This window comes from Bacillus sp. FSL W8-0116 (genome assembly GCF_038003825.1).
Lineage (GTDB): Bacteria > Bacillota > Bacilli > Bacillales > DSM-4216 > Bacillus_O > Bacillus_O smithii.
The window spans coordinates 1-115343 of sequence record NZ_JBBOPY010000002.1 but is presented as its reverse complement, the minus strand read 5'-3'; the positions used below and the strand labels follow the sequence as shown (position 1 = coordinate 115343).

The 115343-nt window shown below is 41.6% G+C and carries 102 protein-coding genes, 2 tRNA genes, 1 other RNA gene, 7 pseudogenes and 1 riboswitch (1 of these 113 running past the window's edge); of the genes and pseudogenes, 20 read left to right on the top strand and 92 right to left on the bottom strand.

The window, feature by feature from the left end; translation table 11 throughout:
• The 4 genes from uvrB to N1I86_RS16550 all read right to left on the bottom strand — a co-directional run.
• Nucleotides 1–1449 carry the 5' portion of an excinuclease ABC subunit UvrB gene (gene uvrB / locus N1I86_RS16565; protein WP_003352347.1) on the bottom strand. Its footprint begins 528 nt before the window's first position, so the window shows 1449 of its 1977 coding nt (coding positions 1–1449); it begins with the start codon at nucleotides 1447–1449; its stop codon lies beyond the left edge, outside the window.
• Nucleotides 1450–1759: 310 nt separating this feature from the next.
• A complete protein-coding gene (locus N1I86_RS16560) occupies nucleotides 1760–2896 on the bottom strand; it encodes a GerAB/ArcD/ProY family transporter (RefSeq protein WP_341097535.1) in 1137 nt (378 codons plus the stop codon).
• 7 nt (nucleotides 2897–2903) lie between these two features.
• On the bottom strand, nucleotides 2904–4133 hold the full coding sequence (locus tag N1I86_RS16555; protein WP_341097533.1) for a Ger(x)C family spore germination protein: 1230 nt from the start codon (nucleotides 4131–4133) through the stop codon (nucleotides 2904–2906).
• Nucleotides 4123–5757 (bottom strand): spore germination protein, encoded by a 1635-nt coding sequence (locus tag N1I86_RS16550; protein WP_341097548.1) that lies wholly within the window; start codon nucleotides 5755–5757, stop codon nucleotides 4123–4125. The genes N1I86_RS16555 and N1I86_RS16550 overlap by 11 nt, the downstream gene beginning before the upstream one ends.
• Nucleotides 5758–5914: 157 nt before the next feature.
• Here N1I86_RS16550 and N1I86_RS16545 point away from each other — a divergent pair, with 157 nt between their 5' ends.
• Nucleotides 5915–6250: a hypothetical protein gene (locus tag N1I86_RS16545; RefSeq protein ID WP_341097531.1), complete on the top strand. Its 336-nt coding sequence runs from the start codon at nucleotides 5915–5917 to the stop codon at nucleotides 6248–6250.
• Between the two features lie 136 nt (nucleotides 6251–6386).
• Here the strand turns inward: N1I86_RS16545 and N1I86_RS16540 are convergent, their stop codons facing one another.
• The 22 genes and pseudogenes from N1I86_RS16540 to flaG all read right to left on the bottom strand — a co-directional run bounded on the left by N1I86_RS16540 (nucleotide 6387) and on the right by flaG (nucleotide 30819).
• Nucleotides 6387–6644 (bottom strand): CsbA family protein, encoded by a 258-nt coding sequence (locus tag N1I86_RS16540; RefSeq protein ID WP_003352352.1) that lies wholly within the window; start codon nucleotides 6642–6644, stop codon nucleotides 6387–6389.
• 68 nt (nucleotides 6645–6712) lie between these two features.
• Nucleotides 6713–7363, bottom strand: a complete 651-nt coding sequence (locus N1I86_RS16535) for an HD domain-containing protein (protein WP_003352353.1) — start codon at nucleotides 7361–7363, stop codon at nucleotides 6713–6715.
• A gap of 239 nt (nucleotides 7364–7602) precedes the next feature.
• A complete protein-coding gene (locus tag N1I86_RS16530; RefSeq protein WP_341097529.1) occupies nucleotides 7603–8790 on the bottom strand; it encodes a PDZ domain-containing protein in 1188 nt (395 codons plus the stop codon).
• Nucleotides 8791–9045: 255 nt separating this feature from the next.
• Nucleotides 9046–10512: a S41 family peptidase gene (locus N1I86_RS16525; RefSeq protein WP_270584022.1), complete on the bottom strand. Its 1467-nt coding sequence runs from the start codon at nucleotides 10510–10512 to the stop codon at nucleotides 9046–9048.
• A 133-nt stretch (nucleotides 10513–10645) separates the two neighbouring features.
• The gene (locus N1I86_RS16520) at nucleotides 10646–11887 is read right to left on the bottom strand and encodes a homoserine dehydrogenase (RefSeq protein ID WP_341097527.1); all 1242 of its coding nucleotides are present in this window, start codon (nucleotides 11885–11887) and stop codon (nucleotides 10646–10648) included.
• 771 nt (nucleotides 11888–12658) lie between these two features.
• Nucleotides 12659–12775, bottom strand: a riboswitch (SAM riboswitch).
• Nucleotides 12776–12978: 203 nt separating this feature from the next.
• A pseudogene (locus N1I86_RS16515) lies at nucleotides 12979–13458 on the bottom strand (GNAT family N-acetyltransferase).
• Between the two features lie 589 nt (nucleotides 13459–14047).
• Entirely contained in the window at nucleotides 14048–14146 is a 99-nt protein-coding gene (locus tag N1I86_RS16510; RefSeq protein WP_147542737.1) for a YjcZ family sporulation protein, read from the bottom strand.
• A 130-nt stretch (nucleotides 14147–14276) separates the two neighbouring features.
• Nucleotides 14277–15545: a murein hydrolase activator EnvC family protein gene (locus N1I86_RS16505; RefSeq protein ID WP_341097526.1), complete on the bottom strand. Its 1269-nt coding sequence runs from the start codon at nucleotides 15543–15545 to the stop codon at nucleotides 14277–14279.
• A 56-nt stretch (nucleotides 15546–15601) separates the two neighbouring features.
• Entirely contained in the window at nucleotides 15602–16486 is an 885-nt protein-coding gene (gene ftsX, locus N1I86_RS16500) for a permease-like cell division protein FtsX (protein ID WP_040340803.1), read from the bottom strand.
• Entirely contained in the window at nucleotides 16476–17162 is a 687-nt protein-coding gene (gene ftsE, locus N1I86_RS16495; protein ID WP_341097523.1) for a cell division ATP-binding protein FtsE, read from the bottom strand. Before ftsE ends, ftsX begins: the two co-directional genes overlap by 11 nt.
• 348 nt (nucleotides 17163–17510) lie before the next feature.
• Nucleotides 17511–17825, bottom strand: coding sequence for a cytochrome c551 (cccB, locus tag N1I86_RS16490; RefSeq protein ID WP_003352364.1), 315 nt, complete (start codon nucleotides 17823–17825; stop codon nucleotides 17511–17513).
• A 354-nt stretch (nucleotides 17826–18179) separates the two neighbouring features.
• A pseudogene (locus N1I86_RS16485) lies at nucleotides 18180–19733 on the bottom strand (IS5 family transposase).
• A gap of 543 nt (nucleotides 19734–20276) precedes the next feature.
• Entirely contained in the window at nucleotides 20277–21455 is a 1179-nt protein-coding gene (locus tag N1I86_RS16480) for an RNA-guided endonuclease InsQ/TnpB family protein (RefSeq protein ID WP_341095405.1), read from the bottom strand.
• The gene (locus N1I86_RS16475) at nucleotides 21418–22068 is read right to left on the bottom strand and encodes an IS607 family transposase (protein WP_003353566.1); all 651 of its coding nucleotides are present in this window, start codon (nucleotides 22066–22068) and stop codon (nucleotides 21418–21420) included. The genes N1I86_RS16480 and N1I86_RS16475 overlap by 38 nt, the downstream gene beginning before the upstream one ends.
• Before the next feature lie 425 nt (nucleotides 22069–22493).
• A protein-coding gene (prfB, locus tag N1I86_RS16470) for a peptide chain release factor 2 (RefSeq protein ID WP_147542793.1) occupies nucleotides 22494–23595 on the bottom strand; the annotation gives its coding sequence in 2 pieces (ribosomal slippage) (nucleotides 22494–23522 and nucleotides 23524–23595; 1101 coding nt in all).
• Between the two features lie 137 nt (nucleotides 23596–23732).
• A complete protein-coding gene (secA, locus tag N1I86_RS16465; RefSeq protein ID WP_327798012.1) occupies nucleotides 23733–26246 on the bottom strand; it encodes a preprotein translocase subunit SecA in 2514 nt (837 codons plus the stop codon).
• A 364-nt stretch (nucleotides 26247–26610) separates the two neighbouring features.
• Nucleotides 26611–27162, bottom strand: coding sequence for a ribosome hibernation-promoting factor, HPF/YfiA family (gene hpf / locus N1I86_RS16460; RefSeq protein WP_040341426.1), 552 nt, complete (start codon nucleotides 27160–27162; stop codon nucleotides 26611–26613).
• Between the two features lie 231 nt (nucleotides 27163–27393).
• Complete coding sequence (locus tag N1I86_RS16455) at nucleotides 27394–27639, bottom strand: hypothetical protein (RefSeq protein WP_004439713.1); 246 nt, start codon at nucleotides 27637–27639, stop codon at nucleotides 27394–27396.
• A 158-nt stretch (nucleotides 27640–27797) separates the two neighbouring features.
• On the bottom strand, nucleotides 27798–28148 hold the full coding sequence (locus N1I86_RS16450) for a hypothetical protein (protein ID WP_270583269.1): 351 nt from the start codon (nucleotides 28146–28148) through the stop codon (nucleotides 27798–27800).
• Nucleotides 28148–28549, bottom strand: a complete 402-nt coding sequence (fliS, locus tag N1I86_RS16445; protein ID WP_341097519.1) for a flagellar export chaperone FliS — start codon at nucleotides 28547–28549, stop codon at nucleotides 28148–28150. Before fliS ends, N1I86_RS16450 begins: the two co-directional genes overlap by 1 nt.
• 118 nt (nucleotides 28550–28667) lie before the next feature.
• Nucleotides 28668–30452, bottom strand: a complete 1785-nt coding sequence (gene fliD / locus N1I86_RS16440; RefSeq protein WP_341097516.1) for a flagellar filament capping protein FliD — start codon at nucleotides 30450–30452, stop codon at nucleotides 28668–28670.
• Nucleotides 30453–30465: 13 nt separating this feature from the next.
• Entirely contained in the window at nucleotides 30466–30819 is a 354-nt protein-coding gene (flaG, locus tag N1I86_RS16435) for a flagellar protein FlaG (protein WP_004439705.1), read from the bottom strand.
• A gap of 316 nt (nucleotides 30820–31135) precedes the next feature.
• Between flaG and N1I86_RS16815 the strand changes: the two are divergent.
• A pseudogene (locus N1I86_RS16815) lies at nucleotides 31136–31369 on the top strand (hypothetical protein); the annotation flags it as partial.
• A gap of 166 nt (nucleotides 31370–31535) precedes the next feature.
• Here the strand turns inward: N1I86_RS16815 and N1I86_RS16430 are convergent.
• Nucleotides 31536–32177 (bottom strand): ADP-ribosylglycohydrolase family protein, encoded by a 642-nt coding sequence (locus N1I86_RS16430; RefSeq protein WP_341097513.1) that lies wholly within the window; start codon nucleotides 32175–32177, stop codon nucleotides 31536–31538.
• A gap of 104 nt (nucleotides 32178–32281) precedes the next feature.
• Entirely contained in the window at nucleotides 32282–33394 is a 1113-nt protein-coding gene (locus N1I86_RS16425; protein ID WP_003353982.1) for an RNA-guided endonuclease TnpB family protein, read from the bottom strand.
• Between the two features lie 87 nt (nucleotides 33395–33481).
• On the opposite strand from N1I86_RS16425, the gene N1I86_RS16420 reads away from it, so the two are divergent.
• Nucleotides 33482–33622 carry a ribbon-helix-helix protein, CopG family gene (locus N1I86_RS16420; RefSeq protein WP_003352379.1) on the top strand — a complete coding sequence of 47 codons (141 nt, stop codon included), beginning with the start codon at nucleotides 33482–33484 and terminating at the stop codon, nucleotides 33620–33622.
• A gap of 67 nt (nucleotides 33623–33689) precedes the next feature.
• On the opposite strand, the gene N1I86_RS16415 is transcribed toward N1I86_RS16420, so the two are convergent.
• A complete protein-coding gene (locus N1I86_RS16415; protein ID WP_341097511.1) occupies nucleotides 33690–33971 on the bottom strand; it encodes an ADP-ribosylglycohydrolase family protein in 282 nt (93 codons plus the stop codon).
• A gap of 174 nt (nucleotides 33972–34145) precedes the next feature.
• On the opposite strand from N1I86_RS16415, the gene N1I86_RS16410 reads away from it, so the two are divergent.
• The gene (locus N1I86_RS16410) at nucleotides 34146–34448 is read left to right on the top strand and encodes a hypothetical protein (RefSeq protein ID WP_004439699.1); all 303 of its coding nucleotides are present in this window, start codon (nucleotides 34146–34148) and stop codon (nucleotides 34446–34448) included.
• A 483-nt stretch (nucleotides 34449–34931) separates the two neighbouring features.
• Here the strand turns inward: N1I86_RS16410 and csrA are convergent, their stop codons facing one another.
• From csrA to N1I86_RS16355, 11 genes are all read right to left on the bottom strand, one after another.
• Entirely contained in the window at nucleotides 34932–35159 is a 228-nt protein-coding gene (gene csrA, locus N1I86_RS16405; RefSeq protein WP_004439695.1) for a carbon storage regulator CsrA, read from the bottom strand.
• A 6-nt stretch (nucleotides 35160–35165) separates the two neighbouring features.
• The gene (fliW, locus tag N1I86_RS16400) at nucleotides 35166–35600 is read right to left on the bottom strand and encodes a flagellar assembly protein FliW (protein WP_004439692.1); all 435 of its coding nucleotides are present in this window, start codon (nucleotides 35598–35600) and stop codon (nucleotides 35166–35168) included.
• A 17-nt stretch (nucleotides 35601–35617) separates the two neighbouring features.
• Nucleotides 35618–36208 (bottom strand): DUF6470 family protein, encoded by a 591-nt coding sequence (locus tag N1I86_RS16395; RefSeq protein ID WP_341097509.1) that lies wholly within the window; start codon nucleotides 36206–36208, stop codon nucleotides 35618–35620.
• 206 nt (nucleotides 36209–36414) lie between these two features.
• Nucleotides 36415–37290, bottom strand: coding sequence for a flagellar hook-associated protein FlgL (gene flgL, locus N1I86_RS16390; RefSeq protein ID WP_048622559.1), 876 nt, complete (start codon nucleotides 37288–37290; stop codon nucleotides 36415–36417).
• A 15-nt stretch (nucleotides 37291–37305) separates the two neighbouring features.
• A complete protein-coding gene (flgK, locus tag N1I86_RS16385; RefSeq protein WP_341097544.1) occupies nucleotides 37306–38991 on the bottom strand; it encodes a flagellar hook-associated protein FlgK in 1686 nt (561 codons plus the stop codon).
• A 35-nt stretch (nucleotides 38992–39026) separates the two neighbouring features.
• A complete protein-coding gene (locus N1I86_RS16380) occupies nucleotides 39027–39503 on the bottom strand; it encodes a flagellar protein FlgN (protein WP_004439684.1) in 477 nt (158 codons plus the stop codon).
• Between the two features lie 15 nt (nucleotides 39504–39518).
• The gene (flgM, locus tag N1I86_RS16375; RefSeq protein ID WP_004439681.1) at nucleotides 39519–39782 is read right to left on the bottom strand and encodes a flagellar biosynthesis anti-sigma factor FlgM; all 264 of its coding nucleotides are present in this window, start codon (nucleotides 39780–39782) and stop codon (nucleotides 39519–39521) included.
• 173 nt (nucleotides 39783–39955) lie between these two features.
• The gene (locus N1I86_RS16370; protein WP_004439679.1) at nucleotides 39956–40363 is read right to left on the bottom strand and encodes a TIGR03826 family flagellar region protein; all 408 of its coding nucleotides are present in this window, start codon (nucleotides 40361–40363) and stop codon (nucleotides 39956–39958) included.
• Between the two features lie 106 nt (nucleotides 40364–40469).
• Nucleotides 40470–41171 (bottom strand): ComF family protein, encoded by a 702-nt coding sequence (locus N1I86_RS16365; protein WP_341097503.1) that lies wholly within the window; start codon nucleotides 41169–41171, stop codon nucleotides 40470–40472.
• On the bottom strand, nucleotides 41168–42547 hold the full coding sequence (locus N1I86_RS16360) for a DEAD/DEAH box helicase (protein WP_004439674.1): 1380 nt from the start codon (nucleotides 42545–42547) through the stop codon (nucleotides 41168–41170). Before N1I86_RS16360 ends, N1I86_RS16365 begins: the two co-directional genes overlap by 4 nt.
• A gap of 104 nt (nucleotides 42548–42651) precedes the next feature.
• Complete coding sequence (locus N1I86_RS16355) at nucleotides 42652–43500, bottom strand: DegV family protein (RefSeq protein WP_327823894.1); 849 nt, start codon at nucleotides 43498–43500, stop codon at nucleotides 42652–42654.
• A 389-nt stretch (nucleotides 43501–43889) separates the two neighbouring features.
• Here N1I86_RS16355 and treP point away from each other — a divergent pair, with 389 nt between their 5' ends.
• The 5 genes from treP (at nucleotide 43890) to N1I86_RS16330 (ending at nucleotide 51647) form a co-directional block, all read left to right on the top strand.
• Nucleotides 43890–45308: a PTS system trehalose-specific EIIBC component gene (gene treP / locus N1I86_RS16350; protein ID WP_341097499.1), complete on the top strand. Its 1419-nt coding sequence runs from the start codon at nucleotides 43890–43892 to the stop codon at nucleotides 45306–45308.
• A 446-nt stretch (nucleotides 45309–45754) separates the two neighbouring features.
• Complete coding sequence (gene treC / locus N1I86_RS16345) at nucleotides 45755–47422, top strand: alpha,alpha-phosphotrehalase (protein WP_040341462.1); 1668 nt, start codon at nucleotides 45755–45757, stop codon at nucleotides 47420–47422.
• Nucleotides 47423–47872: 450 nt separating this feature from the next.
• Nucleotides 47873–48595 carry a trehalose operon repressor gene (gene treR / locus N1I86_RS16340; protein WP_341097497.1) on the top strand — a complete coding sequence of 241 codons (723 nt, stop codon included), beginning with the start codon at nucleotides 47873–47875 and terminating at the stop codon, nucleotides 48593–48595.
• 135 nt (nucleotides 48596–48730) lie between these two features.
• Nucleotides 48731–50062 (top strand): IS4 family transposase, encoded by a 1332-nt coding sequence (locus N1I86_RS16335; RefSeq protein WP_003354357.1) that lies wholly within the window; start codon nucleotides 48731–48733, stop codon nucleotides 50060–50062.
• 253 nt (nucleotides 50063–50315) lie between these two features.
• Nucleotides 50316–51647, top strand: coding sequence for an IS4 family transposase (locus N1I86_RS16330; RefSeq protein ID WP_341094487.1), 1332 nt, complete (start codon nucleotides 50316–50318; stop codon nucleotides 51645–51647).
• Between the two features lie 162 nt (nucleotides 51648–51809).
• Here the strand turns inward: N1I86_RS16330 and N1I86_RS16325 are convergent, their stop codons facing one another.
• From N1I86_RS16325 to N1I86_RS16290, 8 genes and pseudogenes are all read right to left on the bottom strand, one after another.
• Nucleotides 51810–52487, bottom strand: coding sequence for a response regulator (locus N1I86_RS16325; RefSeq protein WP_004439660.1), 678 nt, complete (start codon nucleotides 52485–52487; stop codon nucleotides 51810–51812).
• Nucleotides 52488–52588: 101 nt separating this feature from the next.
• Nucleotides 52589–53794: a sensor histidine kinase gene (locus N1I86_RS16320; RefSeq protein WP_050807365.1), complete on the bottom strand. Its 1206-nt coding sequence runs from the start codon at nucleotides 53792–53794 to the stop codon at nucleotides 52589–52591.
• Between the two features lie 189 nt (nucleotides 53795–53983).
• Nucleotides 53984–55162 carry an RNA-guided endonuclease InsQ/TnpB family protein gene (locus N1I86_RS16315; protein ID WP_003353565.1) on the bottom strand — a complete coding sequence of 393 codons (1179 nt, stop codon included), beginning with the start codon at nucleotides 55160–55162 and terminating at the stop codon, nucleotides 53984–53986.
• Nucleotides 55125–55775, bottom strand: coding sequence for an IS607 family transposase (locus tag N1I86_RS16310; protein ID WP_341095540.1), 651 nt, complete (start codon nucleotides 55773–55775; stop codon nucleotides 55125–55127). Before N1I86_RS16310 ends, N1I86_RS16315 begins: the two co-directional genes overlap by 38 nt.
• 394 nt (nucleotides 55776–56169) lie before the next feature.
• Nucleotides 56170–56466, bottom strand: a pseudogene (locus N1I86_RS16305) (AbrB family transcriptional regulator); the annotation flags it as partial.
• 119 nt (nucleotides 56467–56585) lie between these two features.
• Nucleotides 56586–57698 (bottom strand): RNA-guided endonuclease InsQ/TnpB family protein, encoded by a 1113-nt coding sequence (locus N1I86_RS16300; RefSeq protein ID WP_003353586.1) that lies wholly within the window; start codon nucleotides 57696–57698, stop codon nucleotides 56586–56588.
• An 11-nt stretch (nucleotides 57699–57709) separates the two neighbouring features.
• A complete protein-coding gene (gene tnpA / locus N1I86_RS16295; RefSeq protein WP_003352529.1) occupies nucleotides 57710–58108 on the bottom strand; it encodes an IS200/IS605 family transposase in 399 nt (132 codons plus the stop codon).
• 52 nt (nucleotides 58109–58160) lie between these two features.
• Nucleotides 58161–59063: an AbrB family transcriptional regulator gene (locus tag N1I86_RS16290; RefSeq protein WP_341097494.1), complete on the bottom strand. Its 903-nt coding sequence runs from the start codon at nucleotides 59061–59063 to the stop codon at nucleotides 58161–58163.
• Between the two features lie 662 nt (nucleotides 59064–59725).
• On the opposite strand from N1I86_RS16290, the gene murB reads away from it, so the two are divergent.
• Nucleotides 59726–60670: a UDP-N-acetylmuramate dehydrogenase gene (gene murB, locus N1I86_RS16285; RefSeq protein ID WP_341097541.1), complete on the top strand. Its 945-nt coding sequence runs from the start codon at nucleotides 59726–59728 to the stop codon at nucleotides 60668–60670.
• Between the two features lie 238 nt (nucleotides 60671–60908).
• On the opposite strand, the gene N1I86_RS16280 is transcribed toward murB, so the two are convergent.
• The 3 genes from N1I86_RS16280 to N1I86_RS16270 form a co-directional block, all read right to left on the bottom strand.
• Nucleotides 60909–62054 (bottom strand): glycerate kinase, encoded by a 1146-nt coding sequence (locus N1I86_RS16280; protein WP_341097490.1) that lies wholly within the window; start codon nucleotides 62052–62054, stop codon nucleotides 60909–60911.
• 18 nt (nucleotides 62055–62072) lie between these two features.
• Nucleotides 62073–63347 carry a GntP family permease gene (locus N1I86_RS16275; RefSeq protein ID WP_003352668.1) on the bottom strand — a complete coding sequence of 425 codons (1275 nt, stop codon included), beginning with the start codon at nucleotides 63345–63347 and terminating at the stop codon, nucleotides 62073–62075.
• A gap of 514 nt (nucleotides 63348–63861) precedes the next feature.
• A complete protein-coding gene (locus tag N1I86_RS16270) occupies nucleotides 63862–65415 on the bottom strand; it encodes a multicopper oxidase family protein (protein ID WP_341097485.1) in 1554 nt (517 codons plus the stop codon).
• Nucleotides 65416–65644: 229 nt separating this feature from the next.
• Here N1I86_RS16270 and N1I86_RS16265 point away from each other — a divergent pair.
• Nucleotides 65645–65718 (top strand) — tRNA-Pro (locus N1I86_RS16265).
• A 228-nt stretch (nucleotides 65719–65946) separates the two neighbouring features.
• Entirely contained in the window at nucleotides 65947–67197 is a 1251-nt protein-coding gene (locus tag N1I86_RS16260; protein WP_094244900.1) for an IS4 family transposase, read from the top strand.
• A gap of 174 nt (nucleotides 67198–67371) precedes the next feature.
• On the opposite strand, the pseudogene N1I86_RS16255 reads toward N1I86_RS16260, so the two are convergent.
• The 16 genes and pseudogenes from N1I86_RS16255 to N1I86_RS16180 form a co-directional block, all read right to left on the bottom strand.
• Nucleotides 67372–68682, bottom strand: a pseudogene (locus N1I86_RS16255) (IS4 family transposase); the annotation flags it as partial.
• A 468-nt stretch (nucleotides 68683–69150) separates the two neighbouring features.
• Nucleotides 69151–69506, bottom strand: a transfer-messenger RNA (tmRNA) gene (gene ssrA, locus N1I86_RS16250).
• Between the two features lie 289 nt (nucleotides 69507–69795).
• Nucleotides 69796–70263 carry an SsrA-binding protein SmpB gene (gene smpB, locus N1I86_RS16245; protein ID WP_048622616.1) on the bottom strand — a complete coding sequence of 156 codons (468 nt, stop codon included), beginning with the start codon at nucleotides 70261–70263 and terminating at the stop codon, nucleotides 69796–69798.
• 121 nt (nucleotides 70264–70384) lie between these two features.
• Entirely contained in the window at nucleotides 70385–72709 is a 2325-nt protein-coding gene (rnr, locus tag N1I86_RS16240) for a ribonuclease R (protein ID WP_341097484.1), read from the bottom strand.
• A gap of 37 nt (nucleotides 72710–72746) precedes the next feature.
• Complete coding sequence (locus N1I86_RS16235) at nucleotides 72747–73493, bottom strand: alpha/beta hydrolase (RefSeq protein WP_048622614.1); 747 nt, start codon at nucleotides 73491–73493, stop codon at nucleotides 72747–72749.
• Between the two features lie 302 nt (nucleotides 73494–73795).
• On the bottom strand, nucleotides 73796–74029 hold the full coding sequence (gene secG / locus N1I86_RS16230; RefSeq protein WP_003353512.1) for a preprotein translocase subunit SecG: 234 nt from the start codon (nucleotides 74027–74029) through the stop codon (nucleotides 73796–73798).
• A 143-nt stretch (nucleotides 74030–74172) separates the two neighbouring features.
• Entirely contained in the window at nucleotides 74173–75465 is a 1293-nt protein-coding gene (gene eno / locus N1I86_RS16225) for a phosphopyruvate hydratase (RefSeq protein ID WP_341097483.1), read from the bottom strand.
• 33 nt (nucleotides 75466–75498) lie between these two features.
• On the bottom strand, nucleotides 75499–77034 hold the full coding sequence (gene gpmI, locus N1I86_RS16220) for a 2,3-bisphosphoglycerate-independent phosphoglycerate mutase (protein WP_003353514.1): 1536 nt from the start codon (nucleotides 77032–77034) through the stop codon (nucleotides 75499–75501).
• Nucleotides 77027–77788: a triose-phosphate isomerase gene (gene tpiA, locus N1I86_RS16215; RefSeq protein WP_341097482.1), complete on the bottom strand. Its 762-nt coding sequence runs from the start codon at nucleotides 77786–77788 to the stop codon at nucleotides 77027–77029. The genes gpmI and tpiA overlap by 8 nt, the downstream gene beginning before the upstream one ends.
• A 33-nt stretch (nucleotides 77789–77821) precedes the next feature.
• A complete protein-coding gene (locus N1I86_RS16210; protein ID WP_048622611.1) occupies nucleotides 77822–79006 on the bottom strand; it encodes a phosphoglycerate kinase in 1185 nt (394 codons plus the stop codon).
• 146 nt (nucleotides 79007–79152) lie between these two features.
• Nucleotides 79153–80160 carry a type I glyceraldehyde-3-phosphate dehydrogenase gene (gene gap, locus N1I86_RS16205; protein WP_003353519.1) on the bottom strand — a complete coding sequence of 336 codons (1008 nt, stop codon included), beginning with the start codon at nucleotides 80158–80160 and terminating at the stop codon, nucleotides 79153–79155.
• A gap of 58 nt (nucleotides 80161–80218) precedes the next feature.
• Entirely contained in the window at nucleotides 80219–81244 is a 1026-nt protein-coding gene (locus N1I86_RS16200) for a sugar-binding transcriptional regulator (protein ID WP_341097480.1), read from the bottom strand.
• 187 nt (nucleotides 81245–81431) lie between these two features.
• Nucleotides 81432–81842 (bottom strand): glutaredoxin family protein, encoded by a 411-nt coding sequence (locus N1I86_RS16195; RefSeq protein WP_341097477.1) that lies wholly within the window; start codon nucleotides 81840–81842, stop codon nucleotides 81432–81434.
• A gap of 77 nt (nucleotides 81843–81919) precedes the next feature.
• The gene (rpoN, locus tag N1I86_RS16190) at nucleotides 81920–83254 is read right to left on the bottom strand and encodes an RNA polymerase factor sigma-54 (protein ID WP_341097475.1); all 1335 of its coding nucleotides are present in this window, start codon (nucleotides 83252–83254) and stop codon (nucleotides 81920–81922) included.
• A 382-nt stretch (nucleotides 83255–83636) separates the two neighbouring features.
• Nucleotides 83637–84458 carry a copper amine oxidase N-terminal domain-containing protein gene (locus N1I86_RS16185; RefSeq protein WP_341097474.1) on the bottom strand — a complete coding sequence of 274 codons (822 nt, stop codon included), beginning with the start codon at nucleotides 84456–84458 and terminating at the stop codon, nucleotides 83637–83639.
• A gap of 80 nt (nucleotides 84459–84538) precedes the next feature.
• The gene (locus tag N1I86_RS16180; protein ID WP_261794227.1) at nucleotides 84539–84667 is read right to left on the bottom strand and encodes a hypothetical protein; all 129 of its coding nucleotides are present in this window, start codon (nucleotides 84665–84667) and stop codon (nucleotides 84539–84541) included.
• 361 nt (nucleotides 84668–85028) lie between these two features.
• Here N1I86_RS16180 and N1I86_RS16175 point away from each other — a divergent pair, with 361 nt between their 5' ends.
• Nucleotides 85029–85694 (top strand): MOSC domain-containing protein, encoded by a 666-nt coding sequence (locus N1I86_RS16175; RefSeq protein ID WP_003353525.1) that lies wholly within the window; start codon nucleotides 85029–85031, stop codon nucleotides 85692–85694.
• Between the two features lie 512 nt (nucleotides 85695–86206).
• On the opposite strand, the gene N1I86_RS16170 is transcribed toward N1I86_RS16175, so the two are convergent.
• Nucleotides 86207–86536 (bottom strand): PBECR3 domain-containing polyvalent protein, encoded by a 330-nt coding sequence (locus N1I86_RS16170; protein WP_341097471.1) that lies wholly within the window; start codon nucleotides 86534–86536, stop codon nucleotides 86207–86209.
• Between the two features lie 1582 nt (nucleotides 86537–88118).
• Between N1I86_RS16170 and N1I86_RS16165 the strand changes: the two are divergent.
• Nucleotides 88119–89480 (top strand): annotated as a pseudogene (locus tag N1I86_RS16165) (IS4 family transposase).
• 369 nt (nucleotides 89481–89849) lie between these two features.
• Here the strand turns inward: N1I86_RS16165 and N1I86_RS16160 are convergent.
• A tRNA-Arg gene (locus N1I86_RS16160) sits at nucleotides 89850–89921 on the bottom strand.
• Between the two features lie 263 nt (nucleotides 89922–90184).
• Here N1I86_RS16160 and clpP point away from each other — a divergent pair.
• Nucleotides 90185–90778 carry an ATP-dependent Clp endopeptidase proteolytic subunit ClpP gene (gene clpP / locus N1I86_RS16155; RefSeq protein WP_003353530.1) on the top strand — a complete coding sequence of 198 codons (594 nt, stop codon included), beginning with the start codon at nucleotides 90185–90187 and terminating at the stop codon, nucleotides 90776–90778.
• Between the two features lie 185 nt (nucleotides 90779–90963).
• Here clpP and N1I86_RS16150 read toward each other — a convergent pair whose 3' ends face one another.
• The 15 genes from N1I86_RS16150 to N1I86_RS16080 all read right to left on the bottom strand — a co-directional run bounded on the left by N1I86_RS16150 (nucleotide 90964) and on the right by N1I86_RS16080 (nucleotide 104530).
• Nucleotides 90964–91221, bottom strand: coding sequence for an HPr family phosphocarrier protein (locus tag N1I86_RS16150; protein WP_003353532.1), 258 nt, complete (start codon nucleotides 91219–91221; stop codon nucleotides 90964–90966).
• Between the two features lie 120 nt (nucleotides 91222–91341).
• Complete coding sequence (whiA, locus tag N1I86_RS16145; protein WP_003353533.1) at nucleotides 91342–92301, bottom strand: DNA-binding protein WhiA; 960 nt, start codon at nucleotides 92299–92301, stop codon at nucleotides 91342–91344.
• Nucleotides 92302–92324: 23 nt separating this feature from the next.
• A complete protein-coding gene (locus N1I86_RS16140; protein ID WP_003353535.1) occupies nucleotides 92325–93317 on the bottom strand; it encodes a gluconeogenesis factor YvcK family protein in 993 nt (330 codons plus the stop codon).
• The gene (rapZ, locus tag N1I86_RS16135; RefSeq protein ID WP_003353536.1) at nucleotides 93301–94209 is read right to left on the bottom strand and encodes an RNase adapter RapZ; all 909 of its coding nucleotides are present in this window, start codon (nucleotides 94207–94209) and stop codon (nucleotides 93301–93303) included. Before rapZ ends, N1I86_RS16140 begins: the two co-directional genes overlap by 17 nt.
• Nucleotides 94210–94226: 17 nt before the next feature.
• The gene (locus tag N1I86_RS16130; RefSeq protein ID WP_003353537.1) at nucleotides 94227–94685 is read right to left on the bottom strand and encodes an 8-oxo-dGTP diphosphatase; all 459 of its coding nucleotides are present in this window, start codon (nucleotides 94683–94685) and stop codon (nucleotides 94227–94229) included.
• 498 nt (nucleotides 94686–95183) lie between these two features.
• Nucleotides 95184–96131, bottom strand: a complete 948-nt coding sequence (trxB, locus tag N1I86_RS16125; RefSeq protein ID WP_003353538.1) for a thioredoxin-disulfide reductase — start codon at nucleotides 96129–96131, stop codon at nucleotides 95184–95186.
• A gap of 195 nt (nucleotides 96132–96326) precedes the next feature.
• A complete protein-coding gene (locus tag N1I86_RS16120; protein ID WP_003353539.1) occupies nucleotides 96327–97853 on the bottom strand; it encodes a tetratricopeptide repeat protein in 1527 nt (508 codons plus the stop codon).
• A gap of 185 nt (nucleotides 97854–98038) precedes the next feature.
• Complete coding sequence (hisIE, locus tag N1I86_RS16115; RefSeq protein ID WP_341097466.1) at nucleotides 98039–98695, bottom strand: bifunctional phosphoribosyl-AMP cyclohydrolase/phosphoribosyl-ATP diphosphatase HisIE; 657 nt, start codon at nucleotides 98693–98695, stop codon at nucleotides 98039–98041.
• Nucleotides 98692–99450, bottom strand: coding sequence for an imidazole glycerol phosphate synthase subunit HisF (hisF, locus tag N1I86_RS16110; RefSeq protein ID WP_341097464.1), 759 nt, complete (start codon nucleotides 99448–99450; stop codon nucleotides 98692–98694). Before hisF ends, hisIE begins: the two co-directional genes overlap by 4 nt.
• Complete coding sequence (hisA, locus tag N1I86_RS16105; RefSeq protein WP_341097461.1) at nucleotides 99447–100178, bottom strand: 1-(5-phosphoribosyl)-5-[(5-phosphoribosylamino)methylideneamino]imidazole-4-carboxamide isomerase; 732 nt, start codon at nucleotides 100176–100178, stop codon at nucleotides 99447–99449. The genes hisF and hisA overlap by 4 nt, the downstream gene beginning before the upstream one ends.
• On the bottom strand, nucleotides 100175–100810 hold the full coding sequence (gene hisH / locus N1I86_RS16100; protein ID WP_040341081.1) for an imidazole glycerol phosphate synthase subunit HisH: 636 nt from the start codon (nucleotides 100808–100810) through the stop codon (nucleotides 100175–100177). Before hisH ends, hisA begins: the two co-directional genes overlap by 4 nt.
• 3 nt (nucleotides 100811–100813) lie before the next feature.
• Nucleotides 100814–101407, bottom strand: a complete 594-nt coding sequence (gene hisB / locus N1I86_RS16095; protein WP_003353545.1) for an imidazoleglycerol-phosphate dehydratase HisB — start codon at nucleotides 101405–101407, stop codon at nucleotides 100814–100816.
• Nucleotides 101408–101418: 11 nt separating this feature from the next.
• On the bottom strand, nucleotides 101419–102702 hold the full coding sequence (gene hisD / locus N1I86_RS16090; protein WP_270583601.1) for a histidinol dehydrogenase: 1284 nt from the start codon (nucleotides 102700–102702) through the stop codon (nucleotides 101419–101421).
• 5 nt (nucleotides 102703–102707) lie between these two features.
• Entirely contained in the window at nucleotides 102708–103349 is a 642-nt protein-coding gene (gene hisG, locus N1I86_RS16085; protein ID WP_340403400.1) for an ATP phosphoribosyltransferase, read from the bottom strand.
• Nucleotides 103346–104530: an ATP phosphoribosyltransferase regulatory subunit gene (locus tag N1I86_RS16080; RefSeq protein ID WP_341097457.1), complete on the bottom strand. Its 1185-nt coding sequence runs from the start codon at nucleotides 104528–104530 to the stop codon at nucleotides 103346–103348. The genes hisG and N1I86_RS16080 overlap by 4 nt, the downstream gene beginning before the upstream one ends.
• A gap of 341 nt (nucleotides 104531–104871) precedes the next feature.
• Between N1I86_RS16080 and N1I86_RS16075 the strand changes: the two genes are divergently transcribed.
• The gene (locus N1I86_RS16075) at nucleotides 104872–105090 is read left to right on the top strand and encodes a hypothetical protein (protein ID WP_341097455.1); all 219 of its coding nucleotides are present in this window, start codon (nucleotides 104872–104874) and stop codon (nucleotides 105088–105090) included.
• Between the two features lie 174 nt (nucleotides 105091–105264).
• On the opposite strand, the gene N1I86_RS16070 is transcribed toward N1I86_RS16075, so the two are convergent.
• The 5 genes from N1I86_RS16070 to hprK form a co-directional block, all read right to left on the bottom strand.
• The gene (locus N1I86_RS16070; protein WP_341097452.1) at nucleotides 105265–105777 is read right to left on the bottom strand and encodes an acyltransferase; all 513 of its coding nucleotides are present in this window, start codon (nucleotides 105775–105777) and stop codon (nucleotides 105265–105267) included.
• The gene (ppaX, locus tag N1I86_RS16065; RefSeq protein ID WP_341097450.1) at nucleotides 105774–106427 is read right to left on the bottom strand and encodes a pyrophosphatase PpaX; all 654 of its coding nucleotides are present in this window, start codon (nucleotides 106425–106427) and stop codon (nucleotides 105774–105776) included. The genes N1I86_RS16070 and ppaX overlap by 4 nt, the downstream gene beginning before the upstream one ends.
• Nucleotides 106427–107359, bottom strand: a complete 933-nt coding sequence (locus N1I86_RS16060; protein WP_341097449.1) for a nucleoside recognition domain-containing protein — start codon at nucleotides 107357–107359, stop codon at nucleotides 106427–106429. The genes ppaX and N1I86_RS16060 overlap by 1 nt, the downstream gene beginning before the upstream one ends.
• Nucleotides 107360–107505: 146 nt before the next feature.
• Nucleotides 107506–108315 (bottom strand): prolipoprotein diacylglyceryl transferase, encoded by an 810-nt coding sequence (gene lgt / locus N1I86_RS16055; RefSeq protein ID WP_270583604.1) that lies wholly within the window; start codon nucleotides 108313–108315, stop codon nucleotides 107506–107508.
• Nucleotides 108316–108345: 30 nt separating this feature from the next.
• A complete protein-coding gene (gene hprK, locus N1I86_RS16050; protein ID WP_003353554.1) occupies nucleotides 108346–109302 on the bottom strand; it encodes an HPr(Ser) kinase/phosphatase in 957 nt (318 codons plus the stop codon).
• Between the two features lie 935 nt (nucleotides 109303–110237).
• On the opposite strand from hprK, the pseudogene N1I86_RS16045 reads away from it, so the two are divergent.
• The 3 genes and pseudogenes from N1I86_RS16045 (at nucleotide 110238) to nagA (ending at nucleotide 112917) form a co-directional block, all read left to right on the top strand.
• A pseudogene (locus tag N1I86_RS16045) lies at nucleotides 110238–110836 on the top strand (DedA family protein).
• A 57-nt stretch (nucleotides 110837–110893) separates the two neighbouring features.
• Complete coding sequence (locus tag N1I86_RS16040; RefSeq protein ID WP_003353557.1) at nucleotides 110894–111481, top strand: undecaprenyl-diphosphatase; 588 nt, start codon at nucleotides 110894–110896, stop codon at nucleotides 111479–111481.
• Between the two features lie 260 nt (nucleotides 111482–111741).
• Entirely contained in the window at nucleotides 111742–112917 is a 1176-nt protein-coding gene (gene nagA, locus N1I86_RS16035) for an N-acetylglucosamine-6-phosphate deacetylase (RefSeq protein WP_341097446.1), read from the top strand.
• A gap of 95 nt (nucleotides 112918–113012) precedes the next feature.
• Here the strand turns inward: nagA and N1I86_RS16030 are convergent, their stop codons facing one another.
• From N1I86_RS16030 to N1I86_RS16020, 3 genes are all read right to left on the bottom strand, one after another.
• On the bottom strand, nucleotides 113013–113360 hold the full coding sequence (locus N1I86_RS16030) for a phage holin family protein (protein ID WP_341097445.1): 348 nt from the start codon (nucleotides 113358–113360) through the stop codon (nucleotides 113013–113015).
• A complete protein-coding gene (locus N1I86_RS16025) occupies nucleotides 113357–113557 on the bottom strand; it encodes a PspC domain-containing protein (protein WP_003353560.1) in 201 nt (66 codons plus the stop codon). The genes N1I86_RS16030 and N1I86_RS16025 overlap by 4 nt, the downstream gene beginning before the upstream one ends.
• A gap of 223 nt (nucleotides 113558–113780) precedes the next feature.
• A complete protein-coding gene (locus N1I86_RS16020) occupies nucleotides 113781–113942 on the bottom strand; it encodes a hypothetical protein (protein WP_270583611.1) in 162 nt (53 codons plus the stop codon).
• Between the two features lie 88 nt (nucleotides 113943–114030).
• Here N1I86_RS16020 and N1I86_RS16015 point away from each other — a divergent pair, with 88 nt between their 5' ends.
• Nucleotides 114031–114993, top strand: a complete 963-nt coding sequence (locus N1I86_RS16015) for a LacI family DNA-binding transcriptional regulator (protein ID WP_341097444.1) — start codon at nucleotides 114031–114033, stop codon at nucleotides 114991–114993.
• The last annotated feature ends 350 nt before the right edge of the window (nucleotides 114994–115343 follow it).

Below are 115343 nucleotides of genomic sequence, written 5' to 3'. Positions count from 1 at the left end.
TTCCAACGTCTTTACTTCCGAATGCAAGTATTGCACTTTTATGCCGACTTCTTTCAAATAATCCGTCAAGTCCTCGGCCATTTTCTTTGTTAAAGTGGTTACAAGCACTCGTTCATTTCTCTTCGTTCTTTCTTGAATTTCGGCAAGCAAGTCATCGATTTGCCCTTCGATCGGGCGGACATCGATGGTCGGATCCAGCAAACCGGTCGGCCGAATGATTTGTTCCACCATTTCCGGGCAATGTTCTATCTCGTAAGGACCCGGAGTGGCTGATACGTACACAATTTGGTTAATATGCTTCTCGAATTCTTCAAACGTTAAAGGACGGTTGTCCAAAGCAGACGGCAGCCGGAAACCGTGATCCACCAAAACTTGCTTTCTTGCTCTATCCCCGTTGAACATTCCACGAATTTGCGGTAATGTCACATGCGATTCATCGACCACGATTAAAAAATCATCCGGAAAATAATCAAGAAGCGTATATGGAGTGGAGCCCGGCGGTCTTAACGCCAAATGGCGGGAATAGTTTTCGATTCCGGAGCAAAATCCCATCTCTCTCATCATTTCCAAATCATATCGAGTTCGCTGCTCCAGTCTTTGCGCTTCCAGCAATTTTCCTTGGTCTCTCAGCTCTTTTAAACGTTCTTCCAGTTCGATTTCAATATTGCGAATGGCCATCTTCATTTTTTCTTCTCTCGTGACGAAGTGAGAAGCAGGGAAGATAGCCACATGTTCCCGTTCGCCAAGAATTTCTCCTGTCAGTGCATTGACTTCACGGATGCGGTCGATTTCATCTCCAAAAAACTCAATTCGGATACAGTGCTCATCCCGGGAAGCGGGGAATATTTCGACTACATCGCCGCGTACACGAAAGGTCCCGCGCTGAAAGTTAATATCATTGCGCTCGTATTGGATATCCACAAGTCGACGTAGAAGGTGGTCCCGCTCCATCTCCATGCCGACACGCAAAGACACGACCAAATCCCGGTATTCTTCCGGCGAACCTAAACCGTAAATGCAGGAGACGCTGGCAATGATAATGACATCTCGTCGTTCAAACAGAGCGGAAGTGGCAGAGTGCCGCAATTTGTCAATTTCATCATTGATGCTGGAATCTTTTTCTATATACGTATCCGTCTGCGGCACATACGCTTCCGGTTGATAATAGTCGTAATAACTGACGAAATATTCCACTGCATTATTCGGAAAAAATTCTTTAAACTCACTGTATAATTGGCCGGCTAACGTTTTATTATGAGCGATGACCAATGTCGGTTTATTCACTTCTTTAATTACATTCGAAATCGTGAACGTTTTGCCTGTTCCTGTTGCACCAAGAAGCGTTTGATGCTTCTTTCCTTCCCGTATTCCTTTTACCAGCTGTTGAATGGCTTTCGGCTGATCGCCTTGCGGACGATATTTCGAAACAAGTTCGAAGCGATTTTCCACTCGCAAGATCCCCCCTATATTGAGCCGAAAAGAAGAATATCTTCCTTCATGGCTGTTTTGCTTTCTATAAAAAACATCACATAAGACCAACTGCGATATTTGTTTTATTCCAAATTCCTGGTTATTTTCCATTCTACCACAACGACATGTCCATTCACCAATCATATGCGAACAAGTTTTCGATCACAAGATAAGCAGAAGCAAAAATAAAAGCAATCAATCCATTTGATCGCTTCTTTGGTTATGTGGCCTGCTGGTTCTCTTCATGAAAGCCACTTTTTTTAAAGGCAAACTGGACGCAAGAAATCTCTCATTTTATCCTTTCGCTTTCTGACTTGTCCCTTGTCCTTTCTTTTGTTTTTTTTCGATTTTTAAAAAAGGCAATGATCAGCAAAATAAGGGGAAGGACGATTTGAAATGGCAAATGCAAATAAATGGGAACTAAATTCAATCCTTCTTTTATGTGCTCGAAATAATTATCGGCAATGGAAATGGATGCAAATAAAATAATGATAGCAACTATATATACTAATTTTTTATAATCCGATATCCGAAAAATTTCCGCAGCTCCGATAGTGGCTGCGTAGAAAAACAGGCCAATTTTAAAAAAGCCGCCAATTACTAACGCTATTAGAAAAAAGATATCCAAGCGTTCCAGAAAATCAGGCATTTCAATTTGTTGAATAGTGGCCAGCAACGGAAACACCGCCCTAGAGAAAAGATCCACCCCCAAGACCCCTATATTGATAGCGGTAATTATCATTAAATTAATTCCGCTGATCGTGACGGCCGATAATCCAACGGCTTTTGCTTTTTCAGGTCTATTTAAATATGGAAGGATCATGGTAAACACAATCATTTCCCCAAACGGTACATATAATGTTTCTGTGGCAACGGCTTTCAAAATAGGCTTAATCCCATTTTCCAGCATGGGCCTTAAATGGTCTATCTTTACCAAACCAGAAACGAATACCAACACAAATCCTATAATGGCAAGAATATAAAGAACTACAAAAGATAATTCACTCGTTCTTGCCATCACTTCAATTCCTTTATTCAATGCATAAACAAGGGTTGCCATCATAATCGCATTAATGATCAGCACAGGCGTCTCAGGATAAGAAAATGTTACCAGCAATTCCCCAAAGTCACGCAGCACTCTTGCTGCCAAATAAAGGAAATATACAACATAGACAAAACCTATGATTCTTCCTAGAACTGTCCCAAGAATATCTTGTATGTAAGTTGTCATCAACTTATTAGGATAATACAAATAAAGGCGTTGGTAGATAAGGAATAACACTAGCCCCCCCAACATTCCTCCCAATACAGATATCCACGCATCTTGTCTGGTTTGAACGCTTAAGGGAAGGACAATCGCACTTCCCATTTCAAATAAAAAAATGAGAATGAATAACTGGAGGCCGTCTATTTTTGCCTTCTCCATTCATGGATCACCGCCTTTTTTCTTCCTTAATAGTGGACAGGAATGATTTTGTCCGCAATTCTGAACGCCGTATGTGCGTTCTCACTTCAACCTTTATGTCCATAGTTGGGAAATAATCATCGCTCCACTTCGTGTGTACCCTTTTCCAAAACTTCGGATCGTGCCTATGGATCGCATCGCCAAAGCCGAAAATATCCGTGTGGTTCCGTTGAGCGATTTTGATCGCTCGCTCAACTTCTCTTTCAATTTCTCTATTGGTTTGTCTTTCAATTTTTTGGATGACTCGCAAGTTCGTGATATCAACCGGGACGAGCATTTCTCCAATATCGCCTTCCACTTTCACCAAGACGGACCCTACCGGTTTTCCGTTTTTCACCTTGGCTGTCAGCTTTGTTTTGTCCCGAATCACTTCATAGGAAAGGGCCTTTTTTCTTCCACCCCAATCGACGCTTACACTCGTGGACCTCATCTTTCCCAGCGACCAGGTTACTCCTCGCGCTGTTTTGCCGTACACCCATTTTTTTAGTTTTCCATCTTTAATCATGGCGAATCCGCTTATTTCGATATTACTTACTGGATTTGTTCTTTGCAGGTTTTCCATCGTCCCCCTTTGTTCACTGTTATGGATCAGCCTGATCCCCGGAATGACCGGTTGTTTCCCCGGGGAAATCAATTGTTGAATGACATCAGAAATTTTGGTTGGGAAAGTTTCACTCCATATTGACTCGGAAGTCGTCAGCGTTTTGCGAATTTGATCAGCGGGAATTTTATCAATTGGCGTCAAAGTTTCTAAAATGGTCTGCGCCTTTGTTCCTTTTGCAACCACCATTGTCGTTGTGTTTCGAATTTGTTGGTCTCTTTCGATGGCTTCCAGAATAACAGGTATATTTTTTTTAGCCACTTTTTCTCCTATTACGAGCATATTCGTATGAGAAAAGTACAAACGCCTTGAAATCATTGTAGAAGCTTTTCTGGTAGCTTCAACGATGTTATCACCTTTTTGATGATACACGACTATCGGCAGTCCTTGTCCTCCTCCGCCACCTTGCTGGAGAGCCCCGGCCACATTTCCGGGATTGACAATTTGCATGCTGACCTCATATTTTCCATCCTTTGTCATATCGATGCCGAGTGCCAACACCAACGCCAGACTAGTCAGTTCACGCTTGCTCCAACACCCTGAAAGGAGAAGTTGCAAACATACTATCATGAACAATAAGGAGCGCTTACGAATCATTTTTTTCACCTTTTTCATTTTCGTTCTGAGAATGGGAATGATCCGGCGGCTGCGGCCGCTGATGTTCACCCGCTCTTGTAATATTCGATTGGCTAATGAGCCGTGGTCTCTCTTTAAATTTCCAGATTGGCTTGCGAACTAAGGTGTCGCCAAAATTAGCCGGTATAGAAGGAGCAAGCGGAGTCATATACGGCATCCCAAAAGAGCGAAGGCTGCATAGATGAATCACCATCACCAATATTCCCATCAAGCAGCCGTAAAACCCGAATGTCGCCGCCATCACCATAATGATAAAACGAATCAAGCGCACCGATATCGCAATAGAATAAGCAGGGGTCGCAAAACTGGCAATGCCCGTAATAGAAACGACAATGACCATGGCCGGCGATACAAATCCGGCTTGAACCGCTGACTGGCCAAGGACAATCGCTCCCACAAAGGATACGGTTTGTCCAATCGCCCGCGGAAGCCTTACCCCTGCCTCTCGTATAATTTCAAACGTTACTTCCATAATCATTGCTTCCACAAACGCCGGAAAAGGAACCGATTCACGCTGTGCTGCCAGCGCAATCACAAGAGGGGTCGGTATCATTTCCTGATGAAAAGTAGTCGCTGCAATATAGATAGCCGGACCTACGAGAGAAATAAAAAAAATCAGCACTCGTAAAAAACGGAGGGCAGAACTAAGATCAAACCTGCCATAATAATCATCCACCGCCTGAAAAAACTGGATAAAAACGGCCGGCGCCAAGAGGACATATGGTGTGCCATCCACCAATATCGCTACTCTTCCTTCCAATAAATTAGCCGCCGCCACATCCGGTCTTTCGGTATGAAACAACGTTGGAAAAGGAGTAAACGTTTTGTCCTCAATCAGCTGTTCTATGTAGCCAGTCTCCAGAATACTATCGATATTGATCCGCTTTAACCTTATCCTGACTTCCTCTACCACTTTTTCATTGACAATTCCTTTAATATACATAATCGCCACATCTGTCTGCGTCACTTTGCCAATTTTCATGGATTCCAGCCATAGATTCGGATTTTTAATTCTTTTTCTGATTAAGGCACTGTTTGTTCGGATCGTTTCCGTAAAACTGTCCTTCGGCCCGCGAATGGAAATTTCCGTATCCGACTCCGATATTTGCCGCTTTTCCCCTCCTCTTGTATTAGCCGTTAACGCTTTAGAAACGCCATCTACCAGGATGATCGTTTGTCCCGTCATTAAATTGGTAAACAAATCTTCCCAACAATCTAATTCTTTCACTTCTCCGATCGGTAAAATTTTTTCTTTCAATACCTGAAGCGCTAAGTTCGGGTTTTCCAAATTTTGTTCGTTCGTATCTTTCATGGCCGATTCTATCAAAAAGTCTTTTACGGTCAGATCGTCTACAAGCCCTTCCGTATAAATAATGGCAGCTGTGATATCCGCTTCTCGCCCCATTTTGATGACACGAACAATGATATCGCTGCTGTTGCCCGTTGTTTCTTTGATGACATCTATATTGGTCGCAAGCGATTTCTCTATATCTCCTTTTGGCACATTTTTGGATTGTCCTAATTGCTCCTGTTTTTTGCTCACCTGTTTTTTCTGTTTGTTCTTTTTGCCTTTATGAAAGAACATTTTCTTAAACAATCCCATCATAATCCCTCGTTTTCAAAAAATGGATGTATCTGTAGTTTCCCGCATATACCGTGGAGATTATACGAACTTTTTTTCTTACATGATCTGGGACAAAATAGAGAAAAATAAAGAAAACATATGTTGTGAGGATGTCATCATGAAGGTCATTTTTACCGTTCTTTTAATCATCGCGGTTCTTTTCGCTTTAATTTTTTCACTCGATTTACTGTTAGGGTACCGATATCAAAATGCGTTTTTAAAAACGCTCGACCCCTTTCGAAAAATGGAAAAAGAAGAAATTATAACGCTTGCTCTCTTTTTTATTGTGTACATCATCAAGCAAGTCATAAGACTATATAAAAAAAGAGCAAGAACAAAAACAATCAAAAAAGCAGCCCCCAAAAATAAGCTGCTTTTTTATGCGATAAACATATTCAAAAAAACAATGGAAATGTTTTCAATCAGAGGTTATTACACTGTCTTTCATCGGTGAACTTCTATCAGTGGGAGTCCGCTGTCTGATCAAGCGAGGTCAAAAAGCCGTAGAGTCCGTATAAAGTACAAAATCTGCCTATTCATGCGGCCTCGAACAGCAAAAAAATAGCGCCAGGAATGATCAGCAATAGTTCCTAAGCGCTTTTCTTTTGACTTCTTTTCCAATAGTTCGATAACCAAAATCCAGCCGTTAAAGAAGCGGCATCAATGATCACCAAAGGCCACGTATGAGTATATCCTTTGTAAGCGGAAGCAGCGATTAAGGCGACAGTTAAAACCAGTCCGATGACTTCATTATACGTGATACGTGCAAACAGCAGCACCAGTAATCCGGGAACAAACATTGCCAACAATATTTTCCCTTCCATATCCACACCCCTTAATGGCACCATTCTGCTATCCATCATATAACATACAGAATAAACTGAAAAGTCATTAACAAAAAATTACTGCTTTCTGTTTATTCAGACGGATTTTGTTTTTTGAAAATAATATCTTCTGTCATTTGTTCCAGTTCACTTTGCGGAATGTATGTCTCCGATAATAAATCAGGCACGATTTCCTTCAAAAAGTATTGAACGCAATTCATATCTTTAAACTCCATAATAGTGGACAAAGCTTCCTGATAAATTTCGCGGAATAGCGGTTCCGGATTTCCTTTTTGGATTTCCCCGAACGATTCATAGAGTAAATCAATTTTATCCGCCACTGATAAAATTCTCCCCTCTAATGTATCATCTTTCCCTTCTTGAAACCGTTCCAGATAAATCGATTGAAATTCTTCAGGAAATTCTTTTTCCACAAATTTCTTCGTCATTTGCGCCTCCACTTGTGAAAATAGTTCTTTTAATTCATTAGAAGCGTATTTCACAGGCGTTTTTATATCGCCGGTAAACAATTCCGCATAATCATGGTTGAGCGCTTTTTCATACAGCGCTTTCCAATCTACTTTTTCGCCATGCGCTTCTTCTACCGTCCCTAAAAATTGGGCAATTTTCGTCACTTTAAAAGAATGAGCTGCAACCGAGTGCTCTTGATATTTAAACTTTCCCGGACAACGAAACAGATTTTCTAAGTCTGATAAACTTTTAAAGTAGTTGTGTACTCCCATAAGCCATCCTCCTTAAAAAGTATATTTCGAATGATTGTATCAATTTTTGTTGAAAGTTTCCACTAAAATGGATGAATTATCGAATTATCATGGAAATCGTTACCGCACCAATACCCGTCTCATCTCGGTTACGGTGGGCGCCATTCGCCAATCTTATGGATGAAAAAAGACCGCCCTTTTCATGTTACGAAGAACATTTCGCTAAAAGGGAGGCCTCTCTTTATCGCGGGAAACAACTGCTATGATACAGCTGACCCGTTTATATGTCTTTCTTCATCAATGAAAATTAACCCAAGTTCATGGTGTTCGCCTTCATATAAAGAACTTTGGGCAAAGCGAACTTGGCCGTTCACATCATACACTTCCAATTTGCAAAATGCACGGTTGCGTTGAAGCGCTTCATAAAATTCTTTCTCGCTGTTGACTTCCACTCCGTTCGTTTTACGGATAATTTCCCCACTTTTCAGTCCCATTTTATGAGCGGGTGTAAAGGGGAGAACCCCCAAAATCAAAACACCTTTCGTACTGGGCGTAAAAAAATGGGGCTGACTTTTTTGCCGATTGTGGTCAAAATAGGAAATCGCCAACCGACCGGCAAAAGCAAAGATCAAGGCTGCATAGCTTATGACCGGGACCCAATGAGACACGAAGGCAAGCAATAAGGTAAACACACCGAGCCAAATCACCTTTCTGCCCGTTTCCTTCAACGCCCTCTCCGGAATAGAAGCCGTCATCGTCCGTTCAAACCCTATTAAAAAAGGAAAGAAAAACAACGTGAATGATTGTGCTCCAATGGAAAAGAACGGCCACCAATCAAAAGAAGAACGAATATGATCAGCAGGTAGCAATAAAAACACAGGAATGAGCCACGTACGTTGAGAATAGTGAGCGCCCACCGTCAATCCCCGCGGACTTTGGACAAGTCTTGGCGAAGTGTCCCGCCAAGCATTTCGATAAATGAGCGCCCCTTCTCCTATAAGAAGAAGCCCCGCAAGAACAGAGAGCGATACAAATACGAGCGGTTCTGAAACGGTGGAATCAGCATTAGGCAGACCCATGCCAGCTGCTTTCGCCACATAATACAGAATGGCCGCACCGCCAAAAATCCATGCCGGCGATAAAAACCGGGCCCTGAAAAAGCTAAGCAGCAGAGTGGTCGTGGCTAACAGAGCGCATGAAAACCAAGACACTTCAACACCAAGAGCCAGCGTACAGGCGGAAATAATGACCCCGGCGACCAACCCGGCCGGAAGCAACATGCGCAATTCGTGGTATATATCGTATACACTGATATCAAAATCTTTCCGTTCTCTTTTTACTCGCCATAATCCAATACAGACAGAGAAGATGAAAGAAAAATAAAAAAGCGGATGGAGAAAAAGTTTACCAAAGCCTTTTGCCAATTCAAGCAGAATATCTTGTATCAATAGGAAACCACCATCCTTTCTTCCGTCTCACCGTTTTGAATGTAATCTCATTGTATCAAATGAATGATGAAAACACATATAAAATTACACAAAGATCATAATGAAATCATAGCGGACTTCTCTTTCGCCGCAAATTCTTTTCATGAAGTTCTCCCGTCACACGTCCTGGACAATAGCGGCCAAAGGACAACCGTTTACGGCCAAAACTATTTCTATATTACATAAACCAGATATCAATAGACAAAGCCTTAAATGTCATTTAGTTTTGCCAATTTTTTCATCATCGCTGACAACCTTTAGCGCCACATTCAGCTGCAAATCATTTTTATCTTTTTTCATCGCTTCCATGATTTTAGTCTCCAGCATTTGCGCTGTCTGCTTATCAATTTGTCCGTTCACTTTTATTTGATTTTCCATTTGAAAGGCGCGAACCGCTTTTTCCGTTTGAGCGCTAAAATAGCCATCGGTCCGTCCGGGAGCGTATCCCAGTCCATCCAGCATTTCTTGGGCGTTTTTGACTTGATCGGTATTCATATCTTTCTTTAGCGGTTTTTCTATTTGAAGAGGATGAACGTAGAAATAGTCAGGCTGCTTCACCACAATGTTCGGTTCAATCCCTTTATGATGAATCCAATTGCCGTTTGGCGTCAGCCATTTATAAGTCGTTAATTTAATATTGCTGCCGTCACTGAGGGGAACCGCTTGCTGAACCGTTCCTTTGCCAAATGTCTTTTGTCCGATTAAAGTATATCCTTCTGCCTCCTTCAGTGCTGCGGCTAAGATCTCAGATGCAGAAGCGCTTCCGCCATCTGTAAGGACCACAATCGGATAAGGTTTAGCTTTTTTGGTCGTTGAATAATATTCCACTTTCTTTCCGGATCGTTCTTCTATTTGCAAGTACGGCTTATGATCCGTAACGAGTTCTTTTAAAATTTCTTCAACGCTTGTCAATAATCCTCCTGGATTGCCCCGAACATCGAGAACAAGTCCTTTGATGTGTTCTTTCTCTAACTGCTTTAATTTCTTTTTAAAGTCTTTTCCCGTTTCTTCCGAAAAAGAGGTAATTTCGATATATCCTATTCGTTTTCCATCTTCTTTCTTGATTTTTCCATTCACCGTTTGAATCGGTATTTCGCCCCTTTTCACTTTAAATGTCAACGGTTTTGCCGCCCCATCTCTTCTCACTTCCAACGTGACGGATGTTCCCTTTTTTCCGCGGATTTTTTCAGTCGCCTTATATAAATCCAACCCCTCTACGTTTTTGCCATTGACTTTGATAATCTGATCGTTCGGCTTTAAACCTGCCTTTTCCGCCGGTGAATCTTTCAAGGGCGAAACGATGAATACTTTTCCGTTTCTAACGGTGATCTCAGCCCCGATCCCTTCAAAAGCAGAGTCCAAAGAATCATTAAACTGGTGAGCGGTTTCAGCATCCATATAAACGGAATAAGGGTCTTTCAAAGCAGCCAGCATTCCGGAAATGGCCCCTTCCACCAGCTGACCGCTGTTCACCTTCTTCACGTATTTTTTTGAAATCAATTCATACGCCACTTCCACTTTATGGAGTTCATCCGTAAGTTTGTAAGACGCCTCGCCTGTTTGGCCAGGCTCCCGGCTTTCTTGCGGCGCCCTCTGATCCCAAATTTTCAATCCTGCATAAGTGCTCCCTGCACCCGTTAAAAAAGAGCACGACACAAGAAGAGCAGCCCATTTTCTCTTCATCACTCATACATCCTCCTGTCCAAAAGCCTTCTCCTCTTTTTGAGGTTCGAGCTAGCCTGACGTTCGTGTCATTATCTATATTCACGGAAAGGACAAGTTATGAAGAGAAAGGTTCGGCTGCCAGAGAACATTTTTATATGGAAACTCCGGATATAACAGCCCCTAAGCTGGCATTCCTTGGTTCAAGCGCCAGTTCATTTAACACTTCAAAGCTTTGCAGGATTGTTTCCTTTTGATGCCATTGCTCTATCGTTTCCCTTGTGGCGGCGATATCATAATAATAGACTGAAGCGGTCTTGCCTGTATGTTTTATTTCGACATTTGGCTCAGATAGAGGTTGTTCCGTCAATACAACCCATTCCGTTTCAGCAGTATTGGAAGAGGTATGGGAAAAACAAGGTTTTTTCCCTACTGAAGTTTGTTTGAGAACATGAATTAAATCTTCTACCATGGCGCTTGCAGTTGGATACTTTCCGGCACCGGGGCCTTGAATGGTCACTCTGCCAATTAAGCTTCCTTGGAAGGAAACAGCATTCTCCACTCCTTCTACACCGTAAAATGGATGCGTCGACGGTACAAAGACAGGCTTGACAAAACCTTTCAAATGGCTTCCTTCTTTTTTTATATCCGCTACATGCTTTACGCGACATTGCAGTTGATCGGCAATTTCAATAACTTCGCTTGTGATATGAGTAATTCCTTGTTTTTCAATCGTTTCCCATTCCGGCTGAATTCCCCAACCAACGTTGCTTAATATCAACAGCTTATAAAAAGCATCGGTCCCTTCGATGTCATTGGCCGGATCCGCCTCGGCATAACCTCTTGCTTGAGCGTCTTTTAACGCTTCATGAAAACTGATTTTCTTTTCTCTCATTTCCGATAAAATAAAATTGGAAGTTCCATTTAATATTCCTTGTATTTCTTCCACTTCATTGACCCTTAACAGCGCAAGCGTTTGAAGAATCGGGGTTCCACCGGCAGTCGTCGCTTCAAAACCTATTTGAACGCCGTTTTCTTTTGCTTTCTTTAACAGTTCCTGACCGTGGCGGGCAAACATGACTTTATTGGCAGTGATGACGTGGATACCTTTTTCTATTGCCATTGATAAATAAGTATGGCCCGGCTCTTCTCCCACTATAGCTTCAAATATCACTTGCAAGCCCGGAATCGCCAAAATGTCTTCAAATTGGGTCGTAACGATCACAGACTCATCTACATCCCGTTCTTTTTCCGGATGTTGAATCAAGATTCCCGCAACTTCCACTTCTTTCCCAAGCAGCTGTTTCAGCCGACTTTGATGGGATTGAATCGATTGATAAACTCCTTGTCCCACTGTACCAAAACCCAAAATGGCTGCTTTAATTTTCTCTGTCATGTTTGCTCCTCCTTCACATCAATCTAGAATGCTTTTTATTGCGACCCCTTGTTGATACTCCTCGATACAAACAAAACGGCTCTAAATCGAGTAGGAGGGAGCGATTAACTCCCGTCCTCTCACACCACCGTACGTACGGTTCCGTATACGGCGGTTCAATTAAGATAATTGACGCAAGTCTTTATAACTTCCGTGAATAGCTGTTCTCTTTATGCCAGTGGTCACTCCACCCTCCAAGAGGTCTCCCACGGGATTCACCGCTTCCTCCCTCAAGTGAGGTACTACGTTTTCTGTGTTCATCATGACTCACTGAATACCAAGGGCTATTCTCTCTTAATTGTTCGGTCCTTCTTAGTTGTTCTAGACCAACTAATACTATGACCTCTGCTGACTTCTGACGGTTCAGCTACTTATCACTAAGTAGGTTATGAAGAGTACTTCACCTATCCGCCAGACCTCCCCGGGTAAGTACATGCACTTTCACACCATCTATCCGCCTCATTTACTCGATATGACCTTCGACAGAAAGAGCTTTGTTTTGTTATGCAAACTCACTCCATCATACCTAGCCTTATATGAGGTTCGTGTTCCTCGGTCCGGTGTTTTGCCTCCAGCTTCCTTCAGATTCCGCGTCACCACGGACACCCTTGCTCTTGGCTAACCTCTACTTCTGTCTTCGGAGTTCGGGACTTACACCCTATAGTTCATGTACATGCCGGGCGCACATGAAAAACGTCCTCTTCTTAAGAAGAGGACGTTGATGGACTCCTCCTCTTATCTTTCAGATCTGTATACAAGATCTGTAGGACTTAGCACCTTTTCAAGCAGTACTGCTTGAAGGTTGCCGGGCTTCATTGGGCCTAATCCCTCCGCCGCTCTTGATAAGAGTGAAATATTCGTTATTTACAGTTTGTTGTGAATAAATGAAAAAAAGAAACTTTTGAACAAATTATAGTGAATCTATGGACTAAAGTCAATGCCCTTTTCAATGATCCACATGGTTGTGCTTGTCCATGTTCGATACGGAACGACTACGGACAACGATGCGCTAACTTAGAATGGTTGAATATTGCACTGCATTAAGTTTTGATTTATTGTATTTCTTTTACGAACAAAAATTCGTCACGTATCGGTATATGGTTCTCGGGATTCATAAAGGGGATTTCAGGCTTTCTCTTTCTCGCGATATTCACGGCATTCGGGATGACCTTTACACATTGATATCCTCTTTTTTAATAAAATCGGATAGCCCTCAAATTATCATTAGTCGTAATCAGTTTCATTTTCTTACAATTTTGTTCTTTAGCAAAAAATTCAACACGATTCAGCAAAGAAATTCCAATGCCTTTATTTTCTTCCATACTGTCCAACGATATAATTTCGCATTCATCTTTTGAAATGTAAAAAGTAATGAATCCATTGATTTCTCCTTTTAAGTTTAGAGAGACAAATCCATCCAATTCCATGCAATCGTATGTACCGCTTGATGTCACCATTTCTGTGCTCCCCCATTGCTCTTTAAAAAAATTTAAAATGAACTCCTTCCTTACATCTTTTATTGGTTTTATCATTCATCATTCTCCTCTCCTTTGCAGTGGTTCAATGGCTATGCATTGATCGTCAAGCATTGTGCCACTCATTTCTTCCATTGAGGAAAAAGCGAGCCTATATGCAAGTTTCTTGGTGTAAAAGTCCAGTTTGGGTTATTTGTTTGAAAAGTGTTTAATGGAAAAAGGAAGACCTAATTTACTAAATAAAAGGGAGTGTGACGGGTTATCTTTACTATTTGAATGGAGAAGAACCGCCTTCACTTTTGAAGATTATCAGTATTTCGAATTCCATTCGTTCGGCGATCATGTTCGCCATGATGATGAGGATTTATCAGGCCGATAGAAAGAAAAGCAGGCCTTAAATATGTTTAAAAATGAGATCATGATAAGACCGACATACAAACAACAGGCTGATTCAGAGAGAATGCCTCTAAAAATCAGCCCGTATAATGAAATTCAATGTTCAACCTTTTTCCAGACTTCGCGTTAAAACGCTACTGCCGGGATAGTAAGAAAGCAAGGCAATGTTTGAACACATTTAATTTTGATAACCGATTTTGTCGAAACTTTTTCCAAATGTCAAACATACTTCTTCGCAATAAGCACCTTACTAGTAACCGAAACCAACGAAAGCCGTACCAACAATAATCAACAAAATAAACAACACAACAATCAACGCAAAGCCACCTGCATAAGCTCCGCCCATCATAACACCTCCATTTGTGAGTACAGAATAACATATTCCAATTGCCCCTCAGATGCCCGGGCTCGTGTAGCTGTCCATCGATTTTTTTCAAAATGAAAAAGAGAGCCTGACATGTGTCAAGCTCTTCTATACCTTAAAAATTAATATATTTCCGTGGATTAACAGCATATCTTTTATCCGGAGTCCATGGCCCTTCATGAATTTCAAAATGAAGATGCTGGCCGGTTGATTGTCCCGTGCTTCCCATATAACCGATCACTTGTCCTTTCGAAACGTGTCCCGATTGGACTAGACGCGCGGACATATGGGCATAAACCGTCGTAAATACTTTTCCATTAATGGAATGTGAAATAAAAATACAGTTTCCATAAGAAGTAGAATAATAGGAGCGAATCACTTCTCCTGATGCGGCAGCCACTATTGGAACGTTGGAGCCGCTGTTCGCGATATCGATTCCTTCATGGAATTCAGAACCTCTAGCGCCAAACTCAGAAGAAATCACCCCGGCTGCCGGCCGAGTAAAGGCCCCAGACGAAACTTCAGGCATCGGACCTTGGCTGGCGGACTGAACGGAATGTTCATTGCCAGTTGGCTGTGGTGCTTGTGCGGCCTCTTTTTTTCGGTTTTTCTCGCTTTGAATCGCTTGTTGAATAGCCGACTGTTGAGATGCCAGCAATTCTTGTTCTTCTTGAAGGCTTAATTTATCGTTTTCAACGTCTTTCTGCTCTTTTGCCAACTGCTTCATCAACGAGTCTTTTTCCGTTCGTTTGGCATTTAAACGTGCCGTTAAATCTTTTAAATCCTGCACCATTCCTGTTAAACGGTCCAACTCTTTTTCTACTTCTTTGCGATTATTCTCTAGCTTTTCTTCATCTTTTTTTTGCTCATCCAAAATCGTTTTATCGGCGTTTACAAGAGCAGTCACCGCTGTGGCGCGGTCGATAAAATCACTAAAACTTTCAGCACCAAGCAGCACGTCTATGTAGCTAGCGCTTCCCCCGCTTTGCTGAAGTGCACGTGCCCGTTCCTTAAGCACTTCGTTCCGTTCCTGAATACGCTTTTGAATTACTTTAATTTCTTTTTTCAGATTTCCGATTTTTTCGTTTGTCTCTTTCATTTGTTTTTGTTTCTCAGCAATTTTTAATTCGGCATCTTGAGCAGCCATATCGATCACTTTTATTTCTTTCGCCAACTTGCTTTGCTGGTCTTTTAGCTCGTTTAGTTTTTGGTCTTTTTCTTGAAGATGATGCTTGAGGTCCGCCTTTTTTTGTTCGATTTGTGTATTTTTCGATTCCAAATCTGAAATTTTGGAAGCAAAAGCGGCTTTTGTGAAGCCAAAATTGCTTCCAAGCCCTAAAGAAGCAGCCAAAGCGGCTGAAAGAACGACTCTCTTTTTCACCATAAATCCCCTTTCCCTATCATTTTTTTAACGTTACAAGTATGTAGATCTAAAAAACTTTAAATTTTCAAGAAGCGGCGAACAGACAAGAAGCTTCCCCACATTCCGATAAAAACGCCGACCAATAAAATAATGGCGCTTACTTGGAACACAAAAGGCGTATAGGAAAGAATTTGGATAAAATGATCATGCACATGCGTTTGAAAATATTGATAGATTACTTTATAGACGACCGCCACAAATGCGATTGGAATGACAGAACCTAAAATTCCGATCCAAAGCCCTTCCAGTAAAAAAGGCCAGCGAATAAACGAATTGGTGGCTCCAACGAGTCTCATAATTTCAATTTCTTTTCGTCTTGAAAAGATGTTCATTTTAATCGTGTTCGAAATTAAAAACATGGCGGTGAACAATAATCCGATCAGAAGCACAAGGCTGACATTCCTTGCCGTTTCAAGCACCCGAAACAATTTTTTGATTTTCTTTTCTCCGTAGACAACTTTTTCCGTATGATCGAAATGACTGATTTTCTCAGCCACTTTTGACGTATCTTTCGGATTTTTCGTTTTGACGATGAACACATCGTAAAGAGGATTATCTTGTTTAAAAAGTTTAAATTCGTCTCCCATGTCTTTAATCAAATTTTGCAATTCTTGTTCTTTTGAGGAAAACTGGACGGATTTCACTTGGGGCATCGATTCAATTTGTTCTTTGAGCTCTTGTTCGTCTTGCTTATTGGCGTTAAGAGCAATATGCACCCTGATTTCGACGTCTTTTTCCATATCCGTGGCTGCTTTGTTCATATTAAATAAAATGATCAGAAACACTCCGACCATCAATAAAGTGACGGTCACTGCCGAAACGGATGCGAACGTCATCCAGCCGTTGCGGCCGAGGCTCTTAAAACTTTCTCGAAAGTGGCGACGCACTGTTCTAGCTTTCATATCCGTACTCACCTCGCTGCTCGTCACGTACAATCCGCCCGTTATCAATAGCAATCACCCGATGGCGGTTTGTATTGACAATTTCTTTGTTGTGAGTCGCCATGACAATCGTCGTGCCTGTTCGGTTGATTTTTTCAAAAAGATTGATAATGTCCCAAGATGTCTCAGGGTCTAAATTCCCGGTTGGTTCATCCGCGATCACCACTTTCGGACGATTCACAATCGAGCGCGCAATCGAAACACGCTGCTGTTCCCCGCCTGAAAGCTCATCGGGAAACATTCTCGCTTTATGCTTTAAGCCGACCAATTGCAGTACTTCCATGACTCTTTTTCTAATTTTTTCCGGTTCTTCTTCAATCACTTCCAACGCAAAGGCGACATTTTCATAAACTGTTAGCGTCGGCAACAGTTTAAAATCTTGGAATACAACTCCAATATTTCTCCTCAAAAACGGAACTTTGCTGTTTTTCAAGGTAGAAACGATGGTCCCATTGACAATTACGGTGCCTTTTGTCGGTTTTTCTTCCCTATAAATCAGCTTGATAAAAGTGGACTTGCCTGCACCGCTCGGGCCAACGATGTAAACGAATTCTCCTTTACCAATCCTTACATTAAAACCATTGGCCGCCACTACGCCGTTCGGATATTGCTTAAAAACATCCTTCATTTCTATCATTTTAAAACCACCTAAGTCTTTTATTTCTTGTCGAATTTATGACTCTAACCCATTTTTTTGGGAAAAATCGCAAAATCTGGCGAATTTTCAACTCAAAATTCATTATAGCATTGAATATCTTTCACTCATTGAAAATTTATATTACATTTTGATTTCAGAATGTAAAAATAGTAGAGAAGTCCGTATCCGGCTGACACCTATATGCGAAAGAAAACAACCGTTTTTCCACACAAAAGCTGAGCGCTTCCATCGCACTCAGCTTTTTTTCATTTCCAGCCTCTTTCTACCACTTGAATGGGATGCCTCCTATATTTTCCGAAACCATCCTTGTTAAGTTAAGCGTTATAATTATTTTTTATTGGCCAGCCATTCAGCGATTTTTTCGGCGTCCTTTCCTTGTACAACTTTTGGAGGCATTTGTCCACGGCCATTTTTCAGAATATTTAAGATTTCCTCTTTGCTGTATTTAGAACCAACTTTTTGCAAAGAAGGACCGACACCGCCTTTTAAATTTTCCCCATGGCAACTAATGCACTTATTGTTGTAGATCTGTTGCGGGTCATCTCCTTTACTAGCCGATTCTTTTGCATTATCGCCATTCCCTCCACCACAAGCGGCAAGTAGAATCGATGTTCCAAGTATAAGCCCCATCAACTTTTTCATTTTTATCCTCCCTTGTGATCAGAATAGAACTCCTAAAAAATTATACCAATTTTATTTCACTTTGGAACTGCTTCACATCTCTTCCATTTCCCAATGACATCACGAACATGCTGCCAGGATATTCCTTTCCGTAAATGGTTTCCATTTCGTGAATTTCCGTTTGAATCTGATCCAAACCGATTATCTATTATTTATTATGAGCGTAATAAATGAAAAAAATCTTCCTATATAGGGAAACGAATTTCAAAAAGAAAAGGTCTGTTTCTAAAGTCAATAAAATGCCCAGGAGCACCCCTTTCTTCATGTAAAACCTTATTTCGGGTAATTAGGGCTTGCTGAACGAATCAAATTTGGTCAGATACAAGCCAAATTCCGATTATCAAAATATAAAATAGTGTTGTGTAAAAATTTCAAAAAAAGAACCCTGAGCTTGCGCTCCAGATTCAGTATGAGGAATTGAAGGGCTACTACTGTTTCGCTGGTCTCCTGAAGGCGTGCTCGAATAAGGCCCAGCCCATACTTGCGCTTGCCTTCGCCAAATTTGCCTTCAACGGCATTACGTTCAGAGGCATCCTGCCTTGCGACGCGTTCCAAGGTTTTGTCTTCCGTTCTGGATGGGCGTCCTAACCTTGGCCCACTCAGACGAATGCCAAGAGATTTGCAGTATGCCAGATTATTACGGTTTCGGTAAATTTTATCTGCCAAGATCGCTTCCGGATAAAATCCGAACCGGTTGTAGTAGTTTTCAACAGATTCCTTGAGAGTGGTCCCTTCATTGTAATTTTCCCAGTCGAGGTGCTCAATCAAGGCATAACCATCTACGACACTGATGGCGACTTTTGAACCGAACTCCACGTTCGCTTTTGCCTTGCCGCGCACAATTGGACGGACATGTGGCTGGGAAATGCTTACAATCCGGTGGTCAACCCGGTGTGTTTTCTTTTTGTACATTTCTGCCTGTTGGCGGTAAAGTTCATGAATCACGAGAAGTTGCCTGTATTCATCTTTGCTTAAAAGAGACAGAGAGCTTTAGGAAACAAGATTTTTAATGATCTCCAGATCCCGTTTCACATATCCGAGCTGTTTGCCTACAACTTTCCGGATTTTCCGGGCGCCAGCTTTACGTTGCTTAGCGACAGAAAGATAGTCCTTGCGGGCTCTTTTTCTGTAGGTCCGTGGCTTACGTAATTTCCCTTTGTGTGGTTCATGCAGGACATCAATGATATGTTCCAATTTCTCACGGGCTTCGTTCAACAACCCGAGGTCTGTAGGATAAGCAATATCAGCCGGTGCACAGGTTGCGTCCAAAATGAGCTTTCCTCTGTTCTTCGTTTTGGGAGAAGCCGATTCAGTTGAATGCTTTTCTGAATCGGAACCGGGAGGCTGAAGATCGCCACGATCATGATCATAATCATTACGATCTTCATCAACATGATCGTCATCGTCGTGATCCTGATCATCATTGTTGTCGTTTTCCTTAGATGCTTCTTCCAATTGGCGTTTTTGTTCTTCCAGAACGATCCATTCATTCAGTTCGTTGATGATATTTGCCCCCAAACGTTTTCTAAAACGAGTCATCAGAGAATGGTCGAATGGGGCTTTTTCCTGGAATTCAGGCAAGCCGATAAAATACTGAAGATACGGGTTTTCTGTGATCTGTTCGACTGTTTCCCGGTCAGACAGCCCAAGCCGTTCTTTGATATAAAGAGCCCCAAGAGCGATTCTGACAGAATAAGCCTTTTCGCCTTTGAATTTCTTCTTGAAGGACTTGGCATACTTTTCTTCGGCCATCCACCAAGGAATCATTTCAGCAAGACGGACCCAGCGATTTTCTTTATTTAATTTCCCACCGAATGGTAGAAAAAAATCATCTACAAAAGTTAATTGATGTTCGGTCTTTTTGTACATCGTAACAGCCTCCAAGTGCAAGGTTTTTTACGTGTTTCCTTTGAAATCCTTACACTTTATATTCGACAAAAGTAGCCAAAATCCTTGTCAAATCTGGAATTTTTGCTTATTCAGCAAGCCCTAATTATGGATGATCGCGAAATTCAATCGCTTTCCGCGGGCTCTCCGTTCCTTTACCATTTCAAATCAATTCGTATTTAAGAAAAAACATTAAAAAGGCTCCCGAAAACTATGTTATCGGGAGCCTTGATTTCCTGCAGTGAAAATCTTATTTTCCAACGAAATTTGGTTTTCTCTTCTCTACAAATGCCGCTACTCCTTCTTTAAAGTCTTCCGTTGTCCGAAGCAAACCATATGCTTTTCCGTTACAGAAAACTTATAAAAAGTTATAATTTCCTACAACTTTTATGTTTCATTACTTCTTCATCGTGTCTGCTTTCACGTCTATCTATTAAACAGATCGCTACTTGCATTTGGTGTAACACTCCAAAGTCGTAAATTCCCGACTAACGAATCGGTACATGTCTGCATTAACTTGCATTGTTAAGATGCAGATTCTAAAACATTTTCACCATATTTTTTAAGATTTATAGACGCTTGATAATCTCGATCAACAATATTTCCACATTCGCATTCAAAAGTTCTATCGGATAACTTCAAGTCTTTTTTAACTTTTCCGCAACAAGAACACAACTTAGAACTTGGAAACCATCTATCCGCCAAAATGAAGCGAATATTATTCCAATTTGACTTGTATTCAATTTGTCTTCTAAATTCATGGAAACACTGTTGTTGAACAGATTCAGCTAAATGTTTATTTTTCATCATACCTTTTACATTCAAATCTTCTAAAACAATAAACATTGGTTTTCTGTTTACGATTTCAGAAGTGATTTGATGTATGTAGTTATGACGAATATTCGTTAGTCTTCGTGAAACTTTTAAAAGTTGCTTTTCACTTTTTATAATGTTGTTGGTTTTCCTGTAACGGTTTCCCTCCCTTCCTTTTTCATATTTTCTTGAAATTTTACGTTGCAACCTGCGCTTTTTCTTTTCTAATTGCCTAATTCTTTTTGTTTTATTAATATTTCCATAAACTTTACCATCAGAACAAACAGCTAAATCTTTTATTCCTAAGTCAATACCTATCCCTTCTGTTTTTGAAGGAGAATAATCACTATCTGTTTCTATTCCAACAGATACCCACCAATTCAAACCATCAAATGTAAATCGAGGATTCATATACTTAACATTTTCACCAAATGGAATACGTCCTTTTTCTGCTAATCGAATCCAATTTATCTTTTGTTTATTCGACTTTTTACTTGAAGCAAATCCCTCTACTTTAACATGTGTTTTTGTGAATTTGATTTTCACATTATCCTGATAAAAACTAGGTATAGATTTCTTTTTCCTTTTAAATTTTGGATATTTTGATAGTCCTTTAAAAAATCGTTTGTAAGCATCACAAGCATCTTTAATAGCTTGTTTCGTTACATTATTACTTACATTATTCAGCCAATTAAATTCATCAAGATTTTTCATTTGAGTAAACTGTTTTCTCAAAGTTGAATCATTGATGAATTTACCACCATTTTGATAATTTTCTTGTTGCTTTGCAATTGTCCAATTATAAGCAAATCTAGCTGTATTCGCATATAGAAATAATTTAGTTTTTTGCTTATTATTTGGTTTCAACATCCCTTTTATTGACTTTATCATTTAGCAACTCCTCATTTTCCTCAATTAATTCATCTACTAACTTTCTAGTTTTATTAGCACGTTTTCCTTGTAATCTACAACTAAATACTGTAACAATCTGTATTAAATCTTCTACAAGTTCTTGTTCATCTGTTTTTTCAGTGCTATCTAAAACTTCAATCTCACACCCATTAAGGTTTGCCATATACTCAACCAATTCAAAACCAAATCTAAGAAGCCTATCTTTATGGAATACTACTATTTTATCTACTTCTTTGTTATTTATCATTTTGATTAGTTGACGCAAACCTTTTTTCTTGTAATTAATCCCACTACCAATGTCTTGAATGATTTCATATTCAACATTTAACGATTCTAAATATTTTTTCATATTTTCAACTTGTCTTTGCAAATCATCTTTTTGTTTATTAGAAGAAACTCTGCAATAACCAACCACTTTTTGACTAGTTTCTTTAATACCAAGTACCTCTTTAAGTTGATCGTGAGAATAATATCTATAGCCGTTTGAGCCAGTATGATGTGGTTTTAATTTTCCACTTTTGTCCCAATTTCTTAAAGTTTGTGGCGTTCGATTGATTAATTTGGAAAATTCATGAATGCTATAATATCTCATGCTATATTCCTCCTTAAATTAAATATAGCATGAAAAAATTAAAGTAAATAAAAATTTTATAACTTTTTATAAGTTATTTAAAACTGTTTAAGCCTTCCTTTATAATAATGGAAAAAATTTTCGTCGAACGACATAATCGTTCCGTGTTTAGCTCGTGAGCGGGGCTGTTCATCAATGAAGATTTCCAAATTCTAGCGGAGGGGACGACTTCCATCAAAATGAGAGCGCTTGTTTAGCAGATTTTGTATGGATATTTCCATTTTACTAAGAAACCATTCTCTTTTAAAGTCAAAAAAAGCTGACTCTAAACCAACGCGATTCGTTCGTTTAGAGTCAGCCCCAACTGTGTTCTGTTTCCTTTCATCTACTCCGTCAGCTCAGACATCCGCTGAAGTCTGAGTATAAAGGATCCCAGATGAAAAACATTATTTCAGCCGTGAACGGAGATAGGCATCGATAAACATATCAATTTCTCCGTCCATTACCGCTTGTACATTTCCGGTTTCTGTATTGGTACGATGGTCTTTCACCATGGAGTACGGATGAAATACGTAGGAACGTATTTGGCTTCCCCAGCCAATTTCCTTTTGTTCGCCGCGGATTTCTGCCAATTCTTTTTCCTGCTCTTCCAATTTTTTTTGGTATAATTTCGCTTTCAACATGTTCATCGCCCGTTCGCGGTTTTGAATTTGCGAACGTTCTGATTGGCACGTCACAACAATACCAGTCGGCAAGTGGGTAATTCTGACCGCGGAATCGGTTGTGTTAACGTGTTGTCCGCCTGCACCGCTTGAGCGATAAGTGTCGATTTTCAAATCTTCATTGCGAATTTCAATTTCAACTTCCTCATTAAATTCAGGCATCACATCGCAAGAAACAAAAGAAGTGTGGCGCCGTCCGGATGAATCAAATGGAGAAATGCGTACAAGGCGGTGGACTCCTTTTTCAGCCTTTAAGTAGCCGTAAGCATTATGCCCCTTAATTAACAAGGTGACACTTTTAATGCCCGCTTCATCTCCAGGCAGATAATCGAGCGTCTCGACTTTATATCCCTTCTTTTCCGCCCATCTTGTATACATGCGAAGAAGCATGGAACCCCAGTCTTGCGACTCTGTTCCTCCAGCACCGGGATGCAGTTCCAGTATCGCATTATTTTTATCGTACGGTTCGCTTAACAACAGCTCCAATTCATAACGATTCAGCCGTTTTGTGAAGTCTTCCAGCTCTGATTCCAATTCTGCTTTCAATTCCGTATCGTTTTCTTCTTTGACAAGATCATAGGTTAAATCCAGATTTTCTTGCGTTTCTAAAAGATCTTTATACTCGTTCACAAGATCTTTTAATCCATTGGCTTCATTGATGATGGCCTGGGCTTTTTGCTGGTCGTTCCAAAAATCAGGCTGCATCATAATGTCATCCAATTCCGCAATGCGCGCTTCTTTATTTTCTAAGTCAAAGAGACCCCCTAAAATCCGCTAATCTCTTAGCTGTTTTATCCAATTCATTTCGAATTTCAAAAAGTTCCATTCCTTCTCACCTCATCGTTTAATCTCGTAGCTATTTTGTATTTTACCTTCACCCTGATTTACCGGGCAAGAGAGAACCCCTTCTCTTATCTCATCAGGAAAGAAAAGGGGGCAAAAGAATCACTGCCGGCCAAACGTTTATCCTGCCGTCTTACCATGGCAGTTTTTATATTTTTTGCCGCTTCCGCATGGACACGGGTCGTTGCGGCCGATATTGACTTTTTTGCGAAAAGGCTGCCGCTTTACTTTTTCACCGTCTTCTTTCGGATTGACCGCTTGTCCTTTCGCCACTTCTTGGCGTTCCAAATTGCTGTGGATTTCCGCTTTCATAATATATTTTGCCGTTTCTTCTTCAATGGCTTCAATCATAAGCTCAAACATCTGATAACCTTCATTTTGATACTCGCGAAGCGGATCAATTTGCCCGTAAGCACGCAAATGGATGCCTTCCCTGAGCTGTTCCATAGCATCAATATGGTCAATCCATTTGGAGTCGACTGCGCGCAGAAGAATGACTTTTTCAAATTCGCGCATCTGTTCTTTCGACAGGCTTTCTTCTTTTTCATCATAGCGTTTTTGCACTTTCGAAAAAATCAGATCCACCATCTCGTCCGGCTCTTTTCCGAGCAAGTCTTCTACTGTGACGTCTCCTTCCGGAAGAAGATTGGCATTGACATAATCGACGATTCCTTGCAAATTCCATTGTTCCTCGTCTTCTGCAGTAGAAGCATGGGATTGAACGACTCTTTCAAGAACGGAGCGAATCATATTCTCAATAATAGAACGTAAATTGTCCGATTCCAATACTTCATCGCGCTGTTTATAAATGATTTCCCGTTGTTGACGCAGGACATCATCGTACTCCAACAACCGCTTTCTGGCATCGAAGTTATTGCCTTCCACACGTTTTTGTGCAGATTCGACCGCTCTCGTGACCATTTTGCTTTGAATCGGCTGGGAATCGTCCATACCAAGACGCGACATCATATTTTTTAGATTATCTGAGCCGAAACGCCTCATTAACTCATCTTCCATCGATAAATAAAACTGGGTAACCCCCGGATCGCCTTGACGACCTGAACGTCCGCGGAGCTGATTGTCGATCCGGCGAGACTCATGGCGTTCTGTCCCGATCACGGCAAGTCCGCCTAATTCGCTTACCCCTTCGCCCAGCTTAATATCGGTTCCGCGTCCGGCCATGTTCGTTGCGATGGTGACAGCCCCTTTTTCACCCGCATGGGCAATGATTTCCGCTTCACGCTGATGGTTTTTGGCGTTCAATACGTTGTGGCGGACACCTTTTTTTGTCAGCATCTTCGACAACAATTCAGATGTTTCAATGGCCACTGTCCCTACAAGCACAGGCTGCCCTGTCATATGGCGCTGATAAATATCTTCCACTACTGCGCGAAATTTTCCTTCCATCGTTGCGTAAATCAAATCAGGGCGATCTTCACGGATGACAGGCTTATTCGTAGGAATGACAATGACTCTCATATTGTATATATTTCGGAATTCTTCTTCCTCCGTTTTTGCTGTTCCTGTCATCCCTGCCAATTTCGCGTACATCCGGAAATAGTTTTGGAATGTGATCGTAGCCAACGTCATGCTTTCGTTTTGAATTTTTAATCCTTCTTTTGCCTCGATGGCTTGATGGAGCCCATCGCTGTAGCGGCGTCCTTTCATCAAACGCCCTGTAAATTGGTCGACAATGACGATTTCGCCGTCTTGAACAACGTAATCGACGTCACGATGCATGCTTACATGAGCTTTCAAAGCTTGGCTGATATGGTGGTTTAGCGTGACGTGTTTTAAATCAAACAAGTTATCGATTCCAAAGTATTTTTCCGCTTTGTTGATGCCTTCTTCTGTCAGTAGCACGGCTTTTGTTTTTTCATCGTACGTATAATCTTCATCGCGTTTTAAAGTTTTGACAAACGCATTAGCTTGGATATAAAGCTGAGTGGATTTTTCCGCTTGTCCGGAAATGATTAACGGAGTGCGGGCTTCATCGATCAAAATCGAGTCTACTTCGTCGATGACAGCGTAGTAAAGAGGGCGCTGAACTTTATCTTCTTTATACAAAACCATGTTATCTCGCAAATAATCAAATCCAAATTCGTTGTTCGTTCCGTACGTGATATCTGCTTGGTAGGCTTCTTTTTTTTCCTCTTTTGACATGCTGTTTAAGTTAAGCCCTACGGTCAGTCCAAGAAATTCATAAAGCTTGCCCATTTCCGTGGCGTCGCGGGAAGCCAAATATTCGTTTACCGTCACAACGTGAACGCCTTTTCCGGCGAGAGCATTTAAATAAACCGGCATAGTGGCGGTCAACGTTTTTCCTTCCCCTGTTTTCATTTCCGCTATATTGCCTTCGTGAAGGGCAATGCCACCCATGAGCTGCACTTTGTAAGGATATAAGCCGAGAACTCGGCGCGCTCCTTCCCGTACAACGGCAAAAGCCTCTATTAATAAGTCATCTAACGATTCTCCGTTTTGATGACGCTGTTTAAATTCTTCTGTTTTGGCACGAAGTTGATCGTCAGAGAGCTTTTCCATTTCAGAACTAAGTGCGTCAATTTGGTCAGCCATCTTTTTCAGACGTTTGACCTCTCGCTTGTTGGCATCAAACAGTTTATTTAGTAATCCCATTCATTGTACTCTCCTTTATTAGCTTTCAAAACTCTCTTCTGACTAAAATATGTGGTCAACACTTGGAAAAGAAGAAATTGAACAAAATTGTTTAGCATGTAATAGACCACTTATAAACACAGATCATTGCACTTTTTCACTATTTTATAATACCACTGTCGCTATACAGAGACAACTTTTGTAAACGGCGTCCGATATGGTGGAAATAAACCTTCTTTGTGTGAATGATGAGAACATTGCCGATGTTTTTTCCAAAAACAAAGAGCCGGACTTCCTCCGAAAGCACAATGTCTATCGACGATGTACTTTAACTTTAACAAATCGGAGCAGCCCGGCCCTATCATCAGCCTCTTATGATCAATTGTTAATTCGTTTCAATTAAACCGTATTTGCCGTCTTTTCGACGGTATACAATATTGGTTGCATTTGTTTCAGCATCTGTATAAATAAAGAAGTTATGACCAAGCAGATTCATTTGTAAAATCGCTTCCTCACTGTCCATCGGCTTTAAGCTAAATTGTTTTGTCCGGACAATAGTAATGTCGTTTTCTTCTTCAGCATTTGACTGTCCGCTTTCATTGACAGTGAAAAGCTCTTTTGTACTGCCTTGTTCTCTCAGTTTTCGATTAACTTTCGTCTTATGTTTACGAATCTGACGTTCAAGCTTGTCGACAATTAAATCGATTGCTGCATACATATCTTGATTGCGTTCTTCTGCCCTGAGCACAAGATTTGGAAGAGGAATGGTAACCTCCACCTTCGCCATTTTATCTGGATAAACTTTCAAATTTACATGGACGTTTGCATCAGGAGTTTCATTAAAATAGCGTTCTAATCTTCCGATTTTTTTTTCGGCATATTCACGGATTGCCGGCGTTACTTCAATATTTTCGCCTCGAATGTTGTAGTTCATCATGCAAACTCCTCCTTTTATGCAAGAAGCTAAAAGCTATATGTATATATTTCGTTTTCTCCCCTTTCATTCCTGCCTAATCTTCGAAAAAAACTGTGTCTATTTTTTGTCGAATAATTCACATTTATTGTTCTAATTCCTTCTACAGATTATGCAGTTCTCTTTCTTTTCGACAAGGAGTAGAACTTCACTTTCGATCATGAAAGAAGAAGCCTACCAGCAGGCAAGCTTCTTTTAATGGACTATATACGGTTTGAACGTGTTTTGAATTTCACGAAGCCAACGGACAAAAGCAGGGTACAATACATATTCCAAAATCCGTTCTTGTTCGGACAAAACGTTCTCATTTTTTAAAAAGTCTTTCATATGATCTTCCAAAATTTGAAAACTGACAACGGCCTCCAGAGCTTTTTGATCTTCTTTTAAAAACTCAGAAACGGTTAAATGGGCAAAATGAATTTCATGAAAAGCATGAATCACGTCTTTCAGTATTTTTTGAACGGAGTTGGAGTTTTGTCCTTGAAGAAAATGGGAAACAATCCAAAAAAAACCTCATCAATCGTTTCCAAAAGCTGAAGATAGTCTCGCAGCAACTGAAATTGATTTTCTGTCAAATTCACTTTTGGCAATCTTTCCACCTATTTTCTTCTATCATAAAACACGCCATCCGTCTGCAAAGACGCATACGGATTCAAGTACTTTCTCATGTTTTGCTTCTTGTTGTGAATTCCATGAATGCTTTGTTTAATCTCTGCTAGAATTCCCTTTAATGCTTGTTGAATCACATCATTCCATTTCATGATGGTTTGGCCAAGTTTCTCTTCCTCTGCAGTAAATGGCGGCTTAAGGCTTTTTAAGACCTGCTCCCGCTCATCGAGCAAATCAAGCAATCTCTTAATCCATTCATCTCGATCTGCCACTGCCGGCTTTGCTTGAACGTGGTGAAACAATTGCTGCGTAATGTGAAAACAGGTCCGCATGTCTCCCATTACACTCGACCGCCTGTCCCATACTGCTGTTTCCGTTGTTCTTGAATCGCCTGCTTCCACGTATCACGCAGTTCCGTAATGAATTCCATCACCTCATCTAAAATCTCGAGATCATTTTTCACATTTGCTTGAATGAGACGGCGATTCATATAGTCATATACAGCCATTAAATTTTTGGACAGCTCTACATCCATATTTAAAGTGACCATCAATTCACGAATGATATTTTGCGCTTTTTGAATATAAGTATTTTTCTTCTCAAAATTTTTGTCTTCGATAGCTTTCTTTGCCTGAAGCATAAATTTCAGACAGCCATTATAAAGCATTAACGTCAACTCGCCAGGCGATGCAGTAGAAACAGCGTTTTTTTCGTATGCTTGGTATGGATTATTGATTGCCATGTCCGTATCTCTCCTTTAGTAAGCTGTTAGTTTCCATCCATAGTCCGTTCTGAAATGACCGTTAAGGGACCGGAAAACCTGTTTATCAACGTGGAAATATTTTCGCCATTTTTCTTAATTAATTACCGCCGGAAAGCATTTGTGTTAAATATAAAGATTGCTGATTAGCTTGTTGAATCGCTTGTTCCATTGCAGTGAATTGATTATAATAGCGATTTTCTAAGTCATCCAAGCTGTTTTGCATATCTGTTACACGTTTATCAATATCATCCAATTGACGGCCAATCGAAAACTGCTGATTCGTCGAATACGAATTTCCGGCTTTATCCTTTAATTGACTCATTGCATTATTGACCGTATCATACAGCTGCTGAATAATGCCTCCATCCCCGCGGAAAAGATTTTCAACCGATGTCGGATCATCTTGGATCGCTTGTTTTAACTTCGCGTCGTCGATGATTAATTTTCCGCCGTCTAAAAAGTTGCTCGAAGTGGTAATGCCGATTTTGGCGATTTGGTTATAGTTTGCGGAAACGGAATCATTTTGGACCGTACTGTAAAAATTGGTGCGCATCTTGCTTAAAAGGCCCGTTAAAATCGGATCATTGCGCAAAAGACCGCTTTTTGCCTTTTCTTCCCATTGTTCCTGCTGCTTGTCCGTTAATTGCTCGCGCTGGTCATCCGTCAAAGGCGGGTAATCGCGATAACGTTCTTCCGACGTTTTCTTGCTAATCTTGTCGATCAAGTCATTATATTTATCTATAAAGTTTTTTATATTCTGATACACGGTATCACTGTCATTAGTTACGGTCACGGTGACCGGACTATCAAATGTTTGTTTAAGAGTAAAGTTGACTCCATTGACAGTAAATGTATTGGACGTGCGCTCTGTTTCTAAGCCGTTTAAAGTGAACTTCGCGTTTTTTCCTTCTTGAACGTTTACATAACTATTCCCGCTACTGTCATTTTCATTTGTTTCTAAACTAATCGCTTTGGCAAAATCTCCGGTGATTTGAAGATCCAATCCGGCGCTGTTAAAATCTCCCGTTTCCGTACGTACAACGGACATTTTCCCCGAAAAAGAATCATAGAACATGTTGACACCGACGCCGGAAGAATTCACTTTACTGATGACGGTATTCAGTGAATCGCTCCCTTGAACGAGGAAGTTTTTCTTTACTTCCCCTTTGGATGTCCAAGAATCAATAGAAAAAACGCTATATTTTTGCGTAATATCCGTTGTAATATAATCAATTTTAATGGTGCTGTCTTTTGCTATTGTTGTTCCAAAAGTCATATTCCCATTGGAATCGATATAAACTTCATTCGAATTCAGAGTATGACCAGGGTCTGTTACAACGGTAAATGTCTGCCCATTGACAACAACGTTCCAATCCCCGCTTTTGTTTAAATCAAAATTACTTTCTCCTAGTTCAAAATTGGTCCCATCTGCTGTTACAGTAATCGATTTTGTCGCCACTCCGCCCGTTTTCCAAGTTAGATTTAACGGCTGATCTTGCAGACTTTTAGTCGGATCAAAATTAGCTGCATCATTTGTAATACTATTTTTCGCCGCAATCGTTTCCGCACTGGCCAATTGTGTCACGTTGGAAATGCTGTAAGAGGTGAGTCCCGCAGCACTGGAAGCAGTCGCTGTCACTTTTGAATCGTCCGACGATGCTACTTGACGGGCACGATAATTCGTCGTCAGCTTCATTTGTGTGAGGAGACTTCTGAAATCAAGAAGGGCAGAATTCATATCACGGTAATCATCTCTCTGCCATTCGAGAATTTGTTTTTGCTGCTTTAACTTATCTAACGGCACTTTTGCCGCTGTCATCAACTGTTTCACCATGGAATCAATGTCCATGCCGCTGGCGAGTCCTGTGATTCTCGTTACCATATTTTTCACTCCCCTAAATTTTCTTATCTACTAATATACCTAAATAATTGGCCATTGCTGCATAAATATCCAACAATTTCTTTGGCGGAATTTCTTTCACCACTTCGTTCGTTTCATCGTTCACAATCTTCACATAATATTCTTTCAATTGATCATGAAACACAAATTTCAAATGCGTGTTGGATGATTTTAAAAAATGATTCATGCTCTCGACAATCTCATGAACTTGCTCTTTTGAGTGACTTAGTTGAGGGAAAGCTGGCTGTTGAGTCATCGTTGTTTGATCTTCAGCTGTCCGTTTCAGTACGTCTTGCTGCAACGTCACTGCCTGATAAATCAATTCCGAATTGGCTACTTTCTCAACCATTTTCCGAACCACTCCCCTCTGATAACTCCACATCCTATTCTTTTTATCGTCAGCGGCCGGCTTTTTTTTATCTTTCTCTCTTATAATTCATGCTTAAGGTAAATAATTTTGGACGAATTACCATGTCTGATATTTTTTAATTTAAGAGTCCCAAGATGAGAAAATGATGTACTGTTCATTAAACTCTTACCTAAAATAAGTTGTTTGCCTAAAACAATATTAGAACAAACGCATATTTTAAAGTGAGCTGTTAAGCTAAGTAAAATGAGGAGGAATGAAAATGCACCCTGATGTGACAAATGACGAAAGAATAATTGGAAGACCATTTGGGTTTGGTAGACCATTTGGGTTTGGTAGACCATTTGGGTTTGGTAGACCATTTGGGTTTGGGTTCGGAAGACCATTTTTCGGTGGATTTTTAGGAGGTTTGACTTCAGCAGCTTTACTTTCTCCTTTCTTATACGGTCCAGGCTTTGGTTATGGGTACCCCTACGGATACGGAGGATACGGAGGATTCGGTTACCCGTTTGGGGGCGGCTTTGGCTGGTAATCATAGACGATGTATAAAAAAGGCCATCGGCTTCTCGACCATTTTGAGTCGTGCGGCCTTGGCTCTTTTTATTTATGGAACCATATCTTTTAAAAGAATCACAATCATACTGGAATTTTGCCCTCTCAAAAATAAAACAGTACAAATTGAGATCTCTAAAAAAGACCTATATCCGCTGTCTAACAGCGCACAGTTTTTCTGATAATAATTCTAATTCTTGCTTGACCCGCAATATCTCTGTAAACCTGCGAGGTAAACGATGAAACCCTGCTTCCAGTCCTTTCAGTCCACCGGCAATGGAAGCAATGGTATCGCTGTCCCCGCCCCTGTTGGCCGCTTCGATCACTACTTCTTCAAACGTATGGCAATTCCAAAGCCAATGCAATACCCATATCAACGTATGGACAACATAGCCATCAGGAGGACAATCCGGCTCTTTACGAAAGCAAACAGAAGAATAGCACGTATTCATTATTTCTTCTTTCAGGGACGTTTTAAGATTTTCTCCTTTTAACAAACGAAACGCTATTCTATTATAGATCAAGCAAGCTTCTGCCGCTTCATCGGCGTAATGGGTCATTTTTGATTGCAGAAAGGTAATCTTCTCCATCATCTCTTGATCGGAATAAGCAAGCGCCACCGGGAGGCATCTCATTAAAGATCCGTTGCCGCTGCTTTTTCCTTGTTGCGCACAATGAACGTGAAACGCCGTTTGAAACCAATCCCCCTGATACTGAGAAAGAACATGGCTTATCGTTCGGCCAACTCCCCGTGGATTCCGACGATGCCATTGTGAACTACCCTCCACTTATCAACCTTACGGTTTGATTGAAGTGGGGGCTTCTCGGGTAATCCCGTCTAATGACAGAAAATTGACCGAGCTAACCCTCTCGTTCCGAAAGTTATTATTCTTTATGCTAATAAGCGTAATCCCTCATTTTTGATATTGATTGCTGAATTGTGATCGCGATCTAATACAAAGCCGCAAGAACATTTATATACACGTTCAGATAATGGCATTTCTTTTTCCTTGCCGCAACATGAACACTTCTTAGTGGAGGGAAACCACTTATCAATTTTCACAAGTTGTTTCCCCTGTTCTTTTAGCTTATACGCTAAGAAAGTAGTGAACATCCCCCAGCCGTTATCATGAACGCTTTTTCCAAAGTTGAGGGCTTGAGACATGCCTTTCATGTCTAAGTCCTCAATAATCACAGCGTCATAGTTTGTTGCTAATTCTTTTGACTTATGATGAAGAAAGTTTCTGCGCTGATTCGCTGTCTTTTCATGTAGCTTAGCCACTTTCAGGTGTTGTTTTTCCCATCTTGCAGAACCTTTCTTTCTTCGAGAAAGAATTCGTTGTGCTTTTGCTAATTTATCTAAGGCTTGCCGATAGTAACGTGGGTAATTGGCTTTCTTACCCTGTTCACTCTCGACATATAGACCATCCATAGCAAAATCCAAACCAACAACTTTCTGTATTTTAACTGGACGAATATCTTTCTCATATTCTGTCAAAATTGAAATGTAGTATTTGCCTGTCTTTGTTTTAGAAATAGTGCAAGATTTGATTTTATAATCAGCAGGTATCTCTCTATGCTGTTTCATTTTTATTGGCTTTTTGATTTTTGGCAGTTTGATATGACCATTTTCTAGCTTAATATTTCCGTTGACCATATTAGTTGTATAGGATTGTTTTGCTTTACGATTTTTGAACTTTGGAAAATCCGCATTTCCTTCAAAGAAATTCTTATAAGCAGTCTGTAAGTTCATTTGTGCATTTGCCAAAGCTAAAGAATCCACTTCTTTTAGGAATGGAAATTCACTTTTATATTTTGCAGGGGTCGGAAACTTTTGCTTTTTAAGCAATTCTTTATCATCCTTGAACTTTTCATACGTTTCTTTGCGTTCAGCTAACATCTTATTGTAGACAAAGCGAACACAACCAAATGTCTTAGCTAATAATGCGGATTGTTCTTTGTTTGGTAACAAACGAAACTTGAAAGCTTTGTTTTGCTTGGCCATATCAATTCACCTCACTTTGTGCGGAAAAATTTCGTATATATTGATTATACCGTAAAAAATCCGTACAATCAATATGAGGTGATAATCATGAGAGAAGAGAAAGAACGTGTAGAAATTCGTATGCCTAAGACGATATTAGAAAAATTGGAGCAATATCAAAAAGAAAATGGGATTCCAACTAGAACAGCCGCAATCTTAGAATTGTTGAGAAAGGGATTGGAAAAATAACTTTGGCTAAAGCCAACCGAAATTCATCTCCCACCTACTCATTGGTGCTATTCGCACCTTCACATTCCTAGAGGATGGGAGACTTCTTTCGGAAAGACGTTAAAAACTCCTCTCCAATAGCCGGAATCGGGTTTTCCGGACTTTGGGTGATTCCGTTGGCAACGGCGATCATCATGTCCGTATCATCCGTTACCTCCCCCGGATCTAGTGCCAGCCAGCCGCCTCCGATAATCGTTTTGATTTTCCCGTACTTTTCTTGAATTTCTTCTTTATTCATACATTCGGTAGTCGCTCCGAGCGCATCGCCAACTGCCGCTCCAAACAATCCTCCTCGAATTTGGTCAAGCACTGTTAATCCCCCCCATGCAACATGCCGTCTATCCAATAAAATTCCCTTTATTTTTAAGTAGGTAAAACGCCTATTTCTTTTGTTTGCAAGATAATCGCCCAGCATTTCTATCCGCATTTGCATATGATTGATTGAGCTTACAAAATTATAACAAAATTCTAAGGAGGAAAAGGTATGTCTTTTATCAACAATGAAATGAATGGTTACTTGGCCGAAAATCTTTATGAGGAAGAACGAGTAGATCCCTATGGCGGCTATCCCGGAGTAGGGTCTCCTTATGGTCATGGATACGGACACGGCGGATATTATCCTGGACATGGTCACTATGGACATTACGGATTTCATCATGGATATGGACATCATTACCCTTATCATCATTATCATCCGCACCATCATTACGGAGGCGGATGGTACGGCGGACATGGCGGATATGGTGGACATGGCGGATACGGAGGACATGGCGGAGGCGGATGGTAGCAGTAGAATGAAAGATTTCAACCAAAACGTTTCAACCGTCGTTTAATAATTGGATGGCATCCATTTTGCGCGATCAGGTTATCGAGTAATCCTCGAAAGCCTGATCCGCTATCTTACTCCTTTTATTAAGAGAAACAAGGTTAAAAACGGATCGAGAGACTATCTTTTGCTTCAAAACAAGTGATAACGGCAATCCAAATTTGCCTATGAACCGTCTACTTTTAAATGTGAATCATTACATATATCTACCCAGAATACTGTGAAGATGCTCCCATTCATTTCGGTTTACTCAGAGAAACGGTTGGTTTTGTTTTAAGTTAAAGAGTCTTTTGAAGAAAAACAAATTCGTTTCTGCGTCAAAACACTCGGGTTTATAGCCAATAAATGTATTTCCGTTTTTGCAAAGGTCGCTGCCAGCGCAAATCTGCATTTGCTCCTCCTGGAAAACCAGAAAAGCATAAAAGAAAAATACACTATTTTGATTTATTCGTTTTTCGGCGGGGTAATGATGGAAAATAGATCGGCAAGGCCTTGCGAAGCTTTGGCGTTTTCCGCTTGAATTTCCAAATAGACTTCTTTTCTGTGGATATCGACATGTTTCGGCGCTTGGATTCCGATTTTCACTTGATCTCCTTTGACGGCCAAGACCGTGATTTCTATATCATCACCAATTTGGATCGTCTCGCCCTTTTTTCTTGTCAGTACCAGCATCTTGATTCAACCTCTCTGGAGCGCAAATAGGGGGGTTCGCACATTGTATTTTCCGTCATTTAAAATGACTTGTTTTCCCTTTCGGTTCGTCTTATTCAAAACAAGAGGAGCTTGAAGATTAGCCGTCGTGTTTTGAAACGGCTCTTTCACCGTTAAAATGACCAGCACCAGGACTTCTTCTTTCTTTTTGAGATCCAATTGATCCAACGTCAAATCATCAAGTGCAAATTGATAATTGCTAAAAAAGACAAATGGATCGGAAACTACAAACGCTAGCTCAGGCGTTTGAACCGATTGAAGAATCCAATATACTTCATTGTCTGGAAGCGGCAGCAAGACGAATTCCTTTTCCTCCAAAAAGCCCGGAATTCCTTTGTCAAATCGCCAAATATCGGCTTTTTGCACTTCCATTTTGCCATGATACTTCGTTTCAATAATCATTGCCCTCTTCCTTTATACTAAATTTCTTGTTCATAGTGGATTCCTTTGTATTTTAAATGGACAAAATCAATTTTCAGCGCCGGATACCGGGCCATCTGGACGGAAACATTTCCAGGTCGATAATCTATGATCGGTTTTTGCGCTTTTGTATGATTTTCTGCCTTATGCAAATCCCAATCGATTTTTAATCGATCAGGTTCATAATGAAGTTTTACACTGAAATAAGGCGGAATAAAACCGATGTTAAATTGGTGCTCAGGGGGCTCACTGTTGCGCTTCGCTTGTTCGGCCAGCGGATTGCCTTTATGTTCAATTTCCATCAGTTCACGTCCATCTTCCGCACGTCTTGCAATCCCTTCAAGCCAATCTTGGTACCCGCTTTCGGCAGCTTCCTCAATTCGTTTTGAAATGGGCTTCAAATCCATCGATTCCCATGCCTTCGTTTGATCAATGGTTAAACCACCTCTTATCCGTTCAATGTGAAGTTCAGCTTTCGCCTGCTTCAGATCCAGCTGGGAAGGAGGCTGTTCAATGGTTTGTTTAGGAGGAGTCGTGGCAATTGCAATTTGTGCTTTTTGCGACTGAATTCGAATTTGCGGAAATTCCACTTCATTTCACCTCGTGATGAACCCGTTAGGCTTTTTCAAAGGGGTGATCCTCTCGCCGTTCTTCCTGCCTCTTGTAAAAAGAAGAACCGGATTAGCAAATTAAACGCTTCGCAAATCTATATCCAAGCATCTTATGGATGATAGTTGATAAATTCTTTACAAAAAAGGTCCAACTCGAACAGGAGTCAGACCCAACACCCAGCCGTTTACGTCAAAAAGTCCATTAAAGTCGGCTGAAGAACTCTAGCACCTACAGCTAATGCCGCGCGGTGAACGCTTTCCTGAGCCGTTAAATCCGTAATGGCTTTCTCGTAGTCCACATCCTCATTGTCTGAAAGAACTTTTGTGGCAATGACCTCTTGGTTATCTACACGCGATTCCATCATTTCGAGTCGGTTTTGCCGAGCCCCGAGGTCCGCACGGGCATTATTGATCGCATCAATATGTTGGTCGATTTGATCCAAATAACTAGCAGGGTTCTTTCCTTGATCCAAATCATCAGTAAGCGCCTTTAAATCCGAAAACAACTGTTCCCCAAATACTTTTTCTCCCGGTACGTTTACCGGCAAATAAATCCCTTTCGAAAGTTCGATTTCAACCGGCTCGGTCGGCTGGGACTCACTCGGATAATTTCCATTCTGCAGATCTACCGGCTTTTTGGTCGTATTCGCCCCGTTAAACAAATATTTATCTCCAAATTTCGTATTTGCAACCTCCGCCAAATGGTCGCGAAGTTGTTTAATTTCCGCTGAAATGGCCTGTCTTTGAGAAGCATCATACGTATCATTGCTGGCTTCAACTACAAGTTCGCGGATTCTTTGCAAGGCTTGTCCCGCATTGTCTAAAGCCGCATCCGAGTTTTCTATCCAATTGTACGCTTCGGAAAAATTCCGTTTATATTGCTGCACTTCTGAAAGGTCCGCGCGATAAGAAATCCCTTTCATGACCACCACCGGGTCATCGGACGGACGATTGACCTTTTTACCTGTGGAAATTTGATCCTGATATTTCGACAGCCGCTCATAGCTGGAGCTTAGATTGCGAAGCATATTATTGGAAAGCATAGACTGAGTTACACGCATATTTTTTCACCTTCCCTACCGTCCTACAACGCCCATTCCGTTGATGACTTTATCAAGCATTTCATCCATAACCGTAATATTGCGGGCAGCAGCATTATAGGCATGCTGAAATTTTATGAGATTCGTCATTTCTTCATCCAATGACACGGAGCTGACAGACTGTCTTCTTTCATCGGCTGACTGAACCAGCGAATTGCTGTTATTGGATAGCCGCTGCGCCTGTTGAGAGGCGACGCCAAGACCGCCAATGATTCCTTCATAATAGGAGTTAATCGTACTTGTCGTTATAGGAACATCAATGTCTCCTGGGTCTTTCCCAACCGATAAAATTACCGGAGTGCCGTCGCTATTTTTAACCCCTTCAAGCGTAATATCTTTAGAGAGATCCATCGAAAAAATATTCCCCAAATTAATCGCATTTTTCCCATCTCCTGGCAACCCGTTAGAAGAAGCGGCAATATCTTTTGTTTGAAGATCACTATTTAATTGAATATTGCTTGCCGCATTTTCAATGGTACTTAAATTGGTAAAAAAGTCTTTGCTAGCTGGATTTCCTTCCAAATCAAAACCAAGTTTCTGCACTGTATTGAATAACGTTCCAAATGTATAGGCGAGCTGATCTAATTTATCCTGCATTTCCGGATAAATGCCGGCTACTATAGGATTTCCATCCGCATCAGTTGATGTTAGATAGCCATATGATTCCATTAATCCCCGCAGCTTGCCTTGTGAAAAATTAACATTTCCGCTTGTGTAGAAATCAATGGAGGCCACTTCATTCCCGACAACAGGATCGCTTTCTGTTTGCGACGGGTCATTTGGTGTTGTATAAACCTCAATATTTTTAATCGGGCCCGACACTACGCTCGTATATTTCCCGTCTTCGGTTGAAAATCCCAGCTGATTGAATTGACTGCCATCAACAAGCGTTGCAATTGAGTTTCCATTCGCATCCAAAAGCGTAATTTTATACTGTCCTTCGGCAATATCCAGAGCATTGCCTCCGGACGGCATTTTTTCCACTTTTACGTTTAAATAGCTTGACAGTTGATCGACAAGACGGTCACGCTCATCATACAAGTCGTTCGGCAAATAGCCGTTTGGTTCCACTTCTCCGATCTGTTGGTTCAGTTCGGCAATTTGCTTCAAGATCGAATTGACATCTTTAATGCCGACGCTGATTTGGTTGCCTAAGTCTCCTTGAATGTCGCTTATGGAGTTGGATAAATAATGAAACGTATCGACAACTCCTTGTGCCCGTTGAAGGACGACAGAACGTGCTCCTTCGTTTTCCGGATTGACGCTCAAATCTTGCAAAGATTGCCAAAACTCATTCATCACAGCCGACAAACCATCCGTATCGCTTGGCTCGGCAAACACGTCTTCCAACCGGCTCAAAGCTGTCGATCGTGAATCCCAATATCCCAGTTTGTTATTTTCGTTGCGGTATTGTACATCTAAAAACTGTTCGCGAACGCGTTCAATGGAACCAGCCTCTACTCCTGTCCCCATTTGCCCCGGAATTTGAGGTCTGTTCATTGAAGCAGCCGGGTAAGGCTCTGTTTGAACAAAATTGACGCGCTGGCGGGAATAGCCCGGGGTATTGGCATTGGCGATATTTTGGCTCGTTGTATATAAAGCTGTCTGTTGAGCCATCATCCCCCGCTTGGCGACTTCTAAACCATGAAAAGTGGAAGTCATAAAATATTCCTCCGTTTCTTTCATCCTTGCTTCCATTAAGCTTTTGAATCGAAAAGAGAGCGCCCTTGCCTATCTTTTATTTTTTGATTAGGATGGGAATACGTTGCATCCTTTGGCTGAGGATGAAGCAAGTTTAAACTGAATGTGATAAATTGAAGCGATTGATAGATTAATTGCTGGTTCAATTTATTTTGTTGTTTTAACAATTCCACGATGTCCATAAGCTTTTCTCGAAGATATACCAGCTTTTCTTTCTCTTCATCCACGGCTTTCTCTATGCAGTCAGAAATGGTTGCATTCTCCCGTCCCAGCCAGTTTGCCACCTCTTTTTTCCGTTCTTTTTCCATTGTCCGTATGGCGGCAATATATTTCTGTTCCTTGGCAAGCAGATTGTTTAGCCCGTCTACATCGTTCTCTTTTACAATCTTTTCTTTTTCCTGCTCCAATTCATACAGGATCTCATGAAGGGCACACAATTTTTCCATTATCGTGATAACTTGAGCAGCAGACATTTTCATCCCATCTTTCTATCTGCGGTAAAAACGAAGTATACCTTTGGCAATCTCTTCCGGATGAGGCTTATACTCGCCGCTTTCAATCTTTTGCTTAAGCTCATTTACTTTTTTTTGCCGATCTGCTGTCAGCTGGGAGGCTTCCTGCATTTCTTTAGCTGCAGCGGAAATTTCGACTTTATCCTTCTGGGTATGTTCCGGTTGCTTGGACTCATCAAACTTGTTCATAGCCTTTTTATAAAGATTCACGCCGGATAAGCCGATAGGTTGGATCTTCATCCCATATCCCTCTTTTCTTTTCCGTTGTTCCTATGTTCATTATATCGGTTTGATTAAGAAAAAGTTTAGCAACCGTTCATAGTTCCTTTTTCCTTTTTTCCATTATCTTTTTATCCAAAGGATCCTTTTCTTTTCCGCCCTCTAAACAGACCCTTGAATGTTTTCCATACCCGTTATTTCGTATCGTCCTTCAAAGAGTAGTACGTAATATTTCTTTCCTTTTTTCTTTCCTGTTCTTTTTCAAACGTCTCTAAATCGTGGCGCAATTGATCGGCACAATCGGAACATAATTTTCCTTTTGTAATAATTTTCCCGCAATTGTCGCACGGATATCCCATGTTTGGAAAAACAGCCGGCTGCAGCCTTCCCTTCCTCACCCATTTATAAATCAATTCTTCGTCCACTCCCGTCGCTTCCACTACCCTCGAGATGGTGGCGGCCCGATTTTCTCTTTTTCTCAGAAATTTATATACTTTGTCATAAAGATTTTCCTCTTCTTTATAGCAATTTTCACAAACGTCGCGAAAACTTGTTTTCATAAACAGCGACCCGCAGCGGGGGCAGTTTGAAATCTCTTCCATTATTTCTTTCCTCCCGTTAAATCTCCTTTTTTCTTAATATCGTCTTTCATTTCCGCTCATGAAGATTTTTTGCCGTCAAAATGATTTTTCTATCGTCCATTTGGACCTATCCTCTTGCCAATGTCAAGGCGAGCACAGTTTGTGCACCATGTTTTTTCAGCACTTTGGCCGCATGGCGTAAAGTAGAGCCGGTCGTATAAATATCGTCCAAGAGTAAAACCGTCTCGTTGGCAAGTGATGCCGGGTGTATCATATAAAATACTTCCGGCAAATGAATTCTTTCAATCCGTGACTTTTTCGATTGTTTTTCCGTATGGAAGCGGCCTAATAGCTCTTCCGCATGAAATCCTGCTTCTTCAACAAGTGCTTTTGCTTGGTTAAACCCCCGCTCCTGCAGACGTTCCTCACTCAAAGGAATGGGAACGATCTTGTCGGGAGCCATCCGCCGGATCTCATTCCGTATTTCTGAAGCAAAACAGCGCGCTAAATGATAATCCCCCCGATATTTAAAACGAGCCAGCCACTCTTTCATACCTTTATTATAATAAAACAGCGATACATTTTTTGTTAAAACGCTCCGCCAGTTCTCATCTTCCTCCCAGCGAACGCAATCCAAGCAGCAATGCGAGCGGGTCCATTCTGCGGGCCATTCTGAAAGCGGCCGCCCGCAAATGGAGCAGCAATCCCCACTGATTCGCTGAAATCGTTCTTGGCAATCCAGGCAAAGCGCAGGTTCTTCTTTTAATCGGAACACCGTCAGCCAAGAATATCGAGAAGATTGTTCTTTCCCGCAATATAGACAGTTCAATCAATCAACCCCCTTTTCTTCGCTTCCAGGTTCATCCGTTCAATATGTCGGATAGCTTTGATGATCTCTCTCGTAAGCCCGTAATGAAAAAACATGATTTCCCCATCGGGATAATCGGCGCTCCGACCCACCCGGCCGGAAATTTGCACAAGTGCGCTTTCATCAAAAATCATCTCTTCTGCTCCTACTACAGCTACATCAAGATTCGGAAACGTAACCCCTCGTTCTAAAATAGTTGTTGTCAACATAACAGGGATCTCTTTGCGGCGCATGCCTTCCACCTTTTCGATGCGGGCGGGGTCTTCAGCATGGACGGCTTCAATTCGGGAATGAAGCTTTTTAAATAAAGGAAGGGCATCGTTCATCATACGAACGCTGGGGAAGAAAAGAAGAACTTGCTTGTTTTTTGTCAAACGTTTTTGTGTCCAATCTTTCAGTTCTTTCGGAATACGACCTTTTATAAAGGATTTTTTCCAATTTCCTATCCAGCGTATTTTCGGAACGGGGAGAGGATGTCGATGATAACGGGCGGGTATGGAGACAAATTTTCTTTTTCCTTGCCGGCATTGCCGCTGCCATCTTTCATTGGGAGTGGCCGTTAAATAGATCATGGCCGAGGAAGGCTTACGCGATTTTTCCACCGCATATTGCAACGTGGGATCATAGGAATAAGGGAAGGCATCGACTTCGTCTACGATTACAACGTCAAACGCTTCTTTGTATCGATACAATTGATGAGTTGTGGATATGACAAGAGAGCCGTATTCATTTCGCTGCGGGCTTCCTCCGTACAACGCTGTAACAGGGACCGTGGGAAAAACTTTTTTCAGTCTTGGCGACAGTTCAAGAACAACATCTGTCCGCGGAGCAGCGATGCAGACACGGTCTCCTTTCTGAAGCGCGGCATTTATACCGTCAAAAAGAATTTCCGTTTTCCCTGCTCCGCAAACAGCCCAGACTAATAAGTCTTCCTTCTCTTCTACCGCGTTTTGAACAGCCCTAGCTGCCGTTAATTGTCCCTTGGATAATCGGCCGTCCCACTGAAGCAAATCGTGACTGGTAACGGAACGATGTGGCGGTCCTTTCCATGAAACTAAAGGAGTGCATTCTGATACACGGCCCATCATTATACAACAGCGGCAATAAAGGCAAAACTTCCGGCAACGGGCGCAAGGAAATGAGGCAAACATTTGGGGATCTCGATTTCCGCAGCGGACGCAAACATAATATCGGCCTTCTTTGCGAATACCGTCTTCCAATTGCAAATATCCGTTGTTTAAATGGTGTTGAATCAAATCTTGAGGAAAGGGAAGTTCTGAAAGCAGCAAATGGCGGCCGGATGTAAAAGATTGGACAGAAGAGGAAAAGCGGTTCATATTTCACCTCTATTCAAATGTATAAAGAGATCGTTTTACGGCTTAAGGGGCTAAGATAGACAGCAGCCCCCGTCAATTTTAGCCGAATAGAAAATGGTGCTTTGCTAGAATAGTTTTTTCGCCCAAGTCATTCCTAAAGCCCCTTCGCCAAGATGGGTGCCGATGACAGGACCGAAATAACTGATCTGGAATTCTGTTTCAGGATATTGATTCTTTAATTCTTCCATCCAGTCAGAAGCTTCCTGAGGGCGATTGGCATGGATTATAGCAGCTTGAAGCGGAATTCCTTTCTGATAGTCTTCGGAAAATAATTGTTCGATCCGTTTTAAAGCTCTTTTTTTCGTACGGATTTTTTCAAAAGGAACAATCACTTTGTTTTCAAAGTGGAGAAGAGGTTTTACTTGCAGCAAATTTCCCACAAACGCTTGAGCACCCGACAATCTCCCGCCTCGTTTTAAATGGTCAAGGTCGTCCACCATAAAATAAGCGCGGAGAGTAGCTTTCAATTCATCGAGTTTCTTCAGTATGTTTTGGGGCTCCATTCCTTCCCTTGCCATTCGGCTGGCAGCCATTACATAAAATCCTTGAGCAGCACAGCTGATTTCGGAATCATAAGAAAAAACTTCGAGTCCGTCGACCATTTTACCCGCAGCAACTGAAGTTTGATAAGTACCGCTTATCCCGCTGGAAAGAAGGATGCAAATAGCCGCATCATACTCTTTTGATAAATCTTCAAACAACTCTACAAACTGACCGATGGAGGGCTGAGAAGTTGTGGGAAGCTTCTGTTCATTCTGGACTTCTTCATAAAACTGTTCCGCCGTGATGTCCATTTCTTCTTTAAAAGACTCTCCGCCGATCACCACATTTAAAGGAATCATATAAATGTTCCATTCTTTTCGCAGCGTTTCCGGAATATACGATGTACTATCTGTTATAATCGCAGTTTTCATTTGAACACCTCCTATTAGTTTGTGTGCTGAACGGACGAACTTCATCCTGTGATGTCATCAGACAAATTACTTTTAGAAACCATCGTTTCCGACTGTCGTTTTATCAGTTGAACCGCAGTTGACCTACTCATTCCCTCTACTACTGTAATTATGGTTTTTATTTTACCAGAAAGCCAAAAGTTTTCATCTTTTTTTCAATAAACGTTCATGAAAACGTTTTATATTTTTCTTGACACCTTGTATATACATGAATACAATAAAAGTAAATCTTGTATATACAAATTAAAATTCTTCACCCGGTGAAGCAATCATTTCATAAGATTTTCAGTTTTCTTTCTTTCAATTTATTATTTTGGTCACTATTGTAAGCGATTACGGAGGGGAAAGAAATGAGTGAATATCGCGACTCGGTCCGGCAAATCATCGAAGCGGTCGGCGGCAAAGAAAATATCAACACTGGCACTCACTGCGTTACTCGTCTTCGTCTCGTTTTAAATGATGAAGAGAAAGTCGACAAAAAAAAGTTGGAAAATATTGATCTTGTAAAAGGTTCATTTTCGGCAAACGGCCAATTTCAAGTGGTAATTGGTCAAGGAATTGTAGATAAAGTATTCGATGTATTCGTTCAAGAAACCGGCATCGGAACTGCCACTAAAGAAGAGGTAAAAAATGCGGCAGCCCAAAAAATGAATCCGCTTCAACGTGCGATTAAAGTATTGGCGGATATTTTTATACCGATCCTTCCAGCGATCGTTACGGCCGGTCTCTTGATGGGGATTAACAATATTTTAACAGGACAAGATATTTTTTACAAAGGGAAATCCTTTATAGAGGTTCACCAAAATTGGGCCGATATCGCCAGCATGATTAACCTGATTGCCAATACGGCATTTACATTCTTGCCTGCATTAATCGGTTGGTCAGCCGTAAAGCGGTTTGGAGGCAGCCCTTTGCTCGGGATCGTACTAGGTTTAATGCTTGTTCACCCGGATTTGCTTAATGCCTGGGGCTATGCTGAAGCGAAAGCTAAAGGAGCCATCAAGTATTGGGATTTATTCGGATTGAAAGTTCAGCAAGTCGGTTATCAAGGACAAGTATTGCCGATTTTATTTGCTTCCTATTTACTGGCAAAAATCGAAGTATTTTTAAACAAGCGTGTTCATGATTCCATAAAGTTGCTGGTTGTGGCACCGGTCGCTTTGCTGATTACCGGGTTCGCCTCATTTATCATCATCGGTCCAATCACCTTCTGGCTTGGTAATGAAATTACGTCAGGGATTGTATGGATCTTTGACCACTTTGCATGGCTAGGCGGACTGATTTACGGAGGATTATACGCAGTGCTAGTCATAACGGGAATGCATCACACCTTCTTAGCCGTTGACTTGCAGTTGATCGGAACTACCGGAGGAACTTTCCTCTGGCCAATCCTCGCCCTTTCCAATATTTCCCAAGGATCAGCTGCGTTGGCGATGATGTTTCTGGCTAAGAAAAGCCAAAAACTGCGCGGTCTTTCCGGAACCGCAGCGCTATCCGCTTATTTAGGTATTACTGAACCAGCGATGTTTGGTGTGAACTTGCGGTATCGCTACCCATTTATTAGCGCCTTGATTGGATCAGCTATTGCGGGTATGATTCTCTCCATCGGCAAAGTGAATGCTTTTTCCGTCGGAGTTGGCGGTTTACCGGGGTTCCTTTCCATTAAACATGAATATTGGGGGACATTTTTCCTTGGAATCGGAATCGTGCTTGTAGTTCCATTTATTCTCACCGTCATTTTCAGTAAATTTTCTAAAGAAGAAATTTAATGGAAACATTAGGGGTCAGACGCTTTTAGCCTTGACCCCTCTCTGTTTTCAGCACTGAAAATGGACTAGTTAGTCAAATGGAAATATGTCTTCAGCAACTTCCCTTATGGTGACAGCATAAGCGAACATCATAAGGGGCCGCTCTGCTTCAACAGGCATTCAATTTCGGCTGCCACGCTCCCCCTCTCCCTTCACTTGATTTTTGGGAGATATGGATGATCTTACTGCAATGAACTCAATGGTATAGATGCCTGTTTTAGCTAATATTTTGCTGCATGGATTTTTTCACTTGATCAAGCAAAATGGTTACTAGCTTAAGAGCATTCTTAATCATGCTGATTCTCAATTCCATTACACCAAGAAAGGAGGAAACACAGGAAGCAATTTTGACAGATGCGGACCGTATCCCGCGTCTATTTTCGAAAAATGTTTCCTGTGCAACGAAGATGAAACAGCCATGGTGGAAAAAAGCCGTAGTATATCAAATTTATCCAAAAAGCTTTTATGACGCTTCCGGTGACGGAATTGGCGATATTAAAGGAATCACGGCCAAACTCGACTATTTAAAAACTCTGGGGATCGACTGTATTTGGATTACGCCTATTTATCAATCCCCCCAAAGGGATAATGGCTATGACATAAGCGATTATTATTCCATCGATGAAACGTACGGAACGATGGATGACTTTGACGAGCTTTTAAATGAAGCCCATAAACGGGGCATTAAGGTGATCATGGATATAGTTGTAAACCATACTTCTACAAAACATTCATGGTTTATTGAAGCTCGAAAATCGAAAGAAAGTCCGTACCGTGATTTTTATATTTGGAAAGACGCAAAAGAAACTGGAGAGCCCCCTACCAATTGGGAGTCAAAATTCGGAGGATCCGCTTGGCAATATGACGATGAGACAGGTCAATATTATTTGCATCTATTTGACGTGACACAAGCGGACTTAAACTGGGAAAACGAAACATTGCGCAAAAAACTGTACAAAATGATGCATTTTTGGCTCCAAAAAGGAGTCGATGGCTTCCGTCTAGATGTCATTAACTTGATTTCCAAAGACCGGCGCTTTCCGGACGATCCAGAAGGAGACGGTCGAAAATTTTATACCGACGGACCTCGCATTCATGAATATTTGCAAGAAATGAACCGTGAAGTGTTTTCCCAATACGACATCATGACAGTGGGTGAAATGTCCTCCACCACGATAGAAAATTGCATTCTTTATACACGTCCAGATCGCCGGGAATTAAATATGACGTTCAATTTTCATCATTTGAAAGTGGATTATCCAAACGGCGAAAAGTGGACAAAAGCAGAGTTTGATTTTCCACAATTAAAATCGATTCTGTCTACCTGGCAAACGAAAATGCAGGAAGGCGGAGGATGGAATGCTCTCTTTTGGTGCAATCACGACCAGCCCAGAATTGTCTCCCGTTATGGAGACGACGGACGCTATCGGGTGGAATCGGCCAAAATGCTTGCTACCACGATCCATATGATGCAAGGAACTCCTTATATTTATCAAGGAGAAGAAATCGGGATGACCAATCCTTATTTCTCCTCTATTGAAGAATATCGGGATGTGGAATCGCTGAATATGCACAAAATTTTGCTTGAACAAGGAAAAAGCGAAGCCGAAGTAATGGACATTCTCATGCAAAAGTCACGTGATAACTCCCGGACGCCTGTTCAATGGAACGATAAGGAAAACGCCGGGTTTACAACCGGAACTCCTTGGATCGGACTGGCTAAAAATTATAAAGAAATTAATGTAGAAAAGGCGCTTAAAGACCCCGATTCTATTTTCTATCACTATCAAAAATTAATTAAGCTTCGAAAAGAATATGATATCGTAACAGAAGGGGATTACCGGTTGATCTTAAAAGATCACCCTCAAATTTTCGCTTATCTGCGGACAGGAAAAAGTGGAGAGAAGCTGCTTGTTGTGAACAACTTTTTTGCAGAGGAAGCGACATTTGAAAAACCGGAATTTCTGGAGGAAGACTCCGGTAAAGTACTGATTTCTAACTACAAAGACACACCGGAGCATTTCCGCCAGCTCGTCCTGCGTCCGTACGAGTCTGTCGTATACTATATCCGCTAAAACATCGTGTTTCTTCCATTTGCTGCCGGAAAGCTCCGGCAGCATTTCATTCACAACACCATGCTCAAACTGATGCAGGACGGCCGTTGATTCTTCTTCTTGTAAAATAGAAAACCTCTTGGATCCAAAAGGAACAGAGAGCTTAGATCTTTTATGATAAAAAAAGAAAGGGCTGTCAATTCTTGCTCGATTGCATGCATGTATTTCGATGAAATATTGTAGCCGCAAAGATGCCCTTGCGCCTTTAGGAGATTGGCAGAATAGAGTGGCCAAACGAATCGCTTTTTCCTTTTCTTCATTCGCTAAATGATGAAAAGCTTTTTTGAACTCCATTTTATTTTTCTTTTTAAAAGTTCTGCTTTGATCCGTGGGCGTTTTTTGGTTGTTCCATCCTTTTCAGAGGATGATCACACTGGTCCTGATATGGTACAATGATCATCAGGTGATACTATGAGAAATAATAAATATAGGCAAATTTATCAAGAATTGGCAGATAAAATTCAAAACGGGGTTTATAAACCAATGGAAACGTTGCCATCGGAAAACGAACTTTGCGAATTGTACGACACTTCGAGAGAAACCATTCGAAAAGCCCTCAATTTGTTGGCACAGAACGGATTAATCCAAAAAATCCGCGGCAAAGGATCCATTGTGTTGGATACGCCAAAAATGAGCTTCCCGATTTCCGGCCTAGTGAGCTTCAAAGAACTTCAAGATTCTCTTTGGGGGGACTCCCGAACGATTGTGTACGATCTCGGACTTATTCATCCAGATCCATGGCTTTCAAGACAATTGAATGTTTCCGACAAAACAGAAGTATGGAAAGTCATTCGAGCTCGTGAAATTAAAGGCGAACGGGTGATATTGGATCGCGACTTTTTCATCAAACAATATGTCCCGCTGCTTACGAAAGAAATTTGTGAACACTCCATATACGAATATTTAGAAAATGAATTGGGATTGGCCATCAGTTTTGCCAAAAAAGAAATTGTGGTAGAGCCGTGCACTGAGGAAGATATCCGCTTTTTGGATATAAAAGATTACAATCACATTGTGGTGGTGAAAAACTATGTCTATTTGGAAGATGCGACTCTCTTCCAATATACCGAATCGCGTCACCGATTAGACAAATTTCGTTTCGTCGATTTCGCCCGCCGAAACAAGCATGGATGAATCATTATGTACCGCTTTAAAATGCTAAAGGGGTCAGACCCCATAGCCATCAAGTTAAGAATTTGATCTTTTTTCAGCGCCAAAAACATGGTATCCTTTCTAACGAAAATCATCGTTGGAAAGGATTATTTTTTGATGGCAAAAAAGATGAAGGCATGGATAAAAACGATTCGTCAACTCTTCTCCTATGAAGAACTGACTCGTCTGGCACGGAAAGTCGGATTCATTCAGCGGCAGCGTTCATTAACAGCGGAAGCCTTTCTGACGCTATGTGCTTGGGGAGACGGATCGCTCGCCTGTCAGTCGCTTCAGCGGTTGTGTGCCGATTTGGCGCTCTGGCATGATTGCTCTCTCTCGAATGAAGGACTGAATCAGCGGTTTACGCCTCGTGCCGTGGCGTTTTTAAAAGAGGTCTTTTTTACTCTCCTGATGCATCAACGTCCGGCACTCTCTTCCATCACCGAAACGTATCGCGCTTGTTTCACCCGTCTGCGGATCTTAGACTCTACCAGTTTTTTACTTCCGACCGACTATGGTGAGGACTATCAAGGTTCGGTTTCATCTGGCGCCAAAATCCAATTTGAGTATGAGCTGTTATCGGGAACCTGTCTTCAGCTGTGCGTCCAACAGGCCAATGATTCCGATGCCCGTTTTGCTTATCATACCCAGCACACGATTTTACCGAATGACCTTTGCATTCGGGATCTGGGGTTTTTTTCACTCGCCACGCTGGCGGAGATTGATGCTCGAGGTGCTTATTATATTACCCGGTTGCGTTCCGATATCAAAGTCTATATCAAGCAGGACGGGGAGTGGCACGAATGGGATTGGGAATCGATAGGAAATCGATTGGGCGAGGGGGAAGCCGTGGAAGTGGAACACGTGTATATCGGACACCAACGCCTGTATGTTCCGCGTCTGATTTTTCGCCGTCTCACGGCGGAAGAATGGGAAAAACGGCTGGCGTACGTGCGGAAAAAGGAAAAAAAGAAAGGGAAGGCGCTGTCACGCCAAACCCTTGAACAAAAGAAATATCACATCTTACTGACCAATTTACCACAAGAATCGTTTGATGCGCAACAAGTTTATGAGCTGTATTCGCTGCGCTGGCAAGTGGAGCTGTTATTTAAGGGCTGGAAATCCTTATTTGATCTTGACCGTGTCAAAAAGATGAAGAAGGAACGATTCGAATGCCACTTATATGGGACATTGATTGCCATTTTAGTCACGCAGACTCTTCTGTTCCAAGCCCGAAGGTATTGGCATCAACGGGAGGGAATCGAGATCAGTGAATGGAAAGCGCTTAATATCCTCCAATCGTATTGGCATCGGTTTCTTTTGCATCCCCAAGCGATGGAAACCGCCCTTCCATCTCTCCTGTCTCTGTTAAGGAAACACGCGAGGAAAGACCGAAGGAAAGGAGAGGAAACGGTATCGGATCTTTTAAAGAAATTGGGGATATGGTAGTGTGGGTCATGGATATAAATGCCAAATAACCCTCTTCTTGAGGGTTATTTGGCATGCCCAGCATTTGGTTTTCTCTTCATCCTTTGATTGATTTTTCGAACATGCGTATCATCCTAAAAAATTTTATACCGCTAACTTGACGGGTATGGGGTCAGACCCCATAGCCATCAAGTTAAGAATTTGATCTTTTTTCAGCGCCAAAAACATGGTATCCTTTCTAACGAAAATCATCGTTGGAAAGGATTATTTTTTGATGGAAAAAAAGATGAAGGCATGGATAAAAACGATTCGTCAACTCTTCTCCTATGAAGAACTGACTCGTCTGGCACGGAAAGTCGGATTCATTCAGCGGCAGCGTTCATTAACAGCGGAAGCCTTTCTGACGCTATGTGCTTGGGGAGACGGATCGCTCGCCTGTCAGTCGCTTCAGCGGTTGTGTGCCGATTTGGCGCTCTGGCATGATTGCTCTCTCTCGAATGAAGGACTGAATCAGCGGTTTACGCCTCGTGCCGTGGCGTTTTTAAAAGAGGTCTTTTTTACTCTCCTGATGCATCAACGTCCGGCACTCTCTTCCATCACCGAAACGTATCGCGCTTGTTTCACCCGTCTGCGGATCTTAGACTCTACCAGTTTTTTACTTCCGACCGACTATGGTGAGGACTATCAAGGTTCGGTTTCATCTGGCGCCAAAATCCAATTTGAGTATGAGCTGTTATCGGGAACCTGTCTTCAGCTGTGCGTCCAACAGGCCAATGATTCCGATGCCCGTTTTGCTTATCATACCCAGCACACGATTTTACCGAATGACCTTTGCATTCGGGATCTGGGGTTTTTTTCACTCGCCACGCTGGCGGAGATTGATGCTCGAGGTGCTTATTATATTACCCGGTTGCGTTCCGATATCAAAGTCTATATCAAGCAGGACGGGGAGTGGCACGAATGGGATTGGGAATCGATAGGAAATCGATTGGGCGAGGGGGAAGCCGTGGAAGTGGAACACGTGTATATCGGACACCAACGCCTGTATGTTCCGCGTCTGATTTTTCGCCGTCTCACGGCGGAAGAATGGGAAAAACGGCTGGCGTACGTGCGGAAAAAGGAAAAAAAGAAAGGGAAGGCGCTGTCACGCCAAACCCTTGAACAAAAGAAATATCACATCTTACTGACCAATTTACCACAAGAATCGTTTGATGCGCAACAAGTTTATGAGCTGTATTCGCTGCGCTGGCAAGTGGAGCTGTTATTTAAGGGCTGGAAATCCTTATTTGATCTTGACCGTGTCAAAAAGATGAAGAAGGAACGATTCGAATGCCACTTATATGGGACATTGATTGCCATTTTAGTCACGCAGACTCTTCTGTTCCAAGCCCGAAGGTATTGGCATCAACGGGAGGGAATCGAGATCAGTGAATGGAAAGCGCTTAATATCCTCCAATCGTATTGGCATCGGTTTCTTTTGCATCCCCAAGCGATGGAAACCGCCCTTCCATCTCTCCTGTCTCTGTTAAGGAAACACGCGAGGAAAGACCGAAGGAAAGGAGAGGAAACGGTATCGGATCTTTTAAAGAAATTGGGGATATGGTAGTGTGGGTCATGGATATAATTGCCAAATAACCCTCTTCTTGAGGGTTATTTGGCATGCCCAGCATTTGGTTTTCTCTTCATCCTTTGATTGATTTTTCGAACATGCGTATCATCCTAAAAAATTTTATACCGCTAACTTGACGGGTATGGGGTCAGACCCCCCCTAGCGTACTTCTACCCAACCTCTTTTAATGGCGGTTACGACTGCTTGTGTGCGGTCGTTCACATTCATTTTTTGCAAAATATTACTTACATGGTTTTTTACTGTTTTTTCGCTGATATACAGCGCTTCGCCTATTGCCCTGTTGCTTTTTCCGTCCGCCAGCAGCTGGAGAACTTCACATTCGCGTTTCGTTAATAAATGATAGGGGCGCCGCACTTCGCCTTGCTGAAAGCCTTTTTTTCGATCGCTGGAAGTGAGTCGACGATAGTCGGCGATCAAATTATGAGTAACTTTTGGATGCAAGTACGATCCACCCTCTGCCACGACTTTGACGGCTTCAATCAGAGCATCCGCATCCATTTCTTTCAAAAGATAGCCGCGTGCTCCTGATGTTAAAGCGTGCGCCACGTAATTTTCATCATCGTGAATGGATAAAATGATCACTTTCGTTTTCGGATAAGCATCCACCAATTGTTTCGTCGCCTCTACACCGTTTACGCCAGGCATATTAATATCCATCAAGACCACATCGGGTCTGTGTCTTTCAACAAGCTCAAGCACATCTGATCCGTCGTCTCCTTCAGCAACGATCTTAAAAGATTTTTCAAACTCTAATATTCGTTTTACTCCTTCACGGAATAATTGATGGTCATCGATTATGACAATCTTCGTTGCCATTGTTTCTCCTCCCTTATTATGTCAGCACTTTCTGCTTCTTAATACAATTTCTATTTGGACCAATTATTTCCTTGTTCATATTACCTATTCATCATTTATTTTTATAAATTCTTCTCAAATGTTTTACTTAAAGTATAGCTTAATCCCTTTCCATGGACATGAATCGGGACGCTTAACCTTACAACGGTCCCCTTTCCTGGTTTCGAATCAATGTTCAACTCACCTTCCAAAAGTTCCATTCTCTCTTTCATGCCAAGAATCCCAAACGAATTTGATTTGCGTTTATGAATGTCAAACCCTTGGCCATTGTCTTTAATGACCGCCAATACCTTCTCTTTCCCAATTTCCAGTTTCACGACAATTTCGCTGGCATTTGAATGCTTTAACGCATTTTGAACGGATTCTTGAATCAGGCGAAAAAGAGCAATTTCCAACTTTGAAGGGAGCCGTACTTCCAGCCCAATGTTTCGAAAGCGAATAGTCGTATTTCTTTGAATGGATCGATTATACTCCTCAAGAGTGCTTAAAAATTTATTCAGAGCCGGGACCAGGCCCAGATCATCAAGCGCCATTGGCCGCAAATCGTATATAATGCGTCGGACTTCATATAGCGCACTGCGAACCATGTTCTTTAAGTTGCGGATTTCTACAAGAGCTTCTTCCACTCCTCTTTCTTTGTACACTTTCTCGATCAAATCCGAGCGCATCAAGACATTGGCCATCATCTGGGCCGGACCATCATGGATTTCGCGTGAAAGCCGCTTTTTTTCTTCCTCTTGAGCCTCTAATATCCTAAGGCCAAACTCCTGCTTCAACTTCGCATCTTCAAGCGCTTGGCCAATTTGCTTCATGTCGCTGGTCAGATATTTCAAAACAACTGATATTTGAGCCACAAGATTGTCCGCTCTCTCAATCGTATTTTTCAAATTTTTAAGACGCCGTTCCAAATCATCGCGACGCTCCATCAGCTGTTTTGCCTTTTGTTTCGTCAGGATTAATTTCGTCTGTAAATCATGGGCATACTGATAAGCTTTTCGGATATCTTTTTCAGAATATGTATGAAAAAATTTGCTTACTTCCGAAAGCCTTCTTCTCGCTTGTTTAGTTTGATAATCAAGTTCTTCTTCTTGTTGAAGAGCTTGCTTTACTTCATCTTTGATCGCTTTTAGTTCCATCAATCCCGATTCTAAATCTTGCCGGCATCGTTCGCCGATTTCAAAGATTTCATTTTTGCTTTGATTGACTGTAGAAATCATTTTATCTAATATCTCATCTAGCTTTTCCGTTTTGATACCTCTTAATGACATAGAGAAGACCGTTACAGAAAACTTATAAAAAGTTATAATTTCCTACAACTTTTATGTTTCATTACTTCTTCATCGTGTCTGCTTTCACGTCTATCTATTAAACAGATCGCTACTTGCATTTGGTGTAACACTCCAAAGTCGTAAATTCCCGACTAACGAATCGGTACATGTCTGCATTAACTTGCATTGTTAAGATGCAGATTCTAAAACATTTTCACCATATTTTTTAAGATTTATAGACGCTTGATAATCTCGATCAACAATATTTCCACATTCGCATTCAAAAGTTCTATCGGATAACTTCAAGTCTTTTTTAACTTTTCCGCAACAAGAACACAACTTAGAACTTGGAAACCATCTATCCGCCAAAATGAAGCGAATATTATTCCAATTTGACTTGTATTCAATTTGTCTTCTAAATTCATGGAAACACTGTTGTTGAACAGATTCAGCTAAATGTTTATTTTTCATCATACCTTTTACATTCAAATCTTCTAAAACAATAAACATTGGTTTTCTGTTTACGATTTCAGAAGTGATTTGATGTATGTAGTTATGACGAATATTCGTTAGTCTTCGTGAAACTTTTAAAAGTTGCTTTTCACTTTTTATAATGTTGTTGGTTTTCCTGTAACGGTTTCCCTCCCTTCCTTTTTCATATTTTCTTGAAATTTTACGTTGCAACCTGCGCTTTTTCTTTTCTAATTGCCTAATTCTTTTTGTTTTATTAATATTTCCATAAACTTTACCATCAGAACAAACAGCTAAATCTTTTATTCCTAAGTCAATACCTATCCCTTCTGTTTTTGAAGGAGAATAATCACTATCTGTTTCTATTCCAACAGATACCCACCAATTCAAACCATCAAATGTAAATCGAGGATTCATATACTTAACATTTTCACCAAATGGAATACGTCCTTTTTCTGCTAATCGAATCCAATTTATCTTTTGTTTATTCGACTTTTTACTTGAAGCAAATCCCTCTACTTTAACATGTGTTTTTGTGAATTTGATTTTCACATTATCCTGATAAAAACTAGGTATAGATTTCTTTTTCCTTTTAAATTTTGGATATTTTGATAGTCCTTTAAAAAATCGTTTGTAAGCATCACAAGCATCTTTAATAGCTTGTTTCGTTACATTATTACTTACATTATTCAGCCAATTAAATTCATCAAGCTTTTTCATTTGAGTAAACTGTTTTCTCAAAGTTGAATCATTGATGAATTTACCACCATTTTGATAATTTTCTTGTTGCTTTGCAATTGTCCAATTATAAGCAAATCTAGCTGTATTCGCATATAGAAATAATTTAGTTTTTTGCTTATTATTTGGTTTCAACATCCCTTTTATTGACTTTATCATTTAGCAACTCCTCATTTTCCTCAATTAATTCATCTACTAACTTTCTAGTTTTATTAGCACGTTTTCCTTGTAATCTACAACTAAATACTGTAACAATCTGTATTAAATCTTCTACAAGTTCTTGTTCATCTGTTTTTTCATTGCTATCTAAAACTTCAATCTCACACCCATTAAGGTTTGCCATATACTCAACCAATTCAAAACCAAATCTAAGAAGCCTATCTTTATGGAATACTACTATTTTATCTACTTCTTTGTTATTTATCATTTTGATTAGTTGACGCAAACCTTTTTTCTTGTAATTAATCCCACTACCAATGTCTTGAATGATTTCATATTCAACATTTAACGATTCTAAATATTTTTTCATATTTTCAACTTGTCTTTGCAAATCATCTTTTTGTTTATTAGAAGAAACTCTGCAATAACCAACCACTTTTTGACTAGTTTCTTTAATACCAAGTACCTCTTTAAGTTGATCGTGAGAATAATATCTATAGCCGTTTGAGCCAGTATGATGTGGTTTTAATTTTCCACTTTTGTCCCAATTTCTTAAAGTTTGTGGCGTTCGATTGATTAATTTGGAAAATTCATGAATGCTATAATATCTCATGCTATATTCCTCCTTAAATTAAATATAGCATGAAAAAATTATAAAGTCAATAAAAATTTTATAACTTTTTATAAGTTATTTAAAACTGTTTAAGCCCTCCTACCCTTGTTTCTGGCCCGATAAGACTTAAACGATCAAACTAAATCATGTCACTCGTCTTTTTCACCTGAGAACCGGGCATGCTTTCCCCCTGATTGATTTCATCTAATCGACAAGTCGAATCCTCCTCGGTAAAAATATTCATCTATTCTGAATTTTACGCCTATTTCACAATGAGGGCAATGATGGTTGATACAGAAGAAAAACCATGGTCATAAAAAAAGGAACGCCCCGCTCTATGGCAGTGCCTTCCCTGTTGAATCATTTTATTGAATTCTTCGCTTAGCGATGGCTCTTACATGGCGTATTTGCGGTTTACCCATTTAAAAAACGATGGCAGGATAGCGACGACAATGATGACGCGGATCACTTGAACGGCGACCACAAAAGTAGAATCCGCGTTAAGGATCACGGCTGTCGCGGCCATCTCGGCAATCCCTCCCGGAGCAAATGCCAAAACCGAAGTGGCCAATCCGATATCCGTAAACCGAGAAACAATATAGGCGCAGACAGTTGTAGCCATCACCAGTCCAACCGATCCGGCCAATCCCACAAGAAAAATACGCCGTGCACCTTGAAACATTTCCTTGTGTGAACTACCCTCCACTTACCACCCTTGCGGGTCGCTTGAAGTGGGGGCTTCTCGGGTAATCCTATCTAACGATAAGAAATTGACCGAGCTTACCCTCTCGTTCCGAAAGTTATTATTCTTTATGCTAATATGCGTAATCCTTCATTTTTGATATTGATTGCTGAATTGTGATCACGATCTAATACAAAACCGCAAGAACATTCATATACACGTTTAGATAATGGCATTTCTTTTTCCTTGCCACAACAAGAACATTTCTTAGTAGAAGGGAACCACTTATCGATTTTTACAAGTTGTTTCCCTTGTTCTTTTAGCTTGTATTCTAAGAAAGTAGTGAACATACCCCAGCCATTATCATGAACACTTTTTCCAAAATTGAGGGCTTGAGACATTCCTTTCATGTCTAAGTCCTCAATGATAACTGCGTCATAGGTTGATGCTAATTCTTTTGATTTATGGTGAAGAAAATTCTTGCGTTGATTGGCAATTTTCTCTTGTAACTTTGCTACTTTCAAACGTTGTTTTTCCCAACGTGCAGAACCTTTTTTTCTGCGAGAAAGAATTCGTTGTGCTTTTGCCAGTTTGTCTAATGCTTGTCGATAGTACCGTGGGTAATTGGCTTTCTCACCCTGTTCACTCTCGACATATAGACCGTCCATAGCAAAATCTAAGCCAACTACTTTTTGAATCTTTACTGACTGAATATCTTTCTCGTATTCTGTCAAAATCGAAATATAATATTTACCTGTCTTTGTTTTAGAAATAGTACAAGATTTGATTTTATAATCAGCAGGTATTTCTCTATGTCGGTTCATTTTCATTGGCTTTTTGATTTTTGGTAGTTTGATATGACCATTTTCTAGCTTAATATTGCCGTTGACCATATTGGTTGTGTAAGATTGTTTATTTTTCTTGCTTTTGAATTTAGGAAACTCCGCACGACCTTCAAAAAAGTTCTTATAAGCATTTTGCAAATTGATCTGTGCGTTTGCTAAAGCTAAAGAATCCACTTCTTTTAGGAATGGAAATTCATCTTTGTATTTCGCTGGTGTCGGGAATGCTTGTTGTTTAAGCGTTTCTTTATCGTTTTTGAATTTCTCATACGTTTCCTTACGTTCTTCCAGCATCTTATTGTAGACAAAGCGAACACAACCAAATGTTTTGGCTAATTGGATTTTCTGTTCTTTATTCGGATACAAACGAAATTTGAAGGCTTTGTTTTGTTTGGCCATATCAAATCACCTCACTTCTGACCTTGATTTTCAATGTATTTTTTTATGACTTCTATTGGTGCACCGCCTGTTGTAAGCAGACAAAAGCTTCTTGACCAAAACATCTCTTTCCATAGTCTTTTTCGGATATGAGGAAAGTTTTTCTTTATCAGTCGAGAACTTGCACTCTTATAAGTATTGATGAACTTCGATAATTCAGAATTAGGATGTGCTTTGAATAGGATGTGGATATGATCCTTATCATGATTCCACTCTGTCAAAGTAATGTTGTATTTTTTTCCGATCTCAATGAACATATCTTTTGCAAAATCAGATATTTTATCGGTGAACACTTCTCTGCGATACTTTACAACTAATACAAGATGATAATGTAATAGGAACACTGAATGATTATTACTATCCAATTTCATTGATATATCAATCCTTTTTTATATATAAGACTGATTATATCAAAACCTTTGGCTAAAGCCAACCGAAATTCATCTCCCACCTACTCATTGGGCTACGCCCTGCACATTCCTTGAGGATGGGAGACTTCTTTCGGAAATCCGTTAAAGAAGAGCCGATGCTTGCTCCCATGAGAATTTGCGCTACGATCATCAGCCAATTCGGCCACCATGCATTCAAATCGTGCCCTTTCAGCACTCCGCCTAACGTTTGCGCGATCGCCACAAAGATCATTCCTCCAACAAGCCAAGGAGAGGGGACTCTGATCCATTTTGCGACAAAAACTCCAGCTGCCGCCACAGCCACCAAAACTGTCGTCCAAGCTAGATGAGGATCGGTCGTTTGAAGAACGGCTATCGTTCGCGTCCCTTTACCGACAAAGTGTGAAGAATGCAGCGCCCACATCGAAATAAAAAAAGGAACCGTCCCCGTTACAAGAAGCACCCGAACCATTTGAGTAAGGCTGACAACCGCTACATTCGCCCCCAACTCGCTCGCAATTCCCGGCATGGCAGAAAGCCCTCCGGGAGCCGTTCCCACAAAACTCGTGATGAAATCGGTCGAGCTGAACCGCCATAAAATGAATCCAGACAATAGCGAAAAACTGATCGATAAAAGCAGCATGGCCAGCACAATCAAGCCGTCCTCATGAAAGACACGCCATACAGTGGAATTCATTTGTTGTCCCAATTGAATTCCTATTATAAATTGGCCGGTCCACATCCAATGTTTCATCAGCTTGATTTCCACTTGCTGAAAAGAAACAAACGCCGGTTTCCAAAGGGCCAGCACCCCGGCCAACATCAATGATCCGATCATCCAACCGATGGAAACTCCCGTCCGCGACAATAAAAATCCGCCGATACTGCTAATCAAAATAAACCATAAGTTTTGCAGAATCTTTTTTGTTGATTGCATAACGACCATCCTCTTTCAGTCCCCGTCTTCTTTGCTTTCCAATCGCTTTTCATTTCTCATGATAGCCAACATATGCCTCCTCTATTATAGCAGGGAAGTTCCTTTCAATTGGTACTCGAAGATTGGCTATTCTATGCCCCCACGCCCTCTCACTTTTATGTCAGACTTACAAAAAAGCAGTCCAACAGAAACATTCGCCCATCCCTCTTATAAGGGAGTGGGCGAATGTTTGTTCTGAAAAATACAGTATAATTAGTTTTTCCTCTATCCTTGATCTAGGTCTGCTTCCTTTTAATGCCCGGTTTGAATATATAAACTAAAAGCTGCGGCCTGCCGGTTTTTCCACAGCAGACCGCTGAATTCAGTTTCATCTAGGATGTTGCAGAAAAAGAGGGGGAAATTTCTAAAAACAGGAACAAGAAAGTTTTCTAAACTATCGAAAACTCCATTCAACGAAAATGATTCTCATTTAGTTCCTTCGTTTTTAATGATAATGATTATCATTATCTTTGTCAAGGATTTCAAGAAACTTTTTTGGCGATTAGAGATTCTTTATTCTGAAACGACACGAAAACTGCTATAATGCAATATAGAAACCCCTGATCTGTCGACAGATGGATAAACGATGATTTCGACATCCGAAGATTACGAATAAAGGAATGATGCAAGTGGCTGACTATCGGCAATTTTACGATAAATTAGCAGAAGTGGTCATGAAAGACAATATCAAAGTAGACGAATGTCTAAAAAAACACACCTATACACGGTTAGGTGGTAAAGCGGACCTTTTTGTCACACCTACTACTTTTGCGGAAGTTCAAGCAGTGGTTCAATTTGCGAAAAAAGAACAAATTCCTTTCACTTTGATCGGCAATGGGTCCAATTTAATCGTGAAAGATGGTGGAATACGCGGCATTGTTCTTTGTTTAAAAAACTTGAACAAAATCGTTGTGGAAGGAAATCAGCTCCGTGCACAAAGCGGCGCTGCGATTATCGATGCTTCTAGATACGCCTTGGAAAACCGGTTAACCGGCCTGGAATTTGCGTGCGGAATACCGGGTACGGTCGGAGGAGCCGTTTTTATGAATGCCGGTGCCTACGGCGGAGAAATAAAAGATGTGCTCGATTATGTGATGGTCGTGGATCGCGACGGAAACTTATTAAAACTGCCGGCTTCTGACCTCGATCTTTCTTACCGTACAAGTAATGTGGCCGAAAAAGGCTATATTGTGCTGGAAGCTGCCTTTGCGTTGCAGCCCGGTGACTACGAAGAAATCAAAGCAGTAATGGATAACTTAACAGAGCGCCGCGAGTCCAAACAGCCTTTGGAATATCCGTCTTGCGGCAGCGTGTTTAAACGGCCGCCCGGTTATTACGCCGGAAAACTGATCCAAGACAGCGGACTTCAAGGCACACGGATCGGTGGCGCAGAAGTCTCCACTAAACATGCCGGCTTTATCGTCAATATCGACAATGCTACGGCAGCCGACTATATCGCCTTGATTCGCCATGTACAAAAAACCGTCAAAGAAAAATTCAACGTCAACCTCGAAAGAGAAGTCAAAATCATCGGGGAAGACTTAACAGACCCTTCGAAACAATGCTAACGCAAAAAGCGAAAGGGATCATTTCCCGTCCATTCAAGCGGGGAATGATCCCTTTTTTCGGCATTTGAAGACATCACATGAAGGATTGGACTCATTATGATCCGGCCGGTTTCACATTTTCGTGCTATTCAATGATCTGGATCAACAACGGTCATCCAAGTCCTCTGATTTTTTTATGGATCAATGATTAACGCGAAGATTTTTAACCTCTTTCACACCCATATGTGATGCATCCTTCCTAATCGATAATATGCTTAGCCATCTTTATCGTCCGTGCGATATGGCGGGATGTTTGTTGAAGGTAAAACTCAGCGTGTTGAACGGCTTTTTCCCACGGGATGATCCCCGGGACTATGCTATAAAGGGTATCGATTCCGTGCTTTAGCACGATGTCGCTGTCTTCGGATAACGAACCGGCGATGCCGATCACCGGAATACCATATTGTTTTGCGGCTTTGGCGACACCGATAGGCGTTTTCCCCGAAACCGTTTGACCGTCTATGCGTCCTTCCCCGGTAATCACAAGAGAAGCATCTTTGACGCGCTCTTGAAATTGAACAGCCTCCAGCACAATCTCGACCCCTCGCTTTAATTTCGCATCCAGAAACGCAAGCAAGCCGGCGCCAAGCCCACCTGCCGCTCCGGCACCGGGAACATGGCGAATCGGTTTTTCCAATGTTTGTTCCACCACATCAGCAAAGCGGCTTAAATTTTCGTCCAGCTGTCGAACCATTTCCGGTGTGGCGCCTTTTTGCGGGCCAAACACAGCTGAAGCTCCGTTCGGGCCCGTTAAAGGATTATCGACGTCGCAAGCCACATCGATTTTCACCTTTTTCAGCCTTGAATCGAGCGATGACAGGTCAATCTCCGCCAATTCCGACAAATGCCCTCCCCCCGGGGCAATTTCTTGTCTCTTTTGATCTAAAAGCCGGCCTCCCAGCGCTTGAATCATTCCGGCCCCGCCATCGTTCGTAGCACTTCCGCCGACTCCAATGATCAAATGTTCTACACCCTTATCCAGAGCAGCTCGAATTAATTCTCCCGTTCCTCTGGTCGTTGTGAGCAGAGGGTTTCGTTTTTCGTTCGGGACAAGATGTAATCCGGAAGCAGCCGCCATTTCGATAACCGCTGTTTTTCCGTCACCAAGCAAACCAAAAAACGCATCTACCGGCTCTCCTAATGGTCCTGTCACTCGTTTTTCGATGACGGTCCCTCCGGTCGCGTCCACTAATGACTGAACAGTCCCTTCTCCCCCATCTGCCATTGGAATTAACACGTACTCCACTTCCGGAAATACGTCCCGAAATCCTTTTTCGATCGCACGAGCGGCTTGAAAAGCAGACAAACTTTCTTTGAACGAATCAGGTGCAATCACAATTTTCATCATTTCATCTCCGTTTCTTTATGATCCGAAAAGGTGAAATACTCCATAAATCAAGGTGGATACGACCGCTAATGTCATTCCAACAAGCGATTCATATGGCATCAGTTTGAGACGTTCTTTCATTTTCATATGAACACTGCCCGCTGTAGCATGGAAAAAGCTCCCGTGAGGCAAGTGGTCTAACACGGTAGCCCCCGCATGAACCATGGCCGCACCCGCTAACGCAGAAACACCCAACCCCACAATCGTGCCTCCAAATACGCTGCTGGCAACAGCTGTCCCTGCCGTTGTAGAAGCGGTAGCAGCTGACATAAAGATTCCGGCAATCGGCGCTAATAAATAGGCCGGCAATCCTGAATGAGTTAAGCCGCTGATGATCCCCTCTTTTAACGACGAGTTCGCAATCACTCCAGCTAACGTTCCTGTCCCTAATAACATAATGGCAACGCCGGACATTTTCGACAAACCGGAAATGGCATAAGCATTGATCTTCTTGGATTGTTTCATCGCCATGGCCCCCACTATTCCACCGGCCGGAAGTGCGATCATAGGATCAATATCCATATGAAAAGTCGGGCGCAGCGCCAGCAACGCAATGGTTACTATGGGAGCCGTAATCGCAGCTAAAAAACTGGGCAATTCTTTCTGTTCATGGCCAGCTGATTCCGTTTGTTCCGCAATCATTGTCCCTTTTCGCATCAATTTCTTCGCCAAAAGATAAGTGACCACCATTCCGAAAAAAGCCGGAAGCACCCCGGCAGCCATTAAAGACGTCAACGGAACATGGAAGGAATCTGAGGCAGCGATCGCATTCGGGTTAGGCGACATAATGTTCCCCGCTTTTCCTCCGCCAATCATCGCCAATAAAATGGCGGGTTTGGATAACTGTGCCCGACTGGCAATCGCCAGCGCAATGGGCGCAACCGTCATTACAGCGACATCCACAAACACACCAACCATCGTCAAAATCATGGTCGCAATAGCCAACGCTAATAACGCCCTTGCTTCTCCGAGCTTTCGTACGATCGTTTCCGCAATCGACGCTGCGGCTCCGGACTCAATCAGCACTCCTGCCAACACCCCTGCGGCTAAAATACGCAGGACAGCAGGGACCATCCCTTCTGCTCCTTCCATCATCACATCCACCGTATTGGTCACATCGGCTCCTCCAGCGATTCCGCCAATGAAAGCCCCTGCCATCATTCCGTAAGCAGGTGAAACTCTGCGCAAAATAAGCACGATCGCCATCGCTAAAGCGACGATCGCACCTAAAGCGCTTACTTGAACCCCCATAATCTCCCCCCTTTGATTGTCCTTTTAATCGTCGCCTCAGTTTCGTTTTGAAGCCGTATGAGTATTAACAACCTTCCTTCCTTTCTTCCTTCCAAGGAAGTGTTAAGCTTATGAAGATAGGATATCTACCGTTCTAAATGCTTTTCACAATGAAACCTCAAACCTTGTAAACTTGCCTTTTCTTTCAACTTGCCGGCAACTTCAATAATATGTACGGGGCTGCAAGGGACAATATTCGTATTACCCTATCAGATTCATTTTCTTGGCAGTGTTATTCGCTTGAATTTTCATGAAAATCAGCAAGCAGACCAGCCTATTTTTATCGAAGTTTTATCTACTTTTTATATTAAAGATTCACTATCCATTTGAAAACCATTCTTTGTTAAAAATCGAGGGTTTTTCGCGTTCTTAAACGAAAGAAACAGCAATCCGATACTTATAAAGCCAAAAAAGCAAACCCGTTTCCGATTTCAATCGGAAACGGGTTTGCCAATCAGCCATCTATTTTCACATTTTATTCCGGATGATTGTCGGCATTTGGGTCTACCTTAAAAGAAGGCTTAAATCCTCGATACTTCACGTCTATCATCATACCAGCAGCAGCGTGATGCAATTCATGGCAATGGTACATCCAATCACCGGGATTGTTCGCTTGAAAAGCAATGACATATACTTCTCCCGGTTTGACATTGAGTGTATCTTTTATCAAAGGCGATCCTGTCAGCGGTTTTCCGTTTTTACTTAATACTTGGAAAGAGTGGCCATGTAAATGCATCGGATGATCAACAGTCGAAATATTTCGTAACGTGATTTTGACTAAATCTCCTTTGTTCACATAAATCGGATCCGTCTTCGGATAGTATTTTCCGTTGATCGTATAATGCGTGGTGCCTTTCTTGTCCACTTTTACGCCTAAATCCATGGTATAGTTTACATCATATTTTTGATTCAAAGTAAATCTGGACGGTCCCTTTTCGCCGTATTTTGTTATATCCAACTGCGGCAATGAAGTCTTATAATCCGGCTTATCTGCATGGCGGTTTGACCCTTCATAAACGATCTTGGCCACCATGTTTTTGTCCGCTTTATTGTGATCATGAGAATCGATATACCATGTTCCGGGATGATCGGCTGTAAATTCAATATCATATCGTTCACCCGGCGCGACAGGGATGAGCTTATTCTTCACTAATTGCGGTTTATGAATCGGGTTTCCATCGGTGGCAACCACCTTAAACGCATGGCCATGCAAATGAATATTATGAGTGATATATCCGGCGTTGATCAATCGAATACGTACTTTATCGCCTTTGCGAACCTTTAATGGCGGTATGGAATCTCCGGATTTTCCATTGATCGTATACAAATCATACGTTCCCATGTTATCGCCGTTCATATCCGTATGATTCTTGCCGCTCTTCATTTCATCCATCGTTATGCCGGATGAATTCCATTCATCCAACATAAGAGTATAGTCTTTGTCGACTTTTTCTTCGTTTGCCCCCTCCACAATGATGGCTCCATATAAACCTTTATCGATTTGATTCACACTATCTTGGTGGGAATGATACCAATATGTACCCGGTACAGTGGCAGTAAAATGATAAGTAAAAGAATGGCCGGGTTGCACTGAGTTCATGGTCACCCCCGGAACGCCATCTTGGCTGTTAGGAACCGGAAGCCCATGCCAATGAATGGTCACAGGTTGTGGCAATTCATTTTTAAGCGTGATATTCACGGTTTGACCTTGTTTTAATTTTATAATAGGTCCTGGTACAGAACCGTTGAAAGTCCAAACGGGAAACTTATGTTTAGAATCAAATGAATTCACTGCTTCTTTTGCTGTTATGGTAATGTTATTTCCCGCTAGTTCTTTTGTAGCAGTGGTCATAGTCAAATTCGAATAATCTTTTTGACTACCGGACATTTGGGAATGATCACTGTTTTCCGTACTCTTGCTATCCATATTGGACGTATCATGACTGTTCGCTTTATCATTGGCGTTTGAGCAAGCGGCAGCGATGACAACCAAAATAGATAGAATCATGATGAACCCCGATTTTTTCATTTTTATACCTCCCTACCGTATATCATAATATAAAAAATGACAGATTGAACGGAGAGAGTGTAAACAATTCATGAATTTCCATTTTCGAATGAAAGACTTTTCGATAAGAGAACACCAGATGTTGGAGCTTTTATCTTTGATCGACAGATCGATAAACATTTTCTTTTTGAAATGAAGGAATGTCTATTGTCACCCGAAAAAAATCGTACTATAATAATCATGTGTCTTTCGGGATGTAGCTCAGCTTGGTAGAGCACTAGCATGGGGTGCTAGGAGTCGCAGGTTCAAATCCTGTCATCCCGATCGTTCCATACAGATTTTCAATAACCTTCCTTCACTCGACATTTTACTTTTGAAGCATCTGCTTTTTGCAGGTGCTTTTTCTATTTTTCTCCAGTAGCATTGCATTAAGTTAATTTTAATTTGTCAAGCCCAATTTTATGTTAAATTTCATCTTTTTGGATATAAAAAAACTCCTTATAATTAGGATTGGCAGTCCTATCCAAATCCTAAGAATAAGGAGAAACCATTATGGATAAGAATACCACAGAATCCACAATAAATGAACTATTTAAAGAGATCGATCCAATAACTTTTTCAAAACTAATTAATGTGATTGACGTTGACAAATACATTAAAAAATTAACGGTGTATAAGTTTTTACAACTTTGTATCATCGCTCAGTTAAATGAATTGGAAAGCTTAACAAAATTGGCCAAACATTTGAAAGACAAGGAAGAGTTGCAGACATATCTGGAATTTGATGCAATTAGTACTTCGCAACTTTCTCGCAAATTAGGCCAATTATCCCCTCAACTGTTTGAAAAAGTATTTAAATATCTGGTCTTAAAGATCCAAGGGCAAATGAAAAATGCCCCGATCATCCGAAACATTGGTCGTCTTCTGGTCATTGATTCTACCACGATGAGCATGAGTTTGAGCCAATATCCATGGGCAACTTTTCGTAAGACAAAGGCTGGTGTTCGACTCCATTTAAAGGTTGTTGTAACGAAGGATATCACTGTTCCGGATCAAGGGATTATCTTACCCGCGAAACATGCCGATCGCACACAGATGGACGAACTCATTGAAATCGATCCAAATGCGATTTACTTGTTTGATCGAGGGTATGTCGATTACAAACAGTTCGACCGCTTATGCCGAGAAGGGGTGCGATTCATTACCCGGCTTAAAAAGAACGCAGAGATTGAAGTTTTATCGGAACGGATTCCCAATCCAGAACGTTTGATTTATAGGGATCAGATTGTCATTTTAGGAAATGACCGTAATCATACCAAAATGACTCATCCTCTCCGATTGATCGAAACGGTCGACAGCGAAGGGAATCCCGTGATCATCATAACCAATTGCTTTGATCTTTCTGCGGAAGAGATTGCAGATTTATACCGATATCGCTGGAAGATAGAGACCTTCTTTAAATGGATGAAACAGCACCTTAAGATAAAAAGATTTTATGGAAAAAGTCAAAATGCCGTTTACAATCAAATTTGGATCGCCCTAATCACCTATTGCTTACAGGCCATGCTCCAATTAAAAGTGAATCACGATGGTCCTTTATTAGAGATCAAGCGAACTTTACAGAATCTGCTTTTTAAAGGTTTTGACTGTTTTGTTCGCTCCCTTTTTAAAAAGCCAATTCGAACGTCCAACGGTCGGAAAAAATACCATTGGGAAAAAGATTTTGAAACCATCGTGTACCAATTTGAAGAAGGGGAGGTGGAACACCTAGACGATTTAGTTTATGATCCAATGTTTCTGTAATATATTACCAAATTGTGGAAATGGACTGCCGATTAAGACGTCATTGTCCTTTTAAGCTTGCTTAGAAAGATTGTATGTCTGAATATTCAGTTACATGAAATAACTGGAATTTTTGTTGAGCTTGACAAACATTAAATTTTTTTATGCAACGCTACTGATCATTTTATAACTAACTCAACTTTCGCACACAGAAATATTTAAGCATTGCTTGATATAATTAGGTATAGTGGCCAACCATTTATTCATTTGATTTTTAAAGATGTCCATGTTCAAAGAAACCTCGGCTTCCGCCAAAGTTTGGAAAAGGTCAATAAGTGATTGAAGGGCAGTAATAAAATCTATGTCTTTTACATCTTCGCAAAGGATGTAAAAAAGGTTGCCAATCGTCTTAGGATCCTCCTCTTTTCGCATTTGCCAAGCAATGAGAATATATCGTGTAAAAACAATGGTTGTATGGCTAATTAACATGTCGTAGGAACGTCCCTGGAATTCTTTCTCTAAATTTAAAAGGGATTTATTGCATTTGAAGAAGACTTCAATGTCCCAACGCATGCCGTAAATACGAATGATCTCTTCATTTTCTAATGTTGTATCTGTGATGAGAATGGCAAGCCATTCGCTCCGTTTATTACGGTTTCGTACAAATAGAATTTTTACTGGAATTCCATTGTCTAAAGTAGCATAAACGGATCCGCGAATGTCTTTTTTACCCATGTGAGGTTTTGCCAATTTGTAAAGTTGATTCAGTGTGAAACGTTCACCATTGTAAACGTATCGCTGCTTTAATTGCTTCACCAAGCCAATGACAAATAACCCTTTGTTCGTAATCTTCTCAATTAAAGGCGCTTGTGTAAACCAGGAATCCATGAGAACATAGTCAGCTATAATCCCTTTTTCAAGCGCATGATCAAGTAAAGCTGAAGCCACGTCCGGTTTTGATTTCAGAGCTTCCTGGCGACGCTTATAGCCAGATGTTCGTTTATCAATATTGGTATTGTTTTCTTGCAGGCGATTTTCCTTTTTCGGTGAACTTAGAAGAGCAAAATCAACGGGAATAAAAGTAAAACGATCGGTCCAGCCAAGGGTAAGCATTTGAAACCCTTTCAAGTACTGATGGATAGAGTGATCAAAAACCTTAGCCAACAGTTCAACCGACTTACTACGGTTTCTTGAAAAGACAGAATCATCAATCACAAAAGCTGTGACACGATCTTTTGAAGTTAATGGTTGAAGCAGACGGATCATTTCACTGCTTCATGAAAGCAGAAACTTTCTCCAATGATAGGTTGGTGTATTTAAAAAGCGATAGACTGTATCCTTTCCGGGCAGATCCTGAGATCGTTTACTCATAAAAGCACGAAACCAGTTCTTATATTGGAAGACTAAAAGAAAAATCAGTTTGAAAACAGTAAGACAAGAATACCCGGAAAGTTTCGTAATATTCGCTTTTCTTAAATGATATCCAATATTTAATTCGGAAAATCCTTGTTAGGGTATTAAAGTCAAGTTAAGTATCTTAGAATATAGTAAAAAAAGAGGGATGGTTGATAAAGCGTACAACACACAACAACCGTCCTGTCAAATCTAAAAGTTCCACCTCTTACATAAACCTCTAACAGTTGTTTCCTTTTTTCTTCTATATATTACCATGAGCAACTCTTCATTTACATTTGCTTTTATAATTTTTCTTTTATTCTACCGTTAAATTTAATTTCTTTAAAATTAAGATTTACAAAGCACGTTCTATAATAAAAACAGAGAAGTTAATTTTCACTTCATCATCCTTAAATCGTTTTTTCTAATCTCAAAATTCCTTTTAAATTACGTTAAACTTTAAATTAAATTTAGTTGTGAACCATAAAATTTCCTAAAATAAAATGAACCATAAAATTTCCAAATGGAAATTTTATGGTTCATGTCACAAAGTTTTATTCGCATGTTATCGGATACTTAAAATGGAGACGGTGGGAGTCGAACCCACGTCCAAAGGTATCACTACTTAAGCGTCTACGAGTGTAGTCGACATATTGTGTTTCGCTCTATCGTCGGCCTGTCGACGGGCTTCGGACGAGCTAGCCTGATTGGTCTCTTCCTTCATCCTCAGGCGGCGGAATCCGGCGTAGCCCACTTCAGATGAACCCCTCGACTTCCACATGGGCGATGGAAGGAGGAGCCTTTAGCGCAATTAAGCAGCTAAAGCGTAATTGTTTTGTTTGCCAGTTATATTTAAGTTGACGTTGATGACGGAGACGATCCCTCCGACTCGCAGCTTAAGCTCTGATTACCCCTGTCGAATCCGTAACGTCCCCTTATAATAAAGAGAATGTTTCGGAAGCTCTGGGAATATCGAGAGCTTAATGCTTGTTTCAACTGGCTCTTGCAAGAGTTATTATATCATAATAGGCGTATAATTCAACCGGGATGAACTTCCAATTTTCCAACTTGCGGTACGACCCTCCACTTCTTTACTTATCGAAGTGGAGGCTTTTTCCCGAGTGATGGACTGCATCCAAAGATCGCTTGAAAAGTATCGATTCTGGGCAGCCCTGTATGTTGGATGACAAAACGAGTTTCACCGTCTGGAAGTTCAAAAGAATATTAAAACTGCTGACGAGCTTTAAACGCACGCTCAATTTCTCGTTTTGCTTCTTTCTTTTTCAAGTCTTCGCGTTTATCCCATTTTTTCTTCCCTTTGGCCAGACCAAGAAGAATTTTGGCATAGCCGTTTTTTATATATAATTTTAACGGAACAAGCGAATAGCCTTGTTCTTTTGTTTTCCCGATTAATTTCAAAATTTCTTTTTTATGCAGCAAAAGCTTTCGAGTACGAAGCGGGTCATGATTATAACGGTTTCCATGTTCATATGGGCTGATATGCATATTGTGAAGAAAAACCTCGCCCTTTTGGACGCGGGCAAATGAATCTTTTAAATTGACACGGCCAGCGCGGATCGATTTAATTTCCGTTCCTTGCAGCACGATGCCCGCTTCATACGTTTCTTCAATAAAGTAATCGTGCCTTGCTTTCTTATTTTGTGCGACAACTTTTCCTTCCCCTTTTGGCATATGATTCCCCCCCTTGCTGGTTTCTTGATCTTTTGTCCAAAAGGCTATCAGGAAAGATCCGGCCTCTCCATCATCAAAAAAACTTATCTCATTCTCTGACTAAATTCTTGTCAGTCCGCCTTTATTTTCGTTTACGCCTTTTGCTTTTTGGTTTTGCGACATTCTCGTAAAATTTCTTTTTCTTTTTTTTGGGCGGCCGCGTTGACCATTCTTCCTCCGAATTCAGCTGAGGACCTTTTTGTTTTCCTTTTTTGGAACGCACTTTCACCACTTTCGGCGCATCCATCGTTTTTCGCTTCTTAACGTTTTTCATGCCGACGATTTCAAAATCGACCGAATGTTCCTCTTTATTGACATTGATGACGCGGACCGTAATTTCATCGCCGATCCGATACACATTTCCAGTCCTTTCGCCGATCATCGCATAATGGCGTTCATCGTAGTGATAATAATCATCGGTCATATACGAAACATGGACAAGACCTTCAATAGTATTCGGCAGTTCAACAAATATGCCAAAGTTCGTAACGGAACAAATAATGCCGTCAAATTCTTGGCCGATTTTATCTTCCATAAATTCCGCTTTTTTAATTTCGTCAGTCGCTCTTTCGGCATCTACTGCCCGTCTTTCTCTCTCGGAAGAATGCTCAGCGATTTCCGGAAGCCGCGCTCCCCATTTCGCTCGTGTCGCTTCGTCCATTTTCCCTTCGATCAAATAAGTGCGGATAAGCCGGTGAACAATTAAATCCGGATACCGACGTATCGGAGAAGTAAAATGGGTGTAAAAATCGGTAGACAAACCGAAGTGTCCCAGACTTTCCGGATAATATTTTGCCTGCTGCATGGAGCGAAGCATCACAGTCGATACGACCATTTCTTCCGGCTTTCCTTGCACTGCTTCAATGATTTCCTGCAACGCCCGCGGATGAACGGAATTGGCCGTTCCTTTGACGACCAGACCGAAATTCGTTATAAATTCAAAGAATCGCTGCAGTTTATCTTCTTTCGGATCTTCATGAATCCGGTAAATAAACGGAACATCGAGCCAATGAAAATGTTCCGCCACCGTTTCATTGGCTGCCAACATAAATTCTTCGATCAGCCGCTCCGCCACGGAACGTTCGCGCAGCACGACATCTACCGGTTTGCCGTTTTCATCGACAATCACTTTCGACTCTTTAAAATCAAAGTCGATGGCTCCCCGCTTCATTCGTTTATTACGGAGAATTTCGGCCAATTCGGCCATTCGTTCAAACATAGGAACAAGAGGTTCATACCGTTTCCGCAATTCTTCATCTTTGTCAACGAGAATGGCATTGACATCCTCATAAGTCATTCGTTCCGTTGTGCGGATGACGCTTTCGAAAATTTCGTGGCTGACCACTTCTCCTTGTTCATTGATTTCCATTTCACATGAGAGAGTAAGGCGGTCCACTTTCGGATTTAAAGAACAGATCCCGTTGGACAGCCGGTGCGGGATCATCGGAATCACTCGGTCAACCAAATATACGCTTGTCCCCCGCTCAAACGCTTCCCGGTCAATAGGAGAGCCTTCTTTCACGTAGTAGCTGACATCCGCAATATGAACGCCTAATTTATAGTGTCCATTGTCCAATTTTGTGACAGTGACGGCATCATCCAAGTCTTTGGCATCCGGTCCATCAATCGTCACGATCAGTTCGTTCCGCAGGTCCCTTCTGTTTCGAATTTCCGATTCGTCAATGGTGTCGGGCGTTTCATTGGCCTGAGCCAATACTTCATCCGGAAAGCTTTCCGGAAGTCCAAACTGATGAATAACCGATAAAATATCCACTCCCGGATCGTTTTTATGGCCAATAATCTGAATAATTTCTCCTTCGGCGCTTTTTCTTCCTTCCGGATAAGAAGTGATCCGGACCACCACTTTATGACCGTCCACTGCCCCCATATTGGCTGTTTTCGGAATAAAAATATCACTGGAAAACTTGCGGTCATCCGGAATCACAAACCCAAAATATTTGCTGTCCGAGTAGGTGCCGACCAGATCCTTGACGCCTCTCTCCAAAATTCGGACAACGGCTCCTTCTCTACGCGTTCCTGATTTTTGATTAGAAACACGGACAAGCACTTTGTCTCCGTTCACCGCTCCGTTTGTGTCGCCGGGAGGGATAAAAATATCATCCATTCCCGGTTCTTCCGGGATCAAAAAGGCGAATCCCTTCGGATGACCGGACAGCTTTCCACGGATTAAATTCATTTTTTCCGGAACTCCATAGCGGTTGCTTCTTGTTCGAACGACAAGCCCTTGCTCTTCCATGTAGACAAGCGCTTTGACAAAATCTTTAAACTCTGATGAATCCTCAATTTCAAACGCTTTTTCAAGTTCTTGGACAGTGAGCGGCTTGTAGGCGTCTTCTTTCATATAGGTCAACAGCCTGTCCACATGCTCTTGAATGGTTGGATCCATTTTCATCCCTCCTTAGGACTTAAAGCCCCGACGGAATTTATACTTGCCAATCAAGACTTTCTAAAAATTGATAAATATCTTCGTGAAGCTGCTCTTTTTCTTTACCAAGTGTAATGACATGGGTGGATTGTTCATACCATTTTATGTGTTTCACCGGAGATTGGATTTCATTGTAAATAATATTGGCCGAATCCGTGTTGATCATTTCATCATGTCTTGCTTGAACAACAAACGTTGGGGCATATACGTTATCCACATTTTCTCGGACATCGGCTATAAGATTTTGAAGCTCTTTTAATGTATTCATAGGAGTTTCCTTAAAGGCTTCTATTTCTTTTTCAATTTGTTCCTCCGATTTTCCTTCCAATTTTTTATAGTTGCGGGCGTATTCCACAACTCCCTTGTACATAACTTCTTCGCTTTTAATATACATTGGCGCACACATGGGAATGATTCCCTTCACAGGTACAGTGTAACCTAATTTCAAAGAAAATACACCGCCGAGCGACAGGCCGGCAACGGCAATTTCTTCATAGCCTTTGCTTTTCAAAAAATCATAGGCTTTTACAACATCCTTCCACCAGTCTCTCGGCCCTGTTTTCACCAGCTCTTCCGGGGGCACTCCATGGCCTTTATAATGAGGAGCATGACTGGTATACCCCTTTTTCTCCAAAAATCTCCCCAGCATGCGTACATCCGATGAATTTCCGGTAAAACCATGCAGCAATAATACCGCTCTCGGTCCCGCTTCAAAGAAAAATGGCTCCGGCCATTTTATTTTCATGATGACTTCTCCTTTCTTCATGAATCCAAATGTTTTACTGCCGCTGAAAAAAGTTCTTTTCCTCTCATCAATCCGCCTTCTCAAGAGTCCTCTCTAGTTCAAACTCTCTCTCATGATCCGCATGTTGACACCCTAGTCCACAAAATGGCGACGTTGGCGATCATCATGAGAAGCGAATGGATGAGCTTTTCAAGAGAAAAGCCTAACCACGAATGGTCAGGCCGGAAAATTCGCAATGTTATATCGTTCTTAAGATCAGTTAGCTGCAGACAACCGTTCATTTCCACAGCGTCTCGCTGCCGTTACCATCCAAGATAAGCGATCGCAATGGTAATCGCGAAAAACAAAATGGACAATACAACCGTAATGCGATGCAAAACCAAATCAACACCGCGCATTTTCTGCTTTCCAAAAAGCTGTTCTGCCCCGCCGGTAATGGCTCCGGAAAGGCCGGCGCTTTTTCCCGATTGCAGTAAAACGACCACGATGAGCGCGATGGAAACGACTACTAGTGCGATGGTTAAAAATGTGTGCATGATTCCCCTCCATAACAACGAACAAACGATTAGTTTTATTTTACCACAAGGGTCAGGAAGAAGACAAATACGAATCATGAAAAAGGCTGACTCATTGAACGGGTCAACCGTGATGAGTCAGCCTTTTGAAAATGGATGAAGGATTAGTGTTTCAGATTATAGAATGCCTTCAAGCCAAGGTATTGAGCAGTATCTCCCAATTTGTCTTCGATGCGAAGCAATTGGTTGTATTTCGCTACGCGGTCAGTGCGGGACGGTGCTCCCGTTTTAATTTGGCCGGCATTTGTAGCCACGGCAATATCAGCGATTGTGCTGTCTTCTGTTTCACCGGAGCGGTGAGAAACAACAGCCGTGTATCCTGCGCGTTTTGCCATTTCGATTGCATCAAATGTTTCCGTTAAAGTACCGATTTGGTTTACTTTAATTAAGATGGAGTTGCCAACACCTTTTTCGATACCTTGAGCTAATTTTTTCGTGTTTGTAACGAACAAGTCGTCACCTACTAATTGTACTTTTTTGCCAAGGCGTTCTGTCAGCATTTTATGGCCTTCCCAGTCGTTTTCATCCAAACCGTCTTCGATCGAAATGATTGGGTATTTAGAAATCAATTCTTCATACCAGTCTACCATTTCTTCGGATGTTTTCGCTACGCCTTCGCCATCCAGATGGTATTTTCCGTCTTCATCGCTGTAAAGTTCAGAAGAAGCAACGTCCATTGCCAATTTCACTTCTTCGCCTGGTTTGTAACCCGCTCTTTCGATTGCTTCAATAATGGTTTGCAGCGCTTCTTCATTGGATTTTAAGTTTGGTGCAAAACCACCTTCGTCACCAACTGCTGTATTGTAGCCTTTTTCTTTCAACACGGATTTCAGATTGTGGAAAATTTCTGCTCCCATGCGCAATGCTTCACGGAAGTTGGATGCACCAACCGGCATGATCATGAATTCTTGAATGTCCACGTTGTTGTCCGCATGGGCACCGCCATTTAAAATGTTCATCATAGGAACTGGCAATTGTTTTGCGTTGAAGCCGCCAAGATATTGATAAAGTTCAACGCCTAGAAAATCAGCTGCAGCACGAGCGACTGCCATGGAAACACCAAGGATGGCATTAGCGCCTAATTTTCCTTTATTTTCTGTTCCGTCCAGTTCAATTAACAATTTGTCAATTCCGACTTGGTCTGTTACATCATGACCGATCAATTCAGGGGCAATGATTTCATTTACATTTTTAACCGCAGTCAATACCCCTTTTCCTAAATAGCGTGATTTATCACCGTCACGCAGCTCCACAGCTTCGTATTCACCAGTGGAAGCGCCGGATGGAACAAGCGCACGTCCAAATACACCAGATTCCGTATAAACTTCTACTTCTACTGTTGGATTACCGCGGGAATCTAATACTTCACGAGCATAAACTTCTGTAATGAATGGCATTTGAATCTCTCCTTTTTATTTAATTTCTAAATATTAATGTTTAATAATCGATTGGCCTGTCATTTCTTTAGGCTGTTTTATTCCTAAAAGATCGAGCATGGTTGGCGCCAAATCGCCTAAAATACCGCCATCGCGCAATTCCAATCCTTCTTTTGTCACGATGACCGGTACAGGATTCGTTGTATGGGTCGTCATCGGCTTGCCGTCAAGCGTTACGACTTCGTCCGCATTTCCGTGGTCAGCCGTAATAATAGCGACGCCGCCTTTTTCTAAAATAAGGTCAACTACGCGTCCTAAACATTCGTCAACTGCTTCCACCGCTTTAATGGTCGGCTCTAGTTTACCGGAGTGTCCAACCATATCAGGGTTGGCAAAGTTTAGGATAATAGCATCAAATTTGTCTGCCTCGATTTCTTTCACAAGCGCATCAGCCACTTCATAAGCGCTCATTTCCGGCTTAAGATCGTAAGTGGCCACTTTTGGAGAATTGATTAAAATCCGTTCTTCTCCTGGGAATTTTTCTTCTCTTCCGCCGCTCATAAAGAAAGTAACGTGCGGATATTTTTCCGTTTCAGCAATACGCAGTTGTTTTAAACCGTTTTGCGATAGAACTTCCCCGATTGTGTTATCCAAGTTCGTCGGTTGGAAGGCCACATATCCTTTTACCGTTTCGCTGAAGTGAGTTAAACATACGAAATAGAGATTTTTCGGTGCTTTCGGACCGCGATCGAATTCACGGAAATCTTCGTTTGTGAAAGCATTGGAAATTTGAATCGCTCTATCCGGTCTGAAGTTGTAGAAAATAACGGCATCGTTGTCTTGGATCGTCGCAACCGGTTCTCCGTTTTCTTTCACCATCACAGACGGAATGACAAATTCGTCATAAATGCCGTTTGCATAGGAATCATCCACTAATTCAAACGGATCTTTATATTTTGGACCTTCGCCGTACACCATCGCATCATACGATTTTTTCACACGGTCCCAGCGTTTATCGCGGTCCATGGAATAATAGCGTCCGGAAATCGTTGCGATTTCGCCGACTCCATATTCTTTGATTTTTTCGAGCGTTTGTTCAATATACTTTTTCGCTGTTTTTTGGCCAACATCACGACCATCTAAGAAAGCATGTATATATACTTTTTTCACGCCTTCTTTCGCAGCGAGTCGCAGCAAGGCAAACATATGGTCAATATGGCTGTGGACCCCGCCGTCGGATAAAAGGCCGAATAAGTGAAGGCTTGTTCCATGTTTTTTCACATGGTTCATCGCTCCAAGGAATGTTTCATTGCGGTCAAATTCCCCTTCGCGAATCGCAATATTCACTCTCGTTAAGCTTTGATAGACAATCCGACCAGCTCCGATATTCAAATGGCCTACTTCCGAATTTCCCATTTGCCCGTCAGGCAAACCAACCGCTTCTCCGCTTGCTCTCAATGTCGCATGCGGATATTTGTTCCAGTAGCGGTCAAAATTCGGTTTTTTCGCTTGTGCTACGGCATTTCCTTTCACTTCATCCCTTAGACCAAAACCATCCAAGATGATTAATGCAACTGGTGCTTTACTCATGACTGCCTGCCTCCAGTAATTGTAAGAAAGATTTTGGATCAAGGCTTGCGCCTCCGACTAATGCACCGTCAATGTCCGGTTGTTTCATAAACTCTGCAATGTTTCCTGGTTTTACGCTTCCGCCGTATTGGATGCGGATTGCTTCCGCCGCTTCTTTTGAAAATTGTTCAGCGACTACTTGGCGAATGTGAGCGCAAACTTCGTTGGCATCTTCTGCTGTGGAAGATTTGCCCGTTCCAATCGCCCAAATAGGTTCATACGCAATAACGGTTTGTTTCACTTGCTCTTCTGTTAAACCTTGCAACGCTTTGCGGACTTGATCGCCGACCAATTCTTTTGTTTGTCCGCTTTCTCTTTGTTCCAACGTTTCCCCTACACAAATGATCGGGATTAAATGGTGACGGAATGCTGCCAAGGCTTTTTTATTGACCGATTCATCTGTTTCATTAAACATTTCCCGGCGTTCTGAGTGACCAATAATGACATATTGTACACCCAATTCTTCCAACGCTTTCGGACTGATTTCGCCGGTAAAAGCGCCGGATTCTTCGAAATGCATGTTTTGAGCGCCGATTTTGACCGTTGTTCCTTGGACCGTTTTAATCAATTGATCCAGAAAAAGCGCTGGTGAACAAATGACGCTGTCCACTTTGTCTTCGCCAGGTACGGAATCTTTTACTTCGTTGGCAAATTGAAGAGCTTCCGTGAGCGTTTTATTCATTTTCCAGTTTCCCGCAATAATGGGTTTTCGCATGGTTTTTGCCTCTCCTTTCTTTTGCGACTTCCATTACTTATCGTTAAGAGCGACAACGCCAGGAAGTTGTTTTCCTTCCATAAATTCCAGAGAGGCGCCTCCGCCTGTCGAGACGTGATCCATTTTATCAGCTAAATGGAATTTTTCCACTGCTGCCGCTGAATCACCGCCGCCGATAATGGTAAAAGTATTTTCGGCATCAGCAAGAGCTTGCGCAACAGCTTTTGTTCCTTCCGCAAACTTATCCATTTCGAATACACCCATTGGTCCGTTCCAAATCACCAATTTGGAATTTAAAACGACTTCACGATATTTTTTGCTTGTTTCCGGTCCAATGTCTAAAGCTTCCCAATCAGAAGGAATTTCCTCAATGCTGACTACTTTTGTATTGGCAGTTTCAGAAAAGTCGTCTGCCACGACAACATCGATCGGCATATAGAAGTTAACGCCTTTTTCTTCGGCTTTTTTCATAAAGTCTTTTGCCAGTTCAATTTTATCTTCTTCAAGCAACGACTTGCCCACTTCATAGCCTTTTGCTTTAACGAACGTGTAAGCAAGACCGCCGCCGATGATTAAGTTATCGACTTTATCCAAAAGGTTGTCGATGACGCCGATTTTATCTTTTACCTTTGCTCCGCCGATAATGGCCGTAAATGGACGATCCGGATTAGAAAGCGCATTGCCGAGAGCTTCTAATTCTTTTTCCATCAAAAATCCTGCCACGGCCGGCAAATATTTCGCGATCCCTTCAGTGGAAGCGTGAGCGCGATGGGCAGCGCCAAAAGCGTCATTCACATAAATATCTGCTAATTCAGCAAACGCTTTTGCCAGTTCAGGATCATTTTTTTCTTCGCCGGGATGGAAACGAACATTTTCAAGGAGGAGAATGTCGCCGTCTTCCATTTTCGCAATTTCTGCTTTCACTTCATCGCCATAAGATTCATTCGTTTTACGAACATCTTTATGAAGAAGCTCGGAAAGGCGTTTTGCCACCGGCGTCAGGCGCATTTCTTCCACCACTTGTCCTTTCGGGCGTCCAAGATGGCTAGCAAGGATCACTTTTGCCCCGTTTTCGGACAAATATTGGATCGTCGGGAGTGCAGCACGAATTCTCGTGTCATCCGTTACGTTTCCGTCTTTCATCGGAACGTTGAAATCAACGCGGCAAAAAACTCGTTTTCCTTTTACATCCACGTCTTTAATCGTTTTTTTATTCATAGCAAAAGGCCTCCTTGGTTTTCGAAGATTTTCCAGCCAAGATTTTTCATGAAAACGGGGAGGGGGGATGAATCCCCCGCTCCCCCTTTCATCCCACTCTTATTATAGATGTTAGGATTTCAATTTCCAATATTCTTCAGTTTATATTAAAGACCTTTTTGAGCGATGTAGTCCACAAGGTCTACTACGCGGTTAGAATAACCGAATTCGTTGTCATACCAAGAAACAACTTTCACAAGGTTTCCTTCGATAACCATTGTGGAAAGGGCATCGATAGTAGAAGATTCAGTTGTTCCGTTAAAGTCGCGGGAAACAAGCGGTTCTTCTGTGTAAGCAAGGATGCCTTTTAATTCTCCTTCTGCTGCTTCTTTTAATACAGCGTTCACTTCTTCTACTGTTACTTCTTTGTCAAGTTCCGCAACTAAGTCTACAACGGAAACGTTTGGAGTAGGCACGCGCATAGCCATACCGTTTAATTTTCCTTTTAATTCAGGCAATACAAGCGCAACAGCTTTTGCAGCTCCAGTCGTAGTCGGAATGATAGATTGAGCAGCTGCACGAGCACGACGATAGTCTTTATGCGGCAAGTCTAAAATTTGTTGGTCATTAGTGTAAGAGTGAACAGTTGTCATCATACCGCGGCGAATGCCGAATTTGTCATTTAACACTTTTGCAAATGGAGCTAAGCAGTTTGTTGTACAAGAAGCGTTCGAAATAACATGGTGTTTTGCAGGATCATATTTATCTTGGTTAACACCCATAACGATCGTAATATCTTCTTCTTTTGCAGGTGCGGAAATAACCACTTTTTTAGCGCCTGCTTCTAAATGTTTTGCTGCATCTGCACGTTTTGTGAAACGGCCAGTAGATTCTACTACTACTTCTACACCAAGTTCTCCCCAAGGAAGATTAGCAGGTTCGCGTTCTGCCACAACTTTAATGCGTTTTCCGTTTACTACTAAAGAATCTCCGTCAACGCCTACTTCAGCATCAAGAGTGCCATGAACAGAGTCATATTTTAAAAGATGCGCCAACATATTGGCATCTGTTAAATCGTTGATTGCAACAATATCCACATTTGGGTTATTTAATGCTGCACGAAAAACATTGCGTCCAATACGACCAAAACCATTAATTCCAACTTTTACTGCCATTTTGAAATTCCTCCTTCATAGTTTCAGGATGATGGTAAAATTTATCCTTTAAAAAGGGTTAAATCCCTTTTAAAAGCATTTTTGCTGCTGCTTCATCTGTAATGAGCACCGTTGATTTAGGCGCGCTTTTCAAATAAGCGAAAATCGCTTTACCTTTAGAAGCGCCGCCAGCTACCGCAATGACATCTTTGGCCTTTGATAAGTCTGACAGCTGCAAACCGATAGTGGAAACTTTATGTACTACTTTTCCTTCTTCATCAAAGTAGTAGCCAAAAGCTTCTGCGACTGCCTTTGCTTTGACGAGTTTTTCCATCTCCGCCGGGCTCGTATTTCTGCGTTTTGCCATAACCATAGCATCACCGATGCCATGGAGAACCATATTAGCGGATGATATCAACGTCAAAATTTCCTTAATCGGTTTTTCCTTCATCAATGAAGCATACACTTGTTGGCTGACTTGGTCCGGTGCATAGAAAACCCGGTATTTTTGGCCCGTATTCTTCGCCATTTTGGCGCAAATATAATTGGCTTGATTGGATACATCTTCGCCAATACCTCCGCGAGCAGGGACAAACGTGATTTTTTTATTGGAAAAATCGGGTGTCAGTGTTTCAGCAACAGCCGCCATCGTAGTTCCACCTGTTACGGCAATGATATTTTCTCCCAATAATCGTTTTTTGATACTTCGGGCACATGCACGCCCCATTTCTTGTTTTACCCAAGGAGAAGTATCGCTGTTGCCGGGCACAATAAACACAGCTTGGATTTGAAAATATTCCTTAATCCTGTTCTCCATTTGGTTAATTCCCGAAATTTCCCGCATCATGTCTTCAATTTCACGCAAAATGGTTTTCCCTTCGTCGGTAATCACCATTCCGGTGGAGCGAATCTCAATCAGATGCTGTTTTTTCAAAAATTCAACTTCGCTGCGAAGCACCCTCTCCGTCAAGCCGACTGCTTGGGCCAAAGTACGCCTTCCTACAGGGCCGGACAGCCAAATGGATCTTAAAATTTCATAACGTTTTTGCATGATTTGCAGCAGGTCTGGTACTAGCTTTTTTTGAACTTCAAGAAATGTACTCATTCATGCTTTGACTCCTTTATTCAGTTGGACATTTTTAGTCCCGCATAGACTTATTATGTCCCACCTGCTGTAAAAAAAATGATCCCTGCTTGCGATTTTATTGTAGCAAGGATAATGGAAGAAATCAACGATAAAGAACACGATTTTACAAACCCTTCCTATTTCGTTAACAATATTGAAATATTTTTTATTTAAGCCGTCCCAACAACGTGGGGTAATCAACACGTCCGTACTGGATCATTTCGCCGTCATATTCGACAACGGGTATCATCATGCCGTACTTTTCCATCCATTCATCCTTCTCTTCAATATCCCGTTCTTCTATTTTCAATGGCACTAATTCGCCGACAAGCATCAAATTCATTTTTGCCTCCAAACATAACGGGCAATCTTTCTTTGTATAAAGCACTATATGTTTCACGGTCGTTCCTCCTGTTTCATCCCAATTGGTTCCACCAATCATCATAGGCAACCTCCCTTTTGTGGAAACGTCATTTAATCCGCTTTTATCATCGATCAATCTTTCGTTCAACCTGTTTTGCGAGACATTCCGATCCGACAATCCCTTGTCATCGAGAGGCATACATTGAAAAATCATGATTTTCCTTTTCAATATTAAAGCTGCGAACCAATCCGTATTTGTTTTTTCGATTCAGTCATCCGGACGGACGATCGTCATGACTCATATCGCTTTCTTTTGGATGACGAAGGGATATGCAGTTGATCTCGATATTTAGCGACTGTTCTTCTTGAAATCATGATTCCTTCCATCTTAAGTCGATCACATATTTCTTGGTCGGAAAGCGGGTGTTTTTTATCTTCCTGCGCTATCATGTTTTCGATCAACCCTTTCACCCGTCGGCTGGATATTGCCTCGGCGTTGTCTCGGGCAGGTACGGCGTTAGTGAAAAAATAGCGAAGTTCCAACGTACCATAAGGAGTTTGCATATACTTTCCCCTCACAGCCCTGCTGACGGTTGATTCATGAATTCCGAGTTCTTCCGCAATTTCCTTCATTGTCAAGGAAGTTAAATTTTGCGGCCCTTTCAAAAAGAAATCCCGCTGTTTTTCCACTATTTTCAATCCAACTTTTTGAATGGTTTCTCTCCGCTGCTCCAAGCTTTTCAGCAGCCATTGATAATCTTGGAATTTTTCTTTTAAAAACATTTTCAACTCTTGGTCATGATTGTTGGAGACTTCTTGAAAGTATTCTTTTTGAAAGACAATTTTAGGCATTGTCTCATCCAAAAATTTCAATTCTATTTTCTCCCCGTGCATCGACACGGACATATCAGGGATAATATATTCATTTGACCGGCTCGATTGAAAAGCCGCTCCAGGACGAGGATTTAACGTTTGAATATAATCTGAGGCTTTTTGAATGTCGGACAATTCCACTTTTAATGTTTTGGATAACCCTTTCCATTTTTTCTCTGCAAATTCATGAAAGTGGAAGCGGATTATTTGTTTTGCTAACGGAGGCGCATTTGTATCTCTATCCATTTGCAGAAGCAGGCAATGCTGGAGATGGTATGCACCGACACCGGCCGGCTCCAGTTCTTGAATGATCGAAACAGCTGTTTGTACTTCGTCCACCGATGTTTTCAGCAAAGCAGCCGCTTCTTCCGGACGGATGGTTAAATAGCCGTTGTCATCTAAGTTCAGCAGCAAAAAATCGAGCACTCTCTGAATCGTTTTTGACACTTTGATTCCGGACAGCTGCAAACGCAAATAATCCGCAAGCTGATAAGAATGATCGGCAATTTGTTCAATCCAATTTTTATCGTCATGAATCCTTTTCGTCTGCTTGCGGCTTCTCCACCTATCGAAATATTCCATCGGCGGAGTCTCTATCTGAATAAACGGATTTTCCATCGTTTTTTCTTCTAAATATTCCGCCAATTCTTGCGAGGAGTATTGAAGCAGTTCAATCGCTTGCGACAGTTCTTGAGTCATCGCCAGCTTCTGCGTTTGCTGAAGCCAAAGCCCGCTTTTCAATTGCATACTCATGTTTCTCCCTCCTCCTTATTGTTGTTTTACAATATATGATCATTCACGATTCATGTTTTAAAAGCGCTTTCATTTATTATTTTATAAAGATATCCACCGAAAATGAACTATTTTTTCAAAAAATCCAATTTTTCGACAATATTCAACCTTCCCTGTCAACGGAAAACGGGTGGACCAAAAAAGCCTATCCATCCAGCTGCCCAAATCGCAAAAAAGCCTTTTGCCCCACCCGTCCTATCATCAAACTAAATAACACCTGCAGACCGAATGTGATTCCAATCGATCGGGAAAATAAAATACGAACATCGCCATATGTAACAAAACCACAAAAGAATTTTTTCCTTCATTTTTGTTTCACTTCACGGAAGTTTTTTGATTACATTTATTCCGTTAATCCTTCATATTGCGGTAACGGGTAAGTGGAAAAATCCAATCGTTTATAGCGAGGAATTGAACGAGTATACCATCCTAATTCCTTAGCAAACTCTCTTCCTGGAACATAAACGGTTCCATTTTTTGTTTCCACATTGACGGACAATGTTTTGGTTTCTCCATTTACTTGAATTTCATTGCTTCCCGGTGTGAGTTGAATCGTGGTTCCATTATATTGAACAGTTTTGCCATCATTGGACACCGTGACAGTTGGTACTTGGGTAAACAACCCCTTGACATCGACCATCACTACACCGGATTTTGTATAGGTTGGTTGAACTTGACCAACCGTCACTTTGTCGTGACCGTACACGCCAAATTGAGTATATGGAATATGCAAGTCGATCCAATACTGATTAGGTTCTGTCGGTTGAGAAGGCATAGTAACCGTTACAGGATCATCTTCTAAGAAAGGAGCATTATAAATTTCCGAATCCTTATAAGCCTTACCGTTGAATGAAATAATTTCATAATCCGGATAATGAGCGTTTATCAACGTTTTTTGAGATAGTAAAGACTGTGTTTCATTTTTTAAATAGGTTTCAGGATCTGGAAGATTTTTATAGGCATCTTTTGATTGATGTAGTTCGTTGTAAAAATCTTTTAACAAATCAACGTCTGCTACAATGCCCCCTCCAGGTACCATACCATCAATTCTCCGAACCAATCCTGCACTCGCAGCACGACTAATTTCATCATAAAGTGCCTTCGATTCTGGAACATCCTTAAAATGGCTGTTCCCTTTTGGCAATTTCAACGCTCTAGCAACCATACCAGCAAATTGTCCTCTTGTTACCTTTTCATCTGGATGAAATTTTCCATCAGAATAACCGGAGACAACGCCGCGTTCTGCTAGTTCCACAATAGCTGAATAAGCATAGGAACTTTTCGGGACATCTCGAAAGTCGCTGTCAGCAGCAAAAGCAGGCCTGCCAGCAAAGCCTCAAAAGCCAAAGCACCTGCAAAATTCTTTTTCTTCAATTTATATGCCTCCTTAAATCCAGAAAAATCTCATTACTTTTATTATACAAAATCATCTTTCTTTCATGGTGATAAATTCCATTTAATCCTTTTTTCAATCGGACCATTGCCGCTATCTGTTTAAGTTCATCGATTGATAAAATTTCAGCAAGCTCCCTTTATGGTTATAACCTTTTCAGTTTTTTATGAGAATTGGTTTGGTTTTATCAAATAAAGCTCTCTTTATGTCTATTGCCCAAAAACGATAAAATGAATCAAAGGGATCCCGGCATCAAAACAAATCACCCTCTGGATTTTTTAATATTTCAAATGTTAAGATTATTTTAAAGAAAAATCCACAGAAAGCAGGGATATACGTCATATGAAGGATCGTAACATTGAAATCATCCACTTTGCTATAGGACTTCCCAAAACGATGCAATACGGCAATCAGAAGGAAATGAAAACCGGGATATGCAAGAACAAAACAGAAGAAGCTTTTCTTACCAAAGAAGGTTTTCGCGGAGATGGAGTGGCCAACTTAAAATACCACGGAGGCCCCGACCGTGCCGTCTGTATCTATCCGTATGAACATTATCAGTTGTGGGAGAAAGAATTTGATACTTCATTGCCTCCTTCTGCGTTCGGAGAAAATCTGACCGTGGCCAACATGTTAGAGCAAGATGTTTGTATAGGGGATATTTATCAGTTGGGAGAAGCGGTCATACAAATCACGCAAGGGAGAATTCCATGCAGCACTATAACCAGAAGAACGAACATACAAGGTCTACTTAAGAGAATGGTAGAAACGGGCTATACCGGTTATCTGTGTAGAGTTCTAAAAGAAGGCACTGTCAGACACAATTCAAAGATCGAATTGATTCAACGCCATCCGCAACAAGTTTCCATCCTTTTTGCCAACGAAGTTTATTTCCACAGACAGAGAGACGCAGAAGGGATAAAAAAAGTATTAGAGGTTCAAGAATTAGCCAAATCATGGCGTGAATCGTTAAAAGAGCGCTTAAATAAATTAACGGCGTCTGTTTAGCATTCCGATTACAGAACGGGTTTGGTATTAAAAATCACCATAAAACACATCTTTAGATCAAATAACCACGCGGCAGTGCTTTTTTCGAAAAGTAAAATGTTTCGGGGGTGGAAAAAACAAAATCAAGAAAGAGGTTCCCTTTCTTACTTTTATAAACCACCATTTTTGTAGAAAGAGGCGACCTTTCTATGTTGAAGAATCATAAAAACAATTGTAACGATTTACAAAAAAGAGTTCTTCTTTCGAAAAGAAAAATTCCACAAAAAACTTGACTCACACCTAAAAGGGGGACAAGTTGCCAAAAAAATGATCATACGGTATACTGACTATAAAGAATGACATATGTTAATAATGCAAGGATTTTCTGAGGATGGAACAGGCAGCCATCGCCCTTGGTGGAGATGCGGGAGTGCCACCCCGCCTAAAATCCTTGCCTGCGGAGCCATAGCCGACAAAGCTATGGCTTTCTTATTTGTTTTAATGCTCCCTTTTTCTTATACTTTTGGATTTTTTCATCTCCCATAATAAACAGCGTACGAGCATAATACATCCATCCCTCTATTGCTTGCCCTGACAGCGACTAAAACATGATCATCTTTATCCTCATCATAAAATACTTTTATATATTCAATTGAATCTTTTTTGGGATGTTTAGCAACATAATCAGGCGAGTTCAGTATTTCAGTTAATTTGTCTCCGTACTTCTTAAAGTCCTCCGGATGTTCATTTCTCATATGTTTCAGGTTTGTCTCACCTACGAAAATTGGCGTATTGGGACTCACAGATAAATTCAATATATTTATGACGATTTCGTTTATTTCGCCAACCTTTTCCGGCTTCATCGAACTCTCTCCTACTCATTTTTCTTCTCCTTCCAAATTTCCTCTTCAGTTTCTTTAGTTATGTCTGTAATTGTACAAAAAAGAAAAAGCCAAGTTGTTTTTATTTGACACTATCATAGTAGCAGGCTTTTTTCCGTATTAGAATGGTTTCAAAAAACATACAAATAAAAAAATATCGTTTAATACATATGAATCACTAGGGAATTCATTTAGTTGAAGATAGAGTTACTCCTCATCTCTTTAATGGGCATATACTATGATTTTTGGCAGTGAATAAATCAAAATAAACCGATTTAAATATGTGAAAAACCGAAGCAAATAGCCATTAAAATATTGATCCAAAGCATGTAAGAAAGAGGCTTATCGAACCAAAATAGGCGTTCAAGAAATCGAGTAGGAGGGAGCGATGAACTCCCGTCCTCTCACACCACCGTACGTACGGTTCCGTATACGGCGGTTCAATTAAGATCATTGACGCAAGTCTTTATAACTTCCGTGAATAGCTGTTCTCTTTATGCCAGTGGTCACTCCACCCTCCAAGAGGTCTCCCACGGGATTCACCGCTTCCTCCCTCAAGTGAGGTACTACGTTTTCTGTGTTCATCATGACTCACTGAATACCAAGGGCTATTCTCTCTTAATTGTTCGGTCCTTCTTAGTTGTTCTAGACCAACTAATACTATGACCTCTGCTGACTTCTGACGGTTCAGCTACTTATCACTAAGTAGGTTATGAAGAGTACTTCACCTATCCGCCAGACCTCCCCGGGTAAGTACATGCACTTTCACACCATCTATCCGCCTCATTTACTCGATATGACCTTCGACAGAAAGAGCTTTGTTTTGTTATGCAAACTCACTCAATCATACCTAGCCTTATATGAGGTTCGTGTTCCTCGGTCCGGTGTTTTGCCTCCAGCTTCCTTCAGATTCCGCGTCACCACGGACACCCTTGCTCTTGGCTAACCTCTACTTCTGTCTTCGGGGTTCGGGACTTACACCCTATAGTTCATGTACATGCCGGGCGCACATAAAAAACACCCTAAATAGGTGTTTTTTATTTTTTAAAGTTTCGTAGGTTTTTAATTAGAACTTTTATCTTTGGGTGTTTTCCGATAAACAGTAAAATAAATAAATGCAAAAAGGAAGAATAATGTTTGAATCACATTTGTTACTATTTTTAATTCCGAATAATCAAAAAAGATATGACCGAGACAATACGAACCTGTTACAACAATCAGAAATTTCAAAAGGGATTTCATTATTTCCATCTCCTGTTATTTGCTTAGAATAGTAAAAATACAATTGCTCTAGCTGTGATTCCTGCTAACCAACTTGACACGCCAATACTTTTCAATCGTTTTTCTATAGCATCTTCTATTGTTCCACTAAAGTCAATAACAACATTAAGAGTACTCATAACTCAGCTTTCGCAGTCCAAAATCTTGTTTAAATGCTTGATGTAAATAGTTTTGGGAAGTACAAAATTATCATTTGACATTTTTTAAAACATAAAGAAAGACACCTATTCTTTTGGTAAAATATTGGTGACGAAACCAAATCCAAAAGAAAGGTGTCACCACTATGATAACGAATAAAGACTACTTTGCGCAATTACCAAAAGAAATTAAACAAGGATTTTCCGAATTAAATATTGGATATCATTTAAGAAAAGCGAATATTACGAAACTTTCCGGGTATTCTTGTCTTACTGTTTTCAAACTGATTTTTCTTTTAGTCTTCCAATATAAGAACTGGTTTCGTGCTTTTATGAGTAAACGATCTCAGGATCTGCCCGGAAAGGATACAGTCTATCGCTTTTTAAATACACCAACCTATCATTGGAGAAAGTTTCTGCTTTCATGAAGCAGTGAAATGATCCGTCTGCTTCAACCATTAACTTCAAAAGATCGTGTCACAGCTTTTGTGATTGATGATTCTGTCTTTTCAAGAAACCGTAGTAAGTCGGTTGAACTGTTGGCTAAGGTTTTTGATCACTCTACCCATCAGTACTTGAAAGGGTTTCAAATGCTTACCCTTGGCTGGACCGATCGTTTTACTTTTATTCCCGTTGATTTTGCTCTTCTAAGTTCACCGAAAAAGGAAAATCGCCTGCAAGAAAACAATACCAATATTGATAAACGAACATCTGGCTATAAGCGTCGCCAGGAAGCTCTGAAATCAAAACCGGACGTGGCTTCAGCTTTACTTGATCATGCGCTTGAAAAAGGGATTATAGCTGACTATGTTCTCATGGATTCCTGGTTTACACAAGCGCCTTTAATTGAGAAGATTACGAACAAAGGGTTATTTGTCATTGGCTTGGTGAAGCAATTAAAGCAGCGATACGTTTACAATGGTGAACGTTTCACACTGAATCAACTTTACAAATTGGCAAAACCTCACATGGGTAAAAAAGACATTCGCGGATCCGTTTATGCTACTTTAGACAATGGAATTCCAGTAAAAATTCTATTTGTACGAAACCGTAATAAACGGAGCGAATGGCTTGCCATTCTCAGCACAGATACAACATTAGAAAATGAAGAGATCATTCGTATTTACGGCATGCGTTGGGACATTGAAGTCTTCTTCAAATGCAATAAATCCCTTTTAAATTTAGAGAAAGAATTCCAGGGACGTTCCTACGACATGTTAATTAGCCATACAACCATTGTTTTTACACGATATATTCTCATTGCTTGGCAAATGCGAAAAGAGGAGGATCCTAAGACGATTGGCAACCTTTTTTACATCCTTTGCGAAGATGTAAAAGACATAGATTTTATTACTGCCCTTCAATCACTTATTGACCTTTTCCAAACTTTGGCGGAAGCCGAGGTTTCTTTGAACATGGACATCTTTAAAAATCAAATGAATAAATGGTTGGCCACTATACCTAATTATATCAAGCAATGCTTAAATATTTCTGTGTGCGAAAGTTGAGTTAATTATATAAAAACGTCAACTTCATTTGACCGAAATTTTTGAGTTTAAAATAAACCTGCGCTTCCAGATAACTCTCAAAATTCCTGTACATTTAAGGCAACTAATAAATCAGCTAAAATTAAGCACAAAAAACGGTGTTCCCACGAATTCATTTTCGCTGAAACACCGTCTTATAGAAGCGCCCGACAAGTTGATTTAGCGATGGAGGAGATTTTCCGTGATGCAAAATAACCGTGTAAAATTCGTGCAAAATTTTTTCAAAATCTATAGGATTCTTTCGGATTCTCGAAAAAGAAAAAACGACCGCAAATGCAGTCGTATCAAGGTATTAAAGAAATTCAATCCGAACCAATCGGATACTTGAAACGCCCTCGGCAGGAATCGAACCCACATTTCAAGAACCGGAATCTTGCGTGTTATCCGTTACACTACGAGGGCATATAATGAATCAGTACGGTTTTAAATTATAATGAAAAAACAATCATAATGCAAGAGTTTTATGGAAAAAACTTTGTCTTCCGGCGGATTTTAAAAGTTTAAATTCGAACGGACATGGGTACAATGTTCGATGTGTACAAAAAAATTATTTTTTATAAGCTTTTATGTTTGACCTTTATTGACCTTCATTGTATGATTACATTACATAAGTTTCTCTTCGCTAGAAATTTTATGAAGAAATTTGAAAAAGGAGGAAAGTTGGTATGAACCTAATTCCTACAGTCATTGAACAAACAAACCGCGGGGAACGGGCGTACGATATTTACTCACGTTTGTTGAAAGACCGTATTATTATGTTGGGCAGCGCGATCGACGACACTGTCGCAAACTCTATTGTAGCTCAGCTTTTATTCCTTGAAGCAGAAAATCCGGAAAAAGACATCTCCATTTACATTAACAGTCCCGGCGGAAGCATTACAGCCGGAATGGCGATTTATGATACAATGCAATTTATTAAACCGGATGTCCAAACAATTTGTATCGGGATGGCCGCTTCCATGGGAGCATTCTTGCTTGCAGCAGGAACGAAAGGAAAACGTTATGCTCTTCCAAATGCCGAAGTGATGATCCATCAACCGCTTGGCGGCGCACAAGGTCAAGCAACCGAAATTGAAATTGCCGCTAAACGCATTTTGTTCTTAAAAGATAAATTAAACAAAATTTTATCAGAACGCACCGGCCAGCCGCTCGAAGTCATTGAAAAAGACACAGACCGCGACAACTTTATGACGGCTCAACGCGCCAAAGAATATGGCTTAATTGACCATATCATTAGCCGAAACGATATCAGCAAATAATTTCGTTTGCTCCCATCGAGCGGAGAATCGCCTCGTTCGATGGATTGTCTTTTCCTAACATCAGGAATAGAGAGAGTCCAGTGGTTAAGGCGGATAAGACGAATTTGGTTCGGTTCCCTCACCATCAAGCCCAGAAAGCCAAATATAACAGGCTGATACTTCATCAAAAGTATCAGCCTGTTTTGTTAATCTTCATTTTCAAGAAATTCCGTTAACGCTTCCAATGCTTTGTCTTCATCATGACCATCAGCGATTAACCGGATCTTCGTACCCGATCCGACTGCCAAACTCATAATTCCCATGATGCTTTTGGCATTCACTCTTTTTTCGTCTTTTTCTACATAAATTTCCGATGAAAACCGGTTGGCCTCTTGTACAAATAAAGCAGCAGGCCGCGATTGCAATCCCGTTTTCAGCTTAACTTCCACCATCTTTTGAATCATTTTTCACAACCCCTTTTTTTATGATTCAACTGCGGCCCTTCGCCACCCGTGTCATCACACATCGGTTGGCTAAGGAGCCGCAAACATTTTGCTCGGTTTTGCCAGCCGCACCGGCTTTTTTCATGCTTGATGTTTTTTCGTAATGGTTTCGCCGGCCCGCAATTTTTCAGCGATCTCATCAATTTTTCTTAGGCGGTGATTAATGCCGGATTTACTGATTTTCCCTCCGGATACCAATTCACCTAACTCTTTCAACGTTACATCTTGGTGTTCCACTCGAAGCTCAGCGATTTCTCTTAATTTTTCCGGTAAAATGTCCAATCCAACGGTTTCTTGGATATAACGAATGTTCTCCACTTGCCTTAGCGCTGCGCCAATCGTCTTATTTAAATTCGCTGTTTCACAGTTGACAAGACGATTCACCGAGTTGCGCATATCGCGCATAATGCGGACATCTTCAAAGCGGAGCAACGCTTTATGGGCGCCGACAATATTGAGAAATTCAGCAATTTTCTCGGCTTCCTTTAAATAGGTGATATATCCTTTTTTTCTTTCCAGCGTTTTGCTGTTGAGATAAAAGGTGTTCATTACTTCACACAATGAATCATTATGCTCTTTATAAAGGGAAAAAATTTCTAAATGATAAGAAGATGTTTCCGGATTATTCACAGACCCACCCGCTAAAAACGCTCCTCGCAAGTACGACCGACGACAGCACTTCTTTTTTATCAATTCCGGGGAAATGTCATGAATAAACGAAAAATTTTCCCCGAGTATATACAAGTCCTCTAAAATTTGCTTCGCTTTTTCTTTTAAGCGGACGATATAAACATTGTTCTTCTTAAGCCGCATTTTTTTACGAACAAGCAATTCGACCGGCACATCGTACAATTTTTTAATCAGAACGTAAATTCGTCGGGCGATGGCTGCATTTTCAGTCTGAACGTTGACAACCAAAAGCCGATTGGAAAAGGAAAGTGCCCCGTTCATTCGAATGAGCGCCGAAAGTTCGGCACGAGCACAGCATTCCTTTACTTCCAAAGTGGTCAGTTCCTTTTTTGTTTCCGAAGCAAACGACATCCCCGCCACCTCCCATTCTGAGACTATCGTCTGCTTAGCTCAGATCCGTTTTCAGTTATTTTTACCAATAACGAGTATAATATTTGAGCAACTCGATCGGTGTCATGTCGAATGATTCCATCCTTCACAGAGACGATTTCTTCATAAAGAATGTTCAAACCAAGAGCCCGAAGCTCATCCGGGTCAAATATAACAGGCTTGGCCAGTTCTTTTTCATACCTTTTTTGAATTTCTTCCGGTATTGGTGTTTTATTGACTAAAATCGTATCAATACAAGGCTGATTCAAATGGCGGTGGATCGCCTTTACGTGATCGCTTGCCGTATAATCAAGCGTTTCCCCTGCCTGAGTCATCAAATTGCATATATACACTTTATGCGCTTTCGCCCGGGATACTTCCCGTCCAATTTCCGATACCAGCAAATTAGGAAGAATGCTTGTGTACAAACTTCCCGGACCGACAACAATTAAATCAGCTTCCCGAATAGCCGTAATCGTTTCTGGAAGCGGTGCCACATTATCCGGAGTTAAAAATACTCTCCGTATCCTTTTTCCGGAATATGGAATTTTTGATTCTCCTGAAACGATGGTACCATCGTCCATCACTGCATGCAATACTACACTTTCATTGGCTGCCGGAAGTACTTTTCCGCGCACATTTAAGACACGGCTCATTTCTTGAACCGCTCGCACAAAATCCCCCTTAATCGAGGTTAACGCGGCAATCATCAAATTTCCAAGAGAATGCCCACACAGTTCATTTGAAGTCGTGAACCGATGCTGAAAAAGTTGTTCAATCAGCGGTTCCACTTCTGACAGGGCAGCCAACACGTTGCGGATATCTCCGGGAGGCGGAATGGACAAATCATTTCTTAATCTTCCGGAGCTCCCGCCATCATCCGCTACGGTCACAATGGCTGACAAATCAATAGGATATTTTTTCAACCCGCGCAGCAAAACAGGAAGGCCCGTTCCACCGCCGATGACAACCACTTTCTTATCAGAAGCAGGATTCATGTTGTCCTTTCCTTTCTTTTTTAATATCGCGATGGCTGATGCGTGTTTGGTAGTCTTTTTCAAAATAATGGCCGATATATTCAGCCAGTGCAACCGAACGATGCTGCCCTCCGGTACATCCTATGGCAATAACCACCTGACGTTTTCCTTCCCTCTTGTAATGAGGAAGCATAAAAGCAAGCAAATCGGTTACTTTTCCTAAAAATTTTTGTGTATCACTCCACTTGAGCACATAATTATACACTTCATCATCCATGCCTGTTTTTTTTCGCATATGGTCAATGTAATACGGATTGGGCAAAAATCGAACGTCAAATACCAGATCCGCATCAATAGGAATTCCGTGTTTAAATCCAAATGACATGACATTCACAGTAAAGATCGACTGTTTATTCGCGGAAAATTCTGTTATGATCTTATCCCGCAAGTCTTTCGGTTTCATATTGGAAGTATTGTAAATCAGCTGGGCACGACCCTTCAAATCTTCCAACAGCTTTCTTTCCTGCTGAATACCTTCAAGAGGCAGTCCCGAAGGAGCCAGCGGGTGCGATCGACGCGTTTCTTTATAACGGCGCACAAGAACAGAATCATCGGCATCTAAAAACAAGATTTGCGGGCTGACCCAATCAATCTCTGCCATGTCATCCAACGCTTTAAACAAATGTTCAAAAAAGTCTCTGCCCCTTAGATCCATAACAATAGCAGCTTTGTTTATTTTATGACCAGTGTCTTTCATGAGTTCCAAAAATTTCGGCAACAGTGTAGGCGGAAGATTATCTACACAATAATAGCCAAGATCTTCGAAACTTTGGATGGCAACTGTTTTTCCCGCCCCCGACATTCCAGTAATAATCACTAATTGGATATCCGTTGTTTTTGACTGTGAGCTCATCGTGGAACCCCCTTCATTTAACTTGGATCTAAACGATAGGATAACAGTTGAAAATCAGGCGTGTATGTAAAGGTTCCGTAAATCATTCCTTTTCCGTGAATCATATAATCCAAAATATGCCGGTCCCCTTCCGCCATCGGCAGCGTATGAATGGAGTCAATCGGATGCCAGGCAAGGTTTCCTTCTTCGGATGTCTTAAGGGATAATCCCTCGCTTTCTGTAGCGAAAAAAGTAAACAACATCCATTCTGAAGTGATTTTTTCTCCTTCTTTTATCAGAATGGTAAAGATCCCTTTTACATTCGGATTTCGAAGGTAGATGCCGGTCTCTTCCCGAAATTCACGGATGACCGCTTCTTTAATGGATTCGCCTGATTCCATTTTTCCACCGGGAGCCACCCACCATCCTCTGCGCGGTTTTTGCAGAAGCAGCACTTTTTCATCTTTTATTAATAGACAATTTGTTACTCGTTGCATGTTCTCACCTCAATGGCCGCTGAAAACCGTTTTTCTGTTATCTTTTCCCCGCACCAAGGGGCAGTAAGTCCTTCTCTTGTTTTGAAGGAAACGAAAAGCTGTAAACTTGGGGACAACTGCCCCTATGTGCCCGATTGGTTCTACTAACCATCAGGGGTCGTGAAGCACCGCTGATGGAAGTTTCACTTTATCCCGCACTAAGGGGCACTCTTGACTAGAAGACTATAAGTCCTAAGACTGGAGCAACTGCCCCTATATGCGGTCAACTAAGTTCCACCTTATTCTTTTTATTATACTATGAATGAAGACAGGTACTCAATTCAAATGCAAAACCGATATTTTTTCTAAGAAAAAAACACAGGCTGCAACACCTGTGTTTCAAAAAGGGATTCTTTTAAAAAAGAGGGGAATTTCATCTGCCTTTACTATACAGCATCATTGTTGCAGATTGATTACAACATAATTAAGCTTTTATGAAGATTAACAAATATTCCCTTCTTATTTCACGCCCAATTTTTCTTTTAATTCTTCCACATAGCGTTGGGCGCTTTGAGCTGCGATGCTTCCATCTCCGGTTGCCGTGACAATTTGGCGAAGATTCTTTTCTCGGACATCTCCTGCGGCAAACACTCCAGGAACGCTTGTTTCCATTAGTTCATTCGTTACAATATATCCGGCTTCATTGGTAATATTCAAGTTTTCAAACGGCTTTGTCAACGGAACCATTCCGATATAAACAAAGACTCCGTCCGTTTTGAATTCTTTTTCTTCACCCGTTACGGTATTGACCAATGTTACAGCGTTCACTTTGCCGTCTTTTCCATGAATTTCCTTAACGGTGTGGTTCCAAATAAAGTCAATTTTTTCGTTTTCAAAAGCGCGTTGTTGGAGAATTTTTTGAGCGCGAAGCTTGTCGCGACGATGGACAATGGTTACTTTGCTGGCAAAGCGAGTTAAATAAACGCCTTCTTCCACAGCGGAGTCTCCACCGCCGACCACAACCAGTTCTCTTCCTTTGAAAAAGGCGCCATCGCAAACCGCACAGTAGGAAACGCCGCGTCCGCCAAATTCCGATTCACCGGGAACCCCTAATTTCTTAAACTGTGCTCCTGTCGCAATAATGATGGACCGAGCCTTAAATTGTTTCGTACCGGCGTCTACCGTTTTATATTCTTCGCCGTCAATAATTTGTTTAATATCGCCATAAGCGTATTCTGCACCAAATTTTTTGGCGTGTTCGAACATTTTGTTGGATAATTCAGGTCCTAAAATGCTGTCATATCCAGGATAATTTTCTATTTCTTCCGTATTCGTCATCTGACCGCCCGGAACGCCTCTTTCAATCATCAACGTAGACATATTGGCTCTCGAGGCATACACAGCAGCTGTCATTCCTGCCGGGCCGGCACCAATAATAATGACATCGTAAATTTTCTCTTCCGCCACGTAAGACACTCCCTTTTCTCATTTGTACATATTTTTTGTTCCGAAAGACGTTTATTCGAGACTGAGAGTCAAATCGTGCTCTCGCGTTTACAGAGACTGATAAGCAAGTAATTCAAATTTACTATTGAAGCATACATCTTTGCTTTATTATCTCCTGCTATCTCTATCCTATAAGACAAAAGAAATTGCGTCCAACTATATGCTTATACCGGAGATTTCTTTTTTGATGGCTTGAATGTATCGACGCAAAGTGGCGGGAGAGATATGATAAATTTCAGCCACTTCTTTTTGAGACGCTTTTTGATGCCGCAGTTTTTTCCAAATGTATTCAATCGCTGCAGCATACGCCTCTTTTTTTTGCAGTCTTGGGCGTTTTGTAAGAATGGAGGCAAAAAAAGAAAACCATAGCAAATAAACACCGATTTGTTCGATTCCTATCGGCCGGAAACGTTCATACAATATTTGCGCTGTTCCATGTCCTATTTCAATGGCAGGGCTTGCATCCATCGGTTTCAATTCCATGTCCAGCACTTTAGCTAAATAAATTTTTTCTTGAAAGGTTAAATTTTCAATATCACAAAAGCTTGGATCCGCCGTGATGGCTTTTTTATCTTCCCGTAACGAAAGCAAAAACATGCCAAAAAGCCGTTCTTCTATATATTCGCTGTTTAATCTTTTGATGATGGAAGATGGTACATTTTCTATCCCTTGATGAAAATGAAAATCTTCTTCATTCCAAGGCTCCAAACCGTCTTTTTCCGGCGCCATCTGCAGCACTTGTTCCCAAGCCGCACGGGCCGTTTTGTGATGGCCTGTGTGATGAGCGGCATACGAAAGCCAGTAATAAAAATTCACATCCCCATCAAACCCTTTTTTATAGAGGTTTTTCAGCCAAAAATACGACTCTTCGTACCGGCCCACTAATGCAAAAGTCGTACCTAGTTTGTATTGATGCTCCATCAGGATTGGCCGCACTTTTTGAAGCGTGGCGATGATCTTCTGCAGTTCTTCTTCATTTCTCCCATAATACATAAACACGGCGGTGTTGCAAAGCGCGTGAAGGTTGCCAGGGCTTTTCTCCAATACGTTGTCAATCACTTCAAACGCTTTATCCGTTTTTCCTAAATAATAATAGGCCAAAGAAAGATTATTATACGCTGCCCAAAATTCCGGATAGTTGTCAATGATTTTGTTTAACACTTCAATCGCCGCTTCAAATTGTCCGGCTTCCAATAAATTGCGCGCTTCTTCCTGCAGCGATATCAACTCATCTTGAACAATGAGTACGTCTTCCGCTTCTTCCGCATCCATTTGAATCACTTCCAGCAAATCTTCGGCATCCTCGCTGAATTCCCCGTCAGGATCTTTTTGCAAATATTCATTCACATGTTTGAACGCTTCTTGAAACATCCCCATATGGGCATAGTTATTTGCCAGAAAATAATGAACTTCATTCATAAACGGATCCAAATCATTCGCTATCATGATGAGCAACCGATTAGACTCTTCGTAATTGCCCAGTTCCGTTTCCACAATTGCTAATTGGCAGGCTATCACAGGTTCTAGAGGCTCCAACTCAAATGCTCGTGAAAAATATTTTTTTGCTTTATTTAAATTTCTTTGTCTATATGCCTTTAATCCTTTTTTAAAGTAATATTCACCGGTAGGGATGAAGGAAAGGATTTTCCCTTTCTCATCTTCTATATTTGAGCCTTTTCTCATAAATGTCCTCCAAAACGTACTTAATTAACTACAGTAGTATATCATATATCAAACTCTGACGAAATATGGCGATCTGTAATATTAAAAGCCTGTTTTCAAATGTTTATTTAACGCTTTTTAGTCAACTAATATTCTTTCCGGAAAGAAACAGCGCAAAATAAGCCGGCCCCTCGGCCAGCTTATGTTCACTTATTTTCATTATTTTTTCTTGATTTTTCTTCGTGTCTTTTTTCCAAAACAGCCAAGACGTCTTGAAGCGGCAATCGCTGTTCTCGAAGCAGCACAAGAAGGTGATAAATCAAATCAGCTGCTTCCCAGCGCAATTCTTCATGGCTGCGGTTTTTAGCGGCAATGATGACTTCAGACGCTTCTTCCCCGACTTTCTTTAAAATTTTATCGACGCCCTTTTCAAATAAATAGGTGGTATAGGCTCCTTCCGGACGTTCTTCATCCCGTTTTGCAATCACTTGTTCCAATTCGGACAAAATAGCATAAGAAGCGATCTGATTTTCTTCGCCGTAAAACTCGTCCACAAAACAACTATCCGTGCCGTTATGGCATGCAGGACCGTTCGGTTCTACCACAACGAGCACAGCATCCCGGTCGCAATCCCATTTCATTTTCACTACTTTTTGGGTATTTCCGCTCGTTTCGCTTTTGTGCCATAGTTTTTGGCGGGAACGGCTGTAAAACCAAGTTTCTCCCGTTTCCAACGTTTTTTGCAGAGATTGTTTATTCATGTAAGCCAACGTGAGCACTTCTTTTGTATTCACATTTTGAACGATCGCCGGAATCAATCCTTTTTCATCAAAAACAAGTTGATCTATTGAAAATTCTGTCATCTGATATCCACTCCTTGGAGTTGCAAAAAGTGTTTTACTTCCTGCACGCTTGTTTCTTTATAATGGAAAATCGAGGCGGCAAGGGCAGCGTCTGCTTTTCCCTCCGTCAGTATTTCCAAGAAATCTTCTTTTTTCCCGGCACCTCCCGAAGCAATGACCGGTACCGTGACAGCTTCACTAACCGCTTTCGTTAAGGCAACGTCGTACCCTTTCTTTTCACCATCCGAATCCATGCTTGTTAACAAAATTTCGCCGGCTCCTCTTTCTACTGCTTCTTTAGCCCAAGAGACGACTTCTTTTTCAGTAGCTTTTCTTCCTCCATGCGTATACACCCGCCAAGAACCTAGTTCTGCGTCATATTTGGCATCGATGGCCACGACGATGCATTGTGATCCAAAATATTCTGCTCCTTCGGTAATCAAAGAAGGATGATTGACAGCAGCCGTGTTTAAAGAAACTTTATCGGCACCTGCACGCAAAATCTTTTTCATATTGTCCAGCGAATGGATCCCGCCGCCAACGGTAAAAGGAATAGCCAGTTCGGAGGCGACGGCTTTGACAACATCAACCATCGTCTTCCTGCCCTCATGAGAAGCGGAAATATCTAAAAAAACCAGTTCATCTGCACCTTGTTCATCATAAACACGCGCCAACTCAACCGGATCGCCTGCATCGCGAAGCTGAACAAATTGAATTCCTTTCACCACTCTTCCATCTTTTACATCCAAACAAGGGATAATCCGTTTTGTGATCATCTTTTCACCTCTTCAAGCGCTTCCTGCAGTGAAAATTGTCCGGTATAAATGGCTTTTCCGACAATCGCACCGGACACGCCTTCATTCTCATAAGCCTTCAAAGCTTGCAAATCAGAGAGGGAACGGACTCCGCCGGAAGCAATGACTTGTTTACCTGTTGCTTTCGCCAATTCCACCGCTGCTTCTATATTGGGGCCGGACAGCATGCCATCCGTCGCAATATCCGTAAAAATAAACGTTTCTACTCCGCCTTCTGCCAGCCGTTTTCCCAATTCGACTGCTTTAATTTGGGAAGTTTCCAGCCAGCCGTTAACGGCCACATATCCATCTTTTGCGTCGAGGCCAACAGCAATTTTGGATCCATATGTTCGAACCAGTTCCAGAACCAAATCCGGATTCGAAACAGCCATACTGCCAATGATCACCCGATCCACTCCGTTTTCTAAATAATGGATCACATCTTGTTCCGAACGGATGCCGCCGCCAACTTGCACTTTCGCCGGAAGCTTTTGAGCCGCTTCCAGAACATAGCGGTCATTGATTCGCATTCCATCTTTGGCGCCATCCAGATCGACCATATGGATCCATGCCGCTCCTTGATCGACAAATTTCTTCGCCATCTCGAAAGGAGAATCACCATAAACGGTTTCTTTGTCATAATCTCCTTGAAGAAGGCGAACGCATTTGCCTCCTCTCATATCAATGGCTGGATAGATGGTGAAACTCATTGCTCAGCACCCGACCTTTCCATCATTTCCGTAAAGTTTTTTAAAAGTCCCATGCCCGTCTTGCCACTCTTTTCCGGATGAAACTGCATGCCATAAATATTTTCTTTTGCCACAATGGCCGGAATTTGAACATTATAATCCGCACTAGCGATCAGCGCATCTTCCTCTATGCTGCTGGCATAGTAAGAATGGACAAAATAAACGAACCCTTCCTCCACGCCGTTTGTAATCGGAGACGCTTGATGAAAGCTGAGCCTGTTCCAGCCCATATGCGGAATTTTAAAAGTTTCTTTTCCATTGTCGGAAGGAATGCGTGTCACCCTTCCTTTTAACAAGCCAAGCCCCTCTTCCAGACCGTTTTCCTCGCTTTCTTCAAAAAGCAGCTGCATGCCAAGGCAAATGCCAAGCAGCGGCCGGCCGGTTTTCGTATAATCTTGCAAAAAGGAAGCGAGCCCTGTTTCTCGCAGACGTTTCATCGCATCTTTAAACGCCCCCACCCCGGGCAAAATAAGTCCATCCGTTTTTTCCAGTTCACTTTCTTTAGAAGAAAGTATGTAAGGGGCCTCTAAACGCTCCAACGCTTTTGAAACACTGAAAAGATTCCCCATTCCATAATCAATCACTCCGATCATGCTCTACAAAACCCCTTTCGTTGAAGGAATTCCTTTTACACGGGGATCCAACATGGTCGCTTCATCAAGCGCTCTTCCCAGCGCTTTAAAAACGGCTTCGATCATATGATGGGTATTCGCCCCATAATGGAGGATCACATGCAAATTCATCCGTGCTTCCAATGCGAATTTCCATAAAAATTCATGCACCAGCTCCGTATCAAATGTTCCAACCCGACTGCTCGGAAGTTCTCCGCGCATTTCAAAATGAGGGCGATTGCTTAAATCGACCACCACTTGCGCAAGCGCTTCGTCCATTGGAACAAAAGCGTTTCCGTAACGTTTAATCCCTTTCTTGTCGCCAAGCGCTTCTCTCAAGGCGCTGCCAAGACAAATGCCGATGTCTTCTGTTGTATGGTGGTCATCTATTTCAATATCGCCCTTTGCTTTGACGGTTAAATTGAATTGGCCGTGTTTTGTGAATAAATCAAGCATGTGAGTCAAAAACGGAACATTTGTATCAAGATCGGCCCTTCCCTCTCCGTCAATGTCAAAGGCTAATTGGATATCGGTTTCGTTCGTCTTGCGGCTGATTTCTGCAAATCGTCTGATTTCCATTTGTCTCCCCCTCACTCAGGTCTAACCGGTTTTTTCAGCCTGGATTCTATTGCGCGGGCATGAGCCTCCAATCCTTCAAGGCGAGCAAAAGCAGCAATTTTTTCTGCATTTTGCCGGAAGGACGTTTCGCTGTAATAAATAATGCTCGACTTCTTTATAAACTCATCCACATTTAAAGGACTGGAAAAACGAGCCGTCCCATTAGTCGGCAAGACATGATTTGGACCTGCAAAATAGTCGCCAACAGGCTCTGAACTGAATCTTCCGACAAAAATAGCTCCGGCATGGCGGATCATCGGAACCAATTCGAGCGCATTCCTAGCGACAATTTCCAAATGCTCTGGCGCAATTTGATTCACCACTTCAATCGCTTTTTCCATGGTAGGAGCAAGATAAATGACTCCATATTCATCAATCGATTGTCTTGCAATTTCTTTTCTCGGGAGCTGTTCCAGCTGTTTTTCCACTTCACGTGCGGTTTCTTCCGCAAGCGTCCGGGATGTCGTTACCAGAACACTGGTTGCTCTCGGATCATGTTCGGCTTGCGATAAAAGATCAGCGGCCACTTCATGAGGCAAGGCTGTGTCATCTGCCAGCACGGCAATTTCACTCGGCCCAGCAATCATATCAATATCCACCTTGCCAAACACTTCTCTTTTGGCGAGAGCGACATAAATATTTCCCGGTCCGACAATTTTATCAACAGGTTGGATCGATTCAGTGCCATAAGCAAGAGCTGCGATCGCTTGGGCTCCCCCTACCTTCCATATTTCCTCCACGCCGGCTATATGGGCAGCAGCCAGAACGCCCGCAGGAAGCTTGCCGTTTTGATCGGGAGGAGACACCATCACAATTCTTTTGACGCCGGCTACTTTAGCTGGCAGCACGTTCATGAGAACAGACGACGGATAGGCCGCTGTTCCCCCCGGGACGTATACACCAACGGAATCGAGCGGTGTAAACTTCTGACCAAGAATGGTCCCGTTCTCATCTTGAGTAATCCAAGTTTCTCTTCGTTGTTTTTCGTGAAAACGGCGGATGTTCTTTGCCGCTTCCTCCAATACTTTCAGCAATTTTGGATCAAAACTTTGGATCGCTTCATGGATCTCTTCTTCGGACACTCGCATCCGATCGAGTTTGATTCCGTCGAATGTTTCCGTATAAGCAAGAAGAGCCCGATCCCCTTCTCGGCGGACGGATTCCAAAATCTCTAAAACGATCTTTCGTTGTTCTTCGGTTCCGTTGTCTACAGATCGCTGAATAGATATATCATCTGTCACCTTTTGTATTCTCATATCGATCACACCACTTTCTCTGAAATCACCCGATTCAAGCGGTCGACTATTTGTTCAATCGCCGCGTCTTTTATACGATAGCTGACTGGATTCACGATCAGCCGTGAAGTAACATCCACGATATGCTCATACTCTACCAAACCGTTTTCTTTTAACGTTCGTCCTGTCGAGACGATATCAACAATTCGATCGGCTAACCCGACAATCGGTGCCAGTTCGATCGAACCATTTAGTTTGATGATTTCCACTTGCTCTCCTTGTTCGCGGAAGTAGCTGGATGCCACGTTCGGATATTTCGTGGCAATTTTGGGAGCAACCTCGTTCATTTTCGTATCGGGAAGACCGGCAACGGCAAGATAGCAAGGGCTGATTTTTAAATCCAACAACTCATAGACATCTCGTTCTTCTTCCAACATGACGTCTTTGCCGGCAATCCCCAAGTCAGCCACACCATGCTCCACATAGGTAGGGACGTCCATCGGCTTAGCCAAAATAAACTGCAGATTCTCCTCCGGGACATCGACAATTAACTTCCTCGATTCATCAAATTCCGGAGGAAGCTGATAGCCTGCCTTTCTCAAAAGCTCCGCTGCTTCATGAAAAATCCGCCCCTTCGGCATGGCAATGATTAATGGCGTATCGTTCATTCTTCCACCTCCGTTTTCGGCGTCCCGATATAAAAATGAACTTTACTGAATTTGGCGGTAAAACGATCCACATCTTGAACGCCGGAAATGTCTTGCAGCACCGTTCTTTCCCCTTTCTCTTGAAGGGATTTAGCAAAATCAATCGCTTCCTTGCGCCGTTCTTTGCTGAACAAAACGCATTGCAGCGGCTCTTCCTCGGACAGCTCTCCAATAGCTTCCAAAAGGAAATCGAGCCGGATTCCAAAACCAGTAGCGCTTGTCGGGAATCCGAATTTTTCTAATAGATTGTTGTACCGCCCGCCATTTCCGATAGGATATCCTACACCTTCCGCATATATTTCAAACAGAATTCCCGTGTAATAGCTCATATGGCTCACAAGCGAAAGATCAAATTTGACAAACGATTCCACTCCATGATCCTTCAATACAAGCCAAAGTTGTTTAAGCTCATCAATTGCTCCCTGTCCTTTCCCGTCTTCCGTGAGGGAAATGGCCTCTTGAAGGACATTTTCAGTTCCTCTCATATTTAAAATGTTTAGCAAACGCTGTTTGTCAATAGACGAAAGTGAGAGTTGCTTTACGTGTTCTTTATAGCCAACATAATTTTTTTCATATAAATAGCTTTGCAAAACGCTTGCTCTTTCTTCTGTTCCGAGAATTTGCTGAAACAAATTCCGTACAAAACCGATATGGCCGATCGAAATTTGAAAATGCTTCAAACCTGTTTTTTTCAAAGAAGAAACAAGCAGAGCAATGATTTCCCCATCTGCGCTGATGGTCGGATCGCCAATGTTTTCAATGCCGATCTGTTCGAATTCGGCCGCCCTCCCCCCTTCGCGCTGCTGCGCCCTGTAAACATTGGTGCAATAAGCAAGGCGAATCGGAATCTGTTCTTTTAAAAGCTTCGATGCCGCCATCCGTGCGATCGGCGTGGTCATATCCGGCCTCAGAACAAGCGTGTGTCCTTGTTGATCCAGCAATTTAAAAAGCTGTTGATCCAAAATGGCCGAAGCCGTACCGACCGTTTCATAATATTCCAAAGCAGGAGTTTCAATAAATTGATAGCCGGACAGTTTAAATTCTTGGCCAATTTGATCTTTTATTTTTTTCTTTGTTTCGTATATATGAGGAAGCGTATCCCTCATTCCAATCGGTTTTTCAAACATAAAAAGTTTGGACATAAGCAAGATCACCTGTGATTAAAATTTCTGAAATCCTTTAGTTCGCTAATATGCTAACAAAGTGAAGTTATATGTAGTTTACTCCCCTCTTGTATTTGAGTCAAGACTTTTCGCAAATTCTTCCGGAAATCATATAAGAACAAAAAATCAGACCATTTTCTCAGAGCGAATGGTCAATGACAGCAGGAAAGATGCGGAAGTGGAAACCGATCACGAAAACAGGATGCGGATAAGAAAGAGCGGAATAAGTTTGATCGACTATGTGTCAATCTTTCTTATGGCTTCACTTCGTTAGAAGAAAATAACGCAGATTCCGCGGTGCGGCTTTCAGAACACTCAATATGCCGGCTAATTGTTCTAGAAGCCGCGGGAGAATAGGTCTTTTCGAATCTATTGATCAAGATGATGATTATTTTTCTGTCTTCTTTGAACGGAACCAAAAAACAGCGGCAACTGTTGAAAATAAAATAGCCGCCAATCCTAAAATATTAGCCATTTCGCTTCACTCTCCTTCCTTTTTAACGGATGGCAAAAGAAACTTTTTGATGGAACAGCAGTAACGTAGTTCATCGTTGCTATATCGGTTTCTTTCATGATGATTTGACTTTATTGACCAAAAATTCAGACATATATAAAAAGGGAAAGCGTTCTCCTCTTTCTCAACAAACAAAGAAAATATCGCCCCGCAAAGTGCAGGGCAGAGGGAAATACGGGCATGCCTTGCATCTTGATCATCATTCGTTTTTCTGTCTAAGCTGCATTTCTTCTTTTGTGTAAATAATCCTCATTGGGTTTCCGCCGACAAAAGCGCCAGCCGGGACATCGCGGTGGACAAGAGTACCGGCGGAAACGACGGCCCCATCGCCAATCGTCACTCCCGGCAGGATCGTCGAATTCGCGCCAATCATTACGCGGTTTCCAATCCGGACCTCGCCGAGACGGTATTCCTCAATTAAATATTCGTGAGCTAAAATGGTGGTATTATATCCGATAATCGTGGAATCCCCCACAGAGATGAACTCGGGAAACATAATATCGGGCATGACTTTATAAGCAAGAGCAACGTTTTTCCCAATTTTCATGCCCAAGAACGTGCGGTACAGCCAATTTTTAAACGGCAAAAACGGAACGAAGCGCCCGATTTCGATAACGGCCGTATTTTTGAATACCTTCCAAAACGAAACCGTTTGATACACATTCCAAAGAGAATTCGGGCCTTTTATTTCGTACCGCTTCGTTCTCCTCATGATGGGTCCACTCCGACAATGGCAAGAATATCGTATATGGAATCCAGCATATAATCCGGATGATAAGACAACAGATGTTCTTTTCCTTTAATGGACCAGGACACCCCTGCAGTAAGCGTACCGGCATTTTTTCCGCCCTCGATATCATGGTAATTGTCGCCGATCATAATGGCTTCCTCCGGTTTGGAACGGAGCGTTTCCAGCGCTTTTAACAGAGGTTCCGGATGAGGTTTGGCGTGATTCACGTCATCCAAAGAAACGATCGTATCAAAAAAAGACTCAAGCCTTGCCAGCTTTAATCCTCTTATAATGAGGTCTCTCATTTTGGTGGAAACAATCGCTAATTTGAACCCATGTTCTTTTAACGTTCGAATGGTCTCATAAACACCCTCAAATTCGGTAACCAGCAAATCATGGTTTTCAACGTTAAACTTCCGATAGCGAAGAATCATTTCCTGCGCCTTTTCAGGATTAATTTTTTCAAACGTTTCGGCAAGGGGCGGGCCAAGAAAAGGATATACATCTTCACGTTCATATTGGTTTGGATAATAATAATTGAGCGTATGAAGAAAGGAGGAAACAATGAGCTCATTCGTGTTAATGAGTGTTCCGTCCAAATCAAATAATAGAGTAGTAATGTTTTTCGTCATTAAGCAGCTTCCTTTCTTCCGGCAGTTTCAACTCGTTTCCACACAAACGAAACGAAAAGCGTCAGCAGCACCGCTGTGATTAAACGGATGAAAAGCAAATATTGCACAGGAATGCCCAGCGGCAAAAAGACCAATGTATCCTCAATGACTGCATGGCAAGCAACAAGAAAAAGGAACGCCAACGTCGCATCTTTTTTGCTTACGCCATCTTCTTTGACAGCCTGGATCATCACTCCCGACCCATAGGCCAGCCCAAAAACGAGACCAGCTGCCAAAGTCATAGAAGTATTCGCGTTCATGCCAAGCGCTTTCGTAATTGGCGACACCCAATTGGAGAAAACATCTATCCACTTTAAGTCCTTTAAAATTTGAATCACGATCATAAGGGGAATGACAATGACAACCAATTGAACAATGCCGTAACCCGCTTTTTCCAAGCCTTGCATTAGGATCGCCATTGCACCATGAACTTCTTCTTGATGAGGCATCATGCCAAAGTGCGCCTTTTCGCTTCCACCTTGCCACAACAAATTGACGACCACTCCTGAAATGAACGCAAGGCCGAGCCGGGCCGTTATCATCACCCAAATTTTCACGCCCACTTTAACCGCCACGCTGGACTCTACGATCAAATTGTGGGCAAAAGAAAGCATAATGGCAATAATAAACACTTCTTTCACGGTTAAATCCAGCGACAGTATTCCTCCGATTCCGGCATACAATCCCAAAAAATTGCCAATCACGATCGGAATCGCGGCATCTCCGGATAAACCGAACATTTTCATGACGGGGCTCACGATATGAATCACCCACGGCAAAATCGGGGTATATTGAAGCATCGTCACAATCAGCGTGACCGGAAAAATAATTTTCCCAAGCGTCCACGCTGTTTTCAATCCCGTCCATAACCCCGTTTTAAGTGTAAGAAGCATCCTTTCATCTCCCCTTTGTTCGTTCCCATCACTCTTGTAGTTTGTATGTAAAAGAGATATTTGGAATCTATTCAATTTTTTCTCCTTGATGACTCTAAAGCCATCATTCCCCCCATGTTTTAGACCGGATCATCATTGTGCCTGCATCATGACTCCTTCTCATTATATCGGCTCTTCGCATATCCAAGCTTTCTTCTAACGAAAATCAGGACGATGCCGAGGACGATTAGAACAAGCGATACCACTTGAGCCATACGCAAATGTTGCGTCAACATTAAACTGTCTGTCCGGAGCCCTTCGATAAAGAAGCGGCCAATTGAATACCAGATTAAATAAGACAGAAAGATTTCCCCTCTCCGCGGATTCAGCTTGCGGAGCAGCAATAACACGACAAATCCGAGTAAATCCCATATTGATTCATATAAAAACGTCGGATGATAATAGGCTCCGTTAATGTACATCTGGTTAATAATAAAATCGGGCAGATGAAGGCTCTCCAAAAACGATCTGGTCACTTCTCTCCCATGTGCTTCTTGATTCATAAAGTTTCCCCAGCGTCCGATTGCCTGGCCCAGAATAATGCTGGGTGCGGCGATATCAGCCAGTTTCCAAAAAGATACATTTCGTTTGCGTGCAAAAACAACGGCCGTCAGAATCGCTCCGATTAACGCTCCATGAATGGCGATCCCGCCATTCCAAATTTGGATGATCTCATCGGGATGAGCCGAATAATAGCTCCATTCAAAAAGAACATAGTAAATGCGGGCACAAAGAATGGCGATCGGGATCGCCCAAATCAGCAAATCAGCAAATAAATCTTTATTCATGCCAAGCCTTTTCGATTCTCTCATGGCCAAATTTAATCCAAGAATAATGCCCGTTCCGATAATGATCCCATACCAGTGCACCCCAATAGGCCCCAAATGGAATGCAATCGGATTTAAAGGGTAATGCATATACTCACTCCTTTGCCGCTATTTTCTCCATTAATAGCCTCCAAAATTTCCGTCTTCCGGCAAGTTTTCATGTTCACTGATCACGCTGGCCAGCTTTTCTGTAAATTCTTTGGCGGCATTAACTCCCATCCGTTTGAGCCGGAAATTCATCGCTGCGACTTCGATAATAACAGCAAGGTTTCTTCCCGGCCGAACCGGCAGCGTGATCTTGGTAATTTCCGTATCAATAATTTTTAATTTATCTTCTTCAAGCCCTAAACGGTCATAATCTTTTGCCGCATCCCACGTTTCCAAATGAATATTTAAAGAGATCCGTTTGAAGCTGCGGACCGCTCCGGCCCCAAATAAAGTCATCACATTGATAATCCCTAAACCGCGGATTTCCAGCAAATGTTCAATTAATTCCGGGGAACTTCCGACAAGAGTATCCATATCTTCCTGGCGAATTTCCACGCAGTCATCCGCCACGAGACGATGTCCCCGCTTCACCAATTCTAATGCCGTTTCACTTTTCCCTACACCGCTCTGTCCTGTAATTAACACTCCCACACCGTAAACGTCCACCAGCACTCCATGTACAGCCGTTGTAGGCGCCAGCCTGCTTTCCAAAAAGTTGGTTAATCTGCTGGACAGGCGCGTCGTTTTCATTTTCGAGCGCATCACCGGAACAGCATATCGTTCAGAAGCTTCAATCAATTCCGGAGGAACATCAAGATTGCGGGAGATGATAATCGCCGGTGTGACATCCGCGCACAGTTTTTCCATTCGAATTCGTCTTGCATCATCGTCTAATCTTTGGAAAAAAGACAATTCTGTCATGCCCAGCAATTGAACGCGTTCAGCTGGATAATAGTTAAAATATCCGGCCATCTCTAATCCCGGCCGTGAAATATCGCTTGTAGTAATCGGCCGGTGGATTCCTTCTTCACCGCTGATTAATTCAAGATGAAATTCATCCAAAATGTCTTTAGCCCGAACTTTCGCCATATTGCATCCTCCTTACAGCCGATTTCGACCAGTCAACGGATCTTCGTAGAATGCCCGATTCTACTAGCCATCCGTCTACCACGGATGGAAGTTTCACTTTATCCCGCATGAAGGGGCAGTAAATCCCCTTTTCTGGGATTGGATGATGAGATGGAATCTCAGTCGGGTATAACTGCCCCTATATGCCCGATTGGTTCAACTAGCCATCCGTCTACCTCGGATGGAAGTTTCACTTTAACCCGCATTAAAGGGCAGTAAGTCCCCTTTTCTGGGATTGGATGATGAGATGGAATCTCAGTCGGGTATAACTGCCCCTATATGCCCGATTAGTTCAACTAACCATCCGTCTACCACGGATGGAAGTTTCACTTTATCCCGCATGAAGGGGCAGTAAGTCCCCTTTTCTGGGATTGGATGATGAGATGGAATCTCAGTCGGGTATAACTGCCCCTATATGCCCGATTGGTTCAACTAACCATCCGTGTGCCACGGATGGAAGTTTCACTTTATCCCGCATGAAGGGGCAGTAAATCCCCTTTTCTGGGATTGGATGGTAAGATGGAATTTCCATTGGGGACAACTGCCCCTATATGCCCGATTAGTTCAACTAACCATCCGTGTGCCACGGATGGAAGTTTCACTTTATTGTAGCACGTTTTCTTTCGGAACTAAACTGCTCAAACAGCTTAGATGCTCTACTACCTTCAATGGTATAGACCACTTCTTTTGAACACAAATGATTGGCCTTCTGACATTTTAGTCTATTCCCCTCCGCGCCCTTTTCCACCGATTGAAAAAAAGTGCACAAATTTTTCAAAAACATCGTTAATGACCACAATCACCTCATGATGTTTATCCAAAACGATCAAAATCGAACTTTTTATGGCAGCATACTGTCATTTGTTCTGTGAATGATTCTTTAAAGGAGGCTTATCATGCTGCATCAGCTGACTCTGATTTTAGAAAATACAGCGACTGAGCTGATTTCCACGCTGGGACATCGGGGAATTTTTATCGCTATGATGATCGAAAGCATGTGCATTCCTCGCCAAACGAAGTCATTATGCTATTTGGAGGATTCCTGGCCGCTAAAGGCACTTTACACTTGCTAGTCATAATAGCAGGGGTTTTAGGAAACTTGGCGGGGTCTATTTTCGCGTATTGGACGGGGAAATACGGAGGACGTCGATTTATTGTCCAATATGGAAAATATATTCTCTTTCAATATAAACACTTAGAACAAGCGGATTATTGGTTCCAAAAATATGGGAGTTGGGCAACGTTGTTTGGAAGAATGATGCCGTTTATTCGTACGTTTATCTCCTTACCCGCCGGCATCACGAAAATGGACGTTCAAAAATTTATTTTCTTTACTTTCCTTGGCTGCGTACCTTGGAACATTGGGTTGACTCTTATTGGATTCAAGCTGGGGAAACATTGGGAAATGGCTCAAGCTTATATTCGACCTGTAGGATATGCTGCTTTGTTCATAGCGCTGGCTTTGATCGTACGCTTCTTATATAAAAACATATGAAAAAAGATATATGTAAACAAGATCCACCAACTTTAGAATAGAGGAGAGGGATTTTTTATGAACTACGAATTATTTCAAAGAATCCATGGTCTTTCAGGACATAATCGGATACTAGATGATGTGATGATATTCTTCACGAACGATGCCCTTTTTGTATATGCCATCGCATTATTGGCTATTTGGATGATAGGGAACACCACGTATAAAAAAAGTGTGCTCTACGCCGGAGGAACGGGAATCTTAGCCTTGCTTGGAAATTATTTGATTACATTGGTTTATTATGAACCGCGTCCGTTTGTGACCCATCATGTTCATCTTCTTGTTCCTCATGCAGCGGACGCTTCTTTTCCGAGTGATCATGCAACGGGGGCATTTGCCATCTCCATTGCCATGTGGATTCGACATCGTCGATTAGGTGCCCCTATGATCATATTTGCCTTTTTAACGGGACTTTCGCGTGTTTGGGTAGGTCACCATTATCCATTTGATGTAGTGGGAAGTATGATCGTATCCGTGATAGTCGCCGCTGTGGTTTCAAAATGCTCCGGATTTTTTGAACCTATCGTCAACAGAGTGATTTCCGTTTACCAATTCATTTTAGAAAAAGTGAAGAAACGTCTGTCGGGGCATACTTTACATTCATAAATGAAGAGACACTGAGGATGGTGTGAAAATAAGCTTTCTTCGTGTTATGATTAAACACGGATACATGAATTCTCTTTACATCCATAAGAATGGACCATTTTAATAAAAAATTTCTGTTGTCTTAATGACCTTAAAGATAAAGGATTGAATCTCATTACGATCATAAAAAACATCCCATTTAAAAAGCAGCTAAAATAAAAATAAAGAGAATCCATCAAGTCCATCTCAATATTTCTTTAAGTAATAGAAAGGCGATTGCTATGGAAAACAAACTTACCTTTATTCAAGCAAACATCTTATTGGAACACGATATTCTCCAAGACGGATTTTTAACCATTGAAAACGGAAAAATTACGTGTATCGGAAAGATGACGGAATATATATCCTCTCCCGGAGAAAAAGTGATCGATTTGCATCATGAGTCCTTTCTTTCGCCAGGGTTTATTGATGTCCATATTCACGGTGCCAACGGGGCTGATACAATGGATGCCACTCCGGAGGCTATAACGACAATGGCTTCTGCCCTTCCAAAAGAAGGAACGACCAGCTTTCTGGCTACCACGATCACGCAAAGCCCGGAAAACATTGAAAAAGCCATCCGGAATGTCGCCGAATACAGAAAAAAACATAACATTCCCGGAAAAGCAGAAGTACTCGGCATCCACCTAGAAGGCCCCTTTATCAATGAAAAGCATAACGGCGCTCAACCCAAAAAATACATTTTAAAACCAAGTATTGACCAATTTCAAAAATGGCAAGATCTTGCGTACAACGCCATCAAGCTAGTGACACTGGCTCCCGAAATCGAAAATGCTTCTGAACTCATTTCCTACTTGGCAGATCATGATGTGATTGCTTCCATCGGCCATACGGATGCTTCATACGAAGAGGTTGTGAAGGCAGCAGAAGCTGGAGCAAGCCATGTCACCCATCTATTTAACGCTATGAAAGGAATGCACCATCGTGAACCGGGGACTGCCGGCGCTGCCCTTCTTCTGGATCAGCTCACAGCGGAGCTTATCGCAGATGGAGTCCACGTCCGTCCAGAAATGATTGACTTAGCGGTCCGGATGAAAGGAGAAGAAAAAATCGTCTTAATTACAGATTCGATGCGAGCCAAATGTCTTAAAAACGGCCGCTACGATTTAGGCGGGCAAGATGTGATCGTGCAAGACGGAAAAGCCGTTTTGGAAGACGGCACGTTAGCCGGAAGCATTTTAAAAATGAAAGACTCCATTCAAAATATCATTCGCTTTACGAAGCTTTCGCTTTTCCAAGCCGTTCGATTAGCTTCGACGAATCCGGCAAAAGAACTGAAAGTATTTGATCGCAAAGGCAGTCTTGCCGTTGGGAAAGATGCCGATATCGTCGTATTCAATCCACAATACGAAGTACAAATGACTTTATGTCGAGGGGAAATCGCCTACGAACAGTAAATATCGCTTTTTCTTGTCCCGTAAAACGGACATTTAATCAATCGAATCCCAAAAAGCGTGCTGGAAAAGCAAAACGGCTTTTTCAGCACGCTTTTTTAGTCTTTCTCAAACAGTACCCGTTGAACCACTAAATTGAAAATGGACATAATGATGACAACAAGGATCGCCAAACCAAAACCGGATACATCAAAAGCATCTCCCATAATCGCATCGGTTAACAACAGCGTCATGGCGTTGATCACAATTAAAAAAAGACCAAGTGTCAAGATCGTAATCGGTAATGTCAAAATAATCAAGATCGGTCGGACTAACATATTCAATATGGAAAGAATGAGGCTGGCCACAAATGCCGCTCCAAAGCCGGAAACGTGAAACCCTTGAAACCAACCAGCCAAAGCTACAAATAAAACCGCATTGATGACAATGCCTAACAGCCATCTCATCTATAAACATCCTCTTCATTAGGCATGACAAACATCAATAGTAAATAAGTAATCGCTAATGGAAAAAAGCCTGTTGGAAACAACAAGATAATAAACAAAACCCGAATAATGGTGGAGTCGACTCCCAACATTTGGGCAATTCCGCCAAGCACTCCCGCCAACTTGCGGTCTATGCGGGAACGAAATAATCTTTTCACTCGTAAACCCTTCTTTCCTCATTAATTTGCTCATTACTATTATTATTCAACGAAAAAGCGTTTTTATCCGACTTTCGATGATTGGATTCCACAATGATCACAGTCCCCATATCTTTCATTATGCATACGAAAAAAAAACAAAACAAGTTTCGTATGGAATAGGAGCGCTTGGGAAAAATGGGGTCAAAACGCGGCTAAACAGCTTTAGTCAAAAATATTCTTTTCAATCATCGTTTTTTTCTTTCTCATACACACGAAACAAATAACTAAATGGATCTTTTTCATTTTTCTCTTCTCTGTATCCGTTATTCTCGCCTACCTTGACTGCAATGGATGTTAAAATAAGAATAGAACCACACATCATGATCAATGATAACAAACCCATTTCTACATCTCCCCTTTCATCTATAACGTTAATGGATGAAACGCGTTTCAAAGCAAGAGCGATTTTACGGAGGGAGGAGCATTGATTCATGACCAATATCAGAGATATAGCCAAAATGGCGGGTGTTTCCGTCACAACGGTTTCCCGTGTTCTGAACCACCATCCCTATGTAAGCGAAGCAAAAAGGGCTGCCGTGCTCGAAGCCATTAAAAAATCCCATTATCATCGGAATATCAATGCCGTGCATTTAAGCAAAGGCAAGACGAATTTGATTGGAGTGGCTGTTCCGTTTTTGAATCACCCTTACTTCGGACAGTTGATGGAGGGGATTGCAGATGAGGCAATCACTCAAAATCATCAGCTAGTCTTGTTCCAAACCAATTATGAACCCCCACGGGAACTGGAAGCGCTCAAAATGTTGAAATATAAGCAAATTGACGCCTTGATTATTTGTTCGCGGGCGGGAAGTTGGGAATGGATTGAAGAATATCAACAATACGGGACAATCGTTTTATGCGAAGACGCTCGAAAAAAACCTATTTCTTGCACTTTTATTCATCATTATCAATGTTTTCAAGCAGCACTCGATTTTCTGCACCAAAAAGGCCACCGAAAAATTGGCATCAGCATCGGGAGAACTTCCGGAACGAACAGTCACCAAAGACTTCGCGCTTACCGTGATTTTTTAAAAAACATCAACGAACCATATAGAAAGGATTATGTCTTTGACCACTGCCTCGTTCTTGAGGACGGAGTGGATATCATAGAACGCATTTCAAAAATGTCGGAGCCTCCGTCTGCTTTAGTGATCACCAGCGACGAAGTAGCTGCAGGTGCGCTTCTTCAATGCCAACAAAAAGGCATTTCTGTTCCTGAACAATTAGCGATCATCGGTTTTAATAATCAACCCATTTCCTATTTGATGAATTTGACTACGATCGACATCCCGCTTTCAGAAATGGGAAGAAGTTTGTTTCGCCAGGCATGCGATGGCACCCGTATTTCTCAAAAGGAAATGTCTTATACACTCGTTGAACGCTCAACCGTTTAAATTTTTCAAAAAATGGATCAACTAACTTTCGTGCTGCGCCGTATTCAACACTCAATCTCAAGTCAATATGAGTTTTGCAAAGCGGTCATCTTTCCCATATGTACTCAAGGAAAAAGAAAACCCCTACGGAACGATTTTTCATCGTCCCATAGGGGTTTCGATTCTTGGCGAATGCTATTGAATTTCTAAGAAAAGAGCATCTCCCCGCTGAATTGGTCCTTGTTTCCGCAGTACGACTTTTTGTCCTTCCGCTAAATTCGTAAAGACTACCGGGGTAATGATGGAAGGCACTTTTTCTTTTATAGCTTGGATGTCCATAGAAGCAATTTCTTGACCTTGAACCACCTTGT

What these genes read in the sequence shown, in the direction of transcription:
- N1I86_RS16310 (WP_341095540.1), bottom strand. Translation starts at nt 55,775, where the DNA reads ATGAGATATTATAGCATTCATGAATTTTCCAAATTAATCAATCGAACG.
- N1I86_RS16550 (WP_341097548.1), bottom strand. Translation starts at nt 5,757, where the DNA reads ATGTTCTTTCATAAAGGCAAAAAGAACAAACAGAAAAAACAGGTGAGC.
- secG (WP_003353512.1), bottom strand. Translation starts at nt 74,029, where the DNA reads ATGCACACATTTTTAACCATCGCACTAGTAGTCGTTTCCATCGCGCTC.
- whiA (WP_003353533.1), bottom strand. Translation starts at nt 92,301, where the DNA reads ATGTCGTTTGCTTCGGAAACAAAAAAGGAACTGACCACTTTGGAAGTA.
- N1I86_RS16175 (WP_003353525.1), top strand. Translation starts at nt 85,029, where the DNA reads ATGAAGGATCGTAACATTGAAATCATCCACTTTGCTATAGGACTTCCC.
- flgL (WP_048622559.1), bottom strand. Translation starts at nt 37,290, where the DNA reads ATGCGTGTAACTCAGTCTATGCTTTCCAATAATATGCTTCGCAATCTA.
- gap (WP_003353519.1), bottom strand. Translation starts at nt 80,160, where the DNA reads ATGGCAGTAAAAGTTGGAATTAATGGTTTTGGTCGTATTGGACGCAAT.
- N1I86_RS16140 (WP_003353535.1), bottom strand. Translation starts at nt 93,317, where the DNA reads ATGAATCCTGCTTCTGATAAGAAAGTGGTTGTCATCGGCGGTGGAACG.
- N1I86_RS16030 (WP_341097445.1), bottom strand. Translation starts at nt 113,360, where the DNA reads ATGAGATGGCTGTTAGGCATTGTCATCAATGCGGTTTTATTTGTAGCT.
- clpP (WP_003353530.1), top strand. Translation starts at nt 90,185, where the DNA reads ATGAACCTAATTCCTACAGTCATTGAACAAACAAACCGCGGGGAACGG.
- tpiA (WP_341097482.1), bottom strand. Translation starts at nt 77,788, where the DNA reads ATGCGAAAACCCATTATTGCGGGAAACTGGAAAATGAATAAAACGCTC.
- N1I86_RS16540 (WP_003352352.1), bottom strand. Translation starts at nt 6,644, where the DNA reads ATGGTGCCATTAAGGGGTGTGGATATGGAAGGGAAAATATTGTTGGCA.
- csrA (WP_004439695.1), bottom strand. Translation starts at nt 35,159, where the DNA reads ATGCTGGTACTGACAAGAAAAAAGGGCGAGACGATCCAAATTGGTGAT.
- N1I86_RS16555 (WP_341097533.1), bottom strand. Translation starts at nt 4,133, where the DNA reads ATGATTCGTAAGCGCTCCTTATTGTTCATGATAGTATGTTTGCAACTT.
- murB (WP_341097541.1), top strand. Translation starts at nt 59,726, where the DNA reads ATGCAAGTGGCTGACTATCGGCAATTTTACGATAAATTAGCAGAAGTG.
- N1I86_RS16535 (WP_003352353.1), bottom strand. Translation starts at nt 7,363, where the DNA reads ATGGGAGTACACAACTACTTTAAAAGTTTATCAGACTTAGAAAATCTG.
- hisF (WP_341097464.1), bottom strand. Translation starts at nt 99,450, where the DNA reads ATGATCACAAAACGGATTATCCCTTGTTTGGATGTAAAAGATGGAAGA.
- lgt (WP_270583604.1), bottom strand. Translation starts at nt 108,315, where the DNA reads ATGCATTACCCTTTAAATCCGATTGCATTCCATTTGGGGCCTATTGGG.
- ftsX (WP_040340803.1), bottom strand. Translation starts at nt 16,486, where the DNA reads ATGAAAGCTAGAACAGTGCGTCGCCACTTTCGAGAAAGTTTTAAGAGC.
- hisD (WP_270583601.1), bottom strand. Translation starts at nt 102,702, where the DNA reads ATGAGAATACAAAAGGTGACAGATGATATATCTATTCAGCGATCTGTA.
- rnr (WP_341097484.1), bottom strand. Translation starts at nt 72,709, where the DNA reads ATGGATCCAACCATTCAAGAGCATGTGGACAGGCTGTTGACCTATATG.
- N1I86_RS16200 (WP_341097480.1), bottom strand. Translation starts at nt 81,244, where the DNA reads ATGAGTACATTTCTTGAAGTTCAAAAAAAGCTAGTACCAGACCTGCTG.
- N1I86_RS16290 (WP_341097494.1), bottom strand. Translation starts at nt 59,063, where the DNA reads ATGCAATCAACAAAAAAGATTCTGCAAAACTTATGGTTTATTTTGATT.
- fliS (WP_341097519.1), bottom strand. Translation starts at nt 28,549, where the DNA reads ATGGCAATCAATAATCCATACCAAGCATACGAAAAAAACGCTGTTTCT.
- N1I86_RS16560 (WP_341097535.1), bottom strand. Translation starts at nt 2,896, where the DNA reads ATGGAGAAGGCAAAAATAGACGGCCTCCAGTTATTCATTCTCATTTTT.
- hpf (WP_040341426.1), bottom strand. Translation starts at nt 27,162, where the DNA reads ATGATGAACTACAACATTCGAGGCGAAAATATTGAAGTAACGCCGGCA.
- N1I86_RS16370 (WP_004439679.1), bottom strand. Translation starts at nt 40,363, where the DNA reads ATGGAAGAGATTTCAAACTGCCCCCGCTGCGGGTCGCTGTTTATGAAA.
- nagA (WP_341097446.1), top strand. Translation starts at nt 111,742, where the DNA reads ATGGAAAACAAACTTACCTTTATTCAAGCAAACATCTTATTGGAACAC.
- N1I86_RS16070 (WP_341097452.1), bottom strand. Translation starts at nt 105,777, where the DNA reads ATGAGGAGAACGAAGCGGTACGAAATAAAAGGCCCGAATTCTCTTTGG.
- fliD (WP_341097516.1), bottom strand. Translation starts at nt 30,452, where the DNA reads ATGGTAACGAGAATCACAGGACTCGCCAGCGGCATGGACATTGATTCC.
- N1I86_RS16075 (WP_341097455.1), top strand. Translation starts at nt 104,872, where the DNA reads ATGCCGGCTAATTGTTCTAGAAGCCGCGGGAGAATAGGTCTTTTCGAA.
- treC (WP_040341462.1), top strand. Translation starts at nt 45,755, where the DNA reads ATGAAACAGCCATGGTGGAAAAAAGCCGTAGTATATCAAATTTATCCA.
- N1I86_RS16425 (WP_003353982.1), bottom strand. Translation starts at nt 33,394, where the DNA reads ATGGCCAAGCAAAACAAAGCTTTCAAGTTTCGTTTGTTACCAAACAAA.
- hisH (WP_040341081.1), bottom strand. Translation starts at nt 100,810, where the DNA reads ATGATCGGAGTGATTGATTATGGAATGGGGAATCTTTTCAGTGTTTCA.
- N1I86_RS16260 (WP_094244900.1), top strand. Translation starts at nt 65,947, where the DNA reads ATGGATAAGAATACCACAGAATCCACAATAAATGAACTATTTAAAGAG.
- N1I86_RS16020 (WP_270583611.1), bottom strand. Translation starts at nt 113,942, where the DNA reads ATGGGTTTGTTATCATTGATCATGATGTGTGGTTCTATTCTTATTTTA.
- N1I86_RS16060 (WP_341097449.1), bottom strand. Translation starts at nt 107,359, where the DNA reads ATGCTTCTTACACTTAAAACGGGGTTATGGACGGGATTGAAAACAGCG.
- N1I86_RS16520 (WP_341097527.1), bottom strand. Translation starts at nt 11,887, where the DNA reads ATGACAGAGAAAATTAAAGCAGCCATTTTGGGTTTTGGTACAGTGGGA.
- treP (WP_341097499.1), top strand. Translation starts at nt 43,890, where the DNA reads ATGAGTGAATATCGCGACTCGGTCCGGCAAATCATCGAAGCGGTCGGC.
- N1I86_RS16525 (WP_270584022.1), bottom strand. Translation starts at nt 10,512, where the DNA reads ATGAAGAGAAAATGGGCTGCTCTTCTTGTGTCGTGCTCTTTTTTAACG.
- cccB (WP_003352364.1), bottom strand. Translation starts at nt 17,825, where the DNA reads ATGAAAAAGTTGATGGGGCTTATACTTGGAACATCGATTCTACTTGCC.
- flgK (WP_341097544.1), bottom strand. Translation starts at nt 38,991, where the DNA reads ATGACTTCCACTTTTCATGGTTTAGAAGTCGCCAAGCGGGGGATGATG.
- tnpA (WP_003352529.1), bottom strand. Translation starts at nt 58,108, where the DNA reads ATGAAATTGGATAGTAATAATCATTCAGTGTTCCTATTACATTATCAT.
- N1I86_RS16410 (WP_004439699.1), top strand. Translation starts at nt 34,146, where the DNA reads ATGTCTTTTATCAACAATGAAATGAATGGTTACTTGGCCGAAAATCTT.
- N1I86_RS16475 (WP_003353566.1), bottom strand. Translation starts at nt 22,068, where the DNA reads ATGAGATATTATAGCATTCATGAATTTTCCAAATTAATCAATCGAACG.
- hisB (WP_003353545.1), bottom strand. Translation starts at nt 101,407, where the DNA reads ATGGAAATCAGACGATTTGCAGAAATCAGCCGCAAGACGAACGAAACC.
- N1I86_RS16355 (WP_327823894.1), bottom strand. Translation starts at nt 43,500, where the DNA reads ATGAAAACTGCGATTATAACAGATAGTACATCGTATATTCCGGAAACG.
- N1I86_RS16360 (WP_004439674.1), bottom strand. Translation starts at nt 42,547, where the DNA reads ATGAACCGCTTTTCCTCTTCTGTCCAATCTTTTACATCCGGCCGCCAT.
- N1I86_RS16040 (WP_003353557.1), top strand. Translation starts at nt 110,894, where the DNA reads ATGAACTACGAATTATTTCAAAGAATCCATGGTCTTTCAGGACATAAT.
- gpmI (WP_003353514.1), bottom strand. Translation starts at nt 77,034, where the DNA reads ATGAGTAAAGCACCAGTTGCATTAATCATCTTGGATGGTTTTGGTCTA.
- eno (WP_341097483.1), bottom strand. Translation starts at nt 75,465, where the DNA reads ATGCCATTCATTACAGAAGTTTATGCTCGTGAAGTATTAGATTCCCGC.
- N1I86_RS16235 (WP_048622614.1), bottom strand. Translation starts at nt 73,493, where the DNA reads ATGAAAATAAAATGGCCGGAGCCATTTTTCTTTGAAGCGGGACCGAGA.
- hisA (WP_341097461.1), bottom strand. Translation starts at nt 100,178, where the DNA reads ATGAGTTTCACCATCTATCCAGCCATTGATATGAGAGGAGGCAAATGC.
- flgM (WP_004439681.1), bottom strand. Translation starts at nt 39,782, where the DNA reads ATGAAGATCCAACCTATCGGCTTATCCGGCGTGAATCTTTATAAAAAG.
- flaG (WP_004439705.1), bottom strand. Translation starts at nt 30,819, where the DNA reads ATGGTTGAGAAAGTAGCCAATTCGGAATTGATTTATCAGGCAGTGACG.
- N1I86_RS16505 (WP_341097526.1), bottom strand. Translation starts at nt 15,545, where the DNA reads ATGGTGAAAAAGAGAGTCGTTCTTTCAGCCGCTTTGGCTGCTTCTTTA.
- N1I86_RS16300 (WP_003353586.1), bottom strand. Translation starts at nt 57,698, where the DNA reads ATGGCCAAACAAAACAAAGCCTTCAAATTTCGTTTGTATCCGAATAAA.
- N1I86_RS16195 (WP_341097477.1), bottom strand. Translation starts at nt 81,842, where the DNA reads ATGATTTTTCAATGTATGCCTCTCGATGACAAGGGATTGTCGGATCGG.
- N1I86_RS16185 (WP_341097474.1), bottom strand. Translation starts at nt 84,458, where the DNA reads ATGGTTGCTAGAGCGTTGAAATTGCCAAAAGGGAACAGCCATTTTAAG.
- ftsE (WP_341097523.1), bottom strand. Translation starts at nt 17,162, where the DNA reads ATGATAGAAATGAAGGATGTTTTTAAGCAATATCCGAACGGCGTAGTG.
- N1I86_RS16270 (WP_341097485.1), bottom strand. Translation starts at nt 65,415, where the DNA reads ATGAAAAAATCGGGGTTCATCATGATTCTATCTATTTTGGTTGTCATC.
- N1I86_RS16380 (WP_004439684.1), bottom strand. Translation starts at nt 39,503, where the DNA reads ATGTCTGCTGCTCAAGTTATCACGATAATGGAAAAATTGTGTGCCCTT.
- N1I86_RS16335 (WP_003354357.1), top strand. Translation starts at nt 48,731, where the DNA reads ATGGCAAAAAAGATGAAGGCATGGATAAAAACGATTCGTCAACTCTTC.
- N1I86_RS16545 (WP_341097531.1), top strand. Translation starts at nt 5,915, where the DNA reads ATGAAGGTCATTTTTACCGTTCTTTTAATCATCGCGGTTCTTTTCGCT.
- N1I86_RS16330 (WP_341094487.1), top strand. Translation starts at nt 50,316, where the DNA reads ATGGAAAAAAAGATGAAGGCATGGATAAAAACGATTCGTCAACTCTTC.
- N1I86_RS16130 (WP_003353537.1), bottom strand. Translation starts at nt 94,685, where the DNA reads ATGCAACGAGTAACAAATTGTCTATTAATAAAAGATGAAAAAGTGCTG.
- hisIE (WP_341097466.1), bottom strand. Translation starts at nt 98,695, where the DNA reads ATGACAGAATTTTCAATAGATCAACTTGTTTTTGATGAAAAAGGATTG.
- ppaX (WP_341097450.1), bottom strand. Translation starts at nt 106,427, where the DNA reads ATGACGAAAAACATTACTACTCTATTATTTGATTTGGACGGAACACTC.
- N1I86_RS16015 (WP_341097444.1), top strand. Translation starts at nt 114,031, where the DNA reads ATGACCAATATCAGAGATATAGCCAAAATGGCGGGTGTTTCCGTCACA.
- N1I86_RS16325 (WP_004439660.1), bottom strand. Translation starts at nt 52,487, where the DNA reads ATGGCAACGAAGATTGTCATAATCGATGACCATCAATTATTCCGTGAA.
- N1I86_RS16510 (WP_147542737.1), bottom strand. Translation starts at nt 14,146, where the DNA reads ATGATGGGCGGAGCTTATGCAGGTGGCTTTGCGTTGATTGTTGTGTTG.
- N1I86_RS16170 (WP_341097471.1), bottom strand. Translation starts at nt 86,536, where the DNA reads ATGAAGCCGGAAAAGGTTGGCGAAATAAACGAAATCGTCATAAATATA.
- smpB (WP_048622616.1), bottom strand. Translation starts at nt 70,263, where the DNA reads ATGCCAAAAGGGGAAGGAAAAGTTGTCGCACAAAATAAGAAAGCAAGG.
- N1I86_RS16320 (WP_050807365.1), bottom strand. Translation starts at nt 53,794, where the DNA reads ATGTCATTAAGAGGTATCAAAACGGAAAAGCTAGATGAGATATTAGAT.
- hisG (WP_340403400.1), bottom strand. Translation starts at nt 103,349, where the DNA reads ATGAACGATACGCCATTAATCATTGCCATGCCGAAGGGGCGGATTTTT.
- N1I86_RS16280 (WP_341097490.1), bottom strand. Translation starts at nt 62,054, where the DNA reads ATGAAAATTGTGATTGCACCTGATTCGTTCAAAGAAAGTTTGTCTGCT.
- fliW (WP_004439692.1), bottom strand. Translation starts at nt 35,600, where the DNA reads ATGATTATTGAAACGAAGTATCATGGCAAAATGGAAGTGCAAAAAGCC.
- rpoN (WP_341097475.1), bottom strand. Translation starts at nt 83,254, where the DNA reads ATGAGTATGCAATTGAAAAGCGGGCTTTGGCTTCAGCAAACGCAGAAG.
- secA (WP_327798012.1), bottom strand. Translation starts at nt 26,246, where the DNA reads ATGGGATTACTAAATAAACTGTTTGATGCCAACAAGCGAGAGGTCAAA.
- N1I86_RS16275 (WP_003352668.1), bottom strand. Translation starts at nt 63,347, where the DNA reads ATGGGGGTTCAAGTAAGCGCTTTAGGTGCGATCGTCGCTTTAGCGATG.
- N1I86_RS16450 (WP_270583269.1), bottom strand. Translation starts at nt 28,148, where the DNA reads ATGGGAGACATGCGGACCTGTTTTCACATTACGCAGCAATTGTTTCAC.
- N1I86_RS16420 (WP_003352379.1), top strand. Translation starts at nt 33,482, where the DNA reads ATGAGAGAAGAGAAAGAACGTGTAGAAATTCGTATGCCTAAGACGATA.
- N1I86_RS16480 (WP_341095405.1), bottom strand. Translation starts at nt 21,455, where the DNA reads ATGATAAAGTCAATAAAAGGGATGTTGAAACCAAATAATAAGCAAAAA.
- treR (WP_341097497.1), top strand. Translation starts at nt 47,873, where the DNA reads ATGAGAAATAATAAATATAGGCAAATTTATCAAGAATTGGCAGATAAA.
- N1I86_RS16080 (WP_341097457.1), bottom strand. Translation starts at nt 104,530, where the DNA reads ATGTCCAAACTTTTTATGTTTGAAAAACCGATTGGAATGAGGGATACG.
- rapZ (WP_003353536.1), bottom strand. Translation starts at nt 94,209, where the DNA reads ATGAGCTCACAGTCAAAAACAACGGATATCCAATTAGTGATTATTACT.
- N1I86_RS16120 (WP_003353539.1), bottom strand. Translation starts at nt 97,853, where the DNA reads ATGAGAAAAGGCTCAAATATAGAAGATGAGAAAGGGAAAATCCTTTCC.
- hprK (WP_003353554.1), bottom strand. Translation starts at nt 109,302, where the DNA reads ATGGCGAAAGTTCGGGCTAAAGACATTTTGGATGAATTTCATCTTGAA.
- N1I86_RS16315 (WP_003353565.1), bottom strand. Translation starts at nt 55,162, where the DNA reads ATGATAAAGTCAATAAAAGGGATGTTGAAACCAAATAATAAGCAAAAA.
- N1I86_RS16210 (WP_048622611.1), bottom strand. Translation starts at nt 79,006, where the DNA reads ATGAATAAAAAAACGATTAAAGACGTGGATGTAAAAGGAAAACGAGTT.
- N1I86_RS16150 (WP_003353532.1), bottom strand. Translation starts at nt 91,221, where the DNA reads ATGATTCAAAAGATGGTGGAAGTTAAGCTGAAAACGGGATTGCAATCG.